This is a genomic window from Hymenobacter mellowenesis, from assembly GCF_030581005.1.
Taxonomy (GTDB): domain Bacteria; phylum Bacteroidota; class Bacteroidia; order Cytophagales; family Hymenobacteraceae; genus Hymenobacter; species Hymenobacter mellowenesis.
In genome coordinates this window covers 229,233-344,575 of sequence record NZ_JAUQSX010000002.1, presented here as the reverse complement: position 1 = coordinate 344,575, position 115,343 = coordinate 229,233, and the positions used below count along the sequence as shown (strand labels likewise).

General features: G+C 62.4%; 97 protein-coding genes (2 of these 97 cut by a window edge). 60 read left to right on the top strand and 37 right to left on the bottom strand.

The window, feature by feature from the left end:
* A protein-coding gene (locus Q5H92_RS05465; protein ID WP_305010486.1) for a DUF5682 family protein crosses the window boundary here: on the top strand, nt 1-995 show its 3' portion. The gene continues 1,405 nt to the left of window position 1, outside the view; the window shows 995 of its 2,400 coding nt (coding positions 1,406-2,400); its start codon lies beyond the left edge, outside the window; its stop codon occupies nt 993-995.
* A gap of 158 nt (nt 996-1,153) precedes the next feature.
* Nucleotides 1,154-2,266, top strand: a complete 1,113-nt coding sequence (locus Q5H92_RS05460) for a VWA domain-containing protein (RefSeq protein WP_305010485.1) — start codon at nt 1,154-1,156, stop codon at nt 2,264-2,266.
* Nucleotides 2,267-2,339: 73 nt separating this feature from the next.
* Here the strand turns inward: Q5H92_RS05460 and Q5H92_RS05455 are convergent, their stop codons facing one another.
* Together Q5H92_RS05455 and Q5H92_RS05450 are read right to left on the bottom strand one after the other, a co-directional pair.
* Nucleotides 2,340-3,485, bottom strand: a complete 1,146-nt coding sequence (locus Q5H92_RS05455) for an L-dopachrome tautomerase-related protein (protein ID WP_305010484.1) — start codon at nt 3,483-3,485, stop codon at nt 2,340-2,342.
* A gap of 78 nt (nt 3,486-3,563) precedes the next feature.
* The gene (locus tag Q5H92_RS05450) at nt 3,564-5,126 is read right to left on the bottom strand and encodes an FAD-dependent oxidoreductase (RefSeq protein WP_305010483.1); all 1,563 of its coding nucleotides are present in this window, start codon (nt 5,124-5,126) and stop codon (nt 3,564-3,566) included.
* 272 nt (nt 5,127-5,398) lie between these two features.
* Between Q5H92_RS05450 and Q5H92_RS05445 the strand changes: the two genes are divergently transcribed.
* The 3 genes from Q5H92_RS05445 to Q5H92_RS05435 all read left to right on the top strand — a co-directional run bounded on the left by Q5H92_RS05445 (nt 5,399) and on the right by Q5H92_RS05435 (nt 10,968).
* Nucleotides 5,399-5,773 (top strand): hypothetical protein, encoded by a 375-nt coding sequence (locus tag Q5H92_RS05445; RefSeq protein ID WP_305010482.1) that lies wholly within the window; start codon nt 5,399-5,401, stop codon nt 5,771-5,773.
* 62 nt (nt 5,774-5,835) lie between these two features.
* A complete protein-coding gene (locus Q5H92_RS05440) occupies nt 5,836-7,827 on the top strand; it encodes an AAA domain-containing protein (RefSeq protein WP_305010481.1) in 1,992 nt (663 codons plus the stop codon).
* Nucleotides 7,828-8,013: 186 nt separating this feature from the next.
* Nucleotides 8,014-10,968: a sensor histidine kinase gene (locus tag Q5H92_RS05435; protein WP_305010480.1), complete on the top strand. Its 2,955-nt coding sequence runs from the start codon at nt 8,014-8,016 to the stop codon at nt 10,966-10,968.
* A 157-nt stretch (nt 10,969-11,125) separates the two neighbouring features.
* Here the strand turns inward: Q5H92_RS05435 and Q5H92_RS05430 are convergent, their stop codons facing one another.
* Nucleotides 11,126-11,761, bottom strand: coding sequence for a response regulator transcription factor (locus Q5H92_RS05430; RefSeq protein WP_305010479.1), 636 nt, complete (start codon nt 11,759-11,761; stop codon nt 11,126-11,128).
* A 171-nt stretch (nt 11,762-11,932) separates the two neighbouring features.
* On the opposite strand from Q5H92_RS05430, the gene Q5H92_RS05425 reads away from it, so the two are divergent.
* The 3 genes from Q5H92_RS05425 to Q5H92_RS05415 all read left to right on the top strand — a co-directional run bounded on the left by Q5H92_RS05425 (nt 11,933) and on the right by Q5H92_RS05415 (nt 18,559).
* Nucleotides 11,933-13,135 (top strand): T9SS type A sorting domain-containing protein, encoded by a 1,203-nt coding sequence (locus Q5H92_RS05425; protein WP_305010478.1) that lies wholly within the window; start codon nt 11,933-11,935, stop codon nt 13,133-13,135.
* Between the two features lie 295 nt (nt 13,136-13,430).
* Complete coding sequence (locus Q5H92_RS05420) at nt 13,431-17,108, top strand: tail fiber domain-containing protein (protein WP_305010477.1); 3,678 nt, start codon at nt 13,431-13,433, stop codon at nt 17,106-17,108.
* Entirely contained in the window at nt 17,105-18,559 is a 1,455-nt protein-coding gene (locus Q5H92_RS05415) for a T9SS type A sorting domain-containing protein (protein ID WP_305010476.1), read from the top strand. Before Q5H92_RS05420 ends, Q5H92_RS05415 begins: the two co-directional genes overlap by 4 nt.
* A gap of 129 nt (nt 18,560-18,688) precedes the next feature.
* Here Q5H92_RS05415 and Q5H92_RS05410 read toward each other — a convergent pair whose 3' ends face one another.
* The 3 genes from Q5H92_RS05410 to Q5H92_RS05400 all read right to left on the bottom strand — a co-directional run bounded on the left by Q5H92_RS05410 (nt 18,689) and on the right by Q5H92_RS05400 (nt 23,900).
* Nucleotides 18,689-20,857, bottom strand: a complete 2,169-nt coding sequence (locus Q5H92_RS05410) for a S9 family peptidase (RefSeq protein ID WP_305010475.1) — start codon at nt 20,855-20,857, stop codon at nt 18,689-18,691.
* Between the two features lie 116 nt (nt 20,858-20,973).
* Entirely contained in the window at nt 20,974-22,575 is a 1,602-nt protein-coding gene (locus Q5H92_RS05405) for a catalase (RefSeq protein WP_305010474.1), read from the bottom strand.
* A 158-nt stretch (nt 22,576-22,733) separates the two neighbouring features.
* Entirely contained in the window at nt 22,734-23,900 is a 1,167-nt protein-coding gene (locus Q5H92_RS05400) for an SMP-30/gluconolactonase/LRE family protein (RefSeq protein WP_305010473.1), read from the bottom strand.
* Between the two features lie 222 nt (nt 23,901-24,122).
* On the opposite strand from Q5H92_RS05400, the gene Q5H92_RS05395 reads away from it, so the two are divergent.
* Entirely contained in the window at nt 24,123-24,638 is a 516-nt protein-coding gene (locus Q5H92_RS05395) for an FKBP-type peptidyl-prolyl cis-trans isomerase (protein WP_305010472.1), read from the top strand.
* 245 nt (nt 24,639-24,883) lie between these two features.
* Complete coding sequence (locus Q5H92_RS05390) at nt 24,884-25,444, top strand: hypothetical protein (RefSeq protein WP_305010471.1); 561 nt, start codon at nt 24,884-24,886, stop codon at nt 25,442-25,444.
* Here the strand turns inward: Q5H92_RS05390 and Q5H92_RS05385 are convergent.
* Entirely contained in the window at nt 25,436-26,035 is a 600-nt protein-coding gene (locus Q5H92_RS05385) for an acyl carrier protein phosphodiesterase (RefSeq protein WP_305010470.1), read from the bottom strand. The two genes, Q5H92_RS05390 and Q5H92_RS05385, sit on opposite strands and share 9 nt — an antisense overlap.
* Before the next feature lie 129 nt (nt 26,036-26,164).
* Here Q5H92_RS05385 and Q5H92_RS05380 point away from each other — a divergent pair, with 129 nt between their 5' ends.
* Entirely contained in the window at nt 26,165-26,677 is a 513-nt protein-coding gene (locus Q5H92_RS05380; protein ID WP_305010469.1) for a pyridoxamine 5'-phosphate oxidase family protein, read from the top strand.
* A 132-nt stretch (nt 26,678-26,809) separates the two neighbouring features.
* A complete protein-coding gene (locus Q5H92_RS05375) occupies nt 26,810-27,535 on the top strand; it encodes a spheroidene monooxygenase (RefSeq protein ID WP_305010468.1) in 726 nt (241 codons plus the stop codon).
* Here the strand turns inward: Q5H92_RS05375 and Q5H92_RS05370 are convergent.
* Nucleotides 27,532-29,190: a hypothetical protein gene (locus Q5H92_RS05370; RefSeq protein WP_305010467.1), complete on the bottom strand. Its 1,659-nt coding sequence runs from the start codon at nt 29,188-29,190 to the stop codon at nt 27,532-27,534. The two genes, Q5H92_RS05375 and Q5H92_RS05370, sit on opposite strands and share 4 nt — an antisense overlap.
* A gap of 153 nt (nt 29,191-29,343) precedes the next feature.
* Here Q5H92_RS05370 and Q5H92_RS05365 point away from each other — a divergent pair, with 153 nt between their 5' ends.
* Nucleotides 29,344-30,957, top strand: a complete 1,614-nt coding sequence (locus Q5H92_RS05365; protein WP_305010466.1) for a hypothetical protein — start codon at nt 29,344-29,346, stop codon at nt 30,955-30,957.
* Between the two features lie 179 nt (nt 30,958-31,136).
* Nucleotides 31,137-32,681 (top strand): hypothetical protein, encoded by a 1,545-nt coding sequence (locus Q5H92_RS05360; RefSeq protein WP_305010465.1) that lies wholly within the window; start codon nt 31,137-31,139, stop codon nt 32,679-32,681.
* 147 nt (nt 32,682-32,828) lie between these two features.
* Here the strand turns inward: Q5H92_RS05360 and Q5H92_RS05355 are convergent, their stop codons facing one another.
* On the bottom strand, nt 32,829-33,947 hold the full coding sequence (locus Q5H92_RS05355; protein ID WP_305010464.1) for a DNA topoisomerase IB: 1,119 nt from the start codon (nt 33,945-33,947) through the stop codon (nt 32,829-32,831).
* Nucleotides 33,948-34,119: 172 nt separating this feature from the next.
* Between Q5H92_RS05355 and Q5H92_RS05350 the strand changes: the two genes are divergently transcribed.
* On the top strand, nt 34,120-35,232 hold the full coding sequence (locus tag Q5H92_RS05350) for an App1 family protein phosphatidate phosphatase (RefSeq protein ID WP_305010463.1): 1,113 nt from the start codon (nt 34,120-34,122) through the stop codon (nt 35,230-35,232).
* A 16-nt stretch (nt 35,233-35,248) separates the two neighbouring features.
* Here Q5H92_RS05350 and Q5H92_RS05345 read toward each other — a convergent pair whose 3' ends face one another.
* A complete protein-coding gene (locus tag Q5H92_RS05345) occupies nt 35,249-35,674 on the bottom strand; it encodes a DUF1761 domain-containing protein (protein WP_305010462.1) in 426 nt (141 codons plus the stop codon).
* 88 nt (nt 35,675-35,762) lie between these two features.
* Nucleotides 35,763-36,725 (bottom strand): helix-turn-helix transcriptional regulator, encoded by a 963-nt coding sequence (locus Q5H92_RS05340; protein WP_305010461.1) that lies wholly within the window; start codon nt 36,723-36,725, stop codon nt 35,763-35,765.
* 200 nt (nt 36,726-36,925) lie between these two features.
* Between Q5H92_RS05340 and Q5H92_RS05335 the strand changes: the two genes are divergently transcribed.
* The 5 genes from Q5H92_RS05335 (at nt 36,926) to Q5H92_RS05315 (ending at nt 42,613) form a co-directional block, all read left to right on the top strand.
* Nucleotides 36,926-39,817, top strand: coding sequence for a type ISP restriction/modification enzyme (locus tag Q5H92_RS05335; RefSeq protein WP_369811117.1), 2,892 nt, complete (start codon nt 36,926-36,928; stop codon nt 39,815-39,817).
* Nucleotides 39,736-40,011: a type ISP restriction/modification enzyme gene (locus tag Q5H92_RS05330; protein ID WP_440137018.1), complete on the top strand. Its 276-nt coding sequence runs from the start codon at nt 39,736-39,738 to the stop codon at nt 40,009-40,011. The genes Q5H92_RS05335 and Q5H92_RS05330 overlap by 82 nt, the downstream gene beginning before the upstream one ends.
* 67 nt (nt 40,012-40,078) lie before the next feature.
* Nucleotides 40,079-40,930, top strand: coding sequence for a hypothetical protein (locus Q5H92_RS05325; RefSeq protein ID WP_305010460.1), 852 nt, complete (start codon nt 40,079-40,081; stop codon nt 40,928-40,930).
* Between the two features lie 484 nt (nt 40,931-41,414).
* A complete protein-coding gene (locus Q5H92_RS05320) occupies nt 41,415-41,990 on the top strand; it encodes a hypothetical protein (RefSeq protein WP_305010459.1) in 576 nt (191 codons plus the stop codon).
* Entirely contained in the window at nt 41,987-42,613 is a 627-nt protein-coding gene (locus Q5H92_RS05315; protein WP_305010458.1) for an OmpA family protein, read from the top strand. The genes Q5H92_RS05320 and Q5H92_RS05315 overlap by 4 nt, the downstream gene beginning before the upstream one ends.
* A 145-nt stretch (nt 42,614-42,758) precedes the next feature.
* On the opposite strand, the gene Q5H92_RS05310 is transcribed toward Q5H92_RS05315, so the two are convergent.
* Both Q5H92_RS05310 and mtgA read right to left on the bottom strand, forming a co-directional pair.
* The gene (locus tag Q5H92_RS05310; protein WP_305010457.1) at nt 42,759-43,241 is read right to left on the bottom strand and encodes a YybH family protein; all 483 of its coding nucleotides are present in this window, start codon (nt 43,239-43,241) and stop codon (nt 42,759-42,761) included.
* 2 nt (nt 43,242-43,243) lie between these two features.
* Nucleotides 43,244-44,011, bottom strand: a complete 768-nt coding sequence (gene mtgA / locus Q5H92_RS05305) for a monofunctional biosynthetic peptidoglycan transglycosylase (protein WP_305010456.1) — start codon at nt 44,009-44,011, stop codon at nt 43,244-43,246.
* Between the two features lie 161 nt (nt 44,012-44,172).
* Here mtgA and Q5H92_RS05300 point away from each other — a divergent pair, with 161 nt between their 5' ends.
* Nucleotides 44,173-44,808: an LON peptidase substrate-binding domain-containing protein gene (locus Q5H92_RS05300; protein WP_305010455.1), complete on the top strand. Its 636-nt coding sequence runs from the start codon at nt 44,173-44,175 to the stop codon at nt 44,806-44,808.
* A gap of 188 nt (nt 44,809-44,996) precedes the next feature.
* On the opposite strand, the gene Q5H92_RS05295 is transcribed toward Q5H92_RS05300, so the two are convergent.
* Nucleotides 44,997-45,809, bottom strand: a complete 813-nt coding sequence (locus tag Q5H92_RS05295; RefSeq protein ID WP_305010454.1) for a M48 family metallopeptidase — start codon at nt 45,807-45,809, stop codon at nt 44,997-44,999.
* A gap of 195 nt (nt 45,810-46,004) precedes the next feature.
* Nucleotides 46,005-46,802: a murein L,D-transpeptidase catalytic domain family protein gene (locus tag Q5H92_RS05290; RefSeq protein ID WP_305010453.1), complete on the bottom strand. Its 798-nt coding sequence runs from the start codon at nt 46,800-46,802 to the stop codon at nt 46,005-46,007.
* 128 nt (nt 46,803-46,930) lie between these two features.
* Between Q5H92_RS05290 and Q5H92_RS05285 the strand changes: the two genes are divergently transcribed.
* Nucleotides 46,931-47,350: a hypothetical protein gene (locus tag Q5H92_RS05285; protein ID WP_305010452.1), complete on the top strand. Its 420-nt coding sequence runs from the start codon at nt 46,931-46,933 to the stop codon at nt 47,348-47,350.
* 63 nt (nt 47,351-47,413) lie between these two features.
* Here the strand turns inward: Q5H92_RS05285 and Q5H92_RS05280 are convergent, their stop codons facing one another.
* Nucleotides 47,414-47,818 (bottom strand): hypothetical protein, encoded by a 405-nt coding sequence (locus tag Q5H92_RS05280; protein WP_305010451.1) that lies wholly within the window; start codon nt 47,816-47,818, stop codon nt 47,414-47,416.
* Nucleotides 47,819-47,999: 181 nt separating this feature from the next.
* On the bottom strand, nt 48,000-48,470 hold the full coding sequence (locus Q5H92_RS05275; protein WP_305010450.1) for a DUF4199 domain-containing protein: 471 nt from the start codon (nt 48,468-48,470) through the stop codon (nt 48,000-48,002).
* A gap of 281 nt (nt 48,471-48,751) precedes the next feature.
* Between Q5H92_RS05275 and Q5H92_RS05270 the strand changes: the two genes are divergently transcribed.
* Both Q5H92_RS05270 and Q5H92_RS05265 read left to right on the top strand, forming a co-directional pair.
* Nucleotides 48,752-50,374, top strand: coding sequence for an ABC-F family ATP-binding cassette domain-containing protein (locus tag Q5H92_RS05270; protein ID WP_305010449.1), 1,623 nt, complete (start codon nt 48,752-48,754; stop codon nt 50,372-50,374).
* A gap of 102 nt (nt 50,375-50,476) precedes the next feature.
* Nucleotides 50,477-51,277, top strand: a complete 801-nt coding sequence (locus Q5H92_RS05265; RefSeq protein ID WP_305010448.1) for a hypothetical protein — start codon at nt 50,477-50,479, stop codon at nt 51,275-51,277.
* 84 nt (nt 51,278-51,361) lie between these two features.
* On the opposite strand, the gene Q5H92_RS05260 is transcribed toward Q5H92_RS05265, so the two are convergent.
* The gene (locus Q5H92_RS05260) at nt 51,362-51,520 is read right to left on the bottom strand and encodes a lmo0937 family membrane protein (protein WP_208176736.1); all 159 of its coding nucleotides are present in this window, start codon (nt 51,518-51,520) and stop codon (nt 51,362-51,364) included.
* A 194-nt stretch (nt 51,521-51,714) separates the two neighbouring features.
* Here Q5H92_RS05260 and Q5H92_RS05255 point away from each other — a divergent pair, with 194 nt between their 5' ends.
* Both Q5H92_RS05255 and msrA read left to right on the top strand, forming a co-directional pair.
* Nucleotides 51,715-52,602, top strand: a complete 888-nt coding sequence (locus Q5H92_RS05255; RefSeq protein WP_305010447.1) for a 3-hydroxyacyl-CoA dehydrogenase family protein — start codon at nt 51,715-51,717, stop codon at nt 52,600-52,602.
* A gap of 109 nt (nt 52,603-52,711) precedes the next feature.
* The gene (gene msrA / locus Q5H92_RS05250) at nt 52,712-53,248 is read left to right on the top strand and encodes a peptide-methionine (S)-S-oxide reductase MsrA (protein WP_305010446.1); all 537 of its coding nucleotides are present in this window, start codon (nt 52,712-52,714) and stop codon (nt 53,246-53,248) included.
* An 85-nt stretch (nt 53,249-53,333) separates the two neighbouring features.
* On the opposite strand, the gene Q5H92_RS05245 is transcribed toward msrA, so the two are convergent.
* The gene (locus Q5H92_RS05245) at nt 53,334-53,645 is read right to left on the bottom strand and encodes a hypothetical protein (RefSeq protein ID WP_305010445.1); all 312 of its coding nucleotides are present in this window, start codon (nt 53,643-53,645) and stop codon (nt 53,334-53,336) included.
* A 159-nt stretch (nt 53,646-53,804) separates the two neighbouring features.
* The gene (locus Q5H92_RS05240; protein WP_305010444.1) at nt 53,805-54,629 is read right to left on the bottom strand and encodes a 2,3,4,5-tetrahydropyridine-2,6-dicarboxylate N-succinyltransferase; all 825 of its coding nucleotides are present in this window, start codon (nt 54,627-54,629) and stop codon (nt 53,805-53,807) included.
* Nucleotides 54,630-54,715: 86 nt separating this feature from the next.
* On the opposite strand from Q5H92_RS05240, the gene Q5H92_RS05235 reads away from it, so the two are divergent.
* The 5 genes from Q5H92_RS05235 to Q5H92_RS05215 all read left to right on the top strand — a co-directional run bounded on the left by Q5H92_RS05235 (nt 54,716) and on the right by Q5H92_RS05215 (nt 60,788).
* Entirely contained in the window at nt 54,716-55,894 is a 1,179-nt protein-coding gene (locus tag Q5H92_RS05235) for a glycosyltransferase family protein (protein ID WP_305010443.1), read from the top strand.
* A 112-nt stretch (nt 55,895-56,006) separates the two neighbouring features.
* Nucleotides 56,007-57,017, top strand: coding sequence for a 3-oxoacyl-ACP synthase III family protein (locus tag Q5H92_RS05230; protein WP_305010442.1), 1,011 nt, complete (start codon nt 56,007-56,009; stop codon nt 57,015-57,017).
* A gap of 120 nt (nt 57,018-57,137) precedes the next feature.
* The gene (locus Q5H92_RS05225; protein ID WP_305010441.1) at nt 57,138-57,800 is read left to right on the top strand and encodes a metal-dependent transcriptional regulator; all 663 of its coding nucleotides are present in this window, start codon (nt 57,138-57,140) and stop codon (nt 57,798-57,800) included.
* A gap of 59 nt (nt 57,801-57,859) precedes the next feature.
* Nucleotides 57,860-59,293 (top strand): tRNA uridine-5-carboxymethylaminomethyl(34) synthesis GTPase MnmE, encoded by a 1,434-nt coding sequence (gene mnmE / locus Q5H92_RS05220; protein WP_305010440.1) that lies wholly within the window; start codon nt 57,860-57,862, stop codon nt 59,291-59,293.
* Nucleotides 59,294-59,498: 205 nt separating this feature from the next.
* On the top strand, nt 59,499-60,788 hold the full coding sequence (locus Q5H92_RS05215) for a citrate synthase (protein ID WP_305010439.1): 1,290 nt from the start codon (nt 59,499-59,501) through the stop codon (nt 60,786-60,788).
* 146 nt (nt 60,789-60,934) lie between these two features.
* Here the strand turns inward: Q5H92_RS05215 and Q5H92_RS05210 are convergent, their stop codons facing one another.
* The 4 genes from Q5H92_RS05210 to folD all read right to left on the bottom strand — a co-directional run bounded on the left by Q5H92_RS05210 (nt 60,935) and on the right by folD (nt 65,346).
* The gene (locus tag Q5H92_RS05210) at nt 60,935-61,309 is read right to left on the bottom strand and encodes a hypothetical protein (RefSeq protein ID WP_305010438.1); all 375 of its coding nucleotides are present in this window, start codon (nt 61,307-61,309) and stop codon (nt 60,935-60,937) included.
* A 346-nt stretch (nt 61,310-61,655) separates the two neighbouring features.
* Nucleotides 61,656-63,632 (bottom strand): OmpA family protein, encoded by a 1,977-nt coding sequence (locus Q5H92_RS05205; RefSeq protein ID WP_305010436.1) that lies wholly within the window; start codon nt 63,630-63,632, stop codon nt 61,656-61,658.
* Nucleotides 63,633-63,640: 8 nt separating this feature from the next.
* The gene (locus tag Q5H92_RS05200; RefSeq protein ID WP_305010685.1) at nt 63,641-64,252 is read right to left on the bottom strand and encodes a 7-carboxy-7-deazaguanine synthase QueE; all 612 of its coding nucleotides are present in this window, start codon (nt 64,250-64,252) and stop codon (nt 63,641-63,643) included.
* 173 nt (nt 64,253-64,425) lie between these two features.
* Nucleotides 64,426-65,346, bottom strand: a complete 921-nt coding sequence (gene folD / locus Q5H92_RS05195) for a bifunctional methylenetetrahydrofolate dehydrogenase/methenyltetrahydrofolate cyclohydrolase FolD (RefSeq protein WP_305010435.1) — start codon at nt 65,344-65,346, stop codon at nt 64,426-64,428.
* An 84-nt stretch (nt 65,347-65,430) separates the two neighbouring features.
* On the opposite strand from folD, the gene Q5H92_RS05190 reads away from it, so the two are divergent.
* The gene (locus Q5H92_RS05190; protein ID WP_305010434.1) at nt 65,431-65,832 is read left to right on the top strand and encodes a DUF5684 domain-containing protein; all 402 of its coding nucleotides are present in this window, start codon (nt 65,431-65,433) and stop codon (nt 65,830-65,832) included.
* 58 nt (nt 65,833-65,890) lie between these two features.
* Here the strand turns inward: Q5H92_RS05190 and lepA are convergent, their stop codons facing one another.
* The gene (lepA, locus tag Q5H92_RS05185; protein ID WP_305010433.1) at nt 65,891-67,678 is read right to left on the bottom strand and encodes a translation elongation factor 4; all 1,788 of its coding nucleotides are present in this window, start codon (nt 67,676-67,678) and stop codon (nt 65,891-65,893) included.
* Between the two features lie 189 nt (nt 67,679-67,867).
* On the opposite strand from lepA, the gene Q5H92_RS05180 reads away from it, so the two are divergent.
* The 8 genes from Q5H92_RS05180 (at nt 67,868) to Q5H92_RS05145 (ending at nt 76,662) form a co-directional block, all read left to right on the top strand.
* On the top strand, nt 67,868-68,710 hold the full coding sequence (locus Q5H92_RS05180; RefSeq protein ID WP_305010432.1) for a hypothetical protein: 843 nt from the start codon (nt 67,868-67,870) through the stop codon (nt 68,708-68,710).
* A 111-nt stretch (nt 68,711-68,821) separates the two neighbouring features.
* Complete coding sequence (locus tag Q5H92_RS05175) at nt 68,822-69,229, top strand: GlcG/HbpS family heme-binding protein (RefSeq protein ID WP_305010431.1); 408 nt, start codon at nt 68,822-68,824, stop codon at nt 69,227-69,229.
* Between the two features lie 120 nt (nt 69,230-69,349).
* Nucleotides 69,350-72,769: a methylmalonyl-CoA mutase family protein gene (locus Q5H92_RS05170; RefSeq protein ID WP_305010430.1), complete on the top strand. Its 3,420-nt coding sequence runs from the start codon at nt 69,350-69,352 to the stop codon at nt 72,767-72,769.
* Nucleotides 72,770-72,774: 5 nt separating this feature from the next.
* Nucleotides 72,775-73,182, top strand: a complete 408-nt coding sequence (locus tag Q5H92_RS05165) for a hypothetical protein (protein WP_305010429.1) — start codon at nt 72,775-72,777, stop codon at nt 73,180-73,182.
* A 2-nt stretch (nt 73,183-73,184) separates the two neighbouring features.
* Nucleotides 73,185-73,715: a hypothetical protein gene (locus Q5H92_RS05160; protein WP_305010428.1), complete on the top strand. Its 531-nt coding sequence runs from the start codon at nt 73,185-73,187 to the stop codon at nt 73,713-73,715.
* A 148-nt stretch (nt 73,716-73,863) separates the two neighbouring features.
* Nucleotides 73,864-74,904 carry a Fic family protein gene (locus Q5H92_RS05155; protein WP_305010427.1) on the top strand — a complete coding sequence of 347 codons (1,041 nt, stop codon included), beginning with the start codon at nt 73,864-73,866 and terminating at the stop codon, nt 74,902-74,904.
* A gap of 176 nt (nt 74,905-75,080) precedes the next feature.
* Nucleotides 75,081-75,866: a hypothetical protein gene (locus Q5H92_RS05150; protein ID WP_305010426.1), complete on the top strand. Its 786-nt coding sequence runs from the start codon at nt 75,081-75,083 to the stop codon at nt 75,864-75,866.
* Nucleotides 75,867-76,071: 205 nt separating this feature from the next.
* Entirely contained in the window at nt 76,072-76,662 is a 591-nt protein-coding gene (locus Q5H92_RS05145) for a histidine phosphatase family protein (RefSeq protein WP_305010425.1), read from the top strand.
* A 213-nt stretch (nt 76,663-76,875) separates the two neighbouring features.
* Here Q5H92_RS05145 and Q5H92_RS05140 read toward each other — a convergent pair whose 3' ends face one another.
* Nucleotides 76,876-77,412, bottom strand: a complete 537-nt coding sequence (locus Q5H92_RS05140) for a hypothetical protein (RefSeq protein WP_305010424.1) — start codon at nt 77,410-77,412, stop codon at nt 76,876-76,878.
* A gap of 224 nt (nt 77,413-77,636) precedes the next feature.
* Between Q5H92_RS05140 and Q5H92_RS05135 the strand changes: the two genes are divergently transcribed.
* From Q5H92_RS05135 to Q5H92_RS05115, 5 genes are all read left to right on the top strand, one after another.
* Nucleotides 77,637-78,350 (top strand): hypothetical protein, encoded by a 714-nt coding sequence (locus Q5H92_RS05135; protein ID WP_305010423.1) that lies wholly within the window; start codon nt 77,637-77,639, stop codon nt 78,348-78,350.
* Nucleotides 78,351-78,497: 147 nt separating this feature from the next.
* Nucleotides 78,498-79,772, top strand: coding sequence for a DUF3500 domain-containing protein (locus tag Q5H92_RS05130; protein WP_305010422.1), 1,275 nt, complete (start codon nt 78,498-78,500; stop codon nt 79,770-79,772).
* 24 nt (nt 79,773-79,796) lie between these two features.
* Nucleotides 79,797-80,615 carry a helix-turn-helix domain-containing protein gene (locus Q5H92_RS05125; protein WP_305010421.1) on the top strand — a complete coding sequence of 273 codons (819 nt, stop codon included), beginning with the start codon at nt 79,797-79,799 and terminating at the stop codon, nt 80,613-80,615.
* Between the two features lie 27 nt (nt 80,616-80,642).
* Complete coding sequence (locus tag Q5H92_RS05120; protein ID WP_305010420.1) at nt 80,643-82,229, top strand: FAD-dependent monooxygenase; 1,587 nt, start codon at nt 80,643-80,645, stop codon at nt 82,227-82,229.
* Between the two features lie 106 nt (nt 82,230-82,335).
* Nucleotides 82,336-84,273 carry an acyl-CoA synthetase gene (locus Q5H92_RS05115; RefSeq protein ID WP_305010419.1) on the top strand — a complete coding sequence of 646 codons (1,938 nt, stop codon included), beginning with the start codon at nt 82,336-82,338 and terminating at the stop codon, nt 84,271-84,273.
* Nucleotides 84,274-84,405: 132 nt separating this feature from the next.
* On the opposite strand, the gene Q5H92_RS05110 is transcribed toward Q5H92_RS05115, so the two are convergent.
* Nucleotides 84,406-84,843, bottom strand: a complete 438-nt coding sequence (locus Q5H92_RS05110; protein WP_305010418.1) for a hypothetical protein — start codon at nt 84,841-84,843, stop codon at nt 84,406-84,408.
* Between the two features lie 72 nt (nt 84,844-84,915).
* A complete protein-coding gene (locus tag Q5H92_RS05105; RefSeq protein ID WP_305010417.1) occupies nt 84,916-86,004 on the bottom strand; it encodes an adenylate/guanylate cyclase domain-containing protein in 1,089 nt (362 codons plus the stop codon).
* 241 nt (nt 86,005-86,245) lie between these two features.
* Here Q5H92_RS05105 and Q5H92_RS05100 point away from each other — a divergent pair, with 241 nt between their 5' ends.
* From Q5H92_RS05100 to Q5H92_RS05085, 4 genes are all read left to right on the top strand, one after another.
* Nucleotides 86,246-87,118 carry an aldo/keto reductase gene (locus tag Q5H92_RS05100; RefSeq protein WP_305010416.1) on the top strand — a complete coding sequence of 291 codons (873 nt, stop codon included), beginning with the start codon at nt 86,246-86,248 and terminating at the stop codon, nt 87,116-87,118.
* A gap of 233 nt (nt 87,119-87,351) precedes the next feature.
* Complete coding sequence (locus Q5H92_RS05095) at nt 87,352-88,674, top strand: esterase-like activity of phytase family protein (RefSeq protein ID WP_305010415.1); 1,323 nt, start codon at nt 87,352-87,354, stop codon at nt 88,672-88,674.
* Between the two features lie 123 nt (nt 88,675-88,797).
* Nucleotides 88,798-89,874: an OmpA family protein gene (locus Q5H92_RS05090; RefSeq protein WP_305010414.1), complete on the top strand. Its 1,077-nt coding sequence runs from the start codon at nt 88,798-88,800 to the stop codon at nt 89,872-89,874.
* Nucleotides 89,875-89,919: 45 nt separating this feature from the next.
* A complete protein-coding gene (locus Q5H92_RS05085) occupies nt 89,920-90,720 on the top strand; it encodes a polysaccharide deacetylase family protein (RefSeq protein WP_305010413.1) in 801 nt (266 codons plus the stop codon).
* A gap of 149 nt (nt 90,721-90,869) precedes the next feature.
* Here Q5H92_RS05085 and Q5H92_RS05080 read toward each other — a convergent pair whose 3' ends face one another.
* A complete protein-coding gene (locus tag Q5H92_RS05080) occupies nt 90,870-91,976 on the bottom strand; it encodes a catalase family protein (protein ID WP_305010412.1) in 1,107 nt (368 codons plus the stop codon).
* 174 nt (nt 91,977-92,150) lie between these two features.
* On the opposite strand from Q5H92_RS05080, the gene Q5H92_RS05075 reads away from it, so the two are divergent.
* Complete coding sequence (locus Q5H92_RS05075; RefSeq protein ID WP_305010411.1) at nt 92,151-92,714, top strand: pseudouridine synthase; 564 nt, start codon at nt 92,151-92,153, stop codon at nt 92,712-92,714.
* Between the two features lie 80 nt (nt 92,715-92,794).
* Here the strand turns inward: Q5H92_RS05075 and Q5H92_RS05070 are convergent, their stop codons facing one another.
* On the bottom strand, nt 92,795-96,466 hold the full coding sequence (locus Q5H92_RS05070; protein ID WP_305010410.1) for an ABC transporter permease/M1 family aminopeptidase: 3,672 nt from the start codon (nt 96,464-96,466) through the stop codon (nt 92,795-92,797).
* A gap of 130 nt (nt 96,467-96,596) precedes the next feature.
* Nucleotides 96,597-97,487 (bottom strand): ABC transporter ATP-binding protein, encoded by an 891-nt coding sequence (locus Q5H92_RS05065; protein WP_305010409.1) that lies wholly within the window; start codon nt 97,485-97,487, stop codon nt 96,597-96,599.
* A gap of 183 nt (nt 97,488-97,670) precedes the next feature.
* On the opposite strand from Q5H92_RS05065, the gene Q5H92_RS05060 reads away from it, so the two are divergent.
* From Q5H92_RS05060 to Q5H92_RS05045, 4 genes are all read left to right on the top strand, one after another.
* Nucleotides 97,671-97,805 (top strand): hypothetical protein, encoded by a 135-nt coding sequence (locus tag Q5H92_RS05060; protein ID WP_305010408.1) that lies wholly within the window; start codon nt 97,671-97,673, stop codon nt 97,803-97,805.
* Nucleotides 97,806-98,019: 214 nt separating this feature from the next.
* Nucleotides 98,020-98,652, top strand: a complete 633-nt coding sequence (bamJ, locus tag Q5H92_RS05055) for a BamJ family beta-barrel-assembly machinery protein (RefSeq protein ID WP_305010407.1) — start codon at nt 98,020-98,022, stop codon at nt 98,650-98,652.
* 177 nt (nt 98,653-98,829) lie between these two features.
* Entirely contained in the window at nt 98,830-99,423 is a 594-nt protein-coding gene (locus tag Q5H92_RS05050; protein ID WP_305010406.1) for a hypothetical protein, read from the top strand.
* A 111-nt stretch (nt 99,424-99,534) separates the two neighbouring features.
* Nucleotides 99,535-101,493, top strand: coding sequence for a KUP/HAK/KT family potassium transporter (locus Q5H92_RS05045; protein WP_305010405.1), 1,959 nt, complete (start codon nt 99,535-99,537; stop codon nt 101,491-101,493).
* 204 nt (nt 101,494-101,697) lie between these two features.
* Here the strand turns inward: Q5H92_RS05045 and Q5H92_RS05040 are convergent, their stop codons facing one another.
* Nucleotides 101,698-103,521: a M61 family metallopeptidase gene (locus Q5H92_RS05040; protein WP_305010404.1), complete on the bottom strand. Its 1,824-nt coding sequence runs from the start codon at nt 103,519-103,521 to the stop codon at nt 101,698-101,700.
* Nucleotides 103,522-103,652: 131 nt separating this feature from the next.
* Here Q5H92_RS05040 and Q5H92_RS05035 point away from each other — a divergent pair, with 131 nt between their 5' ends.
* The 3 genes from Q5H92_RS05035 (at nt 103,653) to Q5H92_RS05025 (ending at nt 106,457) form a co-directional block, all read left to right on the top strand.
* Nucleotides 103,653-104,558, top strand: coding sequence for a C40 family peptidase (locus Q5H92_RS05035; protein WP_305010403.1), 906 nt, complete (start codon nt 103,653-103,655; stop codon nt 104,556-104,558).
* 626 nt (nt 104,559-105,184) lie between these two features.
* Nucleotides 105,185-105,625 (top strand): DUF2147 domain-containing protein, encoded by a 441-nt coding sequence (locus Q5H92_RS05030; protein ID WP_305010402.1) that lies wholly within the window; start codon nt 105,185-105,187, stop codon nt 105,623-105,625.
* Between the two features lie 193 nt (nt 105,626-105,818).
* Complete coding sequence (locus Q5H92_RS05025) at nt 105,819-106,457, top strand: hypothetical protein (protein ID WP_305010401.1); 639 nt, start codon at nt 105,819-105,821, stop codon at nt 106,455-106,457.
* 75 nt (nt 106,458-106,532) lie between these two features.
* Here Q5H92_RS05025 and Q5H92_RS05020 read toward each other — a convergent pair whose 3' ends face one another.
* A complete protein-coding gene (locus Q5H92_RS05020) occupies nt 106,533-108,599 on the bottom strand; it encodes a M1 family aminopeptidase (protein ID WP_305010400.1) in 2,067 nt (688 codons plus the stop codon).
* Nucleotides 108,600-108,778: 179 nt separating this feature from the next.
* On the opposite strand from Q5H92_RS05020, the gene Q5H92_RS05015 reads away from it, so the two are divergent.
* On the top strand, nt 108,779-111,043 hold the full coding sequence (locus Q5H92_RS05015) for a T9SS type B sorting domain-containing protein (RefSeq protein WP_305010399.1): 2,265 nt from the start codon (nt 108,779-108,781) through the stop codon (nt 111,041-111,043).
* A gap of 183 nt (nt 111,044-111,226) precedes the next feature.
* On the opposite strand, the gene Q5H92_RS05010 is transcribed toward Q5H92_RS05015, so the two are convergent.
* The 4 genes from Q5H92_RS05010 to Q5H92_RS04995 form a co-directional block, all read right to left on the bottom strand.
* Nucleotides 111,227-111,880, bottom strand: a complete 654-nt coding sequence (locus Q5H92_RS05010; protein ID WP_305010398.1) for a cytochrome c oxidase subunit 3 — start codon at nt 111,878-111,880, stop codon at nt 111,227-111,229.
* A gap of 83 nt (nt 111,881-111,963) precedes the next feature.
* Nucleotides 111,964-112,302 carry a hypothetical protein gene (locus Q5H92_RS05005; RefSeq protein ID WP_305010397.1) on the bottom strand — a complete coding sequence of 113 codons (339 nt, stop codon included), beginning with the start codon at nt 112,300-112,302 and terminating at the stop codon, nt 111,964-111,966.
* Nucleotides 112,295-112,540 carry a hypothetical protein gene (locus Q5H92_RS05000; protein WP_305010396.1) on the bottom strand — a complete coding sequence of 82 codons (246 nt, stop codon included), beginning with the start codon at nt 112,538-112,540 and terminating at the stop codon, nt 112,295-112,297. Before Q5H92_RS05000 ends, Q5H92_RS05005 begins: the two co-directional genes overlap by 8 nt.
* 109 nt (nt 112,541-112,649) lie before the next feature.
* Nucleotides 112,650-114,020 (bottom strand): M23 family metallopeptidase, encoded by a 1,371-nt coding sequence (locus Q5H92_RS04995; RefSeq protein WP_305010395.1) that lies wholly within the window; start codon nt 114,018-114,020, stop codon nt 112,650-112,652.
* Between the two features lie 117 nt (nt 114,021-114,137).
* Here Q5H92_RS04995 and Q5H92_RS04990 point away from each other — a divergent pair, with 117 nt between their 5' ends.
* Entirely contained in the window at nt 114,138-114,989 is an 852-nt protein-coding gene (locus Q5H92_RS04990) for a hydroxymethylglutaryl-CoA lyase (protein WP_305010394.1), read from the top strand.
* Nucleotides 114,990-115,136: 147 nt separating this feature from the next.
* A protein-coding gene (locus tag Q5H92_RS04985) for a (Fe-S)-binding protein (protein WP_305010393.1) crosses the window boundary here: on the top strand, nt 115,137-115,343 show its 5' end (the start). Its footprint extends 540 nt past the window's final position; the window shows 207 of its 747 coding nt (coding positions 1-207); it begins with the start codon at nt 115,137-115,139; its stop codon lies beyond the right edge, outside the window.

Below are 115,343 nucleotides of genomic sequence, written 5' to 3'. Positions count from 1 at the left end.
GCCTGCGCCTGCTGGCCATCAACTGGGGCGAGCCGGAGGAAGCAAGCGGCAAAAGCGGCACCTTCCACGAACTCTGGACGCTGGAATGGGAGCCCGAAATGGCCCTGTCCGTGATTGAGGCCGGCCGCTGGGGCAATACCGTGCTGGCCGCCGCCGTGGCCCGCGCCACCGCCCGCGCCGCCGAAGCCAGCAGCCTCGAAACCGTGAGCACGCTGCTCGAAGAAGCCCTCCGCGCCGACCTCGGCCCGGCCATTCCGGCGCTGGTGGTCCGGCTCGAAACCATCGGGGCCGACACCCGCGACGTAACCCACCTGCTCGCCGCCCTGCCCCCGCTGGCCCAGGTGCTGCGCTACGGCAACGTGCGCCGCACCGACACCCGGCAAGTGGCCCAGGTGGTGCAGCAGCTGGTGCCGCGCCTGTGCATCGGCCTGCCCGCCGCCTGCGCCGGGCTGGATTATGATGCCGCCAAAGCCCTGCTGGAGCGCCTCGAAGCCACCCATCAGGCCATCCGCCTGCTGCAAAACGACGCCCACGAAGCTGATTGGTACGCCGCCCTGGCCGCCGTTCAGCGCAACGCCGCCACCAACGGCCTACTGGCCGGCACGGCCACCCGCCTGCTTTTCGATGCCCAGCAAACCGGTCCCGACGCCACCGCCACGGCCCTCGGCCTGGCCCTGGCCCCCGCCCAGCCCACCGACTACGCCACGGCTTGGATTGAAGGCTTCCTGCGCGGCAGCGGCCTGCTGCTCATCCACCACCGTGAGTTATTCGACTTGCTCGACCACTGGATGGCGGAACTCACCGAAGACACGTTCCGCGAAATCGTGCCGCTATTGCGCCGGGCCTTCACCGATTTCTCGCTGCCAGAGCGGCGGCAGATTCTGGAAATAGCGAGTACGGATGCGGGCGCCGCTGTAGCGCCGGAAACCGAGGATTTTGACTGGGAGCGCGGGGCGCGGGTGCTACCAGGGCTGCGCGAGTTGCTGGGCGTTTAATTTTTAATTCGAACAGTCCTCCGAACGGTCATGCTGAGCGAAGTCGAAGCATCTCGCGTGCCACCACTAATCCTTTTTCTTACGATTGAATTACTTCTGCACGCGAGATGCTTCGACCGCGCTCAGCATGACGTTCAATTATCAACTCAAATCCATTCATGCCCACTACCCCTACCCGCTGGAAACTCGTCTTGGGCAGCGCCGCCGATGCTGCCAATTCGGTATCGATGCCGCCCGACTACGGCCGTATGGACGACGTACTCACCGCCCTCTACGACGGCGACAAGGCCGAGCGCAAGGCCGGGCTGGGTGGCTCGGCGCCGCGCGTGAGCCGCTGGCTGGGCGACATTCGGGAGTATTTTCCCACCGAGGTGGTGGCCATTATGCAGCAGGACGCCATGACGCGCCTGGGCCTCAACCAGCTGCTGCTGGAGCCCGAAATTCTGCGCACCGTGCAGGCCGACGTGCATTTGGTGGGCACACTCATGTCGCTGAGCCGGGTGATGCCACAAAAGGCCAAGGCCACTGCCCGCGAGGTCATTACCAAAGTGGTGCGCGAGCTGGAAAAGAAACTCAGCAACCCGCTGCGCCAGGCCGTGCAGGGCGCCCTGAGCCGGGCCGTGCGCAACCCGCGCCCGCGCTACCACGAAATCGACTGGGGCGCCACCATCAAGGCCAACCTGAAGCACTACCAAGCGGCCCACAAAACCATTATTCCGGAGCGGCTGGTGGGTTTCGGGCGGCGCGGGCAGGCGCTGAAGGAAATCGTGCTCTGCGTGGACCAAAGCGGCTCGATGGCCTCTTCTGTCGTTTATGCGGGCGTGTTCGGGGCGGTGCTGGCCTCGCTGAAAGCGGTAAAAACGCACATGGTGGTGTTCGATACGGCCGTGGTAAACTTAAGCGAAAACCTGCACGACCCGGTGGATTTGCTGTTCGGCGTGCAGCTGGGCGGCGGCACCGATATCAACCTGGCCCTCAGCTATTGCCAGCAGCTCATCACCCGCCCCACGGATACCATCCTCGTCCTCATCACCGACCTCTACGAAGGCGGCAATGAGAAAGAAATGATAAAGCGCGCCGCCGCCCTCAAAGCCGCCGGCGTGAACATCGTGGTGCTCTTGGCCCTGAGCGACGATGGCGCCCCGAGCTTCGACCGGCGCGTGGCCGAGCAGCTGGCGGCGCTGGAGATTCCGAGCTTCGCCTGCACGCCGGCAAAGTTTCCGGAGCTGATGGCCCGGGCCATTCAGGGGCAAAAGCTGGAGGCGCTGTAGCGTGGACTCTGCGAGTCCGCGCTTGCCTGGGTTTGACCAAGCGATGCGCGGACTCGCAGAGTCCACGCTACAATTAGTCCCGGAACGGCTTCAGACCCAACTCCATTTTCAGCAGTTCGACCGGGAATTTCACCGTTTCGAGGCCGCGCTGGAAGCCGGCGGTGCGGTTCATCTGGGGCACCGGAATCCAGAGGGCTCCTGCCTGGTCAATCCACAGGGCATCGGCCCAGATGAGGCGCGGGTCCTGCACCAACACGCTGCTTTGGCCGGCGGGCGTCACTTTAAGGATGCGCTTTTCGTTGGCGTCGCACACGTAGAGGTTGCCGTCGGCATCGATGGCGGTGCCGCCGCAGGTGGGCGAATTGAAGAAGTAGGTGACCTTTTTGGCGAGGTCGGCGGAGTTGATGTTGGGGTCGTCCAGGTATCGGGTTTCGACGCGGTACATGGGGCCGGCGGCGGTCTGGTAGTAATAGTACTGGCCATCGGGTGACACTTCCATCTGGTCGGCGTGCAAAGCCACTTTGTCACCGTTGGGCTTGAGCATCATTTTGCCCTCGCCGTACATGGGCCGGCGGGCGGTGGTGGTGCTGTCGTTGTTGAGCAGGCGGCGGCCCTGGCCGGTTTTCTGGTTGAGCACGATGAGGCCGGGCGCGCCGGCATCGGTCACGTAAATCATCTCGCCGTGGAAGCGCAAATCGTCCACGAAGCTTTTAGGCCGGGTGTATTGGTAGAGGTCGATGGACTTCACCAGCTGGTTCTTGCTGATGTCGAAAGCCAGCAGCTTGGGGCCGTCTTTCACGGGCACGACGTCGGACTTGGGCGTGCCGGTGTCCACTATCCAGAGGTAGCCTTCGGGGCCGAAGCGCAGGGAATTGGCCCGCACAAAGGCTTGCTTGGCGGGGTCGCCGGGCTGCTGCCAATTGTTCCAGGCGCGGTTGGGCCAGGGCGTAACTTTGCCGTCTTTCAGCTCGCCGATGCGGGTGCCGGGCCCTCCCTCGTTGTGCGGAAACAGCACGAAGGTGCGGCCGTCGTCGGCCACGGCCACGCCGTTCCAGATGGTGTCGGAAGTAGCCACCAACTCCAGTTTGGCGGCCGAAGGCGAAGTAGGCACCTTGGGCGGCAGGGCCACGCCCACGGCCTTTTCGGTGCCCGAGCCGCCCGAGCAGGCGGCCAGCAGCAGGCCGGCGGGTAATAGCAGCAGGGTACGAGAAAAGAGCATCTTTTTGGTGAATTAGTCCTTCAGTCTTTACGCGCCCCGGCCGTGCTCGGGTTACTGGCCACGCCGCGCTTTCGCTGGCTATGCCCCGGCCAGCAGCTTTTCCAGCGCTTTTTCGTCATCGGCTTCCAGGGCCACTTCGGCTTTCAGGTTTTCGAGGTCGCGCTTCACGCTGGCAACGGCCAGGGTTTTACCACCGGCTCTATAGGCAATCGAGAATTCCTGTTTAGCCAAATCGCCGCTTACCACGGCCTCGTCCCACTTCTCGGCGTGGCCCACGTAGCGAATGGACAGGTCGTAGTGCTTGCTCCAGAAGAATGGCACGGCGTCGAACTGCTCGCGCTGGCCCAGCATGTTGCGGGCGGCCGTCTGGCCCTGGCGCTGGGCCACCACCCAGTGCTCAACACGAATATTCTGGCCGGAGTGCGGGTCGGGCCAGCGGGCAATGTCGCCGGCCGCGAAGATGCCGGGCGCGCTGGTTTCGAGGTATTCGTTCACGGTCACGCCCTTTTCAATAGCTAATCCGGCGGCCTCGGCCAGCGCCAGGCGGGGCCGCACCCCGATGCCGGCTACCACCAAATCGGCCGGCAGCCGCTCGCCGTTTTCCAGTACCACCACGCCTTCTTCGATGCGTTCGGCATTTTGTTCGAGGTGAAAAAACACGCCCTTTTCCTTGTGCAGCTTGCGCACGATTTCGCCCAGCTCCGGCCCCAGCACCTTAGCCAGCGGGAGCTGGTCAGGCGCCACAACGTGTACATCCAGACCTAAACCGCGCAGGGCCGCCGCCACTTCCAGCCCAATAAAGCTGGCCCCGATAACGACGGCCCGCCGCGCGCCTTTGGCCCCGGCCACGATGGCGCGGTGGTCGGTCAGCGAGCGGAGCAGGTGCACGTGCGGCAGGTCGTGGCCCGGAATGTCGAGCCGTATCGGCTCGGCGCCGGGAGCCAGCAGCAGCCGGTCGTAGGCGTGGGCCGCGCCGTTGGCCAGCAGCACGCGCCGGCCGGCCACATCAATGCCCGCGACTTCACCGCGCACAATATCAATTTTATGCGCTGTATAAAAGCCCGCCGGCCGCAGCGCCACTGGCTTTTTCTCATCGGCCGGGAAGCTTTTGGACAGCATCGTGCGGTCATACGGCGCTTCGGCCTCGCCGTCAAGCACGGTGATGCGGCCTTTGTAGCCCTCGCGGCGCAGCATCTCGGCCGCCGCGCTGCCCGCTGCGCCCGCCCCGATGATGACCACAGCATCTGGGTAGGCTTTGGTTTCGGAGGTGCCGACGGGCGCCAACGGGTCGCGCGCTTGTTTGCCGGTCACGTAGGCGCGGCCGTTGCGCTGCTCCACCGTCCAGCAGGGCAGCGGGTCGAGGGCCGGGGCGCGCAGGGCCTCCCCGGTGCGCAGGCTGAAACAGGCGTGGTGCCAGGGGCAGCGCACGGTGTCGCCATCAAGCAAGCCCTTGCCCAACGGCGCGCCCAGGTGGCTGCATTTGGCCGATATGGCCAGAATTTCATTGCCGCGCCGGGCCAGCAGTACGGGCTCGCCGTGGGCGTGGCCGGTGGTCATGCCGCCATCGGGCAGGTCGGTGAGGGCGAGGCCATCGTTCAAAAAGTCAGGGCCGGTGAGGGGCGTGGCAGCAGCGTCAGCCATAAATTTTTAAGGAAAATGAGAGGTTGCAAAAGTACTTCTCATACGGACCACGGGTATTTTTAGTGATGCCGCTGGGTTCGGTCGTACTGCTCTTGAAGCTATAATATGCCTCATTCCGGTTAGGCTTCCGCTGGGGCTTGGCCGATTCCCCGGGGTTGAGGTAATTCCAGAGTTTATGCCCCGCGCCCGACATTTGCCAAGCTTCCCTTACACTAGCACATCACTATTGCGACTGAAATGCGGCTGACCGTAGCTAACAGAGACCATAGGCAATGACAGAATCCGACATCCCTCAAGAATCTTTCTGCACGGCTGTAGGCAATATTGTTACTGAGCGTCCATACGGTCCCGGCGGTGAAGAAATACGCACTGGCACCAAACACTTCCGCCCCGGTGCAAAAGTCTATATCATCGATTATTTTGGAGGTATGTGTGAATCTGTAGTTGTAATTGGGTACCAACGTAAGTCAAACCGTCTCATTAAAGCTATTATCAAAGCAAAGTATCTTGAAAACTTTCGCGTAAAACAGTGTTATAGCTTGGCTGCCATTCGTCTAATTAAAGAACACCAGGCAAATCCGCCAACGGCTGAGCTGACGCAGGAATTTGCTGAAACGCTTTGCCGGATACTACCGCACTGGCGATAGGAATTAAATCATCACTTGTTAATGGTTGTTCGTATTCACGAACGAACCCAACCCGCATTCTTTTGTCCGATACCACCCTCCCTTTCGCCCCCGTCGACCCCTACGCCATCGAAAAAGAGCTGCGCCAGGTGCAAGCCCTCATGAAGCTGGAGCAGCAGGAAGACCTGGAGCAATTCAAACTCAAAAACGCCAAAGCCAGCATCCAGGAGCGGCAGCAGCGCGGCCTCACCTGGTACCCCGTCACCATCACGCAGGAAGACATTGGCTTCGGCGGCAAAGTGGTGCTGGAGCTGGAGCGGCCCGCCGGGCAGCAGGGCCTGCACCTGTTTCAGGTGGGCAAGAACGCGGCTTTGTTTGGCAACGTGCCCGGCCGCGCGGCCACCGACCGGCCCACCCTCAACGGCGTTATCACCAGTGTGCGGCGCAACAAGCTGCTGCTCGCCACCACCAAGGAAGACCTGCCCGACTGGGTGACCGAAGGCCACAAGCTGGGCATCGACCTGACCTTCGACGAGGTGAGCTACCGCGAGATGGACTACGCCCTGGGCAAAGTCATGGGTGCCTACGGCGACCGCCTGGCCGAGCTGCGCGACATCTTGCTGGGAGCCAAGGAAGCCCGCTTCCGCGACGAAAAAGCTACCGACTTGTTCTACCCCAGCCCGCTGAATGACTCGCAGCTGGCAGCCGTGCGCCACGTGCTGGCGGCCAAGGACGTGGCCATCATCCACGGCCCGCCCGGCACCGGCAAAACCACCACGCTGGTGCAGGCCATCCTGGAAACCATCCGGCGCGAGCGGCGCGTGCTGGTGTGCGCGCCGAGCAACACGGCCGTCGATTTGCTCACCGAGAAGTTGGCCGAGCGCGGCGTCAACGTCATTCGGATGGGCAACCCCTCGCGGGTTTCTGACCTGCTGCTGGAGCACACGCTGGATGCGCAGGTGATGAACCACAAAAGCTACAACGAAATGCGCTCGATGCGCCAGACGGCCGACCAGTACCGCGAAACCGCCAGCAAGTACGTGCGCAACTTCGGTTTTGAGGAGCAGCAGCACCGCCGGCAGTTGAAGGATGAAGCGCGCATGCTGTTTCAGCAGGCCGATGATTTGGAGCGCTACATCACCGAGGATTTGCTCGAATCGGTGCAGGTCATCACCTGCACGCTGGTGGGCGCCAGCAACCGCAACATTCGCCACCTGACCTACGAAACGGTGTTCATCGACGAGGCCGCGCAGGCCCTGGAGCCGGGCTGCTGGATTCCGATTGCCAAGGGCAACCGCGTGATTCTGGCCGGCGACCACCACCAGCTGCCGCCCACGGTGAAGAGCGACAAGGCCGGCGCCCTGCGCGAAACGCTGTTCGAGAAGGCCATCAAGCGTCAGCCGGCCACGGCTCGGATGCTGACGGTGCAGTACCGCATGCACGAGCAAATCATGCAGTTCAGCTCTGACCAGTTCTACGATGGCCAACTGGTGGCCTACGACACCGTGGCCCACGCCGGCCTCGACGCCTACGACCTGCGCTTCGCCCCCGACCTGCCCGTGGAATTCCTCGACACGGCCGGCTTCGGCTTCCAGGAAATCACCATCCCCGAAAGCCGCTCCACCGCCAACCCCGAAGAAGCGGATTTACTATTGAAACGCCTCGCCCAACTCCTCGAACCCTACGACCCCGCCGACCATGAGGAAGACCCGCTCAGCATCGGCGTTATTGCCCCCTACCGCGCCCAAATCAACTATTTGAAAGACGCTATCGAGGAAAACGACGAGCTCAGCGGCTTCATGCTGCACCGCCAGCTCAGCGTGGGCACCGTGGATTCGTTCCAGGGCCAGGAGCGCGACATCATCGCCATCACCCTCACCCGCAGCAACAACCACGGCGAAATCGGTTTCCTGAGCGACATCCGCCGCATGAATGTGGGCATGACCCGGGCCCGCAAAAAGCTGCTGCTCGTCGGCGACTCTTCGACGCTGAGCGCCCACCCGTTTTTCAAGGCGCTGATTGAGTACGTAGAGAGTGTGGGCGGCTACCGCACGGCGTGGGAGTTGCAGGACTAGGAAGGAAGATGTAGAGACGCAATATTTTGCTTCTCGTCGTTGAACTACCGAAACCGCGCAGAACCGCACAAGCTAAACAACATCAGCAACGACGAGACGCAAAATATTGCGTCTCTACTGCCCAGGTTTAGCACTGAATAAGTAACGCAACAGCCGTTATTTTCGCACCGGCTTTTTCCCTTGCCCGTGCGTCGATTCCTGTTTCTGCTGTTGCTGGCGCTGCTGGGCGCGGCCGGCCCCGGCCGGGCCCAGACGTGGCAGCGCGACCCGCTGCTGGGCCGTCTGCTCATCCACGAACTGGTGCAGGATTCCGCCGGCCTGCTCTGGGTAGCGGCTGATGAAGGCGTGTTTCGCTACGACGGCTACGAGCTGGTGCCCCTGCCGGCCCTCACCTCGCGGCCCGGGCAGGCCGGCATCGGCTACGCCCAGGCCCTCGTGTTCGACACGCAGCAAAACCTGTGGATTGGCAGCGCCAACGGCTTGTTTTGCCTGCGCGGCCGGGAACTCATGCGCATCACGCTGCCGGAGCAAGGCGCGGTGCCGCCGCGCATCTACGCGCTGGTACAGCACCCCCGCTCGCACGACATCTGGGTGAGCTACGACAACCACCTGGCCTACCTACCCGCAGGTCAACTGCCCGCGCGGCCGGTGCCCTCGCCCCTGCGCGCGCCCGCCACCTGGCTGCGGCCCGATGGCGCGGCGGATATGTGGATGGTTTCGGTGCTGCACGAGCTGGGGCACGGGCCGCCGGCCGGCGTGGCGGCGGTGCCAGTGCGCACTTATCTGGGCGAATTGCAGCCCGTGCCCGGCACGCAGCCCCTGCAGCTGGTGGGCTCGAATGCGCTCTACGAAGCCCAGCCCGACGGGGAGCTGCGCGAGGTTCGGCGCTGGCTGCCGGGCCCTAACGTCAACAATTTCAGCCCCGGCACCACGCCCGGCAGCTGGCAGTGGGTGGTGGCGCGCCAGCTGGTGGAGCTGACCTGGCCCGCTGGCCAGCGCCTGCCCACCGTGGCCCGGCACCCCGTGGCCTTCGAGCGCGAGGGTCAACTCAGCCGCCAATACACCGTGTACACCGACGCCAGCGGCCTGCGCTGGAGCGCCAGCCCGGGGCAGCGCGGCTGCTTCAAGGAGCGGGCCACGGCCACGGGCGTCGACCTGCTGCCCACCCGGCCGCTGCGCAGCTACAGCACCCGCGCCATCAGCCGCCTGCCCGATGGCCGGCTGCTGGTGAGCGCCTACGGAGCCACCCTGGTGCAGGCCGCCGACAGCCCCCGCGCCCCGCTGCGCCCCCTGCCCCTCACCGAAGCCGGCCGCCCCACCGATGCCGTGCTGCTGGACGTGGCCACCACGCCCGCCGGCCAGGTATTTTTCGCCGAAGAAAACCACGCCTTCGGCCAGCTTGACCCGCGCACCGGCCAGGTGACGCGCCTGGCCTGGACGGGCACGTCCTCCGAATTTACCAGCAGCCTGTGCTTACTGCGCGACCTGCGCGGCCGGCTGTGGGGCGGCACCACCCGGGGCCTCTACCTGCTGGATGCCGCCAGCCAGCAGGCCCGGCCCTACCCGGACGCGGCCGTGGCCCGGGCGGGGCAGCAGATACAGAAGCTGGCGGCCGGGCCCGACGGCATCCTCTGGCTGGCTACCAAGCACGGCCTCTACCGCCTAAATCCCGCCACCCACGCCCTCACCCACTACGGCCCCGCCGAAACCGGCCCCCGCCGCTTTCCCACCGACGACGTGCTCTGCCTCTGGCCCACGCCCGACGGGCGCGTGTGGGCCGGCACCCGCGACCAGGGCCTGCTGCTCCTCGACCCCGCCCGGGGCGTGGCCGAGCACCTCACCACCGCCAGCGGCCTGCTCAGCAACACGGTGGGCACCCTGTTGCCCGGCGGCCCCAACGAGCTGTGGGGTGGCACCTACGCCGGCCTGCTGCGCTACAACCTGCGCACCCGCCACCTGAGCGTATTGACTGAAGAAGACGGCCTGGCCGATGCCGAGTTCAACCGCCTCTCGGCCTGGCGCGAGGCCGACGGCAGCCTGCTTTTTGGCGGCGTGGGCGGCGTGTGCCGGGTGCGCCCGGCGCCCGCGCCCGCCAGCCCGCCCCGCCCCCCGCGTCTGCTGCTCACGGCCTACACTCAGCACCTGAGCGCGCTGGATACCACCCGCACCACCTATCTGGCCGGCCCCGCCGCGCCCGCGCTGACGCTGGCCCCGCACGACGCCTTCCTGGAGCTGAGCCTGGCCCTGACCGACTACCGGGCCCCGGAGCGCGCCCGCTTCCAGTACCGCCTGCGCGGCAGTGGCGATTCGCGCTGGCGCGGGCTGGGCACAGCACACGTGGTGGCGCTGCAGGGCCTGCCGGCCGGCGAGTACGAGCTGGAGATGCAGGGCGTGTCGGCCCGGGGCGAGGCGGCGCGCAACCTGCTGCGCGTGCCGCTGCGGGTGCAGGCACTGTGGTGGCGGCAGCCCTGGGCCTGGCTGCTGGCGGCGGCAATAGTGGCGGCCGGGCTCTACGTGGTGCACCGGCGCCGGCTGGCGCGGGTGCGGCACGACGAGCGCCTGCGCAGCCGCATTGCCGCCGATTTGCACGACGAAGTGGGCACCCTGCTCACGCGGGTGAACATGCAGGCGGAGCTGCTGCACCAGGCCCAGCCCGCCCCCAGCCCGGCCTTCGACCGCCTGCTGACCAACAGCCGGGCCGCCGCCAGCACCATGCGCGACATCGTGTGGGGCATCGACGCGCAGGCCGATACCGTGGGCGCGCTGCTCGACCGCATGCGCGACCACCTCGACCAGACCGCCGCGCCCGCCGGCCTCAACACCCACCTCGCCACCGACGGCCTGCCCGATGCCCTGCCCCTGCCGCCGGAGTTGCGCCAGCACCTATACCTCGTCTTCAAAGAAGCCGTGACCAACGCCGCCCGCCACGCCCGCCAGGCCACCGACCTGTGGGTGAGCCTCACCCGCGCCCCCGGCCAGCTGCGCCTCGAAGTGCGCAACAACGGCCCGGCGGCCGGCACCTCGCGCAGCGGCATGGGCCTGCGCAGCATGCGCCAGCGCGCCGAGGCCCTGCGCGGCACGCTGGATGCGGGGCCGGAGCCGGAAGACGGCTTCCGGGTGCGGCTGGTGGTGCCGTTTTGAGGAGATTGTGAAATATATAAAACGGTCATGCTGAGCGCAGTCGAAGCATCTCTACCGCGCAACTAATCCAATCGAGAGGATTTACTATTGCAGTAGAGATGCTTCGACTGCGCTCAGCATGACCGTTTTTTTCCCGTTTTCCCTATTCAATACCCCCCTACAAATGCCCGCGCGCGTGCCGGCTCACCAGCTCGGTGCGGCTGGTGACTTGCAGCTTTTTATAGATGCGCTTGACATAGGTGCGCACGGTTTCGAGGGATAAATCGAGGCGGGCGGCCACCTGCTTGTCGCCCAAGCCGTCGATGATGGCCAGCACCACGTCGCGCTCGCGGGCCGAGAGCAAATCGGTCTGCATCGAGGGCGAGGGCTTGAAGTGGGCCAGCACCTTGCGGGCCACGGCGCGGCTCATGGGCGCGCCGCCCCGGTGCACTTCGAGCACGGCAGCCTTGAGTTCGGGCAGGGGCGTGTTTTTGAGCACGTAGCCGCTGGCCCCGGCGCACAGGGCCTGGTAGATGCGGTCGGCGTCGTCGAATACGGTTTGCATGAGCACGTCGGCGTCGGGCAGGCGCTGCTTGATGGCGGGCAGGGCTTCGATGCCGCTCAGGCCGGGCAGGTGGATGTCGAGCAGCACCACCTGGGGTAGCAGAAACAGGTCGGGCAGCTGGCGCAGAAAGCTTTCGACCGAGTCGGCCAGGAGCACGCAGTCGAATTCGGGCTGCTGGCACAGGTAGCCCTGCAGCAGCTCGCGTACCTCGGGGTCATCTTCGACCAAAGCCAGGCGGATGGGATTCATGAAGGCAAAGGTCGGCCACCGGCCACGGCCCGCCAACCCGCGCCTACCCCCCAAATGCGGTACAAGCCGGCTTGCAATCGGGCTGAGACGCCGCAATAGGTTTGCATTCGCAACGCCCCGGCGGTCCGGCGCACCTTTGCAACCCGATTTTTTCACCTTACTCATTGCCCGATGAAAAAGACCTTTACCCTTCTATTTGCCGCGTTCCTGACGCTGCCCGCGCTGGCCCAAACGCCCATCACGCTCACCCAGGCCACTTTTCCAGCGGCGGCCGGCACCCAGGAGCAATATCAGGACGCCACCATTCCGACCGGCCTGACCAGCCCCAGCACCGGGGCCAACCAACCCTGGGACTACCGCACGCTGGGCGCCAGCGGCGCGCCCTACAGCCTCGCCTACCTGCCCGTGCCGGCCAGCGGCGGCATCGCCGGCGCGCAGTGGACGCGGGCGCGGCAGGCCATCGTCGGCGGCTTCTACTACAACTACACGGCTTATTACAGCCTGGCCGCCACCGGCCGCCTGGGCCTGGGCCGCACCACGACGCGCCAGCCCCTGTCCATCCGGACCAACACCGGCGGGGCCAACGACTCGGTCGTCATTAATGCCCAGACGGTGCGCTACGGCACCGGCACGGCGGGCATCGTCGATTTTCCGCTGCCGCTCACGGTGGGCAGCCGCAACCAGACGTTTTTCCGGTTTGGCGTGACGGGCACGCTCACCGTGGCGGCGGCCGGGCTCAACCGTGCGCCGTTCCGCATTGTGCAGCGCTATACTTACGTGGATTCAGTGGCGGGCTGGGGCACGGTGCGGATTCCGGTGGCGGGCCGCAGCACGGGTTCCGGCCCGCTGCCGGTGCTGCTGGTGCGCAGCCGCGTGATTCGGCAGGACAGCGTGTACCTGAACGGCGCGCCGGCCCCAGCCGCGCTGCTGGCGGCTTTCGGCATCACGCAGGGCGCCATCACGGCGGGCTATTATGATGGTTTCTGGCGCACGGGCTCGGCCCAGCCGGTGGCCGAACTGTACTACCCCAACCGCCAGTACGCCACGCCTAACTTCGCCGATTACTCCACCGAAAGCACCGTGCTGGCGGCCCGCGCCTCGTCGGCGCTGGCCGAGGCCTGGCAGGCCTGGCCCAACCCGCTGGCCGCCGGGCAGGACCTGCGCCTAGCCCTGCCGGGCGCACTGCCGGGCCAGCCGGTGCAGCTCACCATCACCAATGCCTTGGGCCGCGCCGTGCTCAGCCAGCCGCTGCCGCTGACGGGCGGCACGGCCACGCTGCCCGCCGTCGCCACCGAGGCGCTGCGGCCGGGGCTGTACCTGCTCACGTTGCGGCAGGGCGCGCAGCAGGCCACCAGCCGCTTGCTGCGGGAGTAGAGACGCAATATTTTGCGTCTCGTCGTTGAACGTCATCGTTGAACGACCTGGCCCTGCGCCGCATGACGATTTCGTTCAACGAGGAGACGCAAAATGTTGCGTCTCTACATCGCTGCGCCTCTCCGGTTTGCCGGAGGGGCGTTGCTATTTCTGAATCATTAGTTTCAACACCGAATACCCCCAATTGCGGTACAAGGGAAAATTGCGGCGGCCTTGGGGCGACGGGAATTTTGTAGCCAGAAATCGGTGAGTGGCAGGGGCCCAGCCGATTCTTCCGGCTTCAACCCTCCCTCCTATGCGCAAACTCTTACGGTATTCGCTGGCGCTGAGCGCCGCCTTCGCCCTCAGCCACGCGGCCCAGGCCCAAACCACGGGCGGCGTGGGCATCGGCACCGCCACGCCGGCGGCCTCGGCTTTGCTAGACCTCACCAGCACCACCAAAGGTTTGCTGGCTCCGCGTATGACGGCCGCCGACCGCACCAACATCCAAAACCCTGTTGCCGGCCTGCTCGTGTACCAGACCGATGGCGTGCAGCCCGGCTTCTGGTACTACACCGGCGCGGCTTGGACTTACGTGAACCCCAGTCCGGCCGGCGACAACCTGGGCAACCACACCGCCACCCAGAACTTGAGCCTGGGCACCAACCTGCTCACCGGCGGCGGCACGCAGGGCCTGCGCATGAGCAGCAGCGGGCAGGTGGGCCTGGGCGGCGCGGTGCCCACCAACTGGCTCGACATTCAGGGCGAGGGGCGCGTGGGCACCCACCCCACCGGCCGGCCGCTGTACATCACCGGGGGTTTCGACCAGGCCGCCAACGGGGTGGAAATCCGGCATTCCAACGCGTCGCAGGGCGTGGGCATTGGCTACAACTCCCTTTACGCGGCCGGTTCCAACACGAACCAGAACCTGAACCTGCTGCCCAAGGGCACGGGCAGCATGGGCATTGGCACCACCGACCCGGCCGCGTCGGCGCTGGTGGACATGAATTCCAGCAGCAAAGGCATGCTGCCGCCGCGCCTCACCCAGGCCCAGCGCGATGCGATTCTGAACCCCGCCACGGGCCTGACGGTGTACAACATCAGCGCGGGGCGGCTCAATACCTACAACGGCTACACCTGGACCGACCCGGTGCTGAACGTGCCGCCCGGCACCTCGGCCCAGCTCACGTTCAACTACACGGGCGGCCCGCAAATTTTTGCCGTGCCGCGCGGCGTCACCAGCCTGCAGGTCGATATGGCCGGGTCGCAGGGCGCGGGGGTTAGCTGCTCGGGCTGCTTTGCCTCGGGGCGCGGCGGGCGCGTGCAGGCCACGCTGGCCGTCACGCCCGGCCAGATTCTGAGCATTGAGGTGGGAGCAGTGGGCTACAACGGCGGCGGCGGCGGGTCGGTGCCCGGCGGGGGCGCCACCGACATCCGCATCGGCGGCACGGCCCTGGCCAACCGCGTGCTGGTGGCCGGCGGCGGCGGCGGGGCCTACAATACCTTCGGCTACAGCTCGGTGGGGTGGCCGGGCGGCGGCCTGGTGGGCGGCAGCTACAACTACGGCGGCACGCAGTCGGCCGGTGGGCAGGATGCGGGCACGCCGTTCCAGTACTGCTACTGCTCGCCCACCCCAGCCGGGCTGGGCGTGGGAGGAGGCACTTCGGGCGGTTCCTACTACTCGGCCGGCGGCGGCGGCGGCTACTACGGCGGCGGCGCGGGCTACTACGGTGGCGGCGGCGGCGGCAGCTCGTATACCGACCCTGCCCTGGCCACCAACGTCATCCACACCCAGGGCTACCGCAGCGGCGCCGGCTACGCGACGATTTCCTTCACCCAGGGCCCCGAGGCCCCCAACCTCAGCCTGAGCAACGCCACGGTGTCGCAGGCAGCGGGCAGCGTGATGTACAGCGACGGCAGCAAGCTGGCTGGCAACGCCGGGCAGCTGTACTGGGACCAGGCCGGTACCCGCCTGGGCGTGGGCACCGGCAGCCCGCAAGCCAAGCTCCACGTGGCCGGCGACGCCCGGGTGGATGGCCTCGGCGGCGGTGGCAGCCGCATGGTCGTGGCTGATAACAATGGCCAGCTCAGCGCCCAGGCCTTGCCCACCGACGTGCAGCAGCTCAGCAAAGCGGGCAGCACCATTAGCCTAACCAATGGCGGCTCCGTGACCGACAGCGACAACCAGCAGCTCAGCATCAGTGGCTCGACGGTTAGCCTGACCAACGGCGGCTCGGTGGTGCTGCCCTCTGGGGCCGACAACCTGGGCAACCATTCGGCCACCCAGACGCTGACGATGAACGACTACCTGCTGCGCCTGCGCGGCGGCACCGACAACCTCCACGGCCTGCAGTACTACAGCGCCCCCGACGGCCCGGCCCTCTTCGGCTACAACGGCGGCCTGCTGGGCTACAACAAGGGCGACGGCAACGGGATTATAACGGCCCTGCGCTGGGCCAACAACGGCTACGTGGGCCTCGGCGACGGCGTGACTTCTACCCCGTCCAACCGCCTCGACATCCGCTTGGAGCCGCGCGGCGGCAGCCACGCCACCAACCGGGCGCTGTACGTGACCGGCAACTTTGAAGATGCCAGCAACGGCGTGGAATTCCGCCACTCCAACGGCACGCAGGGCGTGGGCATCGGCTTCAACTCGCTTTACGCGGCCGGTTCCAACACCAATCAGAGCCTGAACCTGGTGCCGAAGGGCACGGGCGGCGTGGGCATCGGCACCACCAGCCCCGGCGCCCTGCTCGACGTGAACGGCAGCCAGCTGGTGCGCGGCGGCCTGAGCTTCGGGGCCAGCACCCGGCAGATGATTAACCTGTTCAACGACGACTACGGCATCGGCGTGCAGGGCGGCACGCAGTACTTCCGCACCGGCGATGCCTTCGCCTGGTTTAAGAGCGGGACGCACAACGACGCCCAGTTCAACGCGGGCAGCGGCGGCAGCCTGCAGATGGTGCTCAACGCCGCGGGCAACCTGGGCCTGGGCACCAACAACCCCACCGTCAAGCTCGACATCCCTTACGGCAGCGTGCGCCTGCCCGGCGCCAACGGCAGCGATACCTGGTTTAACTACCCCGGCAACAACCAGAACTACCTGCGCGGCACCACCATCTTGGCCGACAACGGCGGCAACGTGGGCATCGGCACCGGCAGCCCCACTTTCCCGCTCGATGTGCAAAGCGTCGTCACGCCCGGCAACTACGCCTACGCCTTCTACGCCTACAGCGGTGGGCCCTACACCGGCTCGACGGGCAGCAACAGCGGCCCGGTGAGCATCCGCGCCACGGGCCGCATTCTGGCCACCGAGTTCAACGCCACCTCCGACCGCCGCCTGAAAAATGTTATCGGCCTGAGCGACAACGCCGCCGATTTGGCGCTGCTGAATAAGCTGCGCATCACCGACTACACCATGCGCGACCGGGCCGCCTATGGCGCGCGGCAGTTCAAGAAAGTCATTGCCCAGGAAGTGGAGCAGGTGTTTCCGCAGGCCGTGAACCAGCACAGCGGCTTTTTGCCCGATGTGTACGCCAACGCCGTAAAAGCCGAAGCGCAGGCCGATTCGTTGCTCGTGCTCACGCTGCCCGCCGCCCCGGCCACGGCCGCCAAAGCCGGCCAGCGCCTGAAACTCATTGCTAAAACCGGCGAAGTGGTGGGCACGGTGAAAGCGGCCAACGGCGCCACCCTCGTGGTGCGCGGGGCGCGGCAGCTGGCCGGCCAGAAGGTGTTCGTCTTCGGCCTGGAGCACGCCGACGTTCGCACCGTGGATTACGAAGCCCTGAGTATGTTGAACGTGAGCGCCACTCAGGAGCTGGCCCGCAAAGTGGCCGCCCTGGAGGCCCAGAACGCCGCCCTGCGCCAGCAAAGCCAGCAGCAGCAGCAAGCCCTGCGCGCCCTGCAAACCGAAACCACCGCCACCACGACCAGCCTCAGCGAGCGGCTAAAGGCTTTGGAAAACATGCTGGGCGCCAAAGCTGAAGCGAAATGATTGCGCTGAAAGCAACTCCCTTCGCCGCCACGTTGGTCCTGGCCACTGTGGCCGCTCACGCCCAAGACCTCACCAACACTGGCACTCAGCTGGCGGTGCAGGCCGGCACCACGCTGGTGCTGCCCGGCAGCCTTAGCAACCAAGCCGACGGCACGCTCACTGTCAACGGCACACTGCAGGTGGCCGGCAACCTCACCAATGCTGGCACCATCCTGCCCGGCTCCGGCATCGTGGTCATGGCTGGTGCTATTGACCAGACTCTCACGCCCGGCGGGGCCAGCCTCGCCAACCTCGAAGTGCGCAACACCGGCGCGGCGGGCCAGAACCGCGTGCTGCTGCCCGCCGGCCTCACCGTGACGCAGCAGCTGTTACTCACCAGCGGCCTGCTGCGCACCGCCCCCGCCGCCACCATGCTCCTGCCCGATGGCGCGACCATCACGGGCGAAGCCGCCGGCCGCTACGTGCAGGGCAACCTGCGGGTGGAGCGCAACGCCGTGAGCGGCAGCGCTCCGGTCGATTTCGGGAATGGCTTCGCGCTGAACCCGAACGGCAACGCCCTAGGCACCGTGCGCGTGACGCGCACCGCCGGCCTGCAAACCGCCAACGTCAGCTTCGGCCAGAACCCCGCCAACGCCAGCCAGAAGGGCATCGACCGCATCTGGACCGTGGTACCCGACCAGCAGCCCACCGCCCCCGTCAACCTCACCCTGACTTGGCTGCCCGACGATGACAACGGCCTCACCTTCGGCCAAGCCCAGGTGTGGCGCATGCCCGACAACAGCACCGCCTGGCAGCCCGTGGGCAGCCCCGCCAGCGGCGCACCCCGCACCCTCACCGTGAGCACTGCCGGCCTTTCGCGCTGGACGGTGAGCAGCCTCGCCAACCCGCTGCCGGTGGAGCTACTCAGCTTCAACGCCGAGCGTCAGGGCGATGATGCGCTGCTACGCTGGGCCACCGCCTCGGAGAAAAACAACGACCATTTCGAGGTCGAATCCAGCCCCGACGGGCGCACGTTCCGACGCATCGGCACGGTAGCCGGCCAGGGCAGCAGCACCCAGCGTCACGACTATTCGCTACCCGACCCCAACCTGGCCCGCTACGCCGCCGAGCAAGTGTACTACCGCCTGCGCCAGGTTGATAAGGACGGCGCGGCCAGCTACTCGCCCATTCGCACCGTGCAGGTGCCGGCCGCGGGCGGCTTTGCCGTGCAGGCCTATCCACAGCCTTTCGGTTCCGAATTGAACCTGCTGCTGCGCACTCCCGAAACCGGGCCGGTGACAATTGCGCTGCTCGACGGCTTGGGGCGAGTGCTGCTCACGCGCCAAGCTACGCTGGCACCCGGCAGCACCGTGCTGCCGCTGCCCGAAGCGGCTGCGCTTTCATTCGGGGTCTATGTTTTGAGCATCAGCCACAATGCCTACCATCGCACCGTGAAGATTGTGCGCGAATAACGGCGCCGCCGGCTTATGGTCGGAATAAAATAATGGATATAAAAAAGAGGCGTGGGGAAATCCTCACGCCTCTTTTTTATGAAACCGATTCACAGCTGGTAGCAGCCGGGCATTGCTGCCCGATTCCATCTATCGGCCGCCGGGCGGGCAGTTCTCCTTCAGGAATTTAGTGTAAGTAGCGGCCAGGTGCCGGCTGGTGCCCTCGCCTTCCGAGATGCCGTGGGTACGGTTGGGGTAAGCCATGAGCTGGAAGGTTTTGCCGTTTTTCACCAGCTCGTTTATCATCTGCTCGGCGTTGTTGTAGTGCACGTTGTCGTCGCCGGTGCCGTGGATGAGGAGCAGGTTGCCGCGCAGGTTCTTGGCGTGCGCTAGGGGCGAATTGTCCACGAAATAGTGCTTGTCTTCGGGCAGTAGGCCCATGTAGCGCTCCTGGTAAATGTTGTCGTAGTTGAGCTGGTTATCAACCGCGGCAATGGAAATACCGGTTTTGTAAATCTTCGGGTACTGGAACATCAGGCTGAGCGTGGAGGAGCCGCCACCGCTCCAGCCCCACACCGCCACGCGGCTGGTGTCGACCCATTTGTTCTTCAGCACTTCCGTGGCCCCCATGGCCTGGTCGCGGATGTTGAGCGCGCCGATGTTGTGGTAAATGGCCTTGCGGAACTCGCGGCCGCGCGGAGCCGGGGCACCGCGGTTTTCGAGGGAGGCGTAGATGTAGCCATCGTCGGCCATGCTGCCCTGATAGAGGCGGTTGAAGCCCGTGCCGAAATTGTCGGTCACCGTCTGGCTGGCCGGCTCGCCGTATACCATGAACACGATGGGGTATTTCTTGGCGGGGTCGAAGTTGGTGGGCTTCACCATCCAGCCGTCCAGCGTCACGCCGTCCACGGTTTTAACCTGGAAGAACTCGGGCTTGGGCAGCTTCAGCTTTTTGGCCTGCTCGGGCATTTCGCCGCCGCTCAGGCGCTTATGAGTGGGCAAATCCACCACGTCCGACACCGGGTAGCTGCTGGCGCTGGCGTAGCGGTGCAGCGCCACCTTGCCGTTGGGCGAAATTTCGTAGCCGTTGGTGCCGCTGAGGGCGGCCGGTGTCACGCGCTCGGCCTTGCCGCCTTTCAGCGGCACCTTATAGAGGTAGCGCTGGGTGGCATTGGTGGGCGAGGCCAGGAAATAGATGGTTTTGCCGGCTTCGTCGATGCGCTCGACACTGACCACGTCGTAGTTGCCGGGCGTCAGCAGCTTCTCTTTGCCGGCGCGGTCAATCTGGTAGAGGTGGCGCCAGCCGTCTTTCTCGCTGGCCCACACGAAGCTCTTGCCGTCCTGCAGCCAGTCCCAGCCCACGGGCTCGTCCTTGGCCGTCACCCAGGCCTTGTCGGTTTCGGTGTAGATGGGCTTCACCGCGCCGGTGGCGGCGGTGCAAAGCATGAGCTTGCTCTCGTTCTGGCGGCGGTTCAATTGCTGAATAATCAGCTCGTTGGCTCCGGCCCATTCCATGCGCGGGATGTAGTGTTGCACGGCGTCGCCGGGCACGTCCATCCACTTCGTCGCGCCGCCGCTTGCGGCCACCACGCCTACGCGGCAGCGGCTGGGGTCTTCGCCCACCACCGGGTATTCCACGGGCACCGTGAACGGATACAGCGCATCCGTGGTGTTCAGCATGAGGTAGTTGCGCGTCTTGTTGGCATCGAGCTGCCAGTAGGCGATGCGCTGCCCGTCGGGGCTCCAGCGGAAGCCGTCGCGGCAGTCCAGCTCCTCCTCATACACCCAGTCGAAGGTGCCGTTGATGAGCTTGTCGGTGCCGTCGGAAGTGAGCTGGGTGATGGCGTGGTCGGTCAGGTTTTCGACGTACAGGTTGTGGCCGCTAACGTAGGCCACCTTGCTCCCGTCGGGCGAGAACTTGGCGAACATCAGCGACGACTCGGGCCGGCCTTTGCCCAATTGGGTGAGCTGCTTGCTGCCGGTGTCGTACACCCAGTAGTCGCCGCGGGTGTCGTAGCGCCACACTTTCTTCGTATTGGTATTCAGCAAAATAAGCCGGCCATCATCCGACAACGCCACGCGGCGCACACCCAGCGGGGCCGTCTGCCCGGCGGGCGTGAGCTGGCGTTTGCTGAGCAGCGTGCGCGTCTGGCCGGGCTGGCGAATGTCGAGCTGCACCACCGAGTCGCGGCGCACTTCGAGGTAGCCGTAGCCGTCTTTGGTCCATTGGGTGCCAGCGTTCTGGGCCAAAGCGGCGGTGGCCGTGAGCAGCGACAGCGAAGCGGCAAGGCCCGTCTGGCGGAAAAGGGAATATTTCATCAGATAAAGTAGAGTAGAAACACGAATTCAGAATCCCAAAGCTAGCCCCATTCCAAAATAAAAATCCCCATCGGCGCAGGCCGACGGGGATTTCACAATTTTCAAAACGCGCCTGCTTAGTGCGCGCCGTGCGGCACCTTGTCGGCGGGGGGCGGCGGGGCGTAGTGGCTGCCTTTGCCGTTGCTGCTGGCAGTGGCGCCGTTGTCGCTCACGCCGAGGCCGGCGGCTACGCCAGCGCCCAGCTTTGCATCAACTTTGCGCCACAAGGCCACCTGACGGGCCACAATTTCGTCCTTTTTCGGGCCTTCGATGCCGGCCATGTGGCCCACAATGTTCTTAATCGTGTCTTCCTGGGCCTTGGCGTCCATCAGGCGGAAGAGGTTGCCGGGCTGGGTGTAGTGGTCGTCGTCGCCGGGGGCGTTGCGGTCGTAGCGCTTCACGAAGGTGGCTTCCACGGGGTAGGCGTGGTCGCTCACGGTCTTATCCTCGGTGGGGCCGCCGAAGGAATTGGGGTAGTAGTTCACGCCCGGGCCGCCGTTGTTGCCGAGGGCCATATGGCCGTCGCGCTGGTAGTGGCTGGTGGCGAAGGGGTTGCGGTTGGCCGGCAGCTGGTCGTAGTTCACGCCGATACGGTAGCGGTGGGCGTCGGGGTAGCTCAGGATGCGGGTTTGCAGCATCTTGTCGGGCGAGAAGCCCATGCCGTCCACAATGTTGGCGGGCGTGTAGGCGGCCTGCTCCACAAAGGCATGGTAGTTCACCGGAATGGCGTTCAGCTCCAGCACGCCCACTTCCTGCAGCGGGTAGTCGGCGTGGGGCCACACCTTGGTCAGGTCGAAGGGGTTCCACTTGTAGTCGGCCGCGTCTTCCTCCGGCATGGTCTGGATGAACAGCTTCCACTGCGGGAAATTGCCTTGCGTGATGGCGTCCACGAGGTCGTGCTGGGAGAAATCGGGGTCGAGGCCGGCCATTTCGTTGGCTTCGGCATCGGTGAAGTTCTTGATGCCCTGCTGGGTGAGGAAGTGGTATTTCACCCAGGTTCGCACGTTGTCTTTGTTAATCAGCGAGAACGTGTGCGAGGAGTAGCCGTGCATGTGGCGGATGCCGTAGGGCGTGCCCCGGTCGCTCATCAGAATAAGCACCTGGTGCAGGCTTTCGGGCATCAGGCTCCAGAAATCCCACATCACGGTTTTGCTACGCAGGTTGGTATAGGGGTCGCGCTTCTGCGAGTGGATGAAGTCGGGAAACTTCTGGCCGTCCTTCACGAAGAACACCGGCGTGTTGTTGCCCACCATGTCCCAGTTGCCGCCTTCGGTGTAGAATTTCAGCGAGAAGCCGCGCGGGTCGCGGGCCGTATCGGCCGAGCCCCGCTCGCCGGCCACCGTGCTGAAGCGGGCCAGCACCTCGCACTCGTTGCCCACTTTGGCAAACAGCTTGGCGCGGGTATACTTCGTGATGTCGTGGGTGACCGTGAATTTGCCCTGCGCGCCCACGCCCTTGGCGTGCACCACGCGCTCGGGCACCCGCTCGCGGTTGAAATGGGCCAGGCGCTCGAAGGCATTGTAGTCTTCCTGTAACACGGGGCCGCGCGGGCCGGCGGTCACGGAATTCTGGATGTCATCGAGCGGGCGGCCCGAAGAGTTGGTGATGTGCGCGCCGCCGCTCAGGTCGGCGGGTTGGGGCGAATTAGGAGTATCGAACTTGGGGGGGCTTTTGGCCATGATGGAAGGAGCTTTTGTGGGATTGAATTGATAGAGTTATTCAAACAGCTGGACACTGCTTAAACCCAGCGCGACGAACATTGTTAGTCAATGCCAAAATTTTGTTAATGAAGCAATTAGGTTCATTTAAAATTCATTTTGCGGGTAGTTAAGCCGCGCTATTGCAGGTCGATAACCGACATGGTATGAGGGGCATCCGACTTGGTGTTGGCGAAGTGTTTCACCGGGTGGTCGAAGTCGGAAATGTAGAGGCGCTTGCCCTTGAGCAGTACCTCGGCGGGCTGGTCGAGCTTGCCTCCGGTGCCGTCGGTATCGGGGTTCTGGGCCAGGGTCGTCACCTTGTTGCCATTACGCAGGTCCACCACTTCAATGGCGTTTTCGCGCGAATTGCACAGGTACATCTTGTCGGTGGCGCGGTCGATGATGAGGCCGTCCACGCACGGAATCTGCTTGCCGCTCAGCGCTAGGGTTTCCTGTTTGGCAAGGCTACCGTCAGGTTTCAGCGACACTTTATAGAGCTTGCCGTCGCCGAAGGAGCCGGTGTAAAAATTGCCCTGGCTGTCGTAGTCCAGGCCGTCGGCGCCGTTATCCACGCCGGTTTCGTTCACCGTGGTCGAGAACATGGCCAGCACGTGCGGGTCTTTGGTTTTGGGCTTGAGGTGCACGGTCCCCTTATTCAGCTCGGCTAGCGAGAACCTGAGAATGGCGCTGCCCTTGTCGTTGTCGGGCAGGTCCCACTGGCTGTCGGTCACGTAAATGGTATTGCCCTTCCAAACCACGGCGTTGGCCAGGGCGAAATTGTCGACCACCGTGGTGACGCGGGCGGGCTTGCCGTTGCTCATCTCCACCTTCATCAGGCGCGATTTAAAATCCTTGCTATTTTCGTACTGGTTTTCGGCGTAGTACAGGTTGCCATCGGGGCCGAAGGCCAGGTCCATGGGGGCGGCCTTTTTGGTGGTGGGCTCCACCGGCAGGTCGGTGAGGAAAGGCGTGATGTTGGCGCCGTCAATCTCCATCAGCGAGGCCGGCTGGCTGTTGTCGGCCAGGTTCGGAACGGAGAGGATGAGGTGGCCGTTGGGGGCCAGCGCCAGGCCGTCGGGGGTATTGTGGGCGTTGTCGAGGGTGAAGAGCAGCTTGGGGCTGCCGATGGTGGGAATGGAGCCGGCGGGCAGGCCCATGGTGTCGGCGGCCGTTGCTTTGGCGGCGGCCGAGTCGGTTTTCACCACGGCTTCGCGGTTCACGGCTTCGTCCTGGGTAGTGGGCGGGTCCGACTGGCAGGCCGCCAGCAGCGTGCCGCCAATCAGCAGCGGAAATAGCTTGCGCATGGGTTTTTGGAAAGAAAGTTGGAAAAGGAATGGAGCAGGCCAAACGGGCTGAATCCTAACGGCTGCCCGGGCCAGGGGTTGCGCGGCCGGCCCGGTCCCGCGCGGAGCACTTGCTGCGCCAGTCGGCCTTTTCGGCCGGGCTTGCGTACCTATCTTGCCGAAAATTTTTCTTACCACCCTCCTAATCCCGCGGCCGCCCCAACCGGCCCGACTTCCCTGCTCATGGCTGCAATCAGCGATAAAAAAGTCGTCACCATCACCTACGACCTCAGCGTGACCGACGAAAACCAGGAAAAAGTATTGGTCGAATCGGCCGAAGCCGACTCGCCCATGGTGTTCCTGTTTGGCCACAGCGGCCTGCCCGAAGAGTTTGAAGCCCAGCTCGACGGCAAAAACCCCGGCGACGAGTTCCAGTTCAGCCTCACCCCCGAGCAGGCCTACGGCGAATACGACGACCAGGCGCTGGTTGAAATCCCCAAGGAAGTATTCCTCATCGACGGCAAGCTGGACGAGGAAATGCTGCAGCCCGGCAACTTCCTGCCCATGGCCGACAACGAAGGCAACCACATGCAAGCCAAGGTGGTAAGCATCGGCGACACGGCCGTACAAATGGACTTCAACCACCCCCTGGCCGGCATGGTGATGCACTTCCACGGCAAAGTGCAGGACGTGCGCGAAGCCACCGCCGAGGAGCTGGCCCACGGCCACGTGCACGGCGAAGGCGGCCACCACCACTAGGCAGCCCGGCTTTTCTTAATGATTGTGTTCCTGCAAAGCCTTCGGGTTACTTGCAGGAACACTTTTTTTTATCGCCTATGGGTGCAGTTATGCGCGGGCTCAGCTTTTTCGCGTTGTTCGTAGGTTGGCTGGCAATTAGTTGCAGCCCTCAATCGGGGCACGAAGAGGGAGAACGTCCGTCCGTTAGGCCATCGTTGGCCTCTCTCGCTCCCATTCCCAGGAAGCCCCAACCGGGAACGGCTCCGTTGCAGCAAGAGCCATTTTCTTTTTATCGTGACACGACCCTCCTATTTGGGAAATACATTGTTGCGCATGATGACGAAGGCTACGCATCTGTCTTTTACAAACCTTCTTCTGACGGTGCCTGGGCAGAGATGCCGCAAGTGTACGGCCGCACCATTATGCTGGACACGGCCAATGTAGATAAGCAGGGTGAGCCGGAATTACTGCTTACCATCGAATACAAACGCTCTGGCAACCCGGATTATGGGACCGTTCGAACACTTTACGTTCTGCGCCCAGGGCTAACGCTCGACTCGCTGCTGGCTGTTCGCATCGAATGTTCCGACTACCACCACGCTTGGGAGAACGGCGAACTGTACAACTTTGGTCAGTCGCAGCAAGTGACGGCTGGCTACGGTTTTCTCCGCATCGGCCCGGTCCGGACCACATGCGAGCGTGTCCGCTCAACCGCTCCATGCGAATGCAACGCTGATGACTTGGCCCAAGCAGGCAGGGTGCCCTTTGCCCGCCCCGGGCGGTACCGCTGGCAACGTGGCCGTTTGGCATGGTTCAGCTCACGCTAAAAAACTGGCGGCCACGTACGCCTGCAACTCGGGGAAAAACGCCCGGAAATCCGCCTCATACGCCGCGTAATTCCGCTCAAGCTCCGCCACGGCCGTTTCCATGCCCGAGCCGGCCACCGCCCGGCGGCTCAGGCCACTGAGGGCGCGCCGAATACCTTCGGTTTCGGCGTAGCCCAGCAACCAGTTGTGTTGCACCAGATGCGGGAAGAATTGCTGGACGCGGGGGGGCATTTCGGCTTCGCGGGCCTGGAGCACCGCATACACGCGCCGGGTGAAATCGGACAGGCTTTCGGATGAGAATTCGGGGAAGTTGCGGGCCAGAAAGTGGTCGAGAAACATGTCGGAAATCACGCCGGCGTACTTGCCGTAGCCGGCCTCGCGCAGGCGCTGGGTGCCGCGCCGCACCACGGGGTGCTGGTCGGTGAAGGTGTCGATGGCGCGGTGCAGGCGGATGCCGGTTTGCACGCCGGGCGGATAATTTTCGAGCTGGCGGCCGGGCACCGAGTCGGCGATAAACTGGCCCAGCAGCACGTCGGCGTAGGAAGCGGAGGTAGGGTCGCCGGATAGGAAAAGGTGGGCCAGAAAGTTCATTGCGGGTGGCAAGGTACGGGCAAGGCCGGGCTTTTATTCAACCCCGACCCGCCGGCAGCCGTAAGCCCATTGGCCACCGGCTGCCCGCAGCGGTGGTCCTTTCTTTCACCTCCCCAATACCCCTTTCCCATGTCCGAAAAGTCGCCCGTTACCCACGACCTGACCCAACTGTTCGAGAAAATCAAGGACGTGCGCATTGCCATGCTCACCACCACCGACGAGCATGGCAGCCTGCACAGCCGCCCCATGGGCACCATCAAGCCCGGCAAAGACGATGCCCTGTACTTCCTCACCGATTCGGAATCGGCCAAAGTCTACGAAATCAAAAAAGACAGCCAGGTGAACCTGAGCTACGGCGACCCCGGCAGCAACGTGTACGCCTCCGTGTCGGGACGCGCCAATGCCTACCGCGACGAAGCGCAAATTGCCGAGCTGTGGAGCGAGCCCATGCGCGCCTGGTTTCCGAAAGGCAAAGAAGACCCGCACATCACTGTTCTGAAAATCACCATCGACAAGGCCGAGTACTGGGATTCGCCCAGCAGCTTCCTTTCGCAAGCCTATGGCTACGTACGCGCCGTGGTGACGGGCGAGCGCAGCAAAGACGACGACGTGAACCAGCACGCCCAGGTGCAGCCCCAATAGGTGCCGCTGCCTGTTTCATTCGAAAGGCCGGAAGCAATTCCGGCCTTTTTTTGTTGCCTGATACCGCACAGCAGGCCGTTCAGGTATAACAGTTTAACGGCTGCGCCTGAAAACCACCGATTCTCCCCCTGCATGTCTCACACCACCCTTTCCATTTTCACCCTGAAACCTGGCCACCGGCGCTGGGCGCTGGCCCAGATGGGCACGGCGCCCACCCAACTAAAACGGGTGGCGGGCCTGCGCTTTTTCAAGCTGATGGGCAGCGGCGCGGCCAACGGCTTCGGCATCTGGCCTAACCTCGACCGCTACGGATTGATGGCCGTGTGGGAAGACGCAGCCGCGGCCGAAGCGTATTTTCGCCAGCACCCGGTGTGGGCCGCTTACCAGCAGCGCAGTGCCGAAACCTGGACGGTGGAGCTGGCGCCTCTCAAGGCCCACGGCTTCTGGGACGGCCAGAATCCCTTTGCCGAACTGGCCGACTCTGCCGGCCCGGCCAACCGGACGGCGGCCTTGCCCGTGGCCGTGCTCACCCGGGCCAGCATTCGCTGGCGCAAAACGCCGCGCTTCTGGCAGTATGTGGAGCCCACCAGTGCAGCCTTGGCGCAGGCCGTGGGCGTACGGGCGGCCATTGGGCTGGGCGAGTTGCCGCTGGTGCGCCAGGCCACTTTCAGCGTGTGGGAATCGGCCCAGGCCATGCAGGAATACGCCTACCGAGACGTGCGCCACCGCGAAGTAATTCAGCTCACGCGCCAGGAAAAATGGTACGCCGAGGAGCTGTTTGCCCGCTTTCAGGTGCTGAGCAGCACGGGCACGATGGACGGACAGGAACCACTTGCCGGCTTATTGCCAGCCCGTTAACTCCGCAGATTATACCGCTTCACCCAGCCCAGGGCATTAGCTGTCAGCTCAGGGTGAGGGTCGGGATGGGTGGCTAGCCGGGCCGCTTGACGGTCGGGCGCGGGGGCCGCGTTAGTGAATAATGTAAAATCTGACAATGGCTCGTTTTCAGATTCTTTGTCAACTGGGAGGCTGTGAAGGCTCACCTGGTTTTGGCCCAGCCCGCCGTAAATTCCCACTTTTATGCCCACGGCCGCGTCTGCCGCAATGCGGAAGGTGTCGTTGCCGGCCAGCCCGTACAGGTTCAGGATTTTGGTGGTTTGGCGGTCGTACACGCGCTCTGAGAGCAGGCTGTCGGGCCGGTGCGGACGTTGGGCCAGCAGCTGCACGCGCAGGCGGCCCGGGCCGGCGTTGGTCACCTCGAATCGTTCGTTTTTATCGGTGCCCACCACCCAGGCTTCGGCATTTAGAATTTCGAAGTAGCGTTGGGCCACGGCCGCCAGCTGCCCGCGCCGGGCGCGCAGCAAGGGCGCGAGGTAGGCGGCAATGCCAACGCGCGTTTCGGCGGGGCCGGCCTTCAGGGCTTCATCAATCACAACGTCGCTGAGGCGCTTTTGCAAAGAATCGGCTTCGGCTTGAAAGTCGTCGGCATTCAGCGGAGCCAGCAGGGTACGGTCGAGGTTGCGGGCGGTGGTGGTGAGGGCATCCACGTTGCCCAGGCGAATGGTGGCGTGGAAGCTCTGAAACTTGAGCAGAAACCACGACAGCACCCGCGTAATGGCCCCGTCGTCGAACAGGAAAAACGCCTGGTCCCGGTCGCGCGGAATGGGCCGAAACCGCGTGCCGCCGCTGCCCGGGAAGCTGGCCCAGCGCCACTGGTCTTCGCGCCGGCTCCAGTCGCCGAGCCACATATCCAGCAGGCGGGCCCGCAGGAAATCGCGGGGGCTCACCTGCGTGTTGGGCCGCTTGCGCAGCATGGTGAGCAGGTGCTGCGAGTTGACGATGGCCGGCGAGTTGCCGAAGCTGCGCTTGTGCTCCTGGTTGCCCTCGGCCCGCTCTTCGAGCAGGTACAGGGCGTTGGCGTAAGTGGTTCGAAATTTCCCCAGGTGGGGGTCGTTGGGCAGGTACACCAGACGCGGGTTGGCGTGGTACACCCCGGCGGCGGCGGCCAGGCGGGCGGCCACGTAGGCGCCGTAGGGCAGTGTGGCGCTGGTCTGGTCCTTCATCAGCCGTTGCAGCAGGTTGCGCTTCCAGCCCACGGGCAGGGCGGCGCTCATGTCTTTGTCGACGGAGCGCAGCACGAACTGGTGGCCTTTGGCCGTGCTCATTCGGAGGGTGCGGCTCTGGTAGCTGCCGCCGGCGCGCAGGGGCACCAGGCTGTCGCGCTCGGGCGAGGCCAGGCGCAGCACCGGCGCCGTCACAGGCGCGTTCCAGATGGCGCGGTAGTGCGTGCCCCAAAAAAACTGCCACACACCGCTGCGGGCGTATTGCGGCCCGGCCGCTACCCGCACCGTGGCCGAATCGGCGGCCCACTGCGCCGCGGCTGGCGCGGGGGCAGGCTCGCTGGCAAGGCTCAGCATACTCAGGGCGATGCTGCCAAGCAGGGCCAGTACCCCGCTCAGGGCCAGCCACCCAACCGCTTTCATCAGCCCAAACCAGCGTCGCTGTTTTTTCAAAACCAAGTTGCCGCGTGAAGAGCTTTTAGCCAAGCCCATTGGCCTCCTATACCGCAAACCGTGGCCCTACGGTTGTGCCTGTCGGCGCTTGCGCCGTGACTTTTGCGGCCCCGCTGCGTTAAAGGCGCATTCGCTTTGCCTTCTTTCCTCGGAATGCCCCTGTTCTATCGTTCTTTTTACCAGCGCGGCTGGCTGGCACTGGCCTGGGTGGGCTTGCTGGCGGGCGGCTGCGCCCGGCGCAATTATTTCCTCCCCGATTCCCGCGTGGGTGCCACGGCCACTGCTCCCCTCCCCGCCACCACCGATTCGGTACGCGTGGCGGCCGGCCGGCACTACAGCCAACATTCTGATTTGTACTACCTTTTCCTGGGCCGACACTACCGCCCGGTGTGGGCCGCGCCCGTCACGGTGCCGGTGCTGCGCCTGGCCACGGTGGTGCCCGGCGGCCTGCGCCCCGGCAAAGCCGGCGGCGGCTTCCAAAGCATCAGCATGACGCTGGAAGGCAAACAGGACCGGGAATATGCCCTGCGCGCCCTCGACAAAGACCCCGCGAAAACCCTCCCTAAAGTCCTGCGGGCCACTTTTCTGCTGAATGTGGTGCGCGACGCCACTTCGGCCGCCAACCCCTACGCGGCCCTCACGGTGCCGCCGCTGGCCCGGGCGGCGGGCGTGCCCCACACCCGCCCGCAGCTGGTGTACGTGCGGCCCGACGAAACCGGCCTGGGGCCGGGCTCGGAGCGATTTCAGGGCAAGGTGGCGCTGCTGGAAGAGAAGTACGAAGAACTGGCCTCGCGCACGCCCGACCTGGCCGGCGCCACCAACTTTGTGGGCGGCGAAACGGTGCTGAAGAAAACGTATTACCAGCCGGCCGGCTACCTCGACCAGCCCGCCTTCCTGCGGGCCCGCCTGCTCGACCTGTTGCTCGGCGACTGGGACCGGCACGAGCGCCAGTGGGATTGGGCCGCCTTTCCCGAAGCCAATAGCCGCACCCGCTACCAGCCCATCCCGAAAGACCGCGACCAGGTGTATTTCCGGTTCGATGACGGGCTGGTGCCCTGGCTGGCCTCGCGTCGCTTCATCGCACCGCAGTTTCACACCTTCCGGGCCTCCTACGGCTACCTGCCGGGCCTCATCTACCAGGCCGAATTCATCGACCGGCGCGGCCTCTCGCAGCTGAAACGCGCCGATTTCCAGCGTATTGCCGCCGACTTACAGCGCCGCCTGCCCGATTCGGTCATCGAGCGGGCCATGCGCCGGCTGCCCCCGGCCGTGTTTGCCCTCGAAGGCGCCCGCCTGGGCGGAGCGCTAAAAACCCGCCGCCAGCACCTGCCGCGGGCCGCCGATGAATTCTACCAGCTGCTGGCCCGCGAGCCCAATCTGGGCGGCTCGGCCCAGGCCGAGCGGTTTGTGGTGCGGCGCTTCGCCGATTCGACCACGGTGCAGGTTTTTTCGTCGGCGCGGCACGCGCCCACCACGGCCGACACGCTGCGTTTCCGGCGCACGTATTTCACGGCCGAAACCCGCACGCTGCTGCTCGACGGGCTGGACGGCGACGACATTTTCGACGTGACGACCACCGGCGGGGGGCGTCCCATTCGCCTGCGCCTGTACGGCGGCACCGGCCAGGACCAGCTGCTCCGCCAAGGCAATGCGCGGCACCTGCGCCTCTACCCCGATGAGGCTTCCGACCTCACGGCCGCCCAGTCGGAGCGTCCTTACCTTTCGCGCCGGCGCCACACTCCGGCCGAGCGCACCGCCGAAAATTAGCGACTGTAGCGCGGGCTTTGTAGTCCGCGCTTCCGGCGGATGCGCGAACAACCCAAACGGCTTTGATGCGCTGAGACGCGGACTACAAAGTCCGCGCTACGGCCATAAATTTTGCCTAGCCATTTCGGCGTTTTCGGGAGCGCAACCGTTCAATGCCCGACCCTACTTCCCATTAGCTTTTGATAACGCTACGCTTGCGCACTTTTTTCTGGAATGCGGGCGCCCTGGCCGCGGTGGTGCTGGGTGGCACGGGCTGCGTGCGGCAGCAGTTTTTCCAGCCCGATGCCCGCCTCGACGCCACTTCTCCCCTGCCCCCCACGGCCGACAGCGTGCGCCGCGCCACGGCCGGCCGGCAATACGCCCGCCACGGCGGCTTATACAACGCGCTGGTGGGCCGCCACCACCGCCCGAGCTGGGCGGCCCCGGTTTCGGCCCCGGTATTCAAGATGAGCACCGCCCGGCCCGGCGGCCTGCGGGCCGGCAAGGTGGGCGGCGGCTTCAACAGCACCAGCGTGAACCTGACGGGCCCCGACGGCCGCGCCTACGTCATTCGCACCGTCGATAAAGACCCCATTCGGGCCACTCCGATGGCCGTGCGGGGCACTTTTCTGGTGAATGTGCTGCGCGACAACGTGTCGTCGACCAACCCCTACGCGGCGCTGCTGGTGCCGCCGCTGGCCCGGGCCGCCGGGGTGCCCCACTCCTCGCCGCAGCTGTTTTACGTGCGGCCCGACGACCCGGCGTTTCAGGCCGATTCGCTGGTGCATTTCCGCGGGCAGCTGGCCTACCTGGAAGAAAAAACGGCCCAGGCGCCGTGGCTGCCCGCCCCGGTGGCGGCGGTTAATAGTACCAAGGCCTTTACCAGCGCATTTGCCAGCCCCGCCCGCCGTTTCGACCAGCCCGCACTGCTGCGCGCGCGCCTGCTCGACGCCTGGCTCGGCGACTGGGACCGCCACGCCGGGCAGTGGAGCTGGGCCGTGGACGCCCCCACGGCCGCCGGCTTCGCGCGCATTCGCCCCCTGCCCAAGGACCGCGACATGGTGATTTACCGCCTCGATGACGGCGTGCTGGGCTGGCTGATTGGCCACGTCGCCATCCGGCACTGGGTCACGTTCGGGCCGCGCTACAAGGCGCCGGTGGCCCAGCTCTCCAACGGCGAATACCTCGACCGGCGCGCCCTCAACCAGCTCACGCGCGTCCAGTTTCAGGCCGCCGCGCGCGACTTGCAGCGCCGTCTGCCCGACTCGGTGCTGCAGCGCGCCGTGCGCCGCCTGCCCCCCGCCGTGTACGCGCTGGAGGGCCCGCGCACGCTGGCCGCCTTCCAGGCCCGCCGCGAGAAGCTGCCCGCGCTGGCCGAAACCTTCTATCGCCACCTGGCCCGCCGGCCCCGCATCGGCGGCACGAACGAAGCGGAGCGGTTCGAAATCCACCGCTACGCCGACTCAACCGTGGTGGCCATTTTCGCGGCCAAGAGCACGGCCGCGTTCTACCGCCGCGCCTTCCGGCCGGCCGAAACGCGCCGCATTCAGCTGGAAGGGCTGGGCGGCGACGACAGTTTCGTAGTAGAAAACCACCGCCCCAACGCCCGCGCCCAGCCCCGGATTCAGATTTATGGCGGTGCGGGCAATGATGAATTCAGGGCCACCACGGGCCAGGCGGGCATTCGATTCATACAGGAAGCCGCCCCGGCCAAGGATGCCTTTGACAAGGTGCCGGAAGAGTAGTCGGCCAGGCGAAATCCAGAACGGTCATGCTGAGCGCAGCCGAAGCATCTCTACCGCAATAGTAAATCCTTTCGATTGGATTACTGCCGCAGTAGAGATGCTTCGGCTGCGCTCAGCATGACCGTTACACGGTTTTTACAGCTTCTACTAAGCCTGTTCCAGCATTTTCAGCACAAGGTTTTCCACCGGCGAAAGCAGGTCATTGGGTTTAGCTTCGGCGTCGTGCTTGCGCAGGAACTCGATGAGCTGGCCGGACTTGAACAGCTCGACGACTTGCGGGTGGATGTAGTATTTGGAACACACCGTGGGCGTGTTGCCCAGACCGGCGGCCACGTCCTTCACGGCTTTTTTAATCACCTTTTCAGGTGCCAGGTCGGGCTCCTCCCGCAGCACGGCTTCGAGGCAGCCCACCATCTTCACGGTGCCGCCCCAGGTGCGGAAGTCCTTGGCCGACAGGGCCAGGCCAGTGTGCCGGTGCAGGTAATCGTTCACATCGCCCGATTCGAGGGCGTGCCGCTGGCCGTCTTTCGAATAATACTGAAACAGGTGCTGGCCCGGGATTTCCTTGCACTTGCGCACCAGCCGGGCCAGGCGCGCATCGTGAAGGGTCACGTCGTGCGGCACGCCTTTTTTACCTACAAAGCTAAAGTTGACGTCCGTGCCGGTCACGTCCACGTGCTTGTCGAGCAGCGTGGTGAGGCCGTAGCTGGGCTTCGACTTGCCGTTCTTTTTGGCGTACTCCTTATTGCCGACGCGGATAAACGACTGGTCCATGAGGGTGAGCACCAGGGCAATCACCTTTTCGCGGTCCAGCTCGGGGCGGCGCAGGTCCTTGTTGAGCTGCTGGCGCAGCGGCCGCAGCTTTTCGCCGAAGGTGCGCAGGCGCGAAAACTTGGTCAGGCTGCGCATTTCGTCCCAGGCCGGGTGGTAGCGGTACTGCTTACGGCCCAGGTTGTCGTGGCCGGTCACCTGCAGGTGGGTGTTGGCTGAGGGCGAAATCCAGACGTCGGTCCAGGCCGGCGGAATCACGAAGCTGCCGATACGCGTGAGCGTTTTGTCGTCGGTGATTTTCTGGCCTTTGGCATCGTAATAGGCAAAATGGCCGGCCCGGGTAGGCTTGCGGCTGATGCCCGTGCCCTGGTCGGTGGCATAGCGCAGGCCGGCCATCTCGGCCTGCCGGGCGGGGTCTTTGTAGAGAATGTGCGCTTCCTCTTGCGGCAGCAGCGTTTTTTTGCGGGTTTTGGGACGAGCAGTGGCGGTGGACATGGCGCTTGGAAGAAACCGGGAATTCAAGGTTCAGCTTCTACGCAAAAGGCCGCCGTACGGCCGGCTGTAGCGTGGACTCTGCGAGTCCGCGCCTGCTAGAACTGTGGCCCCATTCGCACCGGCGCGGACTCGCAGAGTCCACGCTACGGCTTGCCAGCCGTAGGTTTGCCCCATGAAGCTGCCCAATGCCCTTTCCAACCTTTCGGAGTGGACCGACCACCTGTTCACCCGCTATTCGGCTCGGCGCGGCTGGCTGCGCCCCCTGCAAATCGACGCCTACCGCAGCTACGGCACCGCCCGGAAGTTCTACATCAAAGGCCGCCTGCTGGCCGACCCCGGCCTGACCGCCGCCACCGCCGCCGACTCGCGCTGGCGCAATTTCCGCAGCATGGTGCGCCGCTTCAACAGCCGTGAAGTGGCCGCGGCCGACCTCGTGGCCGAACTGCCCGACGGCAGCCAGCACCTGGTGAGCACCGACGACGAGGGCTACTTCACCCTCGTCATCGAGCCGCAGGCCCTGCCCGCCCCCGTCGACTTCCTCTGGTACCCCGTGCCCGTGCGCGTGGCCCGGCTGCCCGCGTTTCTCAAGCTGCCCGCCGAGGCCATCGCCACCCAGGCCCACGTGCTGGTGCCGCCCGCCAGCGCCGAGTTCGGCGTCATTTCCGACCTCGACGACACGGTGTTTGAAACCAGCGCCACCAACCTGGTCAAGATGCTGGGCCGCGTGCTCTTCAGCAATGCCCAATCGAAACAGCCTTTCGAAGGGGTGGCTGAGTTCTACCGCCGGCTCCAGCACGGCCGCACCGGCCAGCCCGACAACCCCTTCTTTTACGTGAGCAGCAGCCCCTGGAACCTCTACGACTTGCTGGCCGACTTTCTGAAGCTGCACGACATTCCCACCGGCCCGCTCCTGCTGCGCGACCTCAGCATTGCCCGGCCCAAGGCCCCCGTGCCGGCCGGCATCACGGGCTCGGCCGCCATCCACTTCGCCCACAAGCTCCACGAAATCGACGACATCCTCACCACCTACCCCCAGCTGCCCTTCGTGCTGCTCGGCGACAGCGGCCAGGAAGACGCCCGCATCTACCGCGAAGTGGTGCGCCGCCACCCCGGCCGCATCCGGGCCATCTACATCCGCGACGTACAGGTGCCCGAGCGGGCCGCGCTGGTCGGCCCCATCATTGAGGAATTGGGCCGCGAAGATGTGCCCATGCTGCTGTCGGTCGATTATGCGGACGCCGCAGCCCACGCGGCGGGGCTGGGACTGGTAGCGCGGACCGTATAGTCCGCGCTACCAGCCCTTATTGCACAGCCACCAGAATCAGGTTCACCAGCACCATGCCCACCAGGTGGTAGCTGCCCGTGATGAACCCGTAGAGAAACGGCCGCGGAATATTCGGGTTGATGGCAATGTTGACGGTATTGGTGAACAGGTAGCCCAGCCCCACCACCAGCGCAAAGCCCAGCGCCGGGCCATACGCGGCAATGTGCAGCGCCCGCAGCAGCACCGCGCAGGTAATGGTGATGATGAGCGCGCACACCGCCGGCCCCACAATGAAAATGGGCTGCTGATTCTGCCCGGTATCGGGCTCGTTCTCCTTGCCCAGCGACACCCGGTACAGCTTCGGGAAAAGCAGCAGGTACCACAGCGCACCCAGCAGGAAATACGCCACGAAGGCTAGCAGCACACTCAGCCAATGAACGGCGGTCAGGGCATTAACAAACATAGAAAACGGGGAAATGGGGTTGAAAAAGAGTCCTTGTCACTTGACTCTGCAAAGGTCCTCCCCGCCCCTGACAGCCCTATGTCAGCAGCTATTCGGGCGCGCCAAAAAAATCGTAGGCCCGCCGGGCCAGCGCGCGCAGGTGCTCGCGCAACGCGGGCGGTTCCACCACCGTGATGGCCCCGGCGTAGGGCAGCAGCCAGGCGGCCAGGTAGGGAAACGAGCCGATGAGCAGGGTCATTTCCAGGCGGCCATCGGGCAGCGGCCGCTCCTGCGTCCAGCCATACTGGCGCTTGGTGTCGTGCAGCTGCTGGGCCAGGTCCGGCGCCACGGCGGCGGCCTCGAAGCGGAGCACCACCTTTTCCTTGCCTCGCCGGGCGGCCTCGGCGGCCCAGTAGTGGGCCAGGGTTTCGGGGCGGGCCGCGAAGGTTTCGGCCCGCAGCTCCAGGTGCTCGATGCGGTCGAGGCGAAACTCCCGGAAGGCTTGCCGTAGCCGGCAATACGCCACCACGTGCCAGTGCCGGCTCCGGTACAGGCCGATGGGCTCCACGTCGCGGGTGGTTGGTTCGCGGCTGTCGGCGGCCTGGTAGCGCAGGTGCACCACCTGGTGCGCGGCCACGGCCGTCACCAGCGGCTGGTAGGCGTTGGGACGGTCGGCCGGGTCGCGCGGCCCAAACACCTGGATGTGCGGGCCCAGGGTTTCGAGGTGGTCGCGGTCGGCGTGGCGCAGCACGGCGCGCAGCTTGTCCATGGCCGCGCCGCTGAGTTGGGCCGTGGGCGCGTCGGTGAGGCGGGCGGCCAGCTTTTCGGCCGTGAGCAGGGCCGTGGCTTCCTCACGGGTAAACATGACGGGCGGCAGCCGGTAGCCCTCGGCCAGCGAGTAGCCCACCCCCGGCTCGCCAAACAGCGGCACGCCGGCCAGCTCCAGCGTGCGCAGGTCGCGGTAGATGGTGCGCAAGCTCACCCCAAACCGCTCGGTCAGCGCGGGGCCGCTCACCACGCGCTTGGATTGGAGCTGGATGAGGATGGCGGTGATGCGGTCGAAGCGGTTCATGGGGCCGCAAAATAGGACGGTCAGGCTATGTGAAGCGGCTATTCATGTTCTATGGCAACAACGGCCAGGGGACGCCCGCATCTACGGCCGCATAGTGCGCCGCCGAATTGACCTCCGGCAGCAGCCCACATGGCGAGGCGGGGAATGGTATCGTGTAAAATCGGGCTACCTTGTGGGTCTGTTTCTACCCGCTTTTAATTATGTCGCGCCAGGCAGTCCAACGCTATCAGAACGAAATTGCCCAACTCATTCACTACGGGGGCACCGCCAAAGAATCTGCCATTAGCGGCGCATTTGAGCGCCTGCTAAATGAGTATTGCCGCCAGAAGGATTTTCTGCTGGTGCCCCAGCTCGATTACAAGGCCATCAAGGGCAACATGATTCGGCCGGATGGCACCGTGAAGGATGCCTTGCGCCTCAGCTGGGGCTACTGGGAAGCGAAGGATACCGGCGACGACCTGGACGAGGAAATCCAGAAGAAATTCGCCAAAGGCTACCCGCAGGATAACATTCTGTTTGAAGATTCGCGCACCCTGGTGCTCATTCAGGCGGGCAGCGAGGCCGGGCGGGTGCTACTGGACGACGACGCGGCGACTGACCGCCTGCTGGGCCAGTTCCTTAATTACGAGCGGCCCGAGGTACGAACGTTTCGGCGGGCCATCGAGCAGTTTCGGCAAGACCTGCCCGGGGTGGTCGGGAGCCTGCGCAACGTGATTGAAGCGGCCGAAAAAACCAACGCCAAGTTCAAAACCAAATTAGCCGATTTCGTGGTGCTGGGCCAGGACAGCATCAACCCCGATTTCGGGGCGAGCGAAGCCCGCGAGATGATGATTCAGCACATTCTCACCGAGGACATCTTCAACCGGGTGTTTGATGAGACGCAGTTTCACCGCGAGAATAACATTGCTCACGAGTTGGAGCAGGTCATCAATACCTTCTTCACCGGCTCTACCCGGCGCGACACCTTGGAGCGCATCCGGCCCTTCTTCGACGTCATCAATGCCCAGGCCTCCGGCATTGCCAGCCACAAGGAGAAGCAGAAATTTTTGAAGGTGGTGTACGAGAACTTCTACAAAGCCTACAACCCCAAAGGGGCCGACCGCCTCGGCATCGTGTACACGCCCAACGAGGTGGTGCGCTTTATGATTGAAAGCACCGAACACCTCACCGAGAAGCATTTCGACAAGCTGCTCGGCGACAAGGGCGTCGAAATTTTGGACCCGGCCACGGGCACGGGCACCTTTATCACGGAACTGCTGGAATACCTCCCCAAAAAGACCCTGGCCCACAAATACCAGCACGAGCTGTACGCCAACGAGGTAGCCATTCTGCCTTACTACATCGCCAACCTCAACATCGAGTACACCTACAAGCAGAAGATGGGCGCCTACGCCGAGTTTCACAACATCTGCTTCGTGGACACCCTTGACAACGTGGGCTTTCAGAAAACCCGGCGTGGGCAGCTCGGCCTCAGCTTCGGCCTGGGCCTGGAAAACGCCCAGCGCATCAGGCGCCAGAACGAGCGGGAACTATCCGTCATCATCGGCAACCCGCCTTACAACGCCAACCAGCAAAACGAGAACGACAACAACAAAAACCGCACTTACAAGGAGGTCGACAAGCGCATCAAGGACACGTACATTGCCCGCAGTACCGCCCAAAAAACCAAGCTCTACGACATGTACGCCCGGTTTTTTCGTTGGGCCAGCGACCGGCTGGCCGATAAGGGCGTGCTCACTTTCATCACCAACAGCAGCTTCATTCACTCGCGTACCTTCGACGGCTTCCGCAAGTCGGTGGCCGATGAGTTTTCCGACATCTACCTCGTGGACCTTGGTGGCGACGTGCGGGCCAACCCCAAGCTCTCGGGCACCAAGCACAATGTATTCGGCATCCAGACGGGCGTGGCCATGGCCTTTTTTATCAAGCAGCCCAAGCGCAAGGGCCAGCTTGCCAAAATTCACTACGCCGGCCGCCCCGCCCTGGAAACGGCTGCCGACAAGCTTACCTTCCTCCACGAAACCAGGTTTAAAGCCCTCGATTTCGACCGCATCAAGCCCGACACCAAAGGCAACTGGCTGGGCCAAACGGACAACGACTGGGAAAGCCTGGTGCCGCTGATTGATAAGGAAACAAAAGGCGCGAAAAGTATTGCGGGGGAGCGGGCTCTGTTTCGACACTATGGTACCGGCATTAATTCAGGTCGAGATGAATGGGTTACGGGAGAGACTGTAGAAACTGTGGCTGAGAAAATGCGATATCTTATTGATGAATATGACAAGCCGGGCGTTAAGCATGTATTCGCTTCCGATGTTGCACTCACCTTCAAATGGTCCCGCAACTTGAAAAGCAAGTTGGACAAAGGTGGACGGGAACCCCTTGATAAGAGGCGCATCGTTCCTTACGATTACAGGCCTTTCGTGAAACGATTCATTTATCGTTCGTCGGTTTTTGTTGACGAACAAGGTCTGTTTGGTAAAAAAATCGGCGCGACTGGTACTGTGATGTTGTTGACTGGCCCTAATTCAGCAAAGCCATTCATGGTCTGCACAGCAGAAGTTGCAACAGATTACCATTACGTAGGAGCTGGTGCTAGCACGCAATGCATTCCACTCGATTATAAGAACACAAACGGCGACAAACAAGCCAATATCACCGCTTGGGGCCTTGCGCAATTCCGCACACACTATAGCGACGCCAGCATCAGCGGGGAGCAAATATTCCACTACGCCTACGCCGTACTGCACGACCCTCACTACCGTGTCGCCTACGCCCAGAACCTGAAACAAGATTTCCCCCGCCTGCCCTTTTATCCGGACTTTGCAACCTGGAGCGCTGGTGGTGCGCAGCTTTTAGCACTCCACATTAATTACGAAAAAGCTGAACCACACCCGACTCTAAAACGTACCAGCGGAAACCAGCGGAAACCAGCGGAAACCAGCGGAAACCAGCGGAAACCAGCGGAAACCAGCGGAAACCACGCCTCAAGGCGGACCCGGCTGCCGGCACTATTGCACTTTTCGAGGACGACGTCATTACCGGCATTCCCGAAGCCGCCTGGCGCTACCGCCTCGGCAACCGCTCGGCTTTAGAGTGGGTGCTCGACCAGTACAAGGAACGCACGCCCAAGGACCCCACTATCCGGGCGCACTTCGACACCTACCGCTTTGCCGACCACGTTGAGCAGGTTGCCGACCTGCTGGCCCGCGTGTGCACCGTGAGCGTGCAAACCATGGAAATTGTGGATGCGCTGGCGGCGCAGTCGCCATTGAAGCCGTCGGCCTGACAGCTTTGAGCCGCCGCCGGGCTATGGGCGAAGACCCTGATTTTGGGAGAAAATTACCAGCACCAACATGGAAGCCGTCGTTGCCGAATTCGAATTGTACGTCCAGTTTGAGCGCCAAAGCCAGACCCCGCAACGCGTGTTCAAGGCCATTGCCGACCTGGTAACCGCCTTCACGAAATTCGATGAGTTGCTGGCGCAGTCCATTCTGCCCGAGCTACACGCCGAACTGATTCTGGACGACGTCGAGGCTGGTTCCATCCGCTCGAAGCTGGCCATCCTGGTGCGGGGCATCCCCGACGAAGCCATCCAGGGCTTCGACTGGAAAAAGTTGGTCGGCCATTTTTTGCTCAAAGCGAAGTACCAGCTCTTGAAGCTGCTCGAAGGCAAAACCGGTTTCACCGATGCGCAGGAAATCGAAAACCTGCGCATCGCCCTGGAATCGATGGCCCCCACCGAAACCTTCAACCCCTTGATGGTACCCGGCCAGCTTTCCACCCTCAAGCTCGTGGGGTTGATGGAGGACATCGTGCGGGCCGCCGCGCTGCTGCGGCCCGGCGACTACGCCGACTACCGGTCGTCCGTCGGGAATGCCCGCCTCAATCCCGGCTTCGATACCTCAAACCTGCGGGCGCTGCTGGCCACCAGCACCGAAACGTCCGAAAACGAGTACCTAGTTAAAATCAAGCGGCCCGATTTTATGGGCGAAGCTATGTGGGAATTGGTTTTGAAAAACCACACCATTCCCGCCAAAATGGCCGATACGGCGTGGTTAGAGGAATTCCACCAAGGCCGGGTCGATGTTCGGCCCAACGACTACCTCAGTATTCGATTACGCACCGACACTACGTTTCAGGGCAACTTTGGCAACCCGCAACTGCATTACACGGTGCTCAAGGTGCTGGGTGTAAAACGCTTTTAGCGCCGGCTCGCTCCGCGCCCGGTCCTTTTCCAAATGCCCAGCTTGGCACCTACAACAAGGTCCGCAAAGACCTCGACGCCCTCAAGAACAAGCTCGACGCTGCCGAAAAGCTGCTGGCCAAGAAATCGAGCTCCACGCTCACCGGCGTGGGCCAGAAATACACCAAAGACAGCGATGGGTGCGAGCAGTGCGGCGGCGTGCGCGAGAGCGAACGCCAGAAAGCCGGACCCAAGCCCGAAACCGCCCCCAAAGCCTAGCATCATCCGCTTATCATTCGAAAAGCCCGCTCCGGTCTGGAGCGGGCTTTTTAGTTGGCCACCCGGCGCAGGAAGTAGTCAGAGCCGAGGCGCAGAAGAGCTGCCAGGCCGGCAGTTAGCGCGGTTGGTGGCCTGCCTGCCAGTAACGGGCCACCAACAGCAAGCCCACCCACTAACCTCCGGCAGCCTTGCCCCGTACTCCCAAACTCAACTATTTTCCTATTCTCATGCTAAAGCCCTTTTTCGTAGCCAGTGCTTTTGCGCTCAGCCTGGCCGCCTGCAGCCAGGAAAAAACCGCCGAAACCACCACTACTTCCGCGCCCACCGAAACCGCGCCCGCTCCGCCGGCCCCCGCGCCTGGCGTGGAGCGCAGCGAAGCCACTGCGCCGCCCGCTGCCCCGGCTCCCGCGCCGGCCCCGGCCGCGCTTTCCACCCAGGCGGGCCCCAGCGGCACCCAGGTTTCGCTCACCAAGGCGCGCGTCGTAGGCGATATTCTGAACGTGGAGCTGCAGTTTGCCCTGCCGCCCGGCACCACCAACGGCGCCTACACCCACGCCGAAGTCGACCAGATTAACTACATCGACGACGCCACTTCCCGCAAATACAACGTGCTCAAGGACCAGCAGGGCCAGTACATGGCGCTACCGCTGAACAGCAACGGCAAAATACTCGACATCACCGCTCACAAAGACGCGCCCGCCATCGTCACGCTGAAATTCCCGGCCCCGCCCACCACCACTTCCACGGTGTCGATTAGCATTCCGGGAGCCAGCTCCTTCGACGCCATTCCCGTGCAGCGATGAGCCGCGTCGTTTTTCAGGCGGCCTTGGTTGCCGCCGCATTGCTGACCAGCAGCTGCTCCGAGCAAAAAGCACCGTCGTCGGCCGAACGGTCCGCGCCGGTCCCGCCGCCGCCCCCGGCCGAGGCTGCACCCACTCCGGCCGCTGCCGGGCCGGGCCCCGCGCCAACGGCTTCACGCCCCGACCAGGGGCAGAAGCTCACCGGCCAGGTGAGCGACTTGTCGGGGGCGGCCAGCGACCTGGGCGGCAAAATGACCGACATGGGCCTGGTTATCAATTTCGACACCGACGTACTGTTCGATTTTGATAAAGCCGACATCAAGCCCGGCGCCGCGCCCACCCTCGAAAAGCTGGCCCAGGTAGTGCGCGAGTACACCAAAAGCCGCGTCGTTATCAACGGCTACACCGATGCCAAGGGCGACGATGCCTACAACGTGTCACTCTCCCGTCGGCGCGCCCAGGCCATTGCCAACTGGCTGACGCAGCACCAGGCCGGCACCGCCGGCCAGCTGCAGGTGCAGGGTTTTGGCGAAGCCAATCCCGTGGCCCCCAACACCAATTCCGACGGTTCCGACAACCCCACCGGCCGCCAGCAGAACCGCCGCGTGGAGGTCATCATTTCCTGAAATAAAGCTGCCGAAGCTGGCAGGACGAGTACCCCGAAGCTACGCTTCGGCCGAACGACACCCAAAAAGTGCTACAAACAACGGCCTGACGCGGGCCGAAGCGGAGCTTTGGGGTACACTCGGGTAGCTCCTCGGCAGCCGGTTCCTACTGGCTGCTGTTCGTGTGGTCGGCCACCACCTTCCACTGCCCGTCAAACTGCCGCAGCACCAGTAGGAAATACCCCTGCACGTCGCCGGCCGCCGGCCGGGCCAGATGCCAGTGGCCCACCACCTGGGCCGCGCCCGGCGCCAGCACGGTGATGCGCAGCCCGCTGAAATCGAGCTTTCCCATGGCATCAGCATTGGGGTAGCCCTTTTTGTAGTTATCCAGCGTCTGCTGCCAGCCATAGGTCGGGCCTTTGCGGCCGATGAACACCAGTGAGTCCGATTGCCAGTAGCCCTGCATGAAGCCGGGGATGTCGCCCCGGTTCCAGGCCGCCGTTTGTGTCGTCAGCACCTGCCGGATGGCGGCGGCATCCTTTGCGTCGGTCCGTGGCATAGGGCGCGGCGCTTGCTGCGCGCGGCCGGTGCCCACGCCCAACGTGAGCAGGGCAGCCACTGCTACTAGGGGCTGAAATTGCTTTTTCATAGCTATTTATTGAGGAGCAGTTTGACGTATGACGTGCCGCCCAGGCGACGCATATTGCGCAGCACCCGCTGTTGCTTGGCCCGCGCCACCGGCCCCGGGTTCGAGGCCCGGAAGCGCAGCGGGTTGGGCAGCACGCCGGCCAGCAGCGCGGCTTCGGCGGGGCTCACCTCGCTGGCGTGCTTGCCGAAGTAGCGCAGGCTGGCGGCCTCCACCCCGAAGGTGCAGTCGCCCATCTCGGCCACGCTCAAGTACATCTCCATAATGCGCCGCTTGTTCCACAAAAACTCAATCAGCACCGTGAAATAGGCCTCAGCGGCCTTGCGAACGTAGCTGCGGCCCTGCCACAGAAACACGTTTTTGGCCACTTGCTGCGAGATGGTGCTGCCGCCCACCACGGGCTTGCCCTCGGCGCGGTTCCAGTTGCGTTTGGCGGCTTGGGTGAGGGCGTCGAAGTCGAAGCCGTGGTGAATAAGGAAACGCTGGTCTTCGGCCGCCACCAGGGCCAGCGGCACGGCGGGCGCCACCTCGTCCAGGGTTCGGAACTGGTAGTTGATGTGGCGCGGGTCGGGCTGGATGCCGTAGTATCCCAGCCCCACGGGGGCGTGGGCGCGTCGGTCGAGCATCAGCCACGTAGCGGGCGGGGCCACCCAGCGGTACATCAGCACCCAAGCCACCGAGGCCAGAAACAGGGCCGCCACCACTTGCAGCAGCAAACGCCCCGCCTGTTTGAGCAATATCGAAAAATCAGGAATCAGTTTGGCAGATGACATTGGGGCAAAAGTAGCGTGGCGCGCGGGGTTTCGGCTTTCCCGCCTACCTTCGGCCGCTTCCTGGCTTTACGCAGGAACAAGCCCGCCTAAACACTATGGCCAGGCTTCGCTGTTACCCCCTGCCTTCCTTTGCATTTCCCTACTCCCCATCTCCCCATTCCATGGCCCGCCTGCTGCCACTTTTCCCGCTCAATCTGGTGGTTTTTCCGGGCGAAAAGCTGAACCTGCACATCTTCGAGCCGCGCTATCGCCAGCTGGTGCGCGAGTGCATTGAGCAAAACGCCACCTTCGGCATCCCGCCCTACCTCGACAATTCCCTTAGCGAGCTGGGCACCGAAATGCGCCTCGTGAGTGTGGAGCAAACCTATTCCAGCGGCGAGCTTGATATTCGCACCAAGGCCGTGGGCGTGTTTCGCATCAATAAATTCTACCGCCAGGCGCCCGGCAAGCTCTACGCCGGCGGCCTCATCGAAGACGTGGTGCAGGACGAAGAAGCCGACCCGCTCCTGCGCGACATCATCACCCGCCAGGTGCGCCAGCTCTACGAAGCCCTCGGCCTGCGCAAGCTCTTATTGGAGCTGGCCCCCGACTACAGCATTTTCGACGTGGCCCACCACATCGGCTTCAGCACCGAGCAGGAATACCAGCTCCTGGCCACCACCAGCGAGCAGGAGCGGCAGGAAATGGTGCGCGAGCACCTCGACACCATCCTGCCCGTCGTCCTCGAAACCGAGCGCCTCAAGGAGCGGGTGCGGCTGAATGGCCACTTCAAAAACCTCACGCCACCCAACTTTTAATCTTTTGTCGTTGCGAGTGGAGCGCAGCGCAACGCGGCAATCCGTCCTCCTAAAACCAGCACACCCTTTTACCAGAAAGCCCCGGCACCGCAATGGTACCAGGGCTTTTTCACATTACCAGGTTCATCGCTGCTAACAGGACGGATTGCCGCGTTGCGCTGCGCTCCACTCGCAATGACCAGTGGGCGTTACTGCTTCAACCCGGCCGGCACGCCCTGCGGGTATTCCGCCGCGATTTCCTTTTCCAGCTCGCCGATGCGGTTGCCGGGGTCGGGGTGGGTGCTCAGGAATTCCGGGGTGGAGCTACGGCCGCCGGTCTGCTCCAGCATTTTCATCACCTGAATCATGGCGCGGGGGTCGTAGCCGGCCTTAGGTGTGAAATCGACGGCAATCTTGTCGGCTTCCAGCTCGTCTTCGCGCCCGAAACGCAGCGTCACCACCTTGGCAATGGCCGCTGCCACCGCCGCCTTGGCCACCGAGCTGCCGGGGCTGTTGGGGTCGTACGAGGCAATGGTGGCCGCGCCGGCTAGGCCCTGTGTCAGGTTCGACTTGGCCACCTGCGCGGCCGAGTGGCGGCCCACTACGTGGCCGATTTCGTGGGCCAGCACCCCGGCCAGTTGGGCTTCCGAGGTCAGGTTTTTGAGCAGGCCCTGTGTGATAAACACCTGCCCGCCGGGCAGCGCAAAGGCATTGATGGTCTTGTCATCGGCCAGCAAATGAAACTGGAACCGGTAAGGCGTTTGGCCGGCTTTGGTGCTGGCCACTATTTTCTGGCCCACCTGCTGCACGGCAGCCGTGGCGCGGGCATCGGAGCTTTCGCCGCCGTACTGGGCGGCCATTTCCGGCGCGGCCTGCACGCCCAGGGCAATTTCCTGGTCGGCACTCATGTTTACGTGCTGGGTTTCGCCGGTCACCTCGTTTTTGGAAGTGTTGAAGAAATACCCAAAAAGGGACACCGCCGCCACAATGATGGCAATGATGAAGCGGAGATTGAGTCGCATAGCTAGAAAGAAAAGGGTTAGGGGAAAAGCGCGAGCCGGACCTTGCGAAGGCCGGTTCGCGCTTTTAACGCACCCTTTCCGTTCTGGTTATTCTTATCCGGTTTTCGGGTTGGCCGAACGATTACCCCAAAGCCATGCTTCGGCTTGCGGCGGAGTCGTTCCACGGGCCGAAGCACCGCTTCAGGGTACCCGTTCTTAGTTCACCTGGCCTTCGCCACCGGTCATGCTCAGGCCGGCGTAGGCCGCCGCGGCGGTATCGAGGTTCAGCCACTGCGAGCGGTAGCCGGCCCCGGCCGGACCGTGCAGATACACCACGCTGCCGCCCCGAATGGTTTTCACAATAGCCGCCGTTTCGGCCACGGGCAGCGCCGGGCAGCCCTGGCTGCGCCCCAGCCGGCCGTGGGCTTTCACGAAGTCCTCGCACACGTAATCGGCCCCGTGCACCACCACGGCGCGGCTTTCAGCGTTGGAATTGAAACCGGGGTCGAGGCCCTGGATTTTGAGCGACAGGCCGTGCTTGCCGGTGTAGGTGGTGGGCGCCGTGCGGTAGAAGCCCAGGCTGCTCATTTCGGAGCCGTCGCGGTTTGAGAAGGCCACCGGCACATCGCCGCCGCTGGCTTTGCCGTGGGCCACCAGCGTGTGAAACAACACCTTGGCGTGCGCCACGTCAATCACCCACAGGCGCTTCTGCTGGCTGGGCCGGCCAAAATCGATGAGCGTGAGCACCGGCGGACTGCCGGCCCGGTGGCTGTCGCGCCGCAGGTTATAATAGCCCACCAGCCCCTCCCGAAACACCGGCAGCGTCAGCCCCGTGTCGGCCAGCTTCAGCTTAGCATACAACAGCGCAGCTTGCTGCTCAAAAGCCGCCTGATAATAAACCCGGCGTGCCGGCTCCGGCAGCGCTGCCACAGCCGCCGGCACCGACTGCGCCGCGGCCGGCCCCGCCGTAATCCCAGCGCCCAGCAGCATCCCAACGATTGTTCTAGCCTTCATTGCTAACACCGAACGATTATATTTCTAATTATTCCCGGCAAGAGCTTTATACAGCATCGTGCCAAATTTAGTGCTTAGTTTCGTCAATTTCTACGTCACCCTACTGCTGCATTTTGCTGCAATTGCCCATGTCCAGGTTTCCCAGCATCACCGTCCGCTCGTGCGGTTTCCTGCTTTTGGCATTTAGCGGGCTGTGGATGGGCGGCTGCGGCCACGCGCTGCCGCAGCTCCCGGACTTCGACGCTCCCACCTGGCGCGCCGACCCTTATGCCTGCCGCAACCAGCGCCGCGCCGCCGTGCCGGCCCTGGTGCGCAGCAAGGAGCAGCTCTATGAAGCCCGCGCCGACGACGTAACCACCCTGCTCGGCCAGCCCGATGAGGAAGAGTTACGCGCCGGCACCGAAAAAGTGTACTACTATTACCTGGAGCCTGGCAGCCAGTGCGAAGGCCGGCACGCCCGTTCCGGCGCCGCCTGCCTCAGCCTGCGCTTTGGTCCGCTGGGCACGGTGACGGAAGTGCTGACGGACCCGCTGTCCCCTACCCCATAATCCCAAAAAAGCCCCGGCAATAGTTATTGCCGGGGCTTTTTTAGATATACTGGACGGTAAAAATCAACCTAGGCCATTGCCCGAGTTAGCGGGCGCAGCCGCGGGCTGGCCATTGCTTTGCTGCAGCTGGCTGAGCTGCGACGGCGTGAGAATGCGGCTGCACTCCTGCTCGTATTGGGCTTCCAGCTCGGCGGCTTTGGCCGCGCGGGTGGTTTCGTCGTTCTTATACGCCCTGTTGATGCTCCCCAGGCCGGCGAGCTTGGTGCGGTTCAGCGGCAATAGTTTGAGATACTGGCCCTCATTGAGGTGCAGACGGTTCATCATCTCGCGGGTGGCGGCTGCGGCCTCCTGGTTGATGGCTTTACCAAAATTGGGGTGCTCACTGAGCCGGTCCGACATTTGCGCATTGGCCGAATGCGCGGCAGAGAAGAGGAAAAAGGCGAGTAGAAGGGCGAACAATTTAGACATAACAATTATCTTTTTGACCTGAAAATTTCGAGGCTTCGTTGATAACGCCCGCAATATAAAGTTTAGTTTCTGTTTTATCTTTTTTTTCTTATAGCGCGATTTTCTTCATCTTGCCTTAATACCAAAAAAGCGGCTCCTGACGGAGCCGCTTTTGAGAAACGTTCTGGGAAGGAAATAAGGGCTAATCGAGGCTGGCAACCGGCATGTGGTCGGGGCTTTTGAAGTACTGCATGGCCACGAGCGAAGTGATGACGCCGGTCATCGTGCCGAGCAGGATGATGCCCAGGCCGCTGATGAGCACCCCCAGGTCGGCCCCAAACAGGTCGCGGGCCTCAATGGCCGTAATTGCCGCCTTGCTGATGCCGCCCAACAGCCAGAAAAACGCGCCCAGCATCACCGACGCCACAATGGCCGTGATAATGCCTGTGCTAAAACCCTGGAAGTAGGAAAGGCGGTTGCGGCGGTAGCGTTTCAGGCGCATAATGGCCATCACAATACCGGCAATCAAAATGACAATGTCGAGCGTGCCGGCTTCAATTTTGTCGAGGAAGCCGGCCAGCGCGGCAATGCCCGTGTACGCAATCAGGACCACGCCCGTGAGGATGCCCATGCGCAGGCCATTGTTTTCGGAGGTCAATTCGGTATCAGCCATGGCGGAAATGCGGTTAGGATGAAGGGATTTGGCCGGCGACACCGGCTTGCTGCTATTTTATACTAGCCCGAAGGCCGGGAGGTTTTGCCCCGGCCGGAAATACCTGACGTCCGTTCACATTTCCGTCGTTATCGGGCACTAATTGGCAGATGCGGGAGTTATTTTCGCTAAGCCCGGCAACTAGTTGGGCAATACGGATTCCGGCCCGGGTCCTGTTGCGTAATTTTGCAGGCGGATGCGCTTCGCAGCGTGTCTTTTGTAAGCCCCTATTTTCTGATTGAATGATTTCCACATCCAATGTGAGCCTGCGCTACGGCAAGCGCGTGCTGTTTGAAGACGTCACCGTTAAATTCCTACCCGGCAACGTGTACGGCCTCATCGGGGCCAACGGGGCCGGCAAGTCCACGTTCCTGAAAATCCTGTCGGGCGAAATCGAGCCCAACACCGGCTCGGTGGAAATGCCCGCCGGCCAGCGCCTGGCCGTGCTCAAGCAGAACCAGTTTGCCTACGACGACCAGCAGGTGCTGCAAACCGTGATTCAGGGCCACCAGCGCTTGTTTGCGGTGATGCAGGAAAAGGACGCCCTCTACGCCAAAGCCGATTTTTCGGATGCCGACGGCGAGCGGGCCGCCGTGCTCGAAGGCGAGTTTGCCGACCTCGAGGGCTGGAACGCCGACTACGAAGCGGCCGAGCTGCTCTCCGGCCTCGGCATCACCGAGGACAAGCACTACAGCTTGATGTCGGACCTGGGAGCCAGCGAAAAAGTGCGCGTGCTGCTGGCCCAGGCTCTTTTCGGCAACCCCGACGTGCTGCTGCTCGACGAACCGACCAACAACCTCGACGCCGAGAGCGTGCTCTGGCTGGAAAACTTCCTCGACTCGTTCCAGAATACGGTGATTGTGGTGAGCCACGACCGCCACTTCCTCGACGCCGTGTGCAACTACATGGCCGACTTGGACTTCTCGAAAATCACGATGTATCCCGGCAACTACTCGTTCTGGTACGAGAGCAGCCAGCTGGCCCTGCGCCAGCGCCAGGACGTAAACAAGAAGACCGAGGATAAGCGCAAGGAGCTCGAAGAGTTTGTGCGCCGCTTCTCGGCCAACGCCTCGAAATCGAAGCAGGCCACCAGCCGCCAGAAGCTGCTGCAAAAGCTGACGCTGGAAGAAATCAAGCCTTCGTCGCGTCGCTATCCCTACATCGCCTTCAAGCCCGAGCGCGAAGCCGGCAACCAGCTGCTAACGGTAGACGGCGTGAGCAAGGCGGTGGACGGCCAGTCGGTACTGAAAAATGTGTCGTTTACGCTCGATAAGGGCGACAAGGTGGCCATCGTGGGCCGCGACGACCGGGCGGCCTCCCTCCTGTTCGACATCATTTTTGGCGAAGCTCAAGCCGACAAGGGCGAATTTAAGTGGGGCACTACCATCACGCCCAGCTACTTCCCTAAGGAAAACAGCGCTTTCTTCCAGGCCGACAACATGAACCTAGTGGACTGGCTGCGGCAATACTCCGTGGACAAGGACGAGAGCTTTGTGCGCGGCTGGCTGGGCCGGATGCTGTTTTCGGGCGAGGAATCGCAGAAGAAGCCCAACGTGCTGAGCGGCGGCGAGAAAGTGCGCTGCATGCTCAGCAAGATGATGCTGGAAAGCGGCAACGTGCTGGTGCTGGATGACCCCACGAACCACCTGGACCTGGAAAGCATTCAGGCCCTGAACAACGGCTTGAAGGAATTCAGCGGCTCGCTCATCTTCGCCTCCCACGACTTGCAGTTCATCGACACGGTGGCCAACCGCATCATTGAGCTCACGCCCGACGGCATCATCGACCGCCGCATGAATTACGAGGAGTACCTGGCCGACGAAACGCTGAAAGCCCAGCGTCAGAAAATGTACCAGTTGGCTTAAGTATTCGACGAATGGCAGAACGATGGACGGGGTAAAATTCGTTAGTTCATCAACCGTTAATCCGTTCATCGTCAACTTTCATTTCTCATTCCGCTTCTCTCCATGAAACGTCATTTGCTCCCGTTGCTGCTGCTGGTGGGTGTGGCCTGGCTGCCGGCCCACCGGGCTCAGGCCCAGGACAAGCCCGTGCTGAACTCGGCGCCTCCCGGCCCGCCGCCCGTGCAGCCGCGCCCCGCGGAGCCCACGCCGGCCCCGACCGCACCGGTGCCCACCGCCCCGGTGCCAACGGAGCCGCAGCCCGAAACGCGCCCCACGCCCGATGCGCCGTCCGGCCTGGACTTTCCCAACCGCCAGACGACCAAAGCCGGCGGCGCGGAAAGCCGGCCGGCCACCAAAAAATTCCTTTACACCAACGTGGGCCTGGGCTTCGCGTCCAACGGCGGGCTGAACCAATTCAATGTGAGCGCGGCCCCCTCGCTGGGGTACCGGGTCACGGATAAGTTTGCCATCGGCCCGGGCATTTCCTACGCTTACAGCAGCTTCAGCCTAAGCAACAGCGCTACCAATGCCGGCTATGTTCTCAACCGGCAGGGCGATAAGAGCATTAGTTCGAGTAGCCTCGGCTTCAAGGCCTTTGCGCAGTACATCGTGTACAAGGAATTCTTTGTGCACGCCGAGTACGAAGTCACCAACGCGGAACTGATTGACTATGACGGCAATAACGGCTATTTCAAATACAAGCGCACCGTGACCACGCCACTGGCCGGCATCGGCTACCGCTCCTACCTGGGCGAGCACGCGGCAGTCGATATTGTAGGGCTTTACAACTTTGACAGCTCCGTTTTTTCGCTGTATCCCGGGTTTGTGCTGCGCTTCAGCTTCCTGTTCGACATCGGGAAATAGTGCTTTCAACGAACACAAAAAAGCCGTGCTGATTGCTCAGCACGGCTTTTTTGTGTTTTTAAAGTTAACCCCGTAGGGTGCGCTTTAGACGGCGCTTCGGCCGCTAATGACGCGCAGCAGGATGGCGATAATCGCAATGACCAGCAGGGTATGGATGATGCCACCCGTAAAGAAGCCCCCGAAGAAGCTAACGGCCCAGATGATTACGAGAATGACGGCGATGATATACAGGAGGTTGCCCATGGCTAGCGTGAGTGAAGGAGGTGAAAGAAACAAACTATGCGGCTTTGTACGCGGGTGTTTGTAAAAGGATATATTAATTGAAAAAAAAGTTGGTAACCCGCAAACAAAACGGTGGTTGCACACCCCGCCGTAGCTTTGCGACGCCTGGCAACCGGCCGGCATTTGTATTCCCACCCACTCTTTTGTTATTCGTTATGAACGTCGCCGTTATCGGTTCTGGCACCATGGGCAATGGCATTGCCCACGTATTTGCGCAGCACGGCTTTGCCGTGGCCCTCATCGACATCAGTCAGCCGGCGCTGGACCGGGCCTTGGGCACCATCACCAAAAACCTCGACCGCCAGGTGGCCAAAGCCACGCTGAGTGAAGACGACAAAACCGCCACCCTGGGCCGTTTGAAGACGTTTACCTCGCTGGCCGAAGGTGTAGCGGGCGCCGAGCTGGTGGTGGAAGCCGCCACCGAAAATGTGGACCTCAAGCTGCAAATCTTCCGCGACCTGGACCAGCACGCGCCGGCCGGGGCTATTCTGGCCTCGAATACTTCGTCGATTTCCATTACCAAAATTGCGGCCGTGACCAAGCGGCCGGCGCAGGTTATCGGCATGCACTTCATGAATCCGGTGCCGGTGATGAAGCTGGTGGAGGTAATTCGCGGCTACGCCACGTCGGACGAAGTGACGCAAAAGGTGATGGACCTCTCGCGCCAGTTGGGCAAAACGCCGACCGAGGTGAACGACTACCCCGGCTTCGTGGCCAACCGCATTCTGATGCCCATGATTAACGAGGCCATCATCACGCTGTTTGAGGGCGTGGCGGGCGTGGAGGAAATCGATACCGTGATGAAGCTGGGCATGGCCCACCCCATGGGCCCGCTGCAACTGGCCGATTTCATTGGCCTCGACGTGTGCCTGGCCATTCTCAGGGTGTTGCACGAGGGGCTGGGCAACCCCAAATACGCCCCCTGCCCCCTGCTGGTGAACATGGTGATGGCCGGCCGCCTGGGCGTGAAATCGGGCGAGGGCTTCTATCAGCACACGGCTGGCTCGAAGGAATTGGTGGTGGCCGCGCGGTTCCGGAAGTAGGCTGCTGTTGAGCCTTTCCAAAACGTCATGCTCACCTCCTACTGTAAGGAATAAACCCCGGCCGCGTCTACCGCGTTGTTACCAACAACAACGAATCAACATCCTACCCATGCAACATGCAACATTTGGCGCCGGCTGCTTCTGGTGCGTCGAGGCCGTATTTCAGAACCTGAAGGGCGTGGAGAAAGTGGTGTCCGGCTACGCCGGCGGCCGCATTGCCAACCCCACCTATAAAGAAGTGTGCAGCGGCCTCACCGGCCACAACGAGGTAATTGACATCACCTTCGACCCGGCCGTTATCAGCTACAAGGAACTGCTCGAAATCTTCTGGAAAACCCACGACCCGACCACGCTCAACCGCCAGGGCAACGACGTGGGCACCCAGTACCGCTCGGGCATCTACTACCACAACGAGGAGCAAAAGCAATTGGCCGAGGAGTATAAAAAGAAGCTCAACGACAACCACGCCTTCCCCAACCCGGTGGTGACGGAGATTCTGCCCGCGCCCACCTTCTACCCCGCCGAGGACTACCACCAGAACTACTTCAACCTGCACGGCCACGAGCCCTACTGCCAGTTTGTGGCCCGCCCAAAGGTGGATAAGGTGAAGGCACTGTTCGGCGAGAAGCTGAAGGCGGGGGTATAATTCCCTTGCTTTGTTTCCGTAAAAAAAGCCCGCTGGTTAGCGGGCTTTTTTTGTTGTTAGCGCTTAAGCAAGTGCTGTTCCACAACTAACGTGCTTGCCCTTTCCAGTCAATCTGCTTCACGGTATCGGCGGAAAAACGATGAGGCGGGGTAAACCAACTGTTCACGATGCTGATATAAACTGGAGCCACGTAGCCACCTTCGCTGGAGCGCCGAAACTCGGCTTCGGCCAGTTGGTCCTCACGGTCGCCCGTATCCAACTTGGCTAATAATACCCGGTGGGTGCGACCGAACCAGCCGCCCAGACGGGTATAATAGATATTGGTGGTCCAATAAGAAGGTTTGCCTTGCCGGTCCCAGCCGCCCCAATCGACATGCTGCTCCGTTTCCAGCTCCATGTATGTTCGCTCGTCGGCATGCACCAGATAGCTATGCTCAGACGGATTAGCTGGCGCTACCCAAGCATATAAACCGTATGCTATGCATGGCAGCAGGATGAGCTTGATAGCTCCGCCGCTACAGCCCAAGCAGCCGTCTAAACTCATCTTACTACGGCATTACACACTCACCCCAAAGTCCCGCAACGCGTCGTTCAAACTCGTTTTCAAATCCGTGCTGGGCTTGCGCTGGCCGATAATGAGAGCGCACGGCACCTGGTATTCGCCGGCCGGAAACTGCTTGGCGATGGAGCCGGGAATGACGACCGAGCGCGGCGGCACGTAGCCGCGGTACTCCTTGGGCTCGGAGCCGGTGACGTCGATGATTTTGGTGCTGCCGGTGATGGTCACGCCCGCGCCAATCACGGCCTCCTTGCCAATGCGGCAGCCTTCAACCAGAATGCTGCGTGAGCCGATGAAGGCGCCGTCTTCGATGATGACGGGAGCTGCTTGCACGGGCTCAAGCACGCCGCCGAGGCCCACGCCGCCGCTCAGGTGCACGCCCTTGCCTACTTGGGCGCAACTGCCCACGGTGGCCCAGGTGTCCACCATCGTGCCCTCGCCCACGTAGGCGCCAATGTTGGTGTAGCTGGGCATGAGGATGACGCCGGGGGCCAGGAACGCGCCGTAGCGGGCCACGGCGGGCGGCACCACACGCACCTGCTGGCCGGCGTAGTCGGTTTTGAGCAGCATTTTGTCGTGATACTCGAAGGGGCCGACCTCCTGCGTGCTCATCTGGCGGATGGGGAAGTAGAGAATCACGGCCTTCTTCACCCATTCGTTGATGGTCCACTCGCCGCCGTCCTCCGTAGGTGGGGTGGCCACGCGCAGGCGGCCCTTATCAAGCTCTTCGATGACGTGCTCGATGGCGGCTTTGGTTTCGGGGGTTTGGAGCAGCGCGCGGTCGGCCCAGGCGGCTTCGATTTGGGTTTGCAGGTCAGCCATCGGTTAAGGCGAATGAATAGAGATGAAAAGCGGGCCGTTGGGGCCGTAGCTATTATTGGAAGCCGCAAAACTACCATCTTTGAAGCGTGTTTGGCTCCGGTTCGTCTCAGGTAAGGGTATTGCTGGCTTCGGTGTTGAAGCCCGTGGACGATACCCGCATGCGAGGCAAGTTTGCCGAAACCCTGCGGGAGCGGCCCAATGTGCAGGTTCACATTGCCGGCCGGGCGGCGGCCAATGTCCAGCCGCCCAGCCCGGCTGCAGCAAAGGGCCAAGTCGGGCAGCATCCCATTTTTCAGGGCTCGCGCCTGAGCCTGGGTCGGCTGGTGGCGCAGTGGCGCTACTGGCAGCTGCTCCAGAAGCTGCGACCAGCCCTGGTCATCGTCCACGCGCCGGAACTGCTGCCGCTCACGCTACTGTGGCAACGGCTGGGCACAGGCCGAAAGTTTATTTACGATATCCGCGAAAATTACGCCCTCAATGTGCGCACGCAGCGCGTGTACGGCGGCCTCGCGCGCCGCGTGCTGGCGGGTGGCCTGCGCTGGGTCGAAACACTGGCGGCCCAAAATGGCTCGGCCATCATTCTGGCCGAAGCCAGCTATGCCGACGAGCTACCGTATTTGCGCCCGCAGCCGGCCGGCCGCGTGCTGGTGCTCGAAAACAAGTACCAACCGACCCCTAACGAGTCATTCGCGCCGCACTCGCTACCCGCTCCGGGCCAACCGCTGCGCCTGCTCTACTCCGGCACCATTTCGGAACTGAACGGCGTATGGGATGCCATTGCATTAGCCCGGCAGCTGCGCCCGGCCTGGCCCGGCGGGGTGCAGCTCACCATCATCGGCTTCTGTCAGCAGCCCGATTTGCTGCGGCGGCTGCAGGAAGCCGTGGCCCAACACGCAGACTGGCTGAAGCTGACTGGCGGAGCCGACATGGTGCCGCACGCGAAAATTGTGGCCGAAATAGGCCTTAGCGACATCGGCCTGCTGCCCTACCGGCCGCACACCAGCACCGAGCGCTGCCGGCCCACCAAGCTGTTCGAGTACCTCGCCCACGGCCTGCCCATCCTGGCCTCGCCCAACCCACGCTGGCAGGCGCTCATTCGGCAGCACGGCGCCGGCTTGCCGGTCGACTTCGCGCAGCCGCTCGACGGGCCGGCGCTGGTAGCCGAGCTGAGACGGAACAATTTCTACCCGAACGGCATTCCGGCCGACGCGCTATGGGCCTCCGAAGGCAAAAAATTGTGGCTTTTGCTGGATTCTCTCGTTTAAACCGCCACCTTTGCGCCCATTTTGCGTCAATCATTCTGGTTGATTACTCATGCGGCGGGTTTCATCGGCGCTGCTATCTTCTCAGAATTCCCATTTCACTCCTCCACAGCCCATGGCCACGCTACGTCATTCATACATCGCCGGAGTCGGCCACTACGTTCCCAGCCGCGTCGTCAAAAACGCCGAGCTCGAACCCCTCATGAACACCTCCGACGCCTGGATTCAGGAACGGACCGGCATTCAGGAGCGCCGCTGGTTTGAGGAAGGCAAGGACACCACCGCCAACATGGGCGCCAACGCCTCGCGCAAGGCCCTGGAAATGGCTGGCGTTGAAGCCAACGACGTCCAGATGATTGTGTTTGCTACGCTCTCGCCCGACTATTTCTTTCCGGGCTCCGGCGTGCTTTTGCAACGCGAGCTGGGCATCAGCAACAATTGCCCCGCCCTTGACGTGCGCAACCAGTGCTCGGGCTTTGTGTACGCCCTGTCGGTAGCCGACCAATTCATCCGCACCGGCATGTACGACACGGTGCTGGTGGTGGGCTCCGAAATCCACTCATCCGGCCTCGACAAGTCGCCGGAAGGCCGCGGCGTTTCGGTCATTTTCGGCGACGGCGCCGGGGCCGTGGTATTGCGCCCCAGCTCCACCGAGGGCCAGGGCATCCTCAGCACCCACCTGCACGCACAGGGCGAGTTTGCCGAGGAGCTCATCGTGAAAGAGCCAGGTTCAAACCGCGACAACCGCGCTGACTACGTGGTGGCTAACAAACAGGACCTGTATCCCTACATGAACGGCCAGAACGTGTTCAAGCACGCCGTGGTGCGCTTCCCGCAGGTCATCAAAGAGGCGCTGGAACAGAATGGCATGCAGCCCACCGACATCGACATGCTTATTCCGCACCAAGCCAACCTACGCATCACCCAGTACGTGCAGCAGAAAATGGGCCTGACCGACGACAAGGTGTTCAGCAACATCCAACGCTACGGCAACACCACCGCCGCCTCCGTGCCCATCGCCCTGAGCGAAGCCGTGCAGGAAGGCAAAATCAAGCGCGGCGACCTAGTCTGTCTCGCTGCCTTCGGCTCCGGCTTCACCTGGGCCTCGGCCCTAATTAAATGGTAGGTCGCCTGTCATGCTGAGCGCAGCCGAAGCATCTCTACCGCGCAACGCAATCCAGTTAATTGGTTTACTGCTGCGGTAGAGATGCTTCGGCTGCGCTCAGCATGACGTTCTTTGTATTGCATGCCTAGTCAGACCGAAGAAAACTACTTAAAAGCCATTTTCAAGCTGGCCGAAGAAGAGCCCGGGATGGCCGGCGTGAGCACCAATCGTATTGCGGCGGCGCTGGCCACCCGGGCCCCTTCCGTCACGGACATGCTGCGGCGGCTGGCCGAAAAGAACCTGCTGAACTATGAGCGCTACCGGGGCGTGCAGCTCACGGCAGAGGGCGAGCGGCTGGCCCTGCTCACCATTCGCAAGCACCGGCTGTGGGAAGTATTTCTGGTGCAGCAGCTCGGCTTTAGCTGGGATGAGGTGCACGACGTGGCCGAGGAGTTGGAGCACGTGCAGTCGCCGCTGCTCATGCGCCGGCTCGACGCCTTCCTGGGCCACCCCGCCCTCGACCCGCACGGCGACCCCATTCCGGCCGAGGACGGCGCCATGCGCCGCCCCACCCACCGCCTGCTGGCCGACCTCTGCACCGGCGAGCGCGGCACCCTGGCCGCCGTCAAAAACACCACCGCGCCCTTCCTCCAATACCTCGACAAAGTCGGTCTGCAACTTGGCGCCGTAGTTCAAGTACTAGATAAGGTGGCGTTTGATAACTCCTTCGAGCTCCGCATCAATAAGGAGCGTACGGCTTTGATTTCAGCCGAAGTCAGCCGCAATTTGTTTGTAACGGAATAAGGCGGAATGGACGGTAAGCGTCTACCAAATCCGACCAATCCGATTAATCCGCAGAATCCGTGGTTCAGACAATTTTCTCCGACACCATCGTCGCGTTGTCGACGCCTTCCGGCGCGGGAGCCCTAGCCGTGGTGCGCCTCTCGGGGCCGGCGGCAGTAGCCATTACGGCAGCCGTTTTCTCCAAGAAAAGCCTGACAAAAGCCGCCGGCCACACCTTACACTACGGCACCCTACGCGACCCGGCCAGCGCCGAAATCATCGACGAAGTAGTGGTGGCGCTGTACCGGGCGCCCCGCTCCTTCACCCGAGAAGACGTGGTGGAAATCAGTTGCCACGGCTCCGACTACGTGGTACGCCAGGTGCTGGCCCTGCTCCTGCGCCACGGCGCCCGCCTGGCCGAAGCCGGCGAGTTCACCAAGCGCGCCTTCCTAAATGGCGCCCTGGACCTGGCCCAGGCCGAGGCCGTGGCCGACCTCATCGCCGCCGACTCCGCCCTGAGCCACAAAGTGGCCTTGAACCAGCTGCGCGGCGGCTTCTCACAGGAACTGCGCGACCTGCGCGCCCGCCTCGTCAAATTCGCGGCGCTGCTAGAGCTGGAGCTGGACTTTGGCGAAGAGGACGTGGAGTTTGCCGACCGCACCGGCCTGGCCCGGTTGCTTGATGAAGGGCGCGGCGTGGTGGCCGCGCTGCTCCACTCCTTTGAGCTCGGCAACGTCATCAAAAACGGCATCACCGCCGTCATTGCCGGCCGGCCCAACGCGGGCAAATCCACCCTACTCAACGCTTTGCTGCGTGAAGAGCGCGCCATTGTATCGGCCATTCCCGGCACTACGCGCGACTTCATCGAGGACGAGGTGAGCATCGACGGCCTGCGCTTCCGCTTCGTTGACACGGCCGGCCTGCGCGACAACCCGGCCGATGAGGTTGAGGCCATCGGTGTGCAGCGCACCCGCCAGCGTGTGCGGCAAGCTGCTTTGCTGCTGTATCTGTTCGACTTATCTGAAATAACCCCGGCCGAGGTGCGAGCCGAAATAAGGGAACTGACCGCCGGTTTAGACCTGCCAGTGCTGGCCGTGGGCAATAAAACGGACCTGGCAACAGCCGAAACCCTGCGGGCGTTTGAGCATGCATTTAATTCTGCATCAACCGCTTCACCTGATTCCACAGCCTTGGCGCCGCTGGTGCTGCTGGCCGCCGGGCAAAACCAGGGCCTGGAGGCACTGCAGGCCGCTTTAGTGGCCCAGGTACGCGGCTCGGCCCTGGAAAACACGGCTTCGGCCACTATCGTCACGAACGTGCGCCACGCTCGGGCCCTGGAAACGGCCGCCGCCCACCTCGCGGCCGTGCAGGCCGGCCTCGATACCGGCCGCGGCACCGAGCTGCTGGCCGCCGACCTGCGCCACGCCCTGGCCGCACTGGGTGAAATCACTGGCGAGATTTCGTCCGAAGATTTGCTCACCAGCATTTTCACGCAGTTCTGCATTGGCAAATAGCTTGGCTTTAACGCCGATTTAACGGAGGCCGGCGTGAAATCTTCGCAAACGATGCCAAGGGCGCTCAGGGCGGTTTTTGGGCGCATTTGCGAAACCATGCGGGCCCTTGCTTTGTAGTGAATGGAGCGCCGCAGCGCCGGAAATTTCCCGGCTTACGGCTTATGCGTTAGTTTCGCACCGTATTTTTTCCTCACCCCTCCCGCCCATGGCAGAATCTGCTGAACTCATCCTCGACGGCAAATCCATCACCTTGCCCGTCATCGAAGGCACCGAACACGAAAAAGCATTCGACATCGGTAAGCTGCGCGACCAAACCGGCTACGTGACCCTCGATTCGGGCTACAAAAACACCGGCGCCACCAAAAGCGCCATCACCTTCCTCGACGGCGAAGAAGGCATCCTGCGCTACCGCGGCTACCCCATCGAGCAGTTGGCCGAAAAGTCGAGCTTCCTCGAAGTGGCTTACCTGCTGATTTACGGTGCCCTCCCCACCCAGGCCGAGCTGGCGCACTTCAGCGGCCAAATCACCAAGCACACGCTGGTGCACGAGGACATGCGCAAGATTTTCGACGGTTTCCCGTCGGCCACGCACCCCATGGCCATCCTCTCGTCGCTAATCTGCGCCCTCACCGGCTTCTATCCGCAGAGCGTGTCGCCCGACCTCAGCCCCGAGGAGATGGAACTCAACATCATTCGCCTGCTGGCGAAGATGCCCACCATCGCGGCCTGGACCTACAAAAACAACATGGGCCATCCGTTGAACTACCCGCGCAACGACATGGACTACTGCGCCAACTTCCTCTACATGATGTTCAGCTTCCCCACCGAGAAGTACGACATCAACCCAGTAGTAGTGAGCGCCCTTAACAAGCTCCTCATCCTGCACGCCGACCACGAGCAGAACTGCTCCACCAGCACGGTGCGCCTCGTGGGCTCGGCCAACGCCAGCCTCTACGGCTCGGTTTCGGCCGGCATCAATGCCCTATGGGGCCCGCTGCACGGTGGTGCCAACCAGGAAGTTATCGAAATGCTGGAAGCCATTGAGGCCGACGGCGGCGATACCAGCAAGTTCATTGCTAAGGCCAAAGACAAGAACGACTCGTTCCGCCTCATGGGCTTCGGCCACCGCGTGTACAAGAACTTCGACCCGCGCGCCAAAATCATCAAAGTAGCCGCCGACGAGGTTCTGCAGGCCCTCGGTATGCAAGACAGCCCGCTGCTGAAAATCGCGCAGGAGCTGGAGCAAGCCGCCCTCACCGACCAGTACTTCATCGACCGCAAGCTGTACCCGAACGTGGATTTCTACTCGGGCATCATCTACAAAGCCCTCGGCATCCCCACCGAAATGTTCACGGTGATGTTCGCCCTGGGCCGCCTGCCCGGCTGGATTGCCCAGTGGAAAGAGATGCGGGAGAACAAGGAGCCCATCGGCCGCCCGCGTCAGATTTACACCGGCGAGCTGGAGCGCGACTACGTGGGCATCGACGCCCGCTAAGGCTTTTAGTTGTTAGTTGCTTGTTGTCATTTGTTAGTTTTTTTTGTTCAACAACCTGACAATGAGCAACTGACAACTAAGCATAGATAAAACAAAAAGCCCGCTCAGTGAGCGGGCTTTTTCGTGTCCGGTGGGGAACGTCTCCCCTATTTGAGCCGGTGCGCGGTAAAGTTGTTGCGAAGCGACTGGTAGGCCACTAGCTGCTGCGGCTGGAGCAAGGCGGCCAGTTCGAACTCGTAGCGCTGCTGGGCCTGCGACAGGCGCATATCCCGCTCCTCAGCGCTCGCGCCGTTAAGCAGAATCTCCAGGTCGCGCCGCTCCGTGAGCATATTCAGGTGCAGCTGCTTCACGGCGAGGTACTGGGCCTCGTTGAAATGGATGTGCCGTGCCAGCGCCCGGGTGAGCGTGGTTGCGCGGGTCATCATGGCCGGCGAGTAGGCGCCGTCGCCGGGACCAGCCATCGCGGCCGGGCCAGTGTACACGCCCGCAGCAAGGCAGGCAGCCAGGAACAAGTTTTTCATGAGTTGGGGGGTGAATGGTGAAACGTATGGTGAAAGGCCATTTTCATTGCTGTTGGCCTGTTCAAACGTAATCACAATTTTTATTTGCACAAAATATCATTTTTATAGCACTTTTTTAATTAAACGATTTTTACTGATAATTATAAACACCTGATTTATAATGTGTTTTTTCGGACTGAAAAATCTAAACCTGAGCTCAAAAAAAAGTCCGCCAACGGGCGAACCATATTTTTTTAAGTGCGAATGCTATTAAATTTTCATCTGCTTAAAGCCTTGCTTTAAGTAAAATGGCCTCCGGCGGAAATTTCCGCCGGAGGCCATTTGCATTGCTTTGCTGTGAGCAGGCTTACAAAATGTGCAGTTCAATGCGTCGGTTCAGCTGGCGATGGGCCTCGGTGTCGTTGGCGGCCAGCGGGTGTCCCTCGCCGTAGCCCTTCGACCGGAGCCGGTTGGGCGAGATGCCATGGCTCGATAGATACTCGACCACGGCCTGGGCCCGGCGCTGCGAAAGCTGAATGTTGGCCTCCGGCGAGCCCACGTTGTCGGTGTAGCCCGAAACTTCAATCTGCACGTCGCGGTACTGCCGCAGGAACTCAATGAGCCGGTTGAGCTCGGTGCGCGACTGCGGTTTTAGCTCGTACTTGTTGGTGTCGTAAAACAGGTTGTTCAGCACCACACTGCGGCCCGAGCGCACGGGCTCCAGGTAAATATCCAGCGCGAGCGGGTCGAAGGTACGCTGGCTAGAATAATCGAAGCTGAGGCTCTTGAGCAGGTACTTGTCGGCGGCCGCGTACATGGCGTAGTGGTGGCCTTCGTTGAGCACCACAGTGTAATCGCCGTACTCGGGGTCGGAGGTCACGAACTGCGTCAGCACGTCGGTGTCGAGGTCGTAGAGTTTGACCTCGGCCTTGAGCGGTTTCTTGGTGTTGGCATCGAACACGCGGCCCTGGGTGTAGGTGCTGGTTTCGCGGGCTTTCACGGGCGGCGGCACCGCAAAGCTGAACAGTTCCACCGGGCGCTCCCGGGCGAGGCGGTAGCCCCCCATCGGCTCATCCGAGGCCCGCGAGCGGGAGCAAAAGCCCTTCTGGTTATCGGAAGTGATGAACAGCGACGCCTCGTTCTCAAAGGTGTTCAGCGGGTAGCCCAGGTTGCGCGGCGGGCTCCAGCTATTGTTTGCATTCTTCTCGCACCGAAACACATCGAGGCCGCCCATGCCCACCAGTCCGTCGGTCACATAATAGAGCGTGGTGCCGCTGGCGTGAATAAACGGAGCCATGTCCTTGCCGGCCGTGTTCACGGGCGTGCCCACGTTTTGGGCCATGCTCCAGTTGCCGTCGGGCTGCAGGGTGCTCACGTAGATGTCTTCCTGGCCCTGGCCGCCGCGGCGCGTGGAGGTGAAGTACAGCGTCCGGCCGTCGGCCGAGAGCGAGGGCTGCGAGTCCCACTCCGTGGAGTTCACGTTGGTGCCCAGGTTCACGGGCGCGCTCCAGTTGTTGCCGGTGCGGCGCGAAATGTAGAGGTCGCAGTTGCCAATAGCCTTGGGACGGTCGCAGGAGGCAAACACCAGCGTCTTGCCATCGCCCGAAATAGAGCCCGCGCCCTCGTTGTAGCTGGAGTTGATGGCCGGCGAAATGGGCACGGGCGCGCCCATGCTGCCGTCTTTGCTCTGGCGGCTCACGTACAGGTCCTCGCCGCTGCTGGCCGCTGGGCGGCCCGTGAAGAGCAGGAAACGATTGTCGGCCGTGAGCGCCGGAAAGTACTGAAACTTAAAGGCGTTCATCGGGGCGGGCAGCGCTACCGGCGCTTCGCCTACCGGATGCTTGATGGCATCGAGAGCGAACTCGCAGGTAAGCAGCTGGCGTTGCGATTTGGCCAGGTTTTTCTGAGTTTTGGGCGCTACCTTCAGCAGGTTCTTGTAGGCATCGAGGGCGGTTTGGTAGTCGCCGTAGCTCAGGGCCAGGTCGCCGAGGAGCTGGTATTCGGAGGAGTGCACGGCTTCGAGCGGCACCTTGCCCAGGCCGTCGCGGTAGGCGGCCATGGCGTTGCGGTTGTCGCCCATTGCCTTGAGCAAGGAGCCTTTCAGCAGAAAAGCTTCCCCGAACGAGGGGAACTTCTCGTTGAGCTGGTTCAGCGTTTCGACGGCCTTCACGAAGTCACGCTCCCGGGTTTGCTGCTGGGCTTTTTCCAGCAGCGACCGCGCCTTGGTGTTGGTGGGCGTTTGCACTTTGGGCGTTAGCTGGGCCCGGGCCGGTTCGGCCGCCGTCAGGCCCAGCACACACATTACTCCGAGGCGCAACGCCCCCAACATTGTATTGCGACGCATAGGGTACGCTAAGGAATGTCCAGATACTTATGGGTTTGCAGCGACACCTGCCACTGCGGGTGCTGCTTCACGTAGTCAACTAGTTCGGGCGTCATGCGCGCCGCGCGGCTCCACTCGGGCTGCAAGTATAAGCGCGTAGTGGCGGGTACCAACGCCGCGTGCTCCTCGGCCCAGCTAAAATCGGAATTATTGAACACGATGATTTTCAATTCGTGCGCGGCGTCGAGTACTTCCGGCAGCGGCGCTTTGAATTTCTTGGGCGACACGCACACCCAATCCCACTCCCCGGAAAGCGGGTGCGCGCCCGAGGTTTCAATCCAGGTGCGGCAGCCGACGGCGCGCAGCGCGGCCGTGAGCGGCCCCAAATCGTGCATCAGCGGCTCGCCGCCGGTGATGACGACGTTGCGCCCGGGGTACGCCAACACGTTTTCCACCAACTGCGCCACCGACTGGCGCGGATGCGCGTCGGCATCCCACGACTCTTTCACGTCGCACCAGACGCAGCCCACGTCGCAGCCGCCCAGCCGGATAAAATACGCCGCGCGCCCAGTGTTATAGCCCTCGCCCTGGATGGTATAAAACTGCTCCATCACCGGCAGCAGCACGTTCTGATAATCCATCGGCACTTCGCCGGATGGTACAATTATTTCGGGAGAAAGTAAATTCACTGGTATCATATCTAAACGGCGTCGGGTAGCCGAGCAGCCCAAACGCTGGCAATGGGACACACTGTTCCAAGGCCGGACTTTAAAAGTACGGGTTCGGGTTACGATAACCAAATATTCCTAAAAAATCAGCTGGCCGACTTGGGATAAATATCCCCCTTCGCGGCGCGCAAAGTGTTCAGCAGAAGCATGGCAATGGTCATGGGACCCACTCCGCCGGGCACCGGCGTGATGGCCAACGCCAGGGGCGCCACCTCGGCAAAATTCACATCGCCTTTCAGCGTGAAGCCGCTCTTCTTGCTCGCATCCGCCACGCGGGTCGTGCCCACGTCAATCACCACGGCGCCGGGCCGCACCATGTCGGCCGTCACGAACTCGGGCCGGCCAATGGCGGCCACCACAATGTCGGCCGTTCGGCATATCTCGGCCAGGTTCTGAGTGCGCGAATGACATAAAGTAACCGTACAGTTGGCCGTATCCAAGTTTTTAGCTAACAAGATACTAACCGGGGTGCCAACAATATTCGAACGACCAATAACCACGGCGTGCTTGCCGCTGGTTTTGATACCCTGCCGCGCCAGCAGCTCCACAATGCCCGACGGCGTGGCGGGCAGCAGCGCCGGCAGCCCGGCCACCATCCGGCCAATATTCATGGGGTGAAAGCCGTCGACGTCCTTCTCGGGCCGGATGGCTTCGATGACCTTCTCGGGGTCGATGTGCTTGGGCAGCGGCAGCTGTACGATGAAACCGTCGATTTCCGGGTCGCGGTTCAGCTCATCCACTTTGGCCAGCAGCTCGGCCTCGGTGATGTCGTCCTCGTAGCGCAGCAGCGTGGAGGCGAAGCCCACCCGCTCGCAGGCCAGCACCTTGTTGCGCACGTAGGTTTCGGAGCCGCCGTCGTGGCCCACCAGAATGGCGGCGAGGTGGGGCACCTTCTGGCCGGCGGCTTTCAGGGCCGCTACTTCGGCGGCTATTTCGGCTTTGATGTCCTCGGCGGTTTGCTTGCCGTCGATGAGGTTGGAGGTGGTGGTTGGCATTTCGGCGTTCATAGAAAGAATTAGTTAATTAGTCATTTCTGCAAAAAGTTGATACATTGGCGGGCACAATCCCTTCACCTTCACTAACTTTTTTTCATGGAAAACCAACCTTCAACAGCTGGCATTATCTTTTTTCTACTCCTTGAGCTGGCCATTTTTGCTTTTGTCATTGCCGGCTTCTGGAAGCTCTTCGTTAAAGCGGGGAAGCCGGGCTGGGCGGCCATCATCCCCATCTACAACATCATTGTTATGCAGGAGATTGTGGGTCGTGAGGCGTGGAAAATCATTCTGCTCTTCATTCCGCTGGTCAATATCTACTTTGCCATAACGCTCAATGTCAGCCTTGCCAAGTCTTTTGGCAAGTATGGAATCGGCAACTACCTAGCGGTTATTTTCCTGGGCTTCATTTTCATACCGTTGTGGGGCTTCTCCAGCGAAGTGCAGTACCAAGGTCCCGTTGAAGGCCCCAACCAGAACCTGGCGCCGGCCGCTTACTAGCTCCTGCGGGCTCGATACCATAAAAAAAGGCGGCTCTAATAAGAGCCGCCTTTTTAATTTAATCGATTTTAAGAACCGCCAGAAACGCCTCTTGCGGGATTTCGACGGAGCCCACGGAGCGCATCCGTTTCTTGCCTTCTTTCTGCTTTTCGAGCAGTTTGCGCTTCCGGCTGATGTCGCCGCCGTAGCACTTGGCAATTACGTTTTTGCGCAGGGCCTTCACGGTTTCGCGGGCAATAATTTTCTGCCCAATCGAAGCCTGGATGGCGATGTCGAACATCTGGCGGGGCAGTAGCTCGCGCAGCTTCTCGCAGAGGCGCTTGCCCCACTCGTAGCTCTTGGAGCGGTGCACGATGGCCGATAGGGCATCCACCTTCTCGCCGTTCAGCATCACGTCAAGCTTCACCATGTCGGACTCGCGGAAGCCAATCAGCTCGTAATCCAGCGAAGCGTAGCCGCGGCTAATGGACTTGAGCTTGTCGAAGAAGTCGAACACGATTTCGGACAGCGGCAGCTCAAAGCTCATCTCCACCCGCTCGGAAGTGAGGTAGCTCTGGCCCTTGATGATGCCGCGCTTGTCCATGCACAGCGTGATGATGGCTCCTACGTATTCCGAAGCCGTGATAATCTGGGCCTTGATGTAGGGCTCCTCGATGTATTTAATCAGGTTCGGCTCGGGCATTTCGCTCGGCGCGTTGATGGTCAGCAGTTGGTCTTTGGTGCCGGTGGCGTGGAACTGCACGCTGGGCACCGTGGTGATGACCGTCATGTTGAACTCGCGCTCTAGGCGCTCCTGCACGATTTCCATGTGCAGCATGCCCAGGAAGCCGCAGCGGAAGCCGAAGCCGAGGGCCACCGACGTTTCAGGCTCCCACACCAGCGAGGCGTCGTTGAGCTGCAGCTTTTCCATGCTGGAGCGCAGCTCTTCGTACTCGGTGGTGTCGACAGGGTAGATGCCGGCAAACACCATCGGTTTCACGTCGGCAAAGCCCTGGATGGCTTCCGGCGTGGGCCGGTGTACGTGGGTGATGGTGTCGCCCACCTTCACTTCGCGGGCTTCCTTGATGCCCGAGATGAGGTAGCCCACGTTGCCGGCCTCCATCACCTGGCGCGGCTCCTGGTTCAGGCCGAGGATGCCGATTTCGTCGGCGCCGTATTCCTTGCCGGTGGCCATGAAGCGGAGCTTGTCGCCCTTTTTCATCACCCCGTTCTTGATGCGAAACAGGACTTCGATGCCGCGGTAGGAATTGAACACCGAGTCGAAAATCAGGGCCTGTAGCGGCGCTTCCGGGTCGCCGGAGGGCGCGGGCACCCGTTCGCAGATGGCGTTCAGGATGGCTTCGATGCCGATGCCGGCCTTGCCCGAGGCGTGGATGATGTCGTCGGGCTTGCAGCCGATGAGGTCCACAATTTCGTCGGTCACTTCCTCCGGCATGGCGTGCGGGAGGTCGATTTTGTTGAGCACGGGAATGATTTCCAAATCGGCCCCGATGGCGAGGTAGAGGTTGGAAATCGTCTGGGCTTCGATGCCCTGCGAGGCGTCCACAATCAGGAGCGCGCCTTCGCAGGCGGCGATGCTGCGGCTTACTTCGTAGCTAAAGTCGACGTGGCCGGGCGTGTCAATCAGGTTCAGCGTGTAGATTTCCCCTTTGTAGGGGTACTGCATCTGAATGGCGTGGCTCTTGATGGTGATGCCCCGCTCACGCTCCAGGTCCATGTTGTCGAGCAGCTGGGCCTGCATGTCGCGCTTGGCCACGGTGCTGGTGAACTCGAGCAGGCGGTCGGCCAGGGTGCTTTTCCCGTGGTCGATGTGGGCAATGATGCAAAAGTTGCGGATATTCTTCACAGAGGGCGGTTTTTCAGAGCACGAAGGTACGAAACCCGGGCCGCAAAAGCCAGTTGGCTCGCTGGCCCCGCTCCGGCCCAGGCGGCGGGCCGGGGTGCTTGAATTCAGCAGCAAGGGCTTAGTTTTGCCATTTGTATTCCAACTGTGCTATTTTCTGATTCCGCTATTCATCTGCCGGGCGCTACCATAATGACCGATTTTTCCGATTCGCCAAGCCCGACCGGCAGCAAAAAATTCCAGATTGCGGCCCTCAACAGCACGGTCATCTACATTCTGACCTATTACATGGTATGGGGCCTGCACCAAGTGGCCAAAGTGGCCATGTCGCAGCGCTACGCCCTGCAGGGCACCTGGGACCCCAGCCGCATCCTGTATGCGGTGCCCGACCGCCAATGGTCGCAGCACAGCATCATTGCCACATACGGCATCGGGCCGTTGGGGTGCTTGGTGGTGGGGTTCATCGCGTTTTGGTGGTACTGGAAGCGCGAGCGGGCCCGTCCGGGCCTTTTCAAGCTACTGCTGCTCTGGACGGCATTTCAGGCCTGCAATGCCATTCTGGGGGCGCTGCTGGCCGATTCGTTGCGCCAGGAAGGGTTTTGGTACGTACCCGATTGGGTGATGCGCATCGGCTACGGCGCCAACGCCGCCGTGGCGCTGCTGGCGGGCATTATCCAGCTGGGTCTTGGCCGTTTGGCCACGGTGCCTTTTCTGCAGGCGCACGATTCTCATACCCTGATGCATTTCAAAAACCGTCGCTACATGGTGTTCAGCACCCTGATGGCGCCCTGGCTGCTGGGGGGAGGCTTCGTTGCGCTGGCCAAGCTGCCCTATTTCTCCATCCACGAGTTTCTTCACCTGTTGATGATGGGGCTACTGTTGTTTCCCCTGATTCTGGGCTGCATGAGCGATTCCTTCGACCTGACGGTGCAGGGAGCACAGCCCTCGCACGTGGCCTGGGGGCTGGTGGTGGTGGCCGTGGTGGTGGCCGTGGCCTGGCGCCTGGTGCTGAGCCCGCCCATTGCGATTGGCTAGGCGGGAGTTGGGTTGTGCCGTAAGCCCGTAACCTATCCACTACCGCCGGGGTTTAAGAAGGGTTGGCATGCTGTTGCTGCCCCTTCTCAAACTCTTTTCCCTTTCCCCACCATGGGCATTACCCTCGAACAAGCACAGGCCGCTATTCAGGCCGCACACCGCAAAGCCCTCGAAATGGGCGTTAAAATGAATATTGCCGTGGTGGATGCCGGCGCCAACCTGACGGCTTTCGTTCGGATGGACGACGCGTGGCTGGGCTCGCTGGATATTTCTATTAAGAAAGCCAAAACGGCCCGTTTCTTCGACATGCCTACCGGCGACCTCGGCAAAGCTTCGCAGCCCGGCGGCTCGCTCTACAACATTGAGCACTCCAACGGCGGCCTCATCACCTTCCCCGGCGGCCTGCCAATTATGGACTCGGGCAACCGCGTGATTGGCGCAATTGGCGTATCGGGCAGTTCCGTAGAGGACGACCACGCCGTGGCTGAAGCCGGCGTGAAAGCCATTCAGGGGCAGTAGGCTGCCCAACCTTCGTAATATCAAAACGCCCCGGCCGCCCCGCCGGGGCGTTTTTCGTACCTTCGCTTACGATTTCCACCCTTATGGTCGCGAACTAAAAGTCCGCGCTACTCCCCTCCTATGCATCCTTCTCCCACCGCGCCCTACAAACCGAAGAACCACGTTCGCATTGTCACCGCTGCCGCTTTGTTTGATGGCCACGATGCCGCTATTAACATCATGCGCCGCATTATTCAGAGCAGCGGCGCGGAGGTGATTCACCTCGGGCACAACCGCTCGGTGCAGGAAATCGTGGATTGCGCCATTCAGGAGGATGCGCAGGCCATTGCCATTACCAGCTACCAGGGCGGGCACAACGAGTACTTCAAGTACATGCACGACCTGCTGAAGGAGCGCGGCGCGGGCCACATCAAAATCTTCGGCGGCGGCGGCGGCGTGATTCTGCCCACCGAGATTGCCGAGCTGATGGGCTACGGCATCACCCGCATCTACTCGCCCGACGATGGCCGCGCGATGGGCTTGCAGGGCATGATTAACGACTTGCTGGAAAGTGCGGACTTCCCGACGGGTGAGAACCTGAACGGCGAAGCTGGTCACGTGAAGGAGAAAGACGCCCGCAGCATCGGGCGCCTAATTTCCGCCGCCGAGAACTTCCCCGAGGAGTTTGAGCGGGTGAAGTCGCAGCTGGTTTCGGAGTTTCAGCTGAGCGAGAATAGCCAGAACCAGTCCCTTAAAGCGGGGCACTCCGCTCCTATTCTTGGCATCACCGGCACGGGCGGCGCGGGCAAGTCGTCGCTAGTGGATGAGTTGGTGCGGCGGTTTTTGATGGACTTTCCGGAGAAGACCATTGCCATTATCTCCGTCGACCCCAGCAAGCGCAAGACGGGCGGCGCGCTGCTCGGCGACCGCATTCGCATGAACGCCATCAACTCGCCGCGGGTGTACATGCGCAGCCTGGCCACGCGACAGAGCAATTTGGCGCTGAGCCGCTACGTGCAGGATGCGGTGGATGTGGTGCGCGCCGCCAACTACGACCTCATCATTCTCGAAACCTCTGGTATCGGACAGTCTGATACCGAAATCATCGAACACTCCGACGCCAGCCTGTATGTGATGACGCCGGAGTACGGCGCGGCCACGCAGCTGGAAAAAATCGACATGCTCGATTTCGCCGATGTAATTGCGCTGAACAAGTTTGACAAGCGCGGGGCGCTGGATGCCTTGCGCGACGTGCGTAAGCAGTACCAGCGCAACCACGGCCTCTGGGACACGCCCACGGACCAGATGCCGGTGTTTGGCACGATTGCCTCGCAGTTCAACGACCCGGGCATGAACCGGCTGTACCGGGCGGTGCTCAAGATGCTGGAAACCAAGACCGGCGCCACCTTTGCCTCGCACCTGGAAACCAGCGCCGAGGATTCGGAGAAGATTTACATCATCCCACCGCACCGCACGCGCTATCTCTCCGAGATTGCCGAAACCAACCGCGCCTACGACCAGCGCGTGCGCGAGCAAGCCCAGATTGCGGAAGTGGCCGGCGCGTTTGCGAAGCTGGAGGAGCACTACCGCGACGAGAAAAAGAGCTCCGACAGCATGGTGGAGGAATTCACCAAGAACAAGCAGACGCAGCTCCGCCGGCTCGATGCCGACAGCCAGGCCATTCTGGAAAACTGGGAAAGCACCTTGCAGAACTACCGGAATCCGGAGTACGTGTACTCGGTGCGCGGCAAGGAAATCCGGGTGAAGACGCACACCAAGTCGCTGTCGGGCAACGACATTCCGAAGGTGGCGGTGCCGCGCTACTCGGGCTGGGGCGACCGGTTGCGCTGGGCCATGCAGGAGAATTTCCCCGGCGAATTTCCCTACACGGCCGGCGTGTTCCCCTTCAAGCGCGAGGGCGAGGACCCTACGCGCATGTTTGCCGGCGAGGGCGGGCCGGAGCGCACCAACCGCCGCTTCCACTACGTGAGCATGGGCCTGCCGGCCAAGCGGTTGAGCACGGCTTTTGACTCGGTGACGCTCTACGGCGAGGACCCCGACCACCGGCCCGATATTTATGGCAAAATCGGCAACGCGGGCGTGAGCATCTGCTGCCTCGACGACGCCAAGAAGCTGTATTCGGGCTTCAACCTGGCCAACCCCAGCACGTCAGTGTCGATGACCATCAACGGGCCGGCGGCCACGCTGGCGGCGTTTTTCATGAACGCGGCCATCGACCAGCAGTGCGAGCTCTACATCAAAGAGCAAGGACTGGAAGCGGAGGTGGAAGCCAAAATCGACCAGCTTTATCAGGCCAAAAACGTGGCCCGCCCCCGCTACCAGGGCGAGCTGCCGGCCGGCAACGACGGCCTGGGCCTGCTGCTGCTCGGCGTGACGGGCGAAGACGTGCTGCCCGCCGACGTGTACGCCACCATCAAGGCCCGGACGCTGACGCAGGTGCGCGGCACCGTGCAGGCCGACATCCTGAAGGAAGACCAGGCCCAGAATACCTGCATTTTCAGCACCGAGTTTGCGCTGCGCCTGATGGGCGACGTGCAGGAATACTTCATCCGGCACGCGGTGCGCAACTTCTACTCGGTGTCAATTTCGGGCTACCACATTGCCGAGGCGGGCGCCAACCCCATCACGCAGCTAGCCCTGACGCTGAGCAACGGCTTCACGTTCGTGGAATATTACGTGAGCCGGGGCATGAGCGTGAACGACTTCGCGCCGAACCTGAGCTTCTTCTTCTCCAACGGCATCGACCCGGAGTACGCCGTGATTGGGCGGGTGGCGCGCCGCATCTGGGCCAAGGCCATGAAGCTGAAGTACGGCGCCGACGCCCGCAGCCAGATGCTGAAATACCACATCCAGACCTCGGGCCGCAGCCTGCACGCGCAGGAAATCGACTTCAACGACATCCGCACCACGTTGCAGGCGCTGTACGCCATCTACGACAACTGCAACTCCCTGCACACGAATGCCTACGACGAGGCCATCACCACGCCCACCGAGGAATCGGTGCGCCGGGCCATGGCCATTCAGCTCATCATCAACCGCGAGCTGGGCCTGGCCAAGAACGAGAACCCGCTGCAAGGCTCCTTCATCATCGAGGAGCTGACCGACCTGGTGGAAGAGGCGGTGCTGCTCGAATTCGACCGCATCACGGAGCGCGGCGGCGTGCTCGGGGCCATGGAAACCATGTACCAGCGCGGCAAAATCCAGGAGGAAAGCATGCACTACGAGATGCTGAAGCACACCGGCGAGTACCCCATCATCGGGGTGAATACCTTCCTCTCGTCGAAGGGCTCGCCCACGGTGGTGCCGGCCGAAGTCATCCGCGCCACGGAGGAGGAAAAGCAGTACCAAATCGAGATGCTCAACATCCTGCACGCCCGCAACGCCGACCAAACCGAAACCCGCCTCAAGCGCCTGCAACAAGTGGCCGTGCGCAACGAAAACCTGTTCGAGGAGCTGATGGAAACGGTGAAATACTGCTCGCTCGGCCAGATTACCAACGCGCTGTTTGAGGTCGGCGGGCAGTACCGGCGGAATATGTAATTCCGATGGCTGCCGAAGATTCTTCAAGCCCATCAGATTCAGTTTCTGATGAGGAATTGTTAGCGTTGTGGCGAGTGAGGTGGAAATATTCAATTGAAGAACTAACCTCACTCGACCACCAACGCAAAACTTGGCTAGACGCAGAAAAACCGAGCGTACATTATACGTTCGTTGAGTTTATGTGCTGCTATTTCGATGACCTGCTTTGTGGCATGAGCTACAATCAGTTTGTGGAGAATGGCTATGTGAGTAAGCAGGAAAAAGATGCTGTAATTGAATGGCATACTGCTTTAGACAGCTACAATTCCCCAGGAAACGATGATTATGATGACGCGGCAATCCTGAATGACCCTGAATGGATTCGGATTGCAGCTTTGGGTGCTGTGGCATGGGAAAAACTTCAGTTGTTATAAGCATGTACAACAAAGTCTTCTTAAACAATCTTGACCTTAGCGGGCCAGATTACCCATCATATGATTTCATCACAGACGAAATTTGGCAGAGCATTCTGAACAATCTAATTTTCAAGTTGGCTGACAGTTTTGCCTTTATGGGTGTTTCTAAAAAAGCTGATTTGTTTCCCGACGGCTTGACTTATTTCAGTAATTGGGAACTGAATATCATTGGTCTTGCTGAAGTTGAAGATGATATAGTTTGCAAATTTCAGCTTAATGAAACTTGTAAAGCGAATTTGTTAGAATACGATTTTGCAGTTCATAGCTTTAAAAACAAGCGTTTTAATGATTACTACGAGTTTGACCAGCTTTGCTTTTTTAGTAAAGAGCGTTTGATTGTTAATTATATCAATCATGAAAGCATGCTCTGTTTTCTCAACTTCATTAAATCAGAGGATGAATTAATAGAGAATTTAGAGCCGTCCATTAAGTCTTCTATTGTTGATTCTACAACTCTTGTAGCTGCTTACGAATCGAAGAGAAATGCGTAACGGAACTACCCTTGCTGGGCGCAACTCCAAGACACACTAAGCTTCCTTGGCGTCGTTGAGTGGCGCCAAGGTCACTGGGGCGGGGCCTATCGTATCAGCATCGTCTCGAATCGTATCAAATCGTATCACGGGCGCTTATCTTCGCGGTATGATAGAGCGCGTGCATACGGTAGAAGTGACGCTGGATTGGGCCTTACTGGCGGTGGTGAGCAAGCTCGACCGGTTTGATGCTAGCTGGTCGGCCATTGAGCGGCGCGAGGGACAGACGCTGAAGCAGCTAAAAGCCATTGCCACGGTGCGGAGCGTGGGCGCTTCGACGCGCATTGAGGGCTCGCGGATGAGCGACGCGGAGGTGGAAGTGCTGCTGCGCAACACGGACATCACCAAGCTGGAAGACCGGGATTCGCAGGAAGTGGTGGGCTACTTTCAGGTGCTGGATTTGATTGCGGAGTCTTACGCCGACATTGATATTTCTGAAAACAGCATTAAAGGACTGCACAACCAGCTGTTGCGGTTCAGCCGCAAAGACGACTGGCACCGGGGTAACTACAAGCAGCACTCCAACGCCGTGGAAGCCACGCTGCCCGACGGCACCAAGCAGCTGATTTTTCAGACTACTGCGCCGGGCTTTGCCACCGAGGATGCTATGCGCGCGCTGGTGGCCTGGTACCATGCCGACACGGCCACGCACCCACTGGTGAAGTGCGCATTGTTCTGCTACGATTTTGTGAGCATCCACCCGTTTCAGGATGGCAACGGCCGGCTGAGCCGGCTGCTAGCCACCCTGCTCCTGCTTCAGAACGGCTACGTCTGGATTCAATACGTGAGTCTGGAGCACGAAATTGAGAGCCGTAAAACGGAATATTACCGCGAACTGCAAAAGTGCCAGTCGCAGCGGCCGGGCGAAAACGTCTCGTCGTGGATATCCTTCTTTTTTGATGCGCTGCTGAAGGTGCAGCAGCAATTACTGCAGAAGCTGACGGTGCGCGAAACGGAAACGCAGTCGTCGCCGCGTGAAAAGGCAGTGCTGGCTTTTATTGGCAATTATCCCGGCTGCAAATCGGGCCAGATAGCCGAGAAGTTGGGCATTCCCTCTCCCACCGTCAAGCGCATGCTGGCCGACTTGCTGGGGCAGCATCGTATTACGAAGGAAGGCCAAGGGCGGGCTACCATTTATTACGTGAGCTGATTCATTCAACGCGCGTCGAAGGGCGCCAGCAGCGCAACTCACAGACACGCCCAGCTTCCTTAGCGGCGTTGAGAGGCGCGCGCCAAGAGCACGGGGCGGGAGCCTGGGGGCTGGGCGGGCACGTCATTTAAGACACGCGCAGCTTCGGTAGCGGTGGTGAGGGGTGCGCACTAACTTTGGCGCTCATCAAATCCCTATTCGACAGTGCCACGATGGAAGAGCAGCTTGCCAAAATGCAGAAAGAAATAACCCGCCTGAAATGGCAGTCGGGCATCTTAACCTTGCTGCTGGGAGCGGTCGGACTGGTGGCATTCACCAAGGATGACACCACGCGCTTCAAGGAAATTTCGGTGGAGCGCATTAACGTGCTGGAAAGCGACGGGCGGCTGCGTCTGGTGATAGCCAACCAAAGCCGCTCGCCGGGGTTGCTGGAACACGGCAAGCCGTATAACCCGCCGGTGCCGGGCGGCAATCGGCCGGGGCTTATTTTCTACAACGACGAGGGCACCGAGAACGGCGGCCTGGTTTTCCGGGGCCACAAGGATGAGAAAGGCTACTACAGCGCCACCGGGCACCTGTCGTTCGACCAGTACAACCAGAACCAGGTGCTGTACCTGAGCTACCAGGACGACAACGGCGACCAAAACACCGGGCTGCACATCGACGACTGGCAGAAAACCCCGGCCTTCTGGGACTGGCGCGTCGACTATAAGAAAGCCCAGCAACTACCCGACGGTCCGGCCAAAGAGGCCTTGCTGCAAAAAATAATGGAGCCCCGCCCGGGCCAGAAGGCCTTTGCGCAACGCGTGTTTGTGGGCAAGAACGAGAGCAAAACGGCCCTGGTGTCCCTCTCCGACCGCCTGGGCAAGCCCCGCCTGCAATTGCTGGTGGATTCGAACGGCGTGGCCAAACTCAACTTCTTGGATGCACAGGGCAACGTGACGCGGAGCCTGTCGCAATAGCCTTTTGTTTGTTTCATGCCTTCCCCGCCTCGGGCGGGCATACCGCCCATGCAGGTTGGCCAGGCGCTGCTTTCATCAATTATAAACACACTTGGTCAAGGCCCGATTGCAATCCTGCACCTGCCTGGCTGATATGCCGTAGAAGCTCGTTCCGGAACCGGGCGGACTTTGCCTGATTCCAGCTTTTTATCACGGCTTTTGCTTTATGATATCCCATTTTACCGAATTAGACAGGACTAAGCTGTTTTTGCTCTACCATCTCAACCCGGTGCATCCCAAGGCGCCGCCGGTGCCCAAGGGTCCGCTGCTGCGAATTGTGATTATCCGGCACGGCGAGAAGCCGACGGAGGGCGATAACCTGTCGGCGAAGGGCTTTGAGCGGGCGCTGGCCCTGCCCGACATTCTTAACAAGGTGATGCCCCGGCCGCCGGACTTCACCTACGTGCCGTGCATTGGCACCGACAAGGACCAGACCACCCGCGTGCGGATGATGCAAACCGTGCTGCCCTACGCCGTGCAGCACAACCTAACCATCAACAGTGACTATGCGCCCGATGAAATAAAGGGCCTCGTGAAAGAGCTGCGCCGCCGCCGCGGCACCGTGCTACTGGTGTGGGAGCACCACAACATTGTGAAAATTGCCGAGGCCCTGGGCATCGCAGAGCCCCAGCAGTGGCCCGACGATGACTACGACAGCATCTGGACCATCACCTTCCGCAAGGGCCGCCCTAAGGGAAAGGCCCGGCAGCCGGTGCTCAAAAAGGACCAGCAAGGCATTGAGCCAGTGGCCACTTAACCCCGCTCAATGAGATAGTATTGGCCTGATTACAAATCACCTAGCAGAGGTTTATGCACTCATGCGCGGGTGGCAATCAGGTTGCGCCGGCTTCTCCCGCGCCCCACCGTTTAAGCAGGTTCTGACGAAGGGCAACTTGGTAGTTGCGCCAGCCATTTGCTACTTCGCATAGAGGGTGCGATTTGAACTGGCGGCTTTGGGAAGCCAAGGCTGTTATGGCAGAGAGGGCTTAATAACTAAACAACCAGCATTGTAGATATTGATATCGTTACCGTCGGCAAATCGGTAGCACGTAAGGGGCATTCTAAAGATTTGTTGGTCAAGCCGCACCGTGCCCAAACTTCTCCCATCTGCAAATACTTCCCCCTCCAAATACTGGCCTGCAGCCGGCGGCGCAACTCCAGGGCCACCAGCTCCCCGGTAGTATACCATCAAACCGACGACATTTCCGACGTCCATTGGTCCGAGATTGAATCGTTGCTTGCCCGGTCGAAAAGTTTTCACCGGCAATGCTTTGGAAGCGGCATCCAAGGTGGGATATTGACTGGTTCCGGCCACAAGGCCACTAACGTCCACAGGCCCAAGGCGACCGCAACGCGCCTCACCGACATAAGGCATGTTGCCCACTTGAGTCAGTTCTACTTCAATAACCGGAAATTTGTAGGGTACAGCCGGTGCGGGCTCGTCGGTACTACAGGCACTGAAAAAAATCGTCAGGCAAGAACAAGTTGTGAATAAGAATTTCTGCATGTGAAGACAAGATTTAAGATATAGCAGGAAAAGAACCTCATAGAGCAGAATTAGACGCGCAAATACTGAACCAAAAAGTTCAATTCCACCTGGCATTTTTAATAAGCCCTGTTCTAAGCAAAGGCTAAATCACCTCACCAACTCGTTACTTGTCATTCAATCCTGCTGCATACGCTATAAAAATCGTTCTCATATCCTGTCAGATTGTAGCCTCAATGAACGTAATGCGCAATATCATCATGGTCTGGTTGCTGGTGGTCTTGGGCGCCTGTTCCTCAAGCTCCGCGCCGGAGGTGCGGGTAGAAGGCAAAACCACCACCGATGGCCATCAATACACCCTGTTTCATCCTCAGGGCCTGGCCGTGCGGGTGATGACCACGCGGCCGGACGTGGCCGACGGCCGCTACCAGCTGAGCGTGGCCGCGGCCTACACCGATTTGGACACCGGCCAGCCCCTCGACCTGCTGGTGAGCAGCGGCCGGGTGCGGCAGACCCGGGCCAAAGTGGGGTTTCTGGACGGCGTGCTCACGCTGGTGGGCGACTCGCTCAGCATTGCCCGGATTCCCATGGGCCAGGCGCCGGCCCGCGCGGAGCTGGAGCGCGTGCGCCGCCACCAGGGCACCTTGATGCTGCAGGAGCTGCTGGTATTTGAGGGCCGGAACCTGCGCACCGAAGGAGGGGCTGTTTTCCAGCGCCGGGCCCTGATGGAGCTGGCGGGCCACCGGTTGGTGGTGGTGGAGAGTACGTCTGATGAGCTGACCATGCAGCATTTTGCCGACGACCTGGTGGAGCTGGGCGCCCGCCAGGCCCTGTATCTGGATATGGGCGGCTGGGACGAGGGCTGGTACAAAACCGGCAGCCAAGTGGTGAAGCTGGGCCACCGCCGCACCGACACGGCCCGCCAATCGAACTGGCTGGTGTTTGTAAAGCGGGATTAGGGGCACTGAGTAGCCCGCCAGGCAACGGCAGCCGGTGCTCGTCGGGGACTTTGGCCTCTTTGTGGATGCTGATTCGGAAGCTGTCGATAACCAGAAAAGCGGGTTAACCGCCCGCGCTACCTTCGCTGGCATCACCAGTTCGACGGTATGAAACTCTCGATTTGCTTCGCCACGGCGGCGGTACTGCTGGCCATCATGGCCTGCCAGCAGGATGCCGACCCGAAATCGGCGGCCGGCGCCGCACATTCCTCCGCTCCTGCTCCGGGCGTGGCAGCGGTGCCCACGGGCACCGGCCCCACCGCCCGCGTGGTGCAGGCGGCCAATGCCTTTATGGCCACGCTGAGCGCCGCCCAAAAAGCCACCCTCATCCAGGAATTCACGGCCAGCAACGCCGCCCGCTGGTCGAACCTACCGGCCGGCTTCGTGCCCCGGTTGGGCCTGAAGCTGGCCGACCTCGACAGCATCCAAACCAAAGCCGCGCTGGCCGTGGTGCAGGCCGCCACCGGCACCGCCGCCAACGAGGGTTTCGCCGAGATTCAGCAGCTGCGGGCCGCCGATGACAACCTGAACGCCGCGCCGCCAGGCACTGGCTTCGGGCCGGGCAAGCCCGGTGATGGCCCACCGCCCGGCATGCGGCGCGGTGGCGGGCCTCCCGGCGGTGGACCCGGCCCGGGCGGCCCACCGCCCGGCATGCGGCGCGGCCCCGGCGGCCGTCCGCCCGGCCTCGGGGCCGACGACTACGGCAGCGGCGTGTATTTCATTGCCTTCCTGGGCACGCCCTCGGCCACCGGCCCCTGGATGCTGCAGTTTGGCGGCCACCACCTGGCCACCAACATCACGTTTGGCAAAGGCAAGGTGACGGGGGCCACGCCGAAGTTTGAGGGCGTGGAGCCGCTGCGCTTCACCACGGCCAATGCCAAAGTGCTGCCGAAGGGAACCACCTACGCGCCCATGTCGGCCGAGGCCGCGGCGATGTTGGCCATGCTCAAGGGGCTGACGCCAGAGCAGAGCAAACAGGCGAAGCTCGCCCAGTCGTTTTTCGACGTGCTGCTCGGCCCCGGGCAGGACGGCCACTTCCCCGCCACCAAAGTGGGGCTGCCCGGCAAGCAGCTCAGCCGCGCCCAGCAGGCGCTGGTGATGGCCGCCATGGCCCCTTGGGTGCAGGACTCGGACGACGCCACGGCGGCCACGCTGCTGGCCGCCTACCAGCGCCAGCTGCCGGACACCTACATCGCCTATGCCGGCACCGGCAGCTTCGCCACCAACGGCGACTACGTGCGCATCGACGGGCCCGAAGTCTGGATTGAGTTTGTGTGCCAGAACGGGGTGGTGTACCACAGCCAGATTCATTACCACAGCATCTGGCGCGACCACGCCCGCGATTACGGCGGCAATTTTTATGGCAGCACGCGCCAAGGGTGAGGTGTCGCGGCGCTATCTTTCACGATGCATCACCGGGAATTTGCACCACCTGCTGCGCTGCAGGACACCATCAAGTGCTTTTGGTACGACCGGATAAACCTCGGCGCAGCGCCATCGAGTTTTGAGGTCCAACCGGACGGCTACGCGGAAATCATTTTCTATTTCGGCAGCCCCTGTAGTATTGCAACCAAGCAAGGCTGGCAGGCTCTGCCCTCCCCTTTTATGGTGGGGCTGCTCAACCAGCCGGTGCATTTTTGCGCGCAAAATCAGTTGGAAATCATTGCTATCCGGTGCTTCCCCTGGACGGTGTTCGAGCTGCTCGGCCTGCCGGCCGGGAATGACGGCGTGCGCACCGTGGAGCATCCCATTGCCCAGTTGCACGCCAAGCTAGCCAAACGGATGCAAGCGGGAAAGCTGGACGAAGCGTTGGCAGAAGTGGAGCAATATTTCCTGAACAACCAGCAGGAAACAACGAACAATCAATTGCTTAGCAAAGCCGGCGGGGCCATGCGGGCCGCCGGGGGCACGCTGCCGGTGAGCCAGGTGGCCGCGGCGGCCCACGCCACGGTGCGCACCCTGGAACGAAGGTTTAAGCAAGCGTCCGGCTACACGGTGAAGGACGTGTCGGGCCTGATGCGCTTCGAGCAAGTCCGCAACCACCTGTGGCAGCACCCGGCGGCCAGCCTGGCCGGCCTGGCCCACGAGCTGGGCTACACCGACCAGGCCCACCTGAGCCGGGAATTCAAGCGCTACAGCGGCACCACTCCCGCCGCCTTTGCCCGCAAAGCCCAGAGCCGGCAGCAGGCCGCCGGCCCTGATTTTGTCGCGTTTGTACAAGCCTGAGAAACGGAGCCGCCGGAGCTTTGTGGCATGAAAACCACCCTGCAAACCGCAAATTCCGCTCCCAATCCATCTGTTTACGACGTCATCATTGCTGGGGCCGGGCCAGTCGGGCTGTTTCTGGCCTGCGAGCTGGGCCTGGCCGGCTGCTCGGTGCTAGTGCTGGAAAAGGCCGAGAGCCCGCTCTCGCCCCTGAAGCAGCTGCCCTTTGGGGTGCGGGGGCTCAATGCGCTTTCGGTAGAAGCACTGCACCGCCGGGGGCTGCTGCCGGAGCTGGAGCTGCACAAGCGTCTGAAAAACCCGCACCAAAACGCCGGGCAGGGAGCCCGTCGTCAGGTGGGGCATTTCGCCGGCATTCCCTTTCACGAAGGCGACATTGACCAATCGCAGTGGCCCTACCGCCTGCCCAGCTCCCCCGAAACCAGCCTGATGTCGGAGCTGGCCGAGCTGGAAACGGTGCTGACGCGCCGGGCCGAAGCGCTGGGGGCCAGCATCCGGCGCGGCCTGGCCATCACGGACTTCCAGCAAAACGCCGACGCCGTGACGGTACAGACCGATGGCGAGTCCTTTACCGGGAAATGGCTGGTGGGGTGCGACGGCGGCCGGAGCGTAGTGCGCAAACTAGGCGGGTTTGAATTTGCCGGCACCGAGCCCGAGTTCACCGGCTACACCACCCAGGTCGACATTGCCGACACCGAAAAGCTCCGGCCTGGCCGCAACGTGACCGCCGCCGGCATGTACCTGCAATCGCAGCCCGGCTACGTCATCATGCAGGATTTCGACGGCGGGGCGTTTCATACCTCCGGCCAGCCCCTCACCCGCGAGCACGTGCAGGCGGTGCTCCGCCGCATCTCGGGCACCGACGTCACCATCACCGCCCTCCACTTGGCCACCACCTGGACCGACCGGGCCCGGCAGGCCACCGCCTACCGCCAGGGCCGGGTGCTGCTGGCCGGCGATGCCGCCCACATTCATTCGCCCCTGGGCGGTCAGGGCCTCAACCTCGGTCTGGGCGATGCCATGAACCTGGGCTGGAAGCTGGCCGCCACCATCCACGGGCAGGCCCCAGCCGGCCTGCTGGACAGCTACTTCACCGAGCGGCACCCCATTGGCGCGCAGGTGCTGAACTGGTCGCGCGCGCAGGTGGCCCTCATGAGCCCCAGCCCCCAGGGCCGCGCGCTCCACGCCATCGTGCGCGACTTGATGGAAACGCGCGACGGGGCCACCTATTTTGCCGGCCGGGTCTGGGGCATCGGCACGCATTATCCACTCGGAGGCCCTCACCCGCTCGCCGGCCACAGCGCGCCCAACTTTGCGTTAGAAGATGGCGGGACGCTGGGCGACTTCCTGCACGATGGTAAGGGCCTGCTGCTTGACTTTACGGGTAACCCTGCCCTTGCAGCTTTAGCGAGCGAGTTTGACCACCTAAAGTATGTGTCGGGCCGGGCAAAGGAAGAGTTGGGCCTGAGTGCCGTGCTGATACGCCCGGATGGATTCGTAGCCTGGGCCGCCGACGCTGCACCTGCTGACAGCAACGGGCTTCGGCAAGCCGCCGCCCGCTGGTTTGCAGGAAACCATGCCCCGGCTTCGTCGCCAGTGCTTGGTTCTTTTGCCTAACAAGCCTTCCCTGCAGGCCGCCCAATGCCCGCGCCCGCATTCTCCGGCCTACTTTTGAAGGAAAACCTGTTCTCTCACGGCTTCTGCCGACGCTTCTCCTTCCCTTATGCCGGGCTACCGCAACCTCGACGATATTCTGACCATTGAGCAAACGCCGCTGGCGGCCCAGCCGGTCCCCGCTCACACCCTGGCCCTGCTGGAGCGCGGCCGCGACCGCAACCCCGTCGCGCTGGCCCTGCGCTTCGTGTTCAGCGGGGAGCGGCCCACCGAATCGGTCGATTTCAGCTATGCGCAGCTGGTGCAGCGCTGCCACCAGACGGCCAATATGCTGCACGAGTTGGGCGTGGGCCCCACCGATGTGGTGTCGTACCTGCTGCCCAACCTGCCCGAAACGCACTTCACGCTCTGGGGCGGGCAGGCCGCCGGCATTGTCAACCCTCTGAACCCGCTGCTGGAGCCGGCCCAGATTGCCGACATTCTGAACGCGGCCGGCACTAAGGTGCTCGTGACGCTGCGCGCTTTCCCCAAAACCGACATCTGGCAGAAGGTGGCGGCCGTGGCCCCGCTGGTGCCCACGCTACGCACGGTGGTGACGGTGGATTTGCTTGATTACCTGCCGCTCACGCAGCGCCTGCTGGTGGGCGCGCTCCGCCTCACGCAGCCCAAGCCGGCCCTGCTGGGCATTCAGGTGGTGAATTTTGCCGAAGCCAGCCGCCGCCAACCTGCGGACCGGCTGGTGTCGGGCCGGCAACTGGCGCCGACCGATGTGGCCTGCTACTTCCACACCGGCGGCACCACGGGCACGCCCAAAATCGCGCCCCTCACCCACTATAATATTACGAGTACCACGTTTGCTTCCTCGCAGCTGCTGGGCGGCGAGGCGGCGGCCGAGCGGCTGGTGTTTTTCTGCGGGCTACCGCTGTTCCACGTCAATGGCGTGGTGGTGACGGGCAGCGTGCCGTGGCTGCTGGGCCACACCGTGGTGCTGGGCAGCCCGGCGGGCTACCGGGGCCCCGGCATTCTCGATAATTTCTGGCAGCTGGTGGCGCACTACCGCATTTCGCTCTTCAGCGGGGTGCCTACCATCTTCAGTAAGCTGCTCACGCTGCCGGTGGAGGGACATGATTTGAGCTCTCTGCGCTACGCCATCTGCGGGGCCGCGCCGCTGCCGGTGGAGCTACTGCGGGCCTTCGAGCAGCGTACCAAGCTGCGGCTGGTGGAAGGCTACGGCTTCACCGAGGGCAGCTGCATCAGCGTGGTGGGGCCGCTGGCGGGCGCGCCCATGCCCGGCAGCATCGGCCTGCGCGTGCCGTACCAGGACGTGCGTATTGTGATGCTGGATGAGCAAACCGGCGAATTCCAGCGCTTCGCCGAGGCCGAAGAAAGTGGCGTGATGGTGGTGCGGGGCAGCAACATTTTTCACGGATATCTGCAGCCCGAGCACAACAAAGGCATTTGGGTAGATACCGGCGACGGCCAAGGCCCCTACTACAACACCGGCGACCTGGGCCGGCAGGACGCGCAGGGCGGCTTCTACATCACGGGCCGCAAAAAGGAGCTCATCATCCGGGGCGGCCACAACATAGACCCCAAAGTCATCGAAGATGCCCTGATGGCCCACCCGGCCGTGGCCCTGGCGGCGGCCATCGGCAGCCCCGACGCCCACGCCGGCGAGCTGCCCGTGGCCTACGTGACCCTGCACCCTGGCCAGCTGGTGTCGGAAGCAGAGCTGCGAAACTTCGCCGAAACCCACATTCCTGAGCGCGCTGCTTGGCCCAAACAGGTCTACACCGCCGCCGAACTGCCCCTCACGGCCATCGGCAAAATATTCAAGCCCGCGCTGGCCAAGCAGGAAATCAGTCGGGTATATGGTCGTCAGCTGGCTTCGGTGCCGGGCCTGACGGTTGATTCCATTGCCGTGCGCGACGACAAGCAGCGCGGGCTGGTGGCCGATATTTCGGTGAGCGGCCCGGCTTCGGACCAGGCCATTGCGCAGGCGCTGCTGGGCATGGCCGTGCCGTACGACGTGCGGCAGGCGGGGTGAGAATATCGTTTGGATACACATGGAACGTCATGCTGAGCGCAGTCGAAGCATCTTTACCACGAGAGTAAATAATTACTATTGCGGTAGAGATGCTTCGACTGCGCTCAGCATGACGTTCTGAATTTACCGCCCCTACGCCAGCAGCCGGGCCTGGTGCGCGATATTGATGAGCGCCGGGGCGTTTTGCAGCGTGGCCAGCACCACCTCCTTGGCGGCCTGCTTCAACTCGTTTTTGCTGATGTCGCGGGTTTCTTCCTGCACCAGCTCGGCCAGGGCCTGGAAGGCGTGGAGCAAGGCCTCGCGGCGGGGACGCTCGGCGTGCAGCTCGGCGTACACTTCGGCGAAATGCTGCTTGATTTTGCGCCGCCGGATGCGGAAAACCGACTCTTTCGTGACCGAGGGCTGAATGGAATCGAGCAGGGCCACGAGGGGCAGCAGCTTGGTGGCCGTGGTGGCTACCGCTCCCGTGAGGCTGGGGCGAAACGACTTCTCCGGCGCTGCGTCCGGCTGGTGGCCCCGGGCAGCCAGCCCGGCATCCGGCTCTGCAAAATCATCGAAATAAGCAGCCATAAATTTCCTATTCAACTAACCAGCACCCGCTGGCGCACACACGAAAATAACAGGTAATCGGCCACCAACCCATCAGTCGGTTTCGGCCGAATACAGCGCCACGGTGCCCGCCTTGCCGCGCAGCGGAAACGCCCCCATCGCCCGAAACCGAACCCCCGCCGGGTGAGGCAGCGCCTCGTAGAGCGCGGCCGAGAGCAGCAGGCGGCTGCGCAGCGCGTTGCACTGGGCCTCGATGCGGGCCGTGGTGTTGAGCACGTCGCCATGAAACACCAGTTCGGTTTTGATGGCCCCAACTTGGGTGGCCATGACGGGGCCGCCGTGCAGGCCGGCTTTGAAGGCGGGCACGGCGCCGTAGGTGCGTAGGTAGTAGTCGCGCCGCAGGTCGATGGCCTGCTGCATGGCGAAGAAGCAGCGCACGCAGCGGGCCTGCGCGAGGCCCGGCTTCCACTCCCAGGTCACAACGACTTCATCGCCCACGTACTGGTAAATCTCGCCCCGGTGGGCCACGATGGGCGCGCCCATATCAAAGAAAAAGTCGCGGATGAGCTGGCTGTACCGCTCGTTGCCCAGCTGCTCGGCCAGCGAGGTGGAGCCTTTCACATCGACAAACAGGAAGATGCGCTGCTCGGCCACCGGGTGGTGGTAGCGGCCCAGAAACAGCCGCAGCAGCGCCGGCCGGCCGATTTTGTTGCTGAGCTGGTAGAGCAGCGAGGTGAACAAGCTAAGGATGCCGTAGCCAGTGAGCAGGCGCACGAACGCCGTGCCCTCAGGCCGAATGGCCAGGCTGCGCCAGCTCCGAAACCCTTCGGCATCGAGGGCAGCCAGCAGGTTGCTATCCCCGGCGTTGCCGAAGATACGGCGAATAAGGAAGAGCATCAGCCAGAACCCCGCTAGGTACAGCACCATGCCCAGCCCCAGCCGCGCCGCCAGCCGCACCCGCGCAAACAGCTGCGGGTACACGTACACTTCCAGCCCAGCCACCAGCAGGCCCACCGGCCCGCCCACCTCCAGCGCCAGCCGCGCATCGAGGGTGGAAAGCGTGCCCCGCACCAGCAGCACCAGCAGCAGCGTGCCCAGCACGAAAAAAGCCGTCAGGGCCAGCACCGAATGCCAGTAGAACCGTTGCAGGGGCCGCCGCCAAGGCGAGGATGGGAAGCTCATGGAGCGCGAATTACGCACGAACGAGCTTTGGAATTAATACGCGCAACCGGTTCACCTCACCCCCGGCCCCTCACCTGCGGAGAGGGGAGCCTGACGATTCAGCCAGCCGCGCCGCCGTGGCTCCCCTCTCCCAGAGGAGAGGAGCCGGGGGTGAGGTGAGCGGTGCGAACATTCCTTTTCAAATTCAAACATCCCGGCCGCCAAATCGTCCTCCCCAATACCAACACTTTTTTCCCTTCGCATGTCCACCATCACCATTGCCCAACACTCCGCCCAGCCCCTCACCGTCAGCCGCCTGGGCTACGGCACCATGCGCCTCACCGGCCCCGAAATCTGGGGCGAGCCGGCCGACCGGCCCCAGGCCCTGGAAATCCTGAAAATCGCCGTGGCCAGCGGCGTCAACTTCATCGACACGGCCGACTACTACGGCGAGGACGTCACCAACCGCCTCATCGCCGAGGCCCTCTACCCCTACCCGGCCGACCTGGTGATTTGCACGAAAGTGGGCGCCACCCGCCGCCCCGACAAAAGCTGGGTGCCCTTCAACACCCCCGAAAACCTGCGCACCAGCATCGAAAACAACCTGCGTACCCTCCAGCAGGAGCAGGTGCAGCTGGTGCACCTGCGGCTGATTGGGCACGGCGGCGTGCCGTTTGAGGAGCAACTTGGGGCTATGTTTGAGATGCAGCGCGAAGGCAAAATCCAACACGTGGGCCTGAGTAACGTGAGCCGCGCCGACCTGGAAGCCGGCCTCAAAATGGGCGAAATCGCCACCGTCGAAAACATGTACGGCCACGGCCAGCGCACCACCATCAACCTCGGCCACGGCGACAGCCAAGGCGGCGAGGAAGTGCTGGACTTATGCGAGCAGCACGGCATTCCGCTCATTCCGTACTTCTCGCTGGTGAATTCGCTCCCCAAAGCCGACAGCCAGATTGCCGAAATCGCGAAAAAATACGGCGCTTCCGAAGCCCAGATAAACCTGGCCTGGCTGCTGCACAAGTCGCCCTGGATTCTGCCGATTCCGGGCACCTCGTCGCTGGCGCATCTACGCGAGAACCTTAAAGCCGCCGAGATTCAGCTCACGGCGGAAAACATGGCGTTTTTGGGGTAGCGGCCGGGGTTTCTGTGCAAGCAGAACGTCATGCTGAGCGCAGCCGAAGCATCTCTACCGCAGTACTAATCCTTTCGATTGGATTGCGGTAGAGATGCTTCGGCTGCGCTCAGCATGACGTTTTTTTCCACCCCCCTTTCTTCTCCACCACTTCAAAGCATAGCGCTGGCGCAATACTCAGGACACACTGCCACGAGACTTTTGCGGGATAATTCATTTCCCTTGCCCGCATTATGCAAATCAAGTATTACCCTTTGTCTTTGGTTATTGGTGGCTTTCTTACCGGGAGCATACTGCTAAGCAGCTGCAAAAAAGACGAAGAACCCGGCACCAGCGCCATCACCTACCCGGCTTACGCGGAAGCGGCCAACCCGCGTATCCTCGCCACGGCGCCCAACGGCACGGTGCTTTACAACGGCGGCTTCGGCTCGTCGGTGGCCCAGGACCCGAACGACCCTGCGGTGTTCTACATGCTCACGGACCGGGGGCCCAACGCGGCCGGCACGGCGGCCAACTCCATTATTTTCGGCAAGGCCGACTTCACGCCCCAGATTGGCAAGTTCCGGCTGAAGGACGGCCTGCTGACGCTGGAGCAAACCATTCTGCTGAAAAACGCGGCCGGCCAGCCGCTCACCGGCCTGCCCAACCCCGTCGGCCAGGGCAACACCGGCGAAACGGCCATCGACCTCACCGGCCAGACGCTCGCGCCCAGCGCCGACGGCATCGACTCGGAAGGCCTAGTGCTGGCGGCCGATGGTTCGTTCTGGATTAGCGACGAGTACGGCCCGCACATCGCGCACTTCGACGCCACGGGCAAAACGCTGGAGCGCATCAACCCCTTCGGCACCGGCACGGGCGGCCGCACGCTGCCCCTGGTGCTGGCCCGCCGCCGCCCCAACCGCGGCATGGAAGGCCTGACCCTCACGCCGGACGGCAAAACGCTGGTCGGCCTGATGCAGTCGCCGATGTACAACCCCTCGTCGGCGGCCGTGGCGGGCTCGGTGGTGCTGCGCATCGTCACCTTCGACCTGGCCACCGGCGCCACCCGCCAATACCCTTACCTGATGGAAAGCGCCGCCCTGACCGGGTGCAGCGAAATTACGGCCCTCACCAACACCACGTTTCTGGCGCTGGAGCGCGACGGCTTATACGGCGGCAATGCCACCGCCCCGGCCACGTTCAAGCGGGTGTACAAGTTCGACCTGGCCGGCGCCACCGACATTTCGGACCCGGCCAACACGGCCACCGGCAAGCTCTACAGCGGCCAGACGGTGGAACAGCTGAAAGACCGCGCGGGCCTGGCCGCGGCCGGCGTGGTGCCCGTGACGAAAACGCTGGTACTGGACCTGCTGACGGACATTTCGCCCGTTTATCCGCACGACAAGGCCGAGGGGCTGGCGCTTATCGGCAACGACATGCTGGCCATTTCCAACGACGACGACTTTGGCGTGCTGGACAACGGCCAGAACGGCTTCGCCACCAAAACCCTGCCCGCCACCGGCAAAGTCGACCTCAACCGGATTTATTTCGTGAAGCTCAAAACGCCGCTGCGCTAGGTTTTTCACTCCTGCCCCAGGCCCGCAAAAGGCTGCCGGAACTCATTCCGGCAGCCTTTTTGTATTTCCAGCGTCCGTGGTTGAACCCATTAACTCCTGATGCTTTATTTACTTTTTGGCGGAATGAAACGCAGCCTTTTTTACGGAATCAGCGGCCTGCTGCTGACGGGTCCGGTGCAAGCCCAATCCCTGACGGGCGTATGGCAGGGCGTGGAAAACGAAACCAGCCAGCCCGATAAATATTGGCCGTCGCTGCTACGCTTGCAGCAGGGCAAAGGCCCTGGCGTGTTTGGGGTGCTCTACGAGGAAGTGGGCGGCAATCCAAACGTCACGGTCACGTTTCAGATGCAGGGCACCCGCACGGCCGCTGGCCTGCGCCTGGAACACGTTGAGAAGCTGAACGAAACCGGCCGCACACCCCTCAGTTATTGGTGCGACGGCTCCATCACTTTTACCTACGACCCCGCGCTGGAAAAGCTCACCGGCCACGCCACCTACCGTCCCCACGGCGACTGCTCGGTGGGCACGCTCACGCTTTACCGCGTCAAGCTGAAATCGGCCGCCACGGTGCCGGCCGGGGTCGAAAGCAGCTTGCGCGTCTCGGGCCGCAACGTGCTCTGGTACGCCGACGCCGAGCTGAAGCAGCCTGTGAACACCGGTAATACCTACCGCACCCGGCTCGACAAAACCACCACGTTCTACATCACGCAGGGCTTTTACCCGACCAAGGAAAGCTCGGCCGTGCCCATCACCATCAAAACGACTGGCACGCCGCCGAAAACGGTGCCGCCGGTAGCGCCCGCGCCGCCCGTTGCTCCGGTGGCACCGCCCGATACGGTGCGCCCCACGCCCGCGCCGCCGCTGATTTCGACCACGCCAGTGGTGCTGCCCACGGTGCTTTTCAAGGTGGGCAAGCCAGAGCTGCTGCCCGAATCCAGCCCGGCCCTCAACCGGCTGGCGGCGGAGCTGAAAGCGCGGCCTGGACTCAAAATCCGCGTCTCGGGCCACGCCGACAAGGTGGGCGAGCCCGACAAAAACCAGGTGCTGAGCGAGCAGCGGGCCGAAGCGGTGAAAACTTACCTGGTGCAGGCGGGCATCGCGTCCGAACGCATTAGTACCATCGGCTACGGCGACATGCGTCCTCTGCACCCCTCGCCCGATGTGCGCAACCGGCGCGTGGAAGTGGAGGAAGTAAAATAGCGCCCCGCACGGCGCATCTTTGCGTCCGTCCTTCTCATTCCGCTGATGAATTTTCCCACCCCAGTGCTGGCTACCGGCCTCCTGATGGCCAACGCGGCCTCCGCTCGAACCTCGCCTGCCCCCAATCAATGGAACGGCAAGCAGTGTGCCGTGGTCCTGACGTACGACGACGCCATCGACGTGGACCTGGACAACGTGGTGCCGGCTCTGGATTCGGCCAAATTTCGGGGTACGTTCTACCTCATCGGCTCCTCCCCGGTGGTGATGAAGCGACTGCCGGAGTGGCGCCGCGCCGCCCAGCGCGGACACGAATTGGGCAACCACGCCCTCTTCCACCCCTGCGACGGCAGCCTGCCCGGCCGCAGCTTCGTGAAGCCCGACCACGACCTGCACACCTACACCGTGGGCCGCGCCGTGGATGAAATCCGAGCCAACAATACGCTGCTCACCGCCATCGACGGCAAAACCGCCCGCACCTTCGCCTACCCCTGCGGCGATTTGCAGATTGGCGGCGTGAAATTCTACGACCAGTTGAAAAACGACTTCGTGGCCGCCCGGGGCGTTTCGCCCGGCCTGCAAACCGCCGCGCAAGTCGACCTGAGCAACGTGGATGCCTATTCCATCAACGGCCAAAACGGCCAGTATATGATTGACCTAGTGAAGCAAGCGCAGGCGTCGCACACGCTGCTCGTGTTTCTGTTTCACGGCGTGGGCGGCGGGCACTCGCTGAACGTGGCGCTGCCTGCGCACCGGCAGCTGCTGCGTTATCTCAAGGCACACGAAAAAGAAATCTGGGTGGCGCCAATGGTAGAGGTGGCCGAGAAAATTCGGACGGAGCAGCGTTGATTGCAGCCGGGAAATAAAAGAAGCACGTCATGCTGAGCGCAGCCGAAGCATCTCTACCGCAATAGTAAATAAATTACTTTCGCGGTAAAGATGCTTCGGCTGCGCTCAGCATGACATGCTTTCCGTTATTCCGCCTAACCGCTGGCGTCTCAGTCCGGCAGCTCGCTGATGTCGCGCGGCTCGCGGCGGGGCTGGGCGTTCATGCGGTGGCGGTAGGCCGACGACGTTTCGTAGGCCTTGATGCGGGCGCGATTGATGGAGCCCAGCGGCAGGTGCTCGGGCAAGCAGTGGAAAGGGTTGAACGACAGCACGTCATCGGCGAACACGCGGCGGGCCGGGCTGTAGGCATCCTGGGCCGGAATCACGATTTTGCCGAGGCCCTGGTAGGGGCTCTGGTCCTGGGGCCAGTCCACGGAAGCATCTTCTACGGGCATGGTTTTCAGGTCGGTGCAGAGTTGGGCGCGCAGCTCGTACTCGGCTTCCTGGCTGCGGAAGAAATCGACCACCAGGTCGCGCCAGCCGGCAGGCTCCGTAATCTTCACCTGCTCACCAGCCAAGGCCTGCACATTACCCGACAGCGGCGCTACGCTGATTTTCGAGACATAGTCGCCGAAGCGGATGGCCCCGAGCGTGGTAAAGGTTTCGCCGATGATGTTGTTGTTGGGATGGGGCGGCACCACTAGCGGAATTTCCTTCTTAATACCCACCGCATCAAGGGCTTGGTTGATAAGGGTGCCGGCTTCGGTCATGATGGTGGTGACCACCTCCGGAGCGTGCAGGAACACCTTTTCCTGGCGCAGCTGCATGTCGTGGTAGCTTTTGATATCGCCGGTGGGAATGATGGTATCGTTCACCATCAGAAAATCCTGGGTGACTTCGTCGGCCTGGTCGGGCAGGAATTTCCGGCCTTCCACCCCAATAATTTTCACAGCCAGGCCCTTCACCGCCGACTGCGTATCGGGGTCGATAGCGCCGGGGGCCGACGAGAAGCGCAGAATAACCGGGTACACCCGGGGCTCCCGAAACATGCCCTGGGCCAGGTGCTCGGGCAGGTTGGGGTAAATGTGCAGCTCGCCGCGCAGCACACCGTGGCTCTTGGCGTGGGCATCGCGAATGGCGTGGCGGTGCTTCTCGAACATGAAGCGGTTGACCCGCGCCATCGACGCCACGGTTTCGTCGGTGAGCTGGTCTTCGTTGGGCTGGATTTCCTCCACGCCATCGGCGTAGCGGACGTAAGAAGTTGTAGGAATTGGCATCGGAAAATGGGTTGGGTGTTCACTCCTTACGCGCCGCGTAGCTGCCAAGGATTCGCCATTCATTCATCAATCAGCTTAGTTTTACGGTGCTTTAAGGCCCAGCCGGCCGTATTTTCCTCTAGAAAAACAGCCACTTTAGCTTGCCTAGTGTTGAGGCAATATTTCTTGCATTTCATGTCGCACCGCCACTTCCTCATCCACAAGCCCTACGGCTACCTCAGCCAGTTTGCGGGCGAGGCCAAGAAGAAAAAGTTGGGCGAATTTCACGATTTCCCCGAGGGCATCATGGCCATCGGCCGGCTCGACGAAGACAGCGAGGGCCTGCTCCTGCTCACCACCGACGGCCGCATGAGCGAGCTGGTGCGCAGCCGCAAAATCGAAAAGGAATACTACGCCCAGGTCGATGGCCTGGTGACCGACGCGGCCCTGACGCAAATGCAAACCGGCGTCGAAATTGGCATCCACGGCGTGAAATACCTCACCAACCCCTGCGCCGCGCGCCGCCTCGACTCCGCGCCGGCGTTCCCGCCGCGCACCCGCAAAATCCGCGACGACCGGCACGGACCCACGTCCTGGGTCAGCATCACGCTCACCGAAGGCAAGTTCCGGCAAGTGCGCAAGATGACGGCGGCCGTGGGCTTCCCCACACTGCGACTGGTGCGGGTGCGCGTAGGCGACATCTGGCTGAGCGATTTGGCAGCCGGTGAGGTGCGGGAAGTGCCAGATTTCGGACTGTAGCGCGGACTCTGCGAGTCCGCGCCTAACGGATATCGTCTGAGGTTCGGGCGGGCGCGGACTCGCAGAGTCCACGCTACAGCTTACTTCGCCGCCACCGGCTTGGAGCCGGCCTTCTGCTCATCCACAAACTTCACGTTGTCGATGTAATACCGCTCAATCAGCTTCTGGTACGGGTCGACACCAGCCTTCACGGGTTTCTCGTTCACCACAAAATGCAGCGTGGTTTCGGGCTTTGTGAGTTTGATTTTCTTCAGAAACAAGGGCTTGCCGCGCACGTCCCAGGCTTCGCCAGCCGATTTATCGGGCCCGAAAATGCCCAGGTCGATGTAATCGGCCATGGCAATGGATTTTTCATTCCCCAGGCTGTCGGCCCGCAGCTTTTCGGCTTTGATGGTGAGGTTCACGTCGAATTTGCCATCGGGACGCGGGGTGTAGGAGGCCGTTTTCAGCTCGTTTTTATAAAGAGTGATGGTTTCGAACATATCGTGCAGGGCGTATTGGAGCGAGTCGGGCGTGGCCTGGCGCAGGTAAGTCATCAGGTCGGCCGAGTTGGGGTACGGACGGGTCTGATAGCGGTTTTTGGCGAGGAAGGCCCGCAGCGCGCCGTTCAGCTTATCCTCGCCGATGTAATCCTGCAGGGCGTAGAACACCATGCCGCCCTTGTAGTAATGGATGTAGGGCTGCGACTCGCAGAGCATGAGCGGCTGCTCCTTCTTGCGTTCCTGGCGCCGGCCGCGCAGGTAGTTATCCAGCTCACGGCGCATGAACTGCTGCATTTTGGCGGGCGTAAACTCGTGCTTGGCCGTCATGATGGCCGAATATTCGGCCAGCGACTCGATGAGCATGCTGCTCCCCTGCACGTTGGCACCCACCAGCTGGTGGCCCCACCACTGGTGAGCCAGTTCGTGGTTGGTAATGAAAAAGGCCAAATCCGGCTTGGTCGGGTCGCGTAGGTCATCAATAAAGCCGGCGCTTTCCGAAAATGGCACCGTGTTGGGAAAGCTCTGGGCGAAGCCCTTGTAGCGCGGAAACTCCAGCACCCGAATCTGGCGGTACTGGTAGGGCCCGAAAGCGGCCGTGTAATACGGCAGGGCCTTGCGCAGGGCCTCGGCCATGCGGCCCACGTTGTAGCCGTGCTTGGGGTCGTGGTAGATTTCGATGGCTACCGGCGGGCCACCAGCGGGGTTTTGCCAGCTTTCGCGGTGCACCTGGTAGCGCGCCGAAAGCACCGACACCATGGGCATCATGGGCTGGTCCATGCGGTAGCGGAAGTAGCGGCGGCCGTTTTGCAGCCACTCCTTTTGCAGGTAGCCGGGCGTGATGGCCAGCTGGTCGGGGTCGGTGCTAACGGTGGCTTCGTAGCGCACGTAGTCGCCGTCGGGGCCGAAATCGGCCTGGTTGCGGCCGCGGGGGTCGTTCAGGGTCAGGGCCCGGGCTTTGGGCTTCAGGCCGTTGCGTTTGCGCACGTCGTCCTCGCTCAGCTCGCTGCCCGGCTGGTAGCCGATGTGCAGGCCGGGGTCGTTGAGGAAGGTGCCGTTGGCCGTGAGGCGGTCTTCGGGCGAAATGTTGGCCCAGTCGAACACGCCGGTGCCCTTGAGCCGCGACGTGAAGCCCCGGGCCCAATACGCCACGTCGAAGCGCAGGTCGAGCGAGTCGCCGGCGGCCAGCGGCTGTGCCAGCCGGTAGATGCGCACCCCGGCCGCGGGGTCGTCGCGCAGCACCGTAGCCGGCCGGCTCAGGCTCAGCCGATTATTAATGCTGTGGCTGTTGTCGTAGTTGATAAACAGCGTGTCGATAGCCCGGCTTTCCTTGTTGCGCAGGGTGTAGGTACCGGCCATGCGGAAGCCGCGCGGGCTGGCCGTGGGGTACAAGTCGGCGTTCAGACTGATGGCCACAATCTTGGGTTGCGGCAGCTTTTCGTAGCGCTTGTAGGCCCGCTCGGCGTTGGCCTGACGGGCTTCCAGGAATTTGGGCGTGAGGTACTCGTTGAGGATGTTGGCGTTATAAAACACCCAGGCGCCGGCCACAAACAGCAACACCAGCGCGCCGGCCAGCGCCGGCCGCAGCCCGGCCTGCTGCATACGCTGCCCAAATTGCCGCCCCCGCGCCCGCAGGCCGGTGTCGTTGCCGCGCACCCACAGCAGGCCCGTGAGCAGCACCAGCACCAGCGCCCCGGCCAGGTAGTAGGCGTTGATGGCCAGCAGCGGCGCCACCAGGTGCCCGTAGCCGTTCATGTCGGAGTAGGTGTACGGCACGGCCGCCCCAAATTTGAGCAGCGCGTGGTGCAGCCCCAGCGCATCGGCCAGCAGAAACACCACGCCGTAGTACACCATCATCACGGCGTGGCCCACGTACTTGTTGTTGGCCACCGTTTGCACGGTCAGGGCCAGGGTGCAGAGTACGCCCAGGTTGGCCACTTGCAGGGCGAAGTCCTTGAGGTAGTGCAGCGGCTCAACCAGCGCCGGGGCCCGGTAGAGCTGAATGGCCAGCCCCACCCCGTCCATCACCAGCGTGAGCACCACCTGCACCGCCAGCAACGCCAGCAGCTTGCTCAAAAACGGCACCCAGGTCGAAAACGGCAGCGCATCGAACACAAGCTGCAGGCGCGTGTCCCGCTCGCGCCACACCAGCTCGCCGGCGTAAATGGTGATGATAAGCAGCTGAAAGAGGGTATAGTTGTCATTCAGCATCTTCAGAATGAGGTAGGTCACGGGCATCTGAATGCCGCGCGGGTCCTGGTAGGTGTAATAGGCATTGAAGAGCACAAACACCACGCCCAGCAGCGCCAGCACCCGAAACGGCCAAGCCTTCACCACGTTCAGAAACTGAACTTTGGTGAGCTGCCACACCTGCCAGTGCCCCAGCCCGCGGCCAAATTCCTGCGGCGAGCGGCGCAGGCCGCCCGCGCCCACCGCCACGGGTGCGGGTTCGGGAGATGCCTTTTTCACCTTGGTCTTAGCTTGGCCCAGCCGGAAGAAGGCGCAGGCCACCCCCAAAATGAGCAAGCCAATGGCCGTCCACATCAGCCGGCTCTGGACCAGCTCGCCGCCGAAGAAATTCAGCAGGCGCGTGTTGCGCTCGGCAATGGTCCAGTAGTTCGTATCGATGTTTTTGGCGCTGAGCCCGAACGGGTCGAGCTGCGCAAACAGGTGGTCGCTGCTCACCTTATCCGAAAACGTGAGCGATACCTGATACAGCACAAACAGCACAATACCACCCAGATACACTACCAGCGGCGACCGAAACACCAGATAGGCCGCAAAAAAGATGCAGCCCGCGAACAGCGCATTCACCCACGCGCCGAACACCAGCGGCACCAGCAGCGCCAGCGGCATCACCGGCCCCAGCTTCTCGGCGTCCACCCAGGGCATGAGCATACCTAGCAAAGCTCCCACCGAAACCCCGCTGATAATAAACCACATGGCCAGCAAAGACCCCAGAAACCGCCCGCTCAGATAAGCCGGCTTGGTGATGGAAGTGGTGTAAACCAGGCCAGTCATACCATCCTTATCGTCGCGGTAAACGGGCGTGCCCATCACCGCTGCCGTCACAAACATGCCCAAAATGGAGGCAATGAAGTGCAGCTGCGCCAGCGCATCGGGCGAGTTGACATGCACCTTGGCGCTGGCAAAGCCGAAGTCCTCCACCGTCTGGGACAGAAAGCCCGCCAGCGCAAACACACCGAAATACAGGTAGGTGCTGGGCTGCGTGAACCGGTAGCGCAGCTCGAAACGGAATATATGTGCGAACATATTGAATCAGAACTAAATGAACGTCATGCAGAGCGCAGCGAAGCATCTTGCCCGCCACCACTAATCCTGTCGAATGAGTTAGTTGTGGCACGCGAGATGCTTCGCTGCGCTCTGCATGACGTTGTGATTATTAAGCATTAACACCCGTCTTCTCCCGCCGCGCCAGGCGGTGGAAATACACGTCTTCCAGCGTGGCCTCGGCCGGCTGGAACTGCCCGTTTATTGGCTGCTCGCTGAAAACCCGCACAATGGGCTGACCGGCCACCAGCTTCGAGGAAATCACCTCGTACTCGGATTTGAGCTGCGCCAAGGCGGCCTTCTCCGTCTTGGTGCGGTACACTTTGCCCCGGATTTCACCAATCACGTCATTCGGCGAGCCGGTGGCCACCACCTCGCCGCCGGCGATAATGGCCATGTTGGGGCACAGCTCCGTCACGTCTTCCACGATGTGCGTGCTTAGAATAACCACCACGTTTTCACCGATTTCCGATAGTAAGTCTAAGAATCGGTTGCGCTCCGTGGGGTCGAGGCCGGCCGTGGGCTCGTCCACAATGATGAGCTGCGGCGAGCCCAGCAGCGCCACCGCAATGCCAAAGCGCTGCCGCATGCCGCCCGAGTAGCCGCCCACCGCCTTCTTGCGGGCCGCCCACAGGTTGGTTTGCTGCAGCAGGCTTTCCACCGCCAGCTTGCGCTCCCCGGCATCGCGGATGCCCTTGAGACCGGCAAAGTAGTCGAGCAGCACCTCGGCCGAGATGCTGGGGTATAGGCCGAACTCCTGCGGCAGGTAGCCCAGCACCCGGCGCACCCGGTCCTTCTCGGTCAGCACGTTAATGTCGCCGAGCGTGATACTACCGGTATCAGGCTCCTGCAGGGTGGCGATGGTGCGCATGAGGCTACTCTTGCCGGCGCCGTTGGGCCCGAGCAGGCCGAACATGCCGTTGGGAATGGTAAGCGACACGTCGCGCAGAGCGCGCACGCCGTTGGAATAAGTTTTGGAAAGATTCGAAATGCGAAGCTCCATGCGAGTAAACAGTTAAGGTGGCTGGGCAAAAGTCCATCATGGCGTTCCGGATTATATTTGAAAACGTCTCTTTTCCGTCCTCTTTCGTCCCAAATCCAGGAATTTATGCTGCATGCATAACACTTTCGCATTTTTGCCGTATCTTTGCACCAGAAATACCACTAGGTTATCCCGCGCACTATTATGAAAAAGACCACTGCCCTCTCCTTCTCCTCGTTGCTGCTGCTGGGCGGCGTGAGCTACCTGGCTGCCAAACTGGCCGACCTGGACCTGACGTTCTTCTTCGACGGCGACGACGACCACGCGCACTACTGCTAAGCCGGTTTACAGCTTTACCGCTGCTATTCCCACGTTTTTCTGAAAAAGCCCGGCCCTGCGGCCGGGCTTTTTTGCTGGCCAATCGGCCAATGCGGCGGGCCGGCCGGGTTCGGCCCGCTTTTGGAACTTTCGCTTTCCAACGGCGTAACCCGTTGAGCTATTTTTCCACCGGCTGCGGCCCCGCCCGCCAGCCCCAACGCATTCCCTTGGTTTTATGAACCTCGATTCCCACCAAGCTCAGGTGAGCTACATCATTGGCCGCGACCTGGCCCGCAACTTCGCCCAGCAAGGCCTCGACCTGGACGTGGACACGCTGGCCGGCGCCCTCAAGGAAGGCCTGCAGGGCCTCCCCAGCCGCCTCACTCAGGAACAAATGCAGGCCGCCATGCAGCAATTGCAGGAGCAAATGGGCGGCGCCGAAGACGACCAAGACGACAACCAAGACCCCAACGCCATGAACAACAAAGCCGAAGGCGAAGCCTTCCTCGCCGAAAACGCCAAAAAAGATGGCGTTACCACCCTGCCCAGCGGCCTGCAGTACGAGGTAATAACCCAGGGCACGGGCCCCAAGCCCACGCTGCGCTCGTCGGTGACGACCCACTACCACGGCACCCTGATTAACGGCAAGGTGTTCGACAGCAGCTACCAGCGCGGCCAGCCCGCCACCTTCCCCGTCAACGGCGTGATTGCCGGCTGGACCGAAGCCCTGCAGCTCATGCCCGAAGGCTCGAAATATCGCCTCTACATCCCCTCCGACCTGGCCTACGGCAAGCGCGGCGCCGGCCGCGACATCCCCGGCGACACCGCGCTGATTTTCGACGTGGAGCTGCTGAAAGTGAACAACTGAGGGACTGCCGTGGCGGCGCCGGCTTCTTCGGGAGCAAGTGCCGCCACGCGCACCGCGCCGCGCACCTGGACGCGTACCACTACCCTATCGGCGGTTGCCAAACCCATGAAAGACGTTGAAAATCAGCCTCCCGCTGAATCAGCCCCAGCGGCCCCGGAAGAATCTTCCGGGGCCTCTTTGCTGACTACGGCCGCCGCTGAAGAGGCCAACGGCCCGGTTTACCAGCCCGTGGCCGTGCCGGTGGTGCTGCCCGAGCTGCCGGAACTCCCGCCGCTGCACAGCGACGATGGGCGCGCGCAACTCACGGGCACCACGCTCACGGTGCGCGGGCAGGAGTTTCTGCTGCGCGAGCTGGAACGCGTCGAAATCACGCCGGTGAAATGGATTTTATGGTACCTGCTGGGCGGCTTGGGATTGGCCACGGTCATGATTGCCTTTCTGGAAAACTGGCTGCGCACCGGGCCCGCTATGCTGGGCATGGCCCTGACGGCGCTGCTGTTGGCCTACGGGCACCGCGGCACCAACCGCCTGCGCCTGCACCGCTTGGGCCGTGAAGCTCTAAACTTCGCACTGCCCGGCGAAACGCCACCCTGGCAACGCTTCACGGCCGAGGTGAACCGGCGCATTTTTCGGGTGCACGACCACGCCGCCCGCGAGGCCGCCGCCCTGCTCGCCGCGGCTGACGAAGCCACCCAGCAAGCCGCCCGCGACGCGCAGGCCGCCACCGAAACGGAAGATGATGCAAATAATAATTTCTTGACAACCAACTAATCGCACTTTCGGCGGGCATCTTCGTAAGCGCAATCCGGTGGGTTGGCTACTACCTTCGCGCCCCGTAATTCAGCTGGCAGGTAGCCGCTGCAGATACTCGTTTTTCCAATTATGGATTCCAAACATTCGCACACCGCTATTTCGAGCGCTGGGCTTCTCATTGCCCTCGGCATCATCTACGGCGATATTGGTACCTCGCCGCTCTACGTGATGTCGTCCATCCTGAAAAGCGGTACCCGGCCCGATTACATCGACGCGCACCTCGTGCTGGGCGCCATTTCGTGCGTCATCTGGACCCTGACGCTGCAAACTACCGTCAAGTACGTGCTACTCACCCTGAACGCGGACAACAACGGGGAAGGCGGCATTTTCTCGCTCTACGCCCTGGTGCGGCGGCGCGGCGCCTGGCTGTCGGCCGTGGCCATCATCGGCGGTTCGGCCCTGCTGGCCGACGGCGTGATTACGCCGCCCATCTCGGTGTCGTCGGCGGTGGAAGGCCTGAAAAACGTGTTTCCGCAGCTCACGCAGGACATCGTGGTGTACATCGTCATCGGCATCATTGCGGGACTGTTCTTGCTCCAAAGCTTTGGCACTCAGATAGTCGGCAAGGCCTTCGGGCCCATCATGTTCCTGTGGTTCACGATGCTGGGCGTGCTGGGCACCGTCTGGATTCTGCAACATCCCGCCATTCTCAAGGCCATCAATCCCTACTACGCCTACGATTTGCTGGTGCACTACCCCGGCGGATTCTGGCTGCTGGGCTCGGTGTTCCTGTGCACAACGGGGGCCGAGGCGCTGTATTCGGACCTGGGCCACTGCGGCAAGGGCAACATCCGCATTAGCTGGACTTTTGTAAAAACCACGCTGCTGCTGAACTACTTAGGCCAAGGTGCCTGGCTGCTCCAGCACGAAGGCCAGATGCTGAACGGCAAAAACCCGTTCTATGCCCTCATGCCGCAATGGTTCCTGCTCATCGGCATCAGCATTGCCACCATCGCGGCCATCATTGCCTCGCAGGCCCTCATCACGGGCTCGTTCACGCTGGTGGCCGAGGCTATCCGCCTGAATATGTGGCCCAAGGTGAAGCTAAACTACCCTACCGACGTGAAGGGCCAGCTCTTCGTGCCGAGCATGAACCGGCTGCTGCTGCTGGGCTGCATCGGGGTGGTGCTCTACTTCCGCGAATCGACCAACATGGAAGCGGCCTACGGCCTGGCCATTACACTCACCATGCTTATGACCACCATCCTGCTCACCATGTGGCTGAAGATGAAGCGCGTGGCGCTGCCGCTCATCGTGCTGTTTGCGGTGGTGTACGGCCTCATTGAGGGCTCGTTCCTCATCGCCAACATGATTAAATTTCCGCACGGCGGCTGGGTGTCGCTGGCTATCGGCGGCACGCTCATGGGTGTGATGTACGTGTGGCTCAAGGCCTACTACATCAAGCGCCGCCTCACCGAGTTCGTGCGCCTGGAACCCTACGTCGATGCACTCAAGCAGCTCAGCGACGACGATTCGATTCCGAAATACTCCACCCACCTAGTGTTCCTGACCTCGGCCGAGCGCAGTTCCGAGATTGAGCAGAAAATCATCTACTCCATCTTCCAGAAGCGCCCCAAGCGGGCTGATATTTACTGGTTTATCCACGTCGACACCACCGACGAGCCGTACACCATGGAATACAAGGTGACCGAAGTGGCGAAGGACGACGTGTTCCGTATCAATTTCCGGCTGGGCTTCCGGGTGCAGCAGCGCATTAACCTTTACTTCCGCAAGGTGATTGAGGACTTGGTGCGCAACAAGGAAGTGGACATCACCTCGCGCTACGAGTCGCTAAACAAGCAGCACGTCACCGGCGACTTTCGCTTCGTGGTGCTGGAAAAATTCCTCAGCATCGAAAACGATTTCCCCACCATCGAGAAGCTGGTGATGCAGGCCTACTTCTACATCCGCCAGTTCATCGCCTCCGAAGACCAGTATTTCGGCCTGGATACGTCCTCGGTGAAAGTAGAAAAGGTGCCGATGGTGATTGCGCCCGTGCGCGAAGTGGCGCTGAAGCGCATCCGCTAAGCCATTTGTAAGTGCCCAGCAAAAAGGCCCCGTGCAAGCTGCACGGGGCCTTTTTGTTGGACTGATTATGCCGCTGAAAAGCGGTTTGAGTTAACATGTACCGCGAAGCTGTGCTTCGGCTGAACGATACCCAAGCAAAAAACTTTATAAAGGCCTGATGCGAGCTGAAGCACAGCTTCGGGGTACACGCTAACTCAAACCGCTCTAAGCCTTGCCCAGCCACTTGGCCAGCACCTTTTGTTGAGCGGCCGTGGGATTGGCCATCGGCTGAATGGTGTATTTGACGTCGGGGTTAGCCAGCATCTTGATTTTCAGGTCGCGCGTCAGGCCGTCGCGGCGCACCTGCAGGGCCACCTCGTTGCCCACCGAGCCGCTAAGCAGCGACTTCACCGTTTCTTCGCTGGGCGCGGCGCCATTGATGAGCAGGATTTCGTCGTTCACGTTCAGGCCGGTATTCCAGGCGGCGCCATCGCGCAGCACGCTGGTCACCAGCAGCTTGCCGGTTCGATTGGAGAAGGTGGCGCCCAGTGTGCCCGAGGTGGTGAGCGGGGCGCTGGTTAGGCTCAAGCCGGCGTAGCCAAGGGCCGTGGCGAAATCGATGGGCTTGGTGCCGTACACGCTGTTCTGGAAGAACTCGTCGAAGCGCCGGCCGGCCACCGTGGCCACGGCGTCCTGGTATTCCTGGTCGGTGAAGCCGCGGCCGGCTTTCTTGTAATAGGTGTCGTAGAGCAGCCGGAACACGTCGTCGAGGTGCTTCTGGCCCTGGGTGGCCTGGGCAATATTCAGGTCGAGCCAGGTCCCAATCAGGTCACCTTTCGAGTAATAGCTGATTTGGGTGTTGATGGAATTCTCGTTGGGCCGATAATACTTAATCCAGGCATCGAAGCTGGACTCAGCAGCCGACTGCACCTTGTTGCCGGGCGTGTTTTCTACCTCGCCGATGGCGTTGGCCAGCTTGCCCAGGTACTCGGCCTGCGACAGCACCCCGGCCCGCTCCAGAATTTGCTTCGAGTAGTACTCCGTCATGCCTTCGCTTACCCACAGCATGTGGGTGTAGTTTTCCTGGTCGTAGTTGAACGGCCCCAGCGCCATTGGCCGGATGCGCTTCACGTTCCAGAGGTGGAAGTACTCGTGCGCCACCAGGCCCAAGAAGGACTTCATGCCCGCGTCGGTGCCGTAGGTGGTGCGGCCTACCTCCAGCGTGGTCGAGAACAGGTGCTCCAGGCCGCCGCCGCCGCGCTCCAGGTTGTGCACGATGAACACATAGTGGTCGAGCGGGTTCTGGCCCAGCACGCGGTGCGCTTCTTCGCACACCTTTTTCATTTCGGCCACCACTTTGGCGTCATCGGCCTGGTAGGTGCCATACATGGCCACCTGGTGCGGCGTGCCGTTGGCGGTGAATTCCAGCACTTTCTGGTTGCCGATTTCCATCGGCGAGTCGGCCAGCTCGTCGTAGCTGGCGGCTTTGTAGGTGAACTTGGCGCCGCCTGCCGCCGGGCGCAAGGCCGTGCTTACCTGGGCCCAGCCGGCGGCCGGCTGCACCGCCACGGTGCTGCCCAGCATCTTGTTGTCGGCTGGGTACATGAATACGCTGCTGCCGTTGAGGTAGCCGTGGTCGGCATCGACGAACGAGGTACGCACGCTCAGCTCGAAGGCATACACGCGGTAGCTGACCGTAAAATTGGCCTGCTTGGGGTGCTTGATGCGCCAGGTGTTCTTGTTAATTTTCTCAAATGCCAACGCCTGGCCGCCGGCCGTGCGGGCCTGGAAGCCCTCCACGTTCTTGGCGTACTCGCGCACCAGGTAGGAGCCCGGCGCCCACACCGGCAGCTTCACGTCAGTGTATTCGGCCGGGAAGCCGCCGAGGTCCATTTTCACCTCGAAGTAGTGGGTTTGCGGCGCGGGCATGGCCAGCGTGTAGCGCAAGGTGGGTACCGTTGCGGCAGCGCGGGCGCGGGCGGGGACATTGCCCGCCAGCGCAGAGGCCAGCAGGGCAGCGGAAAGGACTAGGTGGGATTTTCTGAACATCGACAGCGTTATGAAATAAATCGAGGCTGCAAAGTACGCCCCGGCGCTCGCCTCCAACCTAGCCGCCGGCCGTTCCGTTAGGAGGCAGTGTGGCGCTTATCCGCGCCGCCGCAACAGTCATATCCTTGTTTATGCGCTTTGTATGGATGGCTTTCGCCGGGCTAATTGCCCTGATGGTACTGGTGCTGCCGCGCCTGAACCACCGCGCGCCCAAGCCTGAAGCCGCCTCTGCTCCCCAAGCCCTTTCGCAGCCCAAACCGGTTTCCTCCTTCGCCAGCCTGCGCGAGCCCCCCCGGCCCGGCCTGGCCGCCCGCGCCGACAGCGTGGTGGCCTTCGGGCTGGCCCAGCGCGGCACGCCCTACGTGTACGCCGGCACCTCGCCCCTCACCGGCTTCGATTGCTCGGGGTTTATCATGTACACGTTCGCGCATTTTGGGGTGGCCGTGCCGCACTCCACGGCCCTACTCATCGACGTGGGCCGGCCCGTGGAGCGCACCGAAGCCCAGCCCGGCGACATCGTGGTATTTACCGGCACGGCCAGCACCAGCACCACGCCGGGCCACGCGGGCATCGTCATTTCGCGCCGGGGTGAGCTGCCCTTGCGGTTCGTGCACGCCTCTTCGGGGCGCCGCGAGCCCTTCGTGAAGGTGAGCCAGGTAGAAGATTCTGACTACGAGCGGCGCTTCCTGCAGGTGAGGCGCGTGCTGGGCGCTGGCGAAGTGGCCACGGCGCGGCCCAAAGACGCCCCCGCCACCCCGCGCAAAACGCCGATTGCGGCGCTGCCGGTGCCCACAGTGCCGGTAGCTACGCCGGCCGTGGTGCTGGCGCCCGCGCTGCCCCAGAAACTGCCCACTAAAAAATACGCCAAGGCTTCGTCCGCCACTTCCAGCAAGCGCGCCGTCGCCAAAAAGCCCTCCGCCCACAAAACGACTACCGCAACCAAAGCCACGGCAAAAAAGGCGCCCGTAAAAAAGAAAGCCACCAAGCCCACCGCCACACCCAAAGCTGCCGCCGCCCGCAAGCGCCCGGCGCGCTAGGCCGCTTCACCCCAAAACCCGAAGGGCCCGAACGCAGCGATGCCCGGCCTGCCTCTGCCGTCCCACTAAAGGGCGACTGGGCAAACCGGGCATCTAATCCTTCAAATCTTACCAAGCGGCGAAACTGGGGTACAGTTCCGGCGTCTTTCAAGATAAGACCTGGCCGAATGTGGGCAGCCTTAGGAGCTGCCCCACGAAGCTGTTGTTAGGCGCGTACTGCGGTGAAGCGTACGACATTCGACAGGCTTGGCAGGATTTGGTTGGGACTACTAGACATTTTGTACCTCCTTTCTTTACGTTCGACATATCCTCCGTTCGCGCGGCCCAGCACCTTAGGGCTGCTTGAGCGGGGTCGTAGCACTCACTACTGAGCGGTAAAGTTAATAGCAGGCCGTAAGGTTCAAAGTTTGAGGGCTAAATTTTCAGGCAAAACGCCTTAAAAGATGCTTGAGGGCTGATTTACAGCACCATTTATTTTAGTAGTTGTCGCTAATCTCTTTTTAATGCGGGCCGTTGCGAAGTTGGCCGTAAACTTGCCTATTGCCGGCCAGACCAGCCTGCTGGCGCCTGTGAAGTTTTTTTGCTTACCTTTTCCCTTCAAACCCACCTAATTGCTCATCTCAACAATGAAAAAAACCCTGCTCCTCCTCGTTGTCCTCGTGCTTGGCATTGCCGGCATGGCTTCGGCCCAGTCCATGTCGCCGCTGGGCATCTGGACGAACGCTGAGAAAAAGGCGACGTTTGAAATCTACAAGTGCGGCGACAAGCTCTGCGGCAAAATCGTGAGTTTGACCGTGCCCAACGACCCCGCCACCGGCAAGCCCAAAACCGACTCGCAAAACCCTGACCCCAAGCTGCGCAGCCGTCCCCGCCTGGGCCTGGTGTTTATGCAGGGCTTCAAGTACGATTCGGACAACAAGTGGGACGATGGCAAAATCTACGACCCCGAAAGCGGCAAAACCTACTCGTGCTACATGAAGATGGAAAGCGCCAACACCATGGAAGTGAAGGGCTACATCGGCTTTTCGCTCATCGGCAAGTCGCAGACCTGGACGCGCGTGAAATAACCGGGCCGGGTGCGCTTCGCTCCTGCTCGCTTCATCAGCAATGGCCGGTTCCCTCGCAGGGGCCGGCCTTTTTTTTGTGGCACGGTATCAGCAAAGGCGGCCTGAAATCGGGCTTGAAATGGGCGCTACCTCTGCCCCTGGCCCAAAACTATTTCTCCGAGCGGGTGTTTCGACACCACTAACTTCCCTTTCCTTGTTCAACTTCCTTCAGAAACTTTTTCGCCCCCATCAGGCGAAGGCTCAGGCGCCCTGGCGCGCCGTGAAGCTGACCCCGGCCCAAGCCCGGCGGCACGCCCGCTGGGTGGAGGAACGGGTGTTTCTGAACTGGCTGCAACCTTACTTCAAGGCCTACCACCTGCGCAAGGGCGGCGCGGCCGGCCGCCGCGGCCTGCGGGTAGAGCTGCTACACGAGCAAGGCCGCCAAGGGGCCCTGCTTTTTTTCGACTCCAGCATCGGCCCGGGCAACTTTCGGCACTTCTTTGAGCACCTCGGCGAGCGGGTGCAGGGCCTGGGCTACCACCGCGCCTGCGCCGACCGCGGCACGCGCCGCCGCGCCGGCCACACCGAAACCCTGCTCAAGCAGCTTTTCAAGCCCAACCCCACCGACTGCCCCAAAACAGGCCATTGCAATCAGCGCTTCGGCCTCGTTACCATCGATTTGGTGGCCATGGACGGCACGCCGCTCTTCATCCGCCTCAGCAGCAACGCCGTGCTCGACGACTGCTTCACGCCGGCCCGGTCGTTTGAAGACTTGCTGAAAAACCTGCTGGACGCCCCGCCCCCCGATGCCACCACCGAGGCCCGCATCCGGGAATACCACGACACTTTCTGAGGCTGGCTACCAGCCCACACAAAAAGGCCGCCAGCAGATATGCTGGCGGCCTTTTTTTTGTGGGCTGAAGTCGCTCTACTCTTTAGCAAAGCGGGCCTGCCCGAACATGTCGCCCTGCTTCCCGACCAAACGCAGTTGGTAGAGCCCAGGGGTTAGCCGTTGGGTGGCAAGTTGTTGCTGGCCGGCGGCTAGAGCCTGGCGCAACACCAGGCGGCCGGTGGCGTCGCGCACTTCGGCGGCCGTGGCGGCAGTGGCCGGCAGTTGCAGCTGGTCGTGGCAGGGGTTGGGGTACACCGCGAGCAGAGCCGGCGCGGCGGCGCGGGCGGCCAGCAGGGTGTTGTCGCGCACCACCGTGCTGGTGCCATTCAACACCCACTGGTCAGGGTCGAGGTCGACACTGCTCACGGTGCCGGCCACCGGGAAGCTATAGTTTTCGAGAATCTGGCCCTGGTGCAGGCGCACCGTGCGGCTGGTGCCGTTCGTAAAATTGAGCCGGTAGTCGATATCCGTATCAAAAAAAGACGGGAAGGGGGATTGACTGCCAATCTCGCGCACCCGCAGCACAAAATTGCTACCGCTCTGATTCCACTTGCCATCGAAAAGTGGAACCCCCGTGCCGCGAAACCACTGCTGAAAGAAGTACCCCAGTGGCCGGCCGGCTTCGGCTTCAAAGATGCGCTGCAAGTTGGCGGTGCGGGCCGTAGAGCCGCCGTACTGCGTCTGGTAGGTGCGCAGGGCGCGGAAGAACTTGGTGTCGTCGTTGAGCAGGTAGCGCAGCATGTGCACCACAGCCGCCCCCTTCTTGTAGGTCAGCGAATAGTCGAAAATACGGCCCACATCGGTGGTATCATCCACGTAAATGGTGCCGCGGCCCCGCAGCGCCCAGAGGTGGGCGTTGTCCATCCAGGGCCGGGCGTCGTTGGGCCGGAAGGCTTGCAGCGACAGGTATTCGCCGTAGGAAGCGAAGCTTTCGTTCAGCCAGATGTCTTCCCAGCTGGCGCAGGTCACGTTGTCGCCAAACCACTGGTGGAACAGCTCGTGCGCGTCCAGGGTGAACTCGAAGCCGTCCTGGGTAGTCATGGTCTGGTGCTCCATGCCGCCGTAGATGGGCGCCATGGTGTGGCCATACTTCTCGTTGGCAAACGGATACAAGCCCACCAGCGCCGAATAATTCTCCAGAAAGAGAGGCGTTTGCACCAGGCCCGGTATCCAGTAATTCAGGTAGCTTTGGTTGTAGAGGTAGCTCACGATGGGCACCGCCGGGCCGCCCGCCGGGTGGGCAGTGGCCACGTACTCCACATAAGGCGCCACCGACACCGAAATCAGGTAATAATCAATGGGATGGCGGGATTTCCACTCGTAGCGCACCTTGTTGCTGGGCAGCGGCACGGTGCGTACCAGCCGGCCGTTTGAGCCCACCTTGTTGGGCAATGTGGTGGTCACCCATACGTCCGACGAGTCGGCTTTGTCGGTGAGCACCTGCTTGCAGGGAAACCACTCGTGGGCCGAAAACGGCTCCGACAAGCTCCAGGTCACGTTGTAGGGAAAAGTCCAGGCGCCGCGGTAGGTGTCGAGATGCACCGAGTCGCGGGTGCTCAGGCCGTTGCCGATGGCGGCCGAATTGCCGCTCGGCGCCGTGCCGTGGTAGTAGATGCGGGCATCGGCGAGCGAGTTGGCCGCCGCGGGCTGGGCCAGTGCGGCCGTGGCATCGAACCCCGCGCGGCGGACGCCGGGCGAGCGGCGCCCGTTCACCACCACCGAATCGATGAGCAGCGTGGCCGCGCCGGCCGGCGCGCCGGCCGGGGCTTTGTAGAGCTCAAAGGCCAGCGAATCGAGCGCCTGCGCGCCCACTCGCAGCCGCATCCACACCGAGCCGGCCACGTTCAACGAGTTGTTTTCCAGGGCCAGGTCCAGCTTGTAGTACTTCACGTCGTAACGGTCCATTTTACGCCGGTGCGCCACCGACGAGGTAGCCGTGCGCTGGGCGGTGCGCACGTGCGCCGCCGCGCAAAGTCGGCCCGCATCAAGGTCGATGGGGCCGGCCGGGCGAACGGCCGGGGCGGGCAGCGGCGCCTGGGCGGCTACCCGGCCGGGCGCGGTGAAAAGGCTGCTGACAACAAGAGCGTAAAAAAGGAAGCGCATAAAGCAAACCGGAATGGCAACAAATTGACGGAAAGGCGGGTTAGCCTACTGGCTGGCCGCCCTCCGAAGGTACGGCGGCCGCGGCTGATGGCAAACGAGAAGTTTCGGCTCGTAGTTGGCTTGGGCAGCAGTATATTTCGGTTTTAAATCAGGATTTTAGGACGCTTACTCCGGTACTCATGCCCTTACGCCTTCGTTTGCCTGGCGCGCTGCGGCCGGTACTGCTGCTGATTGGCTGGCTGCTGCTGGCCGGGCCGGCGCGGGCCACGCACATCGTGGGCGGCGAAATGGAGCTGGTGCACAATTCCGGCGATTCGTACACGCTGCTGCTCAACCTGTATTTCGATGCGGTGAACGGCAGCGCCAGCGCCCTCGACGCCGACCTGACGGCCAGCATTTTTGAGAAGAGCACCAACGCCCGCATGGCCAACGTGGTGCTGCCCCTCACCAGCAACACCTTCGTCAACTATACCAACCCGGCCTGTGCCAAGCCCACGCTGAGCACGCGGAAGTTGGTGTATAGCAAGGTCATCACGCTACCGGCCGGCACCTACAACAGCGCCCAAGGCTACTACGTGGCCGTGGAGCGTTGCTGCCGCAACAACAGCATCAGCAACATTGTGGCGCCCGGCGATGCGGCCCAGACGTTTTACCTGGAGTTTCCGGCCGTGGTGCGACGCGGAGCGGCGTTCTACGATTCGACGCCGCGCATTTTCCCGCCGCTGGCCGACTATGCCTGCCTCAACGAGCTGTTTTACTACGACTTCGGGGGACAGGACGCCGACGGCGATTCCCTGGTCTACGATTTGGTGACGCCGCTCAACGGGCACTCCGACACCAACACGCCCAAGCCCGCCACGGCCCAGCCGGCCCCCTACTCGGCCATCGTCTGGAACGCGGGCCTGAGCACCACAAATCAGATTCCGGGCACGCCCACGCTCAGTATTAACCGCGCCACGGGCCGCCTCACGGTGCGGCCCACCAGTCAGGGCTTGTTCGTGTTCGGGGTGCGCTGCTCGGAGTATCGGCGGGGCGAAAAAATCGGCGAAGCCCGCCGCGACTTCCAGCTGATGGCCCTGACCTGCCCCACCAACACCAAGCCCCGGATTGTGCTGCAACCGACGGCCACGGGCGCGGGCGTGTACCGGCCGGGGCGCGACACCCTGCGCTTCGTGCCCGGCGGCAACCGCTGCGTGCGCCTGCGCTTCACCGACCCTGACCCCAACTCGCGCCTCACCCTGACGCTGAGCCCGGTGAATTTTTCGGGCCTGCTGCCCAATTTCACCACCGCCGTTACCGGAGCCGTGCGCAGCCCCGGCGCGCCCGATACCCTCACGGCCACGCTCTGCTTTCCGGAGTGCCTCAACTCGCGGGGGCGGGTGTTTTTGTTGGATGTGGTGGTGGGCGACGATGGCTGCAGCCTGCCCAAGCGCGACACCGTGCGCGTGGCGTTTACGGCCGTGCCCCCGCCCAACTCGCCCCCGCAGCTCATCACCACGGCCGGGCCCACGCTGCCGCTGCGCGCGCGCATCGGCGACCTGATAAGCTTCGACGTAACCGGCACCGACCCCGACAACGACCCAATTCAGCTGGAAATGACCGGCCAGGGCTTCAACCCCACGAGCCTGGGCGCCACGCTCTCGCAGGGCACCACCGCCAACCAGCAGCGGGGCCGCTTCACCTGGCGCGTCGATTGCCGGGCTGTGGGGCCCGATTCGGTGTTCAACTTTCAGTTTGCGGCGGCCACTTCGCCGTGCTCCGAGCGCCAGGCTGCCACGGTGAGCGTGCCAATAATTGTGCGCTACGCCAACCGGGCTCCGACCCTGACTTCCGACCTGCCGTCCACCAGGCCCGGGGCCGATATGCCGGAAGTAAAGCTTCCTCTGGGCCAAACTTTTACCGCTACATTTCAGGGCGTCGACCCCGACCGCGACGGGCTGACGCTCATCGCCACCGGCACCTCGCCCGATGGCAAAGAAGGCTTCGACCTGAGCAGTGCGGGCATGCGGTTCGCGGCCCAGAACGGCACGGGCGTGGCCACCGGCACGTTTCGCTGGGACGTGAACTGCGCCGCCGTCAACCTGCACCGCGACCTCGTGGTGGCCTTCCAGCTCATTGATGCCACCTGCCGGCCGCTGCCACAGGTGCAGCGCGTGCGCCTGCGCGTGGCGAGCCCCGATACGGTGGCCGTGAAGCTCTACAACGTCATCACCCCCAACCGCGACGGGCAGAACGACGAGTTCCGCCTGCCCGAGCTGCCGCCCAATTTCTGCGACTCGCAGTTTGCCAACATCCGCATTTTCTCGCGCTGGGGCCAGCAGGTTTTCGAGTCGAATGACCGGGATTTCCGCTGGCCGGGCAATGGCAGCGGCGGCATGTTCTATTACTTCATCACCTACACCGACGGCCGCCGCTTTCGGGGCTGGCTGGAGGTGGTGCTGTAGTTGGGGTGAGGGCTTGGGTGGTGGCGCGAATCCAGCGCAAAACAGAACGTCAGGCTGAGCGCCGCCGAAGCATCTCTACCACGCAACTAATTCCGACGACTGAATTGATTACTGCTGCGATAGACATGCTTCGGCAGCGCTCAGCCTGACGGGCTTTGGGTTTGATTCTCGCAACGCAAAGCCTTAATATAAAAACAAGAACACCGCAAACAGCACCACCCACAGCACGTCGATGAAGTGCCAGTAGGTGCCCAGCAGGCGCAGCTGGCGCCGGTAGTAAGGGTTGCGGATGAAGACGAGGGTACGCACAGCATCGCGCTCGTTGTGGATGACCCGCAACAGGAAAGCCAGTAGAAACAGCATGCCGCCCAGCAAATGGGCCACGTGCAGCGCCGAAATCAGGTAGATGAACTGGCCGCTGCTTTGGCTGCCGGGGCCGTTGAAGGGCGTGCCGTGCGTCATCAGCTCGCGCCAGCCCAGTACCTGCAAGCCGGCAAATACGCAGCCCAGCAGCAGGGTGGCCCCCAGGCAGCGGGCCAGGCTCGCCAGGTCGTCCTGGCCGTAGAGGCGGGGCGCCTGGGCCATGGTATAGCTGCTGAGCACTAACACAATGGTGCTGAGCGAGAAATAACGCGGCAATGAGTGCAGCCCCGTAGGCACGCCGCTCCGCAACCGGGCGGCTACGTAGGCCACTATCAGAATGAAAAACATGACCGTGATAGCCAGCAGCGCCAAGTAGAGCACCATCGCCAGGGGCGGCAGGCGCTCGATGCGGGCAAACGGCGACGGGCGCCGCCGTGCACCGACTTGGTTATCAGGGTTGTTTTCAGCTTTCATTGGGTACTAGGGGATGTAGTACCAAAACTAACCGGGCGGAAATTAGTTGCAAAAAGCCCGAATTTCCCCCTCCCCTGGCGGCCTTATTTGAAGAACGAGCCAATCTTGCCCAGCACGGCGTTAAGCGTGATTTTGGGCGTGCGCTGCACCCCAAATGTGACGTAGGTTTTGCCACCCACGCGCAGGTCGAGCACCCAACCCAGTTGCCGGGCTAGGTCGTTGATTTGCTGGAGTGGGTCGGGGCCCGGCGCCTTGGGGGCTTTGGGAGCGCCGGGCACCTTGGGCGGGCCGGCGGTGAGCTCGTCGAGCACCTGCTGGCTGGGAATGTTCAGGATGAGGTAAGTGCCGGCAGCCGCCAGCTGCAGCGGGTGGCCATTCCAGGTGATGACCAGCTGGGCATCGATTTCGAGGGTACTAGGCACCGGCGTCGGGGCGGGAAGCCGGGAGTTGAGGGGCGGCCGGGGCGGCGGTCTGGTCGCCGCGCGTGCGGATGCGGACCGAGCCGTTGAGCTTCCAGGTGGCGGCGGGGGCGCTGGGGTTCTGGGCGTTGGGCACTTGCAGCTCGACCTGGTCGAAGGCGCAGCTCAGCTCGACGCCGCCCGAAAGTTTGTTGAGCAGGGAGGCCGCGATGTCGGCGAAATTGGAAGAAGAATCAGCCATGATGGGGTGGAATGCGTGAAAAGTGGAACCGACGCCGGACGAAAGCCGCGCGCCGGAGGGCCGCAAAGTACGGCCTGCATTTTTAACGAAACCAGCCCTGCGGAGTTGTCTATAATATGGCCCAGCCGGTTTCGCCCTTGGGGCCACGCAGCAGGCTGTAGGCATCGGCCTGGCCCAGCACGGCCACCGCCGTGCCCGCCGCCAGCGCCCCAATGGCCGGCGCAGCGGCCGTGGGCAGCGCCTGCAGCTCGGCCCCGGCGCGCAGGTTGACACGTCGCAACGGCGTGGCCGCCGCCCCTACCACGCCTTGCGCCGGCACATAGCCGGTTTCGCCCGATGGCAGTTGCACCCGTAGCGCCGCGCCTTGCTGGCCCACCACCAGCAGCGGCATTTTGGGCGGAATACTTGCCACACCGGCGGCCAGACCTTGCTTCAGGTTCGCAGCCGCCTGCAAGGCCGCGCCGCGCCGCAGCCGCACCAACTCGCCCCGGCGGTCGGGGCCGGTCGGGGCCGCCGCAGGTTTGGCCGGGCGCTGCACAAACGGGAAGGGGTCGAGGGCGCCCCGACCGCCGCGGTAGATGCCGAAGTGCAGGTGCGGCACGGTGGTGCGGGCGTTGCCGGTATTGCCCACCAGGCCCAGGGTATCGCCGGGTTGCACGCGCTGGCCGGCTGTCACCAGCTGCTTGTCGAGGTGGGCGTAGTAAAGGTGGTCGGGGCGGCCGTCGGCGGCCAGCCACACCACGCGGCCACCCAGCGGCGTTTCGCCGGTGCGGGTGACGGTGCCAGCCACGGCTGCCACGGCGGGCGTGCCACGTGGCGCGAAGATGTCGATGCCCTCGTGCTGCCGGGCCCCGGCATCGCGCGCGGCGCCCCAGAAGCTGCCCACGGCCGCATCGGTCCGGCCCTGCACGGGGAACACGCTCAGGCTGGGCTCGCGGCTCAGGCGCAGGGTGTAGCGGCCGGCGGCCAGTAGCTCGGGCTGCAGGCGCAGCAGGTGCTGGCCGTCGTTTTCGGCCCGGTAGCGGAAGTCGAGCACCAACGTATCGGCGCTGCTGATGGGCTGCAAATTCCGGCCCGGCTCCACCGCAAATGCATCCACAAATACCCGGGCGTTCACGCCCGGCGCCAGGGCCAGGCTGACGTGGACCTGCTCGCCGGCGCGCACGGCGTAGCGGTAACTGGCCGCCGCGGGCCGCTCGGGGCGGAAATAGCCGGTTTCGGCGAAGGGCAGGGCCACCACCAGCGAGTCGCGCAGGGCCTGGGCGGCGGCCCCGAGCCAGGCGCGCCCGGCGGGCCGGCGGTCGAGGCCGGCCTGGTGGAGCTGGCGGGCGTAAGCCTCGTGCGGGGTTGATTTTTGGAAAAGGGCCTGCAGGGTTTGCTGCTTGCTACAGCCACTGAGGGCCAGCAGGCTCACCATGAATAAAGCGTACAAAACCACGAGGCGCGGCCGGGCAGACGGCCGCGCGGAATTCCTATCCATTTTAGAAAGCATCCCTCCCAACAATGCCGGGCGCGGGCTAGTTCGGATGTAAAGGCTGCATTGCCGCCTCTCGCAGGCTGCTACCTTTACGGCCCCTCCCACCCCAATATTGACCCCATGAAGCTCATTGAATGCCCCCGCGACGCCATGCAGGGCTTGCACGATTTTATTCCGACCGCCACCAAGACCGAATATCTGAACGCGCTGCTGCAGGTTGGCTTCGATACGCTGGACTTCGGCTCGTTCGTGTCGCCCAAAGCCATTCCGCAGCTGCGCGACACGGCCGAAGTGCTGGCCGGGCTCGATTTAACCAATTCCAAAACCAAGCTGCTGGCCATCGTGGCCAACCAGCGCGGGGCCGAAACCGCCGCCCAGCACCCCGAAATCAGCTACCTGGGCTTCCCGCTGTCGGTGTCGGAAACCTTCCAGCGGCGCAACACCAACCAAACCACTGCCCAGGCCCTGGCCGACGTGGCCGCCATGCACGCGCTGTGCGAGCGCACCGGCAAAACGCTGGTGGTGTACCTCTCCATGGGCTTCGGCAACCCCTACAGTGATGCCTGGAGCCCGGAAATCGTGACCAATTTCACCCAGCAGCTGGCGGCGCTGGGCGTCCGCATCGTGGCGCTCTCCGACACGGTGGGTACGTCCTCGGCCGCCACCATTGTCCCGCTTTTCTCCGCGCTGATTCCGGCGTTTCCCAACATCGAATTCGGGGCGCATCTGCACACCACGCCCGGCACCTGGCGCGAAAAAGTGGCCGCCGCCTACGAGGCCGGCTGCCGCCGCTTTGATGGGGCCATTGGCGGCTTCGGCGGCTGCCCCATGGCGGCCGATGAGCTGACCGGCAACATGGCCACGGAGAATCTGGTGGCATTTCTGGGAGAGCAAGGCGTGGAAACAGGGCTGGATATGGAGGCGTTTGGGCGGGCGCGGGCACTTAGCCAGCCGATATTTGCCGGGCACTAATTTAAATTGGCCGTCATGCAGAGCGCAGCGAAGCATCTTTACCGCAGAGTAGCAAATCCTAATGATTGGATTGCGTTGTGCGGTAAAGATGCTTCGCTGCGCTCCGCATGACGGTCAGTTTCTTTTGTTTCGAAACCCTCCCCAGTAATGTCCACACCCACCGTCGATATTTTCATTCCCTGCTTCGTCGACCAGCTTTACCCCGCTACGGCGATGAACATGGTGAAGGTGCTGGAAAAAGTAGGCGTCACGGTCAACTACAACCCGGCCCAGACCTGCTGCGGCCAGCCCGCCTACAACGCCGGCTACCACGACCAGAGCCGCGCCGTGGCCGGGAAGTTTCTGAGCGACTTT

Bases quoted from the DNA above. Each gene is read 5' to 3' on its own strand.
- Q5H92_RS05265 (WP_305010448.1), top strand. From the start codon at position 50,477: ATGAAACGTCATTTGCTCCCGTTGCTGCTGCTGGTGGGTGTGGCCTGG.
- Q5H92_RS05280 (WP_305010451.1), bottom strand. From the start codon at position 47,818: ATGTCTAAATTGTTCGCCCTTCTACTCGCCTTTTTCCTCTTCTCTGCC.
- Q5H92_RS05290 (WP_305010453.1), bottom strand. From the start codon at position 46,802: ATGAAGGCTAGAACAATCGTTGGGATGCTGCTGGGCGCTGGGATTACG.
- Q5H92_RS05345 (WP_305010462.1), bottom strand. From the start codon at position 35,674: ATGTTTGTTAATGCCCTGACCGCCGTTCATTGGCTGAGTGTGCTGCTA.
- Q5H92_RS05105 (WP_305010417.1), bottom strand. From the start codon at position 86,004: ATGAGCTTCCCATCCTCGCCTTGGCGGCGGCCCCTGCAACGGTTCTAC.
- Q5H92_RS05230 (WP_305010442.1), top strand. From the start codon at position 56,007: ATGGCCACGCTACGTCATTCATACATCGCCGGAGTCGGCCACTACGTT.
- Q5H92_RS05045 (WP_305010405.1), top strand. From the start codon at position 99,535: ATGGATTCCAAACATTCGCACACCGCTATTTCGAGCGCTGGGCTTCTC.
- Q5H92_RS05170 (WP_305010430.1), top strand. From the start codon at position 69,350: ATGCATCCTTCTCCCACCGCGCCCTACAAACCGAAGAACCACGTTCGC.
- Q5H92_RS05165 (WP_305010429.1), top strand. From the start codon at position 72,775: ATGGCTGCCGAAGATTCTTCAAGCCCATCAGATTCAGTTTCTGATGAG.
- Q5H92_RS05205 (WP_305010436.1), bottom strand. From the start codon at position 63,632: ATGCGTCGCAATACAATGTTGGGGGCGTTGCGCCTCGGAGTAATGTGT.
- Q5H92_RS05270 (WP_305010449.1), top strand. From the start codon at position 48,752: ATGATTTCCACATCCAATGTGAGCCTGCGCTACGGCAAGCGCGTGCTG.
- Q5H92_RS05380 (WP_305010469.1), top strand. From the start codon at position 26,165: ATGTCCGAAAAGTCGCCCGTTACCCACGACCTGACCCAACTGTTCGAG.
- Q5H92_RS05210 (WP_305010438.1), bottom strand. From the start codon at position 61,309: ATGAAAAACTTGTTCCTGGCTGCCTGCCTTGCTGCGGGCGTGTACACT.
- Q5H92_RS05275 (WP_305010450.1), bottom strand. From the start codon at position 48,470: ATGGCTGATACCGAATTGACCTCCGAAAACAATGGCCTGCGCATGGGC.
- folD (WP_305010435.1), bottom strand. From the start codon at position 65,346: ATGAACGCCGAAATGCCAACCACCACCTCCAACCTCATCGACGGCAAG.
- Q5H92_RS05115 (WP_305010419.1), top strand. From the start codon at position 82,336: ATGCCGGGCTACCGCAACCTCGACGATATTCTGACCATTGAGCAAACG.
- Q5H92_RS05240 (WP_305010444.1), bottom strand. From the start codon at position 54,629: ATGGCTGACCTGCAAACCCAAATCGAAGCCGCCTGGGCCGACCGCGCG.
- Q5H92_RS05060 (WP_305010408.1), top strand. From the start codon at position 97,671: ATGAAAAAGACCACTGCCCTCTCCTTCTCCTCGTTGCTGCTGCTGGGC.
- Q5H92_RS05365 (WP_305010466.1), top strand. From the start codon at position 29,344: ATGCCCCTGTTCTATCGTTCTTTTTACCAGCGCGGCTGGCTGGCACTG.
- Q5H92_RS05090 (WP_305010414.1), top strand. From the start codon at position 88,798: ATGAAACGCAGCCTTTTTTACGGAATCAGCGGCCTGCTGCTGACGGGT.
- Q5H92_RS05140 (WP_305010424.1), bottom strand. From the start codon at position 77,412: ATGCAGAAATTCTTATTCACAACTTGTTCTTGCCTGACGATTTTTTTC.
- Q5H92_RS05445 (WP_305010482.1), top strand. From the start codon at position 5,399: ATGACAGAATCCGACATCCCTCAAGAATCTTTCTGCACGGCTGTAGGC.
- Q5H92_RS05010 (WP_305010398.1), bottom strand. From the start codon at position 111,880: ATGAAAGCTGAAAACAACCCTGATAACCAAGTCGGTGCACGGCGGCGC.
- Q5H92_RS05425 (WP_305010478.1), top strand. From the start codon at position 11,933: ATGAAAAAGACCTTTACCCTTCTATTTGCCGCGTTCCTGACGCTGCCC.
- Q5H92_RS05030 (WP_305010402.1), top strand. From the start codon at position 105,185: ATGAAAAAAACCCTGCTCCTCCTCGTTGTCCTCGTGCTTGGCATTGCC.
- Q5H92_RS05160 (WP_305010428.1), top strand. From the start codon at position 73,185: ATGTACAACAAAGTCTTCTTAAACAATCTTGACCTTAGCGGGCCAGAT.
- Q5H92_RS05040 (WP_305010404.1), bottom strand. From the start codon at position 103,521: ATGTTCAGAAAATCCCACCTAGTCCTTTCCGCTGCCCTGCTGGCCTCT.
- Q5H92_RS05310 (WP_305010457.1), bottom strand. From the start codon at position 43,241: ATGAAAAAGCAATTTCAGCCCCTAGTAGCAGTGGCTGCCCTGCTCACG.
- Q5H92_RS05100 (WP_305010416.1), top strand. From the start codon at position 86,246: ATGTCCACCATCACCATTGCCCAACACTCCGCCCAGCCCCTCACCGTC.
- Q5H92_RS05200 (WP_305010685.1), bottom strand. From the start codon at position 64,252: ATGGATTATCAGAACGTGCTGCTGCCGGTGATGGAGCAGTTTTATACC.
- Q5H92_RS05180 (WP_305010432.1), top strand. From the start codon at position 67,868: ATGACCGATTTTTCCGATTCGCCAAGCCCGACCGGCAGCAAAAAATTC.
- Q5H92_RS05460 (WP_305010485.1), top strand. From the start codon at position 1,154: ATGCCCACTACCCCTACCCGCTGGAAACTCGTCTTGGGCAGCGCCGCC.
- Q5H92_RS05355 (WP_305010464.1), bottom strand. From the start codon at position 33,947: ATGTCCACCGCCACTGCTCGTCCCAAAACCCGCAAAAAAACGCTGCTG.
- Q5H92_RS05420 (WP_305010477.1), top strand. From the start codon at position 13,431: ATGCGCAAACTCTTACGGTATTCGCTGGCGCTGAGCGCCGCCTTCGCC.
- Q5H92_RS05285 (WP_305010452.1), top strand. From the start codon at position 46,931: ATGTCCAGGTTTCCCAGCATCACCGTCCGCTCGTGCGGTTTCCTGCTT.
- Q5H92_RS05335 (WP_369811117.1), top strand. From the start codon at position 36,926: ATGTCGCGCCAGGCAGTCCAACGCTATCAGAACGAAATTGCCCAACTC.
- Q5H92_RS05295 (WP_305010454.1), bottom strand. From the start codon at position 45,809: ATGCGACTCAATCTCCGCTTCATCATTGCCATCATTGTGGCGGCGGTG.
- Q5H92_RS05400 (WP_305010473.1), bottom strand. From the start codon at position 23,900: ATGCGCAAGCTATTTCCGCTGCTGATTGGCGGCACGCTGCTGGCGGCC.
- Q5H92_RS05000 (WP_305010396.1), bottom strand. From the start codon at position 112,540: ATGGCTGATTCTTCTTCCAATTTCGCCGACATCGCGGCCTCCCTGCTC.
- Q5H92_RS05300 (WP_305010455.1), top strand. From the start codon at position 44,173: ATGGCCCGCCTGCTGCCACTTTTCCCGCTCAATCTGGTGGTTTTTCCG.
- Q5H92_RS05125 (WP_305010421.1), top strand. From the start codon at position 79,797: ATGCATCACCGGGAATTTGCACCACCTGCTGCGCTGCAGGACACCATC.
- Q5H92_RS05215 (WP_305010439.1), top strand. From the start codon at position 59,499: ATGGCAGAATCTGCTGAACTCATCCTCGACGGCAAATCCATCACCTTG.
- Q5H92_RS05035 (WP_305010403.1), top strand. From the start codon at position 103,653: ATGCGCTTTGTATGGATGGCTTTCGCCGGGCTAATTGCCCTGATGGTA.
- Q5H92_RS05120 (WP_305010420.1), top strand. From the start codon at position 80,643: ATGAAAACCACCCTGCAAACCGCAAATTCCGCTCCCAATCCATCTGTT.
- Q5H92_RS05075 (WP_305010411.1), top strand. From the start codon at position 92,151: ATGTCGCACCGCCACTTCCTCATCCACAAGCCCTACGGCTACCTCAGC.
- Q5H92_RS05110 (WP_305010418.1), bottom strand. From the start codon at position 84,843: ATGGCTGCTTATTTCGATGATTTTGCAGAGCCGGATGCCGGGCTGGCT.
- Q5H92_RS05385 (WP_305010470.1), bottom strand. From the start codon at position 26,035: ATGAACTTTCTGGCCCACCTTTTCCTATCCGGCGACCCTACCTCCGCT.
- Q5H92_RS05455 (WP_305010484.1), bottom strand. From the start codon at position 3,485: ATGCTCTTTTCTCGTACCCTGCTGCTATTACCCGCCGGCCTGCTGCTG.
- msrA (WP_305010446.1), top strand. From the start codon at position 52,712: ATGCAACATGCAACATTTGGCGCCGGCTGCTTCTGGTGCGTCGAGGCC.
- Q5H92_RS05395 (WP_305010472.1), top strand. From the start codon at position 24,123: ATGGCTGCAATCAGCGATAAAAAAGTCGTCACCATCACCTACGACCTC.
- Q5H92_RS05375 (WP_305010468.1), top strand. From the start codon at position 26,810: ATGTCTCACACCACCCTTTCCATTTTCACCCTGAAACCTGGCCACCGG.
- Q5H92_RS05135 (WP_305010423.1), top strand. From the start codon at position 77,637: ATGCGCAATATCATCATGGTCTGGTTGCTGGTGGTCTTGGGCGCCTGT.
- Q5H92_RS05175 (WP_305010431.1), top strand. From the start codon at position 68,822: ATGGGCATTACCCTCGAACAAGCACAGGCCGCTATTCAGGCCGCACAC.
- Q5H92_RS05080 (WP_305010412.1), bottom strand. From the start codon at position 91,976: ATGCCAATTCCTACAACTTCTTACGTCCGCTACGCCGATGGCGTGGAG.
- Q5H92_RS05225 (WP_305010441.1), top strand. From the start codon at position 57,138: ATGCCTAGTCAGACCGAAGAAAACTACTTAAAAGCCATTTTCAAGCTG.
- Q5H92_RS05085 (WP_305010413.1), top strand. From the start codon at position 89,920: ATGAATTTTCCCACCCCAGTGCTGGCTACCGGCCTCCTGATGGCCAAC.
- Q5H92_RS05070 (WP_305010410.1), bottom strand. From the start codon at position 96,466: ATGTTCGCACATATATTCCGTTTCGAGCTGCGCTACCGGTTCACGCAG.
- Q5H92_RS05325 (WP_305010460.1), top strand. From the start codon at position 40,079: ATGGAAGCCGTCGTTGCCGAATTCGAATTGTACGTCCAGTTTGAGCGC.
- Q5H92_RS05410 (WP_305010475.1), bottom strand. From the start codon at position 20,857: ATGAAATATTCCCTTTTCCGCCAGACGGGCCTTGCCGCTTCGCTGTCG.
- bamJ (WP_305010407.1), top strand. From the start codon at position 98,020: ATGAACCTCGATTCCCACCAAGCTCAGGTGAGCTACATCATTGGCCGC.
- Q5H92_RS05415 (WP_305010476.1), top strand. From the start codon at position 17,105: ATGATTGCGCTGAAAGCAACTCCCTTCGCCGCCACGTTGGTCCTGGCC.
- Q5H92_RS05020 (WP_305010400.1), bottom strand. From the start codon at position 108,599: ATGCGCTTCCTTTTTTACGCTCTTGTTGTCAGCAGCCTTTTCACCGCG.
- Q5H92_RS05130 (WP_305010422.1), top strand. From the start codon at position 78,498: ATGAAACTCTCGATTTGCTTCGCCACGGCGGCGGTACTGCTGGCCATC.
- mtgA (WP_305010456.1), bottom strand. From the start codon at position 44,011: ATGTCATCTGCCAAACTGATTCCTGATTTTTCGATATTGCTCAAACAG.
- Q5H92_RS05155 (WP_305010427.1), top strand. From the start codon at position 73,864: ATGATAGAGCGCGTGCATACGGTAGAAGTGACGCTGGATTGGGCCTTA.
- Q5H92_RS05320 (WP_305010459.1), top strand. From the start codon at position 41,415: ATGCTAAAGCCCTTTTTCGTAGCCAGTGCTTTTGCGCTCAGCCTGGCC.
- Q5H92_RS05340 (WP_305010461.1), bottom strand. From the start codon at position 36,725: ATGAACCGCTTCGACCGCATCACCGCCATCCTCATCCAGCTCCAATCC.
- Q5H92_RS05350 (WP_305010463.1), top strand. From the start codon at position 34,120: ATGAAGCTGCCCAATGCCCTTTCCAACCTTTCGGAGTGGACCGACCAC.
- Q5H92_RS04995 (WP_305010395.1), bottom strand. From the start codon at position 114,020: ATGGATAGGAATTCCGCGCGGCCGTCTGCCCGGCCGCGCCTCGTGGTT.
- Q5H92_RS05255 (WP_305010447.1), top strand. From the start codon at position 51,715: ATGAACGTCGCCGTTATCGGTTCTGGCACCATGGGCAATGGCATTGCC.
- Q5H92_RS05245 (WP_305010445.1), bottom strand. From the start codon at position 53,645: ATGGAGCTGGAAACGGAGCAGCATGTCGATTGGGGCGGCTGGGACCGG.
- Q5H92_RS04990 (WP_305010394.1), top strand. From the start codon at position 114,138: ATGAAGCTCATTGAATGCCCCCGCGACGCCATGCAGGGCTTGCACGAT.
- Q5H92_RS05015 (WP_305010399.1), top strand. From the start codon at position 108,779: ATGCCCTTACGCCTTCGTTTGCCTGGCGCGCTGCGGCCGGTACTGCTG.
- Q5H92_RS05065 (WP_305010409.1), bottom strand. From the start codon at position 97,487: ATGGAGCTTCGCATTTCGAATCTTTCCAAAACTTATTCCAACGGCGTG.
- Q5H92_RS05260 (WP_208176736.1), bottom strand. From the start codon at position 51,520: ATGGGCAACCTCCTGTATATCATCGCCGTCATTCTCGTAATCATCTGG.
- Q5H92_RS05430 (WP_305010479.1), bottom strand. From the start codon at position 11,761: ATGAATCCCATCCGCCTGGCTTTGGTCGAAGATGACCCCGAGGTACGC.
- Q5H92_RS05190 (WP_305010434.1), top strand. From the start codon at position 65,431: ATGGAAAACCAACCTTCAACAGCTGGCATTATCTTTTTTCTACTCCTT.
- Q5H92_RS05315 (WP_305010458.1), top strand. From the start codon at position 41,987: ATGAGCCGCGTCGTTTTTCAGGCGGCCTTGGTTGCCGCCGCATTGCTG.
- Q5H92_RS05450 (WP_305010483.1), bottom strand. From the start codon at position 5,126: ATGGCTGACGCTGCTGCCACGCCCCTCACCGGCCCTGACTTTTTGAAC.
- Q5H92_RS05095 (WP_305010415.1), top strand. From the start codon at position 87,352: ATGCAAATCAAGTATTACCCTTTGTCTTTGGTTATTGGTGGCTTTCTT.
- Q5H92_RS05145 (WP_305010425.1), top strand. From the start codon at position 76,072: ATGATATCCCATTTTACCGAATTAGACAGGACTAAGCTGTTTTTGCTC.
- Q5H92_RS05405 (WP_305010474.1), bottom strand. From the start codon at position 22,575: ATGGCCAAAAGCCCCCCCAAGTTCGATACTCCTAATTCGCCCCAACCC.